Source organism: Niastella populi, from assembly GCF_002078015.1.
GTDB classification, from domain to species: domain Bacteria; phylum Bacteroidota; class Bacteroidia; order Chitinophagales; family Chitinophagaceae; genus Niastella; species Niastella populi.
Genome location: NZ_LWBP01000013.1, coordinates 57,672 through 141,389, shown reverse-complemented (window position 1 = coordinate 141,389; position 83,718 = coordinate 57,672). Strand labels below are relative to the sequence as shown.

Genomic DNA, 83,718 nt, shown 5'->3' with positions numbered 1-83,718 from the left:
GCAAATACGGAATACAGCTTAAAGCCTAAGGCCAAAGGCAGAAAGCAAAAAGCCGAAGATCCAAAGCAAAAGCGAAGGCCGAAAGCAGAAAGCCGAAAGCGAATACAGCTGTAAGCTTCAAGCTGTAAGCGAAAGCAATACAGAATACAGCTTAAAGCCTACGGCTCAAAGGCGGAAGGCGGAAAAGTCTACAGCAAAAAAATGAAGGCGGAAGGCATAAAACCTCGGGCCGGAACCGGAATACCAAAAGCATAAACCTTAAAAACCAGGGTAGCAGACACTGCCCCTGCCTGTGTTCTGTATAGCGTTAACCGGCTAACGTCCTGCAAACCCATTCCCCATTGACCATTCCCCGGCACCAGGAAACCGGTAACCAGCCCCCGGCCCCGGCTAAAAAACCATATTGAAAACACCCCGCCATTCACTTTTACCATTCACAATCCTTGCGCCACCAGTAAACGGAGGTGGTTCACCACCCCATTCCCCATTCAGCGCTGCCCCTGAAGCCCACCGGCCGCCCGTTTCCCTTTTTTAACAAGGCGGAGCAAAATTTTTAGGTTTTAGTACCCATTCACTAAAACCGGTTGAGCTATCAATGCGACTTCGCCCTAACAATTGTTAGCTAAATAATTGACAACAAACTACCCATTAAATTAGATAATATTCAAAAATGCGTCCCATACGCCCATTGGTATGGATAAATTTTAATTATATCTTTGAGCCGTAAACAAACGAACGCTTGTATGTCATTAACAACAATTGCCATCCCCACGAAAGGCCTTGAGGAGCTGGGACTTCACTCAACCAACAATTTATTGCACTACCAGTTATCGGCCGATGAACTGGTGCAGGACACATTACGGTTACACCAGGGCGAACTGAACAACACCGGCGCACTCGTTGTAAAAACAGGCGAGTTTACCGGCCGCAGCCCCAAAGACAAATTCATTGTAATAGACGAGATCACTGAAAACTCCGTACACTGGAATGACTTCAACATTCCGCTGGATGAAAAATATTTTCACTGCATTCGAAAAAAGATCCTCGATCACCTGAACGTGCAGCCCGAACTGTGGGTACGCGATTCCTATGCCTGCGCCGAACCCCGCTACCGCCTGAACATCCGGGTAATAAACGACAATCCCTGGAGCAACCTGTTTGCCTATAATATGTTCCTTCGCCCCGAGGAAGAGGAACTGGATCATTTCACCCCCGACTGGCATATTCTGGCAGCCCCTAGCTTAAAACTCGATCCCATGGAATGCGGCGTTCGTCAGCATAACGCGGCGGTGATAAGTTTTAAACACCGCACCATCCTCATTGCCGGCAGCGGTTATACCGGCGAGATCAAAAAAGGCATCTTCTCTATTCTCAATTATATTTTACCGCACGACAAAGGTGTATTGAGCATGCACTGCTCGGCCAACATTGGCAGGGATGGCGATACCGCCCTTTTCTTTGGCCTTAGCGGCACCGGTAAAACAACACTTAGCGCCGACCCCGATCGCAAACTGATCGGTGACGATGAGCATGGCTGGACCGACCAGGGCGTGTTCAACTTCGAAGGCGGATGTTATGCCAAATGTATTGACCTGAGCGCCGAAAAGGAACCCGCCATATTTGCGGCTATCCGTAATGGTGCACTGGTTGAAAATACCAACTTCTACCCTGGCACACTGGAAATAGATTACACTAACAAATCTATTACCGAAAATACCCGTGTTTCTTACCCGCTGCACTATATCTGCAACGCCAAGGAACCGGCAACGGGCGGTATTCCCGAAAACATCTTTTTTCTTACCTGCGATGCCTATGGCGTTCTGCCCCCGGTTTCAAAACTCACGCCCGCGCAGGCCATGTACCAGTTCATTTCGGGCTATACGGCTAAAGTAGCAGGCACCGAGGCCGGCGTTACCGAGCCCAAATCAACCTTCAGTGCATGTTTTGGCGCCCCCTTCCTGCCCCTGCACCCTGGCTTTTATGCTGGTATGCTGGGCGAGAAGTTGAAAAAACACAACGCCAATGTATGGCTGATCAATACCGGCTGGACGGGCGGCTCCTACGGAACCGGCAGCCGCATGAAACTGTCGTACACCCGCGCCATGATCAGCGCTGCGCTTAACGGCCAGCTTAACCAGGCAGCATTCGAAACGCACCCGGTTTTTGGCATGGCAATGCCCACCAGCTGCCCGGGCGTTCCTTCCACGGTATTGAACCCGCGTAATACCTGGGCCGATAAGGAAGCATACGATAAAACAGCCGGAAGCCTGGCTAAACAGTTCATTACCAATTTTGAGAAATATGCATCGGGCGTTGCGCCGGAAGTGCTGGCGGCCGCTCCAAAAATATAGTTTAACCTTTTTGTTCGTCTTTCAGATATTTTATTGAAATTAGAACGCTTTTTAACAAAAGCATTTCGGTCTCAACGATTACTTTGCCATAGAAAAGGTTGTCTCTTAAATGGGGCAACCTTTTAATTTTACCAGGTTCCTTTGATTTTCGTAAATTTTAGGAAATAGTTTACGGCGATTTGGTTTAAGTTGCCGTTGTGTTTAAGGGCCCCCATTATGAGCAAAGTCTTATTTTCATTACTACTCACGTGTGTTACCGTTATACAAACGAATAACCTGATCCCGTGGAGCGCTTCGCGAAAGCTTAGCTGGAGCGATTTCACCGGCAGCCCCGATCCGCGCTCAACCAATGCCGCACTTACCAGCAGCAATATCAATATCGAATTCGGCTACGATGAGGAAGGATTTCAGTATTCCATCAAATGCAGTTTTGACAAGAACCGCTCGTGGGTGCGTATAAAGAACAATGAAGTGCTGGCGCATGAGCAGGGCCATTTCGATATTGCCGAAATATATGCCCGCAAACTGAACAAGCTAATGAAAGCGTACCGGTTCAATGCCAAAACAGCCGGTACCGATATAAACCAGTTGTACGAGAACGCCATGAAACAACACCGGCTAGTCCAGCAGCAGTACGACCAGGAAACCGATTATTCCCGCAACAAATCGAAACAGCAGGAATGGCTGAAAAAGATAGAAGCAGACCTAAAAAGCCTCGAGCTTTTTGCCAACTATCAGCTTACAAATTAATGGGTAACTATAGAACCGGCCAGCAACGCATTTGCTGATGAAATAATGTATTCAACAATACTCCGAACTGATTTCCATTACTAATTCCGTTGTACCAACCCGAATAGTTTTTTTGGGGGAAAGATATTGCGCATCCGGGTTGTAAAACAGCATGGCGGCATCATTGGCTGCCAATAACTTTTTAAACAGGCTGGCCACCGCTTCCATATTTAAAACAAACCGTATAACTGCGAATCGATCTTGCGAATGATATCACCGAGGTGTTCGTCGTTTTCGGGAAACTTATTTTTATCGATGTCTATCACCAGCAGGGGGCCTTCTTTATATCCATCGATCCATTTATTATAGAAATCGTTGAGGCGTTTCAGATAATCGAGCCGGATGTTCTCTTCGTATTCACGGCCGCGTTTCTGAATTTGCGCAACCAGCGTAGGCACCGATGCTTTCAGGTAAATGAGCATATCGGGCGGCTGCACCATTGTTTTTAAGGTTTCGAAGAACATGAAATAATTATCGAAATCACGCTTGCTCATAAGCCCCATCTCATGCAGGTTGGGTGCGAAAATGTAAGCGTCTTCGTAAATCGTTCTGTCCTGCACCACGGTTTCGGTACCGCGGTGAATATCGTTCAGTTGTTTGAGACGGCTGTTAAGGAAGTAGATCTGCAGGTTGAAACTCCACCGCGGCATATCGTCATAAAAATCGAACAGGTAGGGGTTATGGTCTACATCTTCAAACTGGGGTATCCAGCGATAATGTTTACTGAGCAGTTCGGTGAGCGTAGTTTTGCCCGCGCCGATATTACCCGCCACAGCAATATGCTTCGGTTTCTTAGTCTTTGCCATTATTGTAGAGTTCTATCCCGTTTTAATTTTCCCGTTACTGTTTCCGACAAACCCCGATCCTTGCGGGGCAATCAAAAATTTAAGATATCAATTCTTTCCGGTTTTCAACCTGTTCGCCGGTGTTTTTTAATAATAATTCAAACCCATGGCTTCACGTACCACCTTCATAGTGGCCTGAGCGCTTACCCGGGCTTTTTCGGCTCCCTGCACCATTACTTTTTTCAGGTATTCGGTGTCCTGTTGAATGGCTGCTGCTTTTTCACGTATGGGGGAAATAAAATTCACCATGTCTTCGGCCAGTTGTTTTTTCATATCGCCATACCTGATGGTACATGCGTTATAATCCGCTTCAAACTTCTGAACAACTTCGGGCGTACTTACCAGTTTCATCAGCAGGAACAGGTTCTCAATGTAATCGGGTTTGGGCGTGTTGGGTTCCTTGGGGCCACTATCGGTTGTGGCCTTCATTACTTTTTTTCGTATGAGGTCATCGGGATCGCTGAGATATAAAGTAGCGTACTGATTTTCACTCTTGCTCATTTTACCGGCGCCATCGAGGCTTGGCACTTTTACCAGTTCGCTGCCAAAGTTAAAGGCAACCGGCTCGGGAAACACGTCACCATAACGATGGTTAAAACGGCCGGCAATATTACGGGCCATTTCAAGGTGCTGCTCCTGGTCTTTACCTACCGGTACCAGGTGGGCGCGGTGTAAAAGAATATCGGCGGCCTGTAAAACCGGATAGGTAAGCAGGCCTGAGTTTACGTTCTGCGGATGCTGGCGCACCTTATCCTTGAAGGTCGGCGTTTTTTCCAGCTCACCTACCATCGACATCATGTTAAGATAGAGGTACAGCTCAGCCGTTTCAAAAACATGGCTCTGGCAGTACAGGGCGCATTTATCGGGATTGAGTCCGCTGGCCAGATGTTCGGCCAGCACCCGGTGAATATTATTTTTTAACTCCTTTGTATCGGGGTGGGTAGTAAGCGAATGCAGGTCGGCCAGCATAAAAAAGCAGGGATACTCGTCCTGCATGCGCACAAAATTGCGCAGGGCGCCAAAATAGTTGCCGAGGTGTAAAAACCCGGTGGGACGGATACCGCCCATGACGATCTCTTTCTTAACACTTTGCATAAGGAGCGCGAAGATAAGGATTGTTTGTAGTTTGTAGTTTATGGTTTGTGGTTGTTTCTATTGGGGCCGGCCGCCCGAAACTATGCCCGCTGATGCACAACACATTGAATGTCAGTTTTGTTTTTAGCGGTAGTACGTGTGCCGGAGCTTTGGGTTTTTAGCCTGAGGCCTTGCAGCCTAAAGCGTGAAGCCTATATTTGCCTGCAGCTTGCAGTTTGAAGCTTGCAGCCCGTATTGGCTTCCGGCTTTCACCATTCACCATTGACCATTGACCACTCACCATTCATTAGCATATCAACAAATTATCACTTTAGTACATTGGCCATATTGAGTTATTTTTGTCACTATGGAAGTAAATGATGCATTGGTGCAAAACCTGGCCAACCTGGCCCGCCTGCAGTTCAACGAACAGGAAAAAGAAATAATCAAGGGCGACCTGCAACGAATGATCCATTTCGTCGACAAACTCAATGAACTGGATACCACCGGGGTTGAACCGCTTTTACATATGACCGACGCTATCAATGTGTTACGTGAAGATGTGGTAAAGGGATCAATTCCGCGGGAAGAAGCGTTGAAAAACGCGCCCGATTCAGACGGAACGTTCTTTAAAGTGCCAAAAGTGATCAAAAAAGATTAACCCGGCGCTGCGACCGGTTCCTGTAATATCGGCCAAAACCAACCAAATTACCCGGCTTTAAACTTTTACTATGAATGCGATCATTCAACTTGAGGGCATACGCAAGAGCTATTTTATGGGACGGCAGGAATTACAGGTTCTGAAGGGAATAGACCTCGAGATCTTCCATACCGAATATGTTGCCCTGATGGGTCCCTCCGGTTCCGGCAAAAGTACCCTTATGAATATTCTCGGCTGTCTCGATTCCCCTTCGGCAGGCCGTTATGTGCTGAACGGACAGGATGTGAGCAAAATGGCCGATGACAGCCTCGCCGATGTACGCAATAAAGAGATCGGTTTCGTTTTCCAGCAGTTCAACCTGCTGCCCCGCCTTAGCGCCCTCGAAAACGTGGCCCTGCCGCTGGTTTATGCCGGCGTGGGCCGGAAACAGCGTACGGAGATGGCTATGGAAGTGATCAAAAAAGTAGGGCTGGAAGACAGAAGCCATCACAAACCCAATGAGCTTTCGGGGGGTCAGTGCCAGCGTGTGGCCATTGCGCGCGCCCTGGTAAATAATCCTTCACTTATCCTGGCCGATGAGCCTACAGGTAACCTCGATACCAAAACTTCCAAAGAGATCATGGACATCTTCAACCAGATCCAGGCCGCCGGTAATACCGTGGTGCTGGTTACCCATGAAGAAGATATTGCCAATTATGCCAAACGCGTTGTTCGCCTTCGCGACGGACTGATTGAAAGCGATACGATGAAGGCAACGAAACAACAAGGCATAGAGGCGTAAAACAGTTGCCGGTTGCCGGTTACCAGTTGCCCGATACCGGGCTTCCACTTCAAAGCCCGCAACTATTTGTTACAGGGTACGGGGCCGCGCTAATGGTTACCAGGTTGCGATTGGCGCGGCCTGACATTCCGGTTCCATTGCCAATCCACGATCATGAGCCCCGGATATAAGACCTTGCCGTTTCACGCCCCTCATTAGCCTAACTTTGCCCATCTTTAGCAAGAACTATCATAATTGACAAACAATGGCTCAAAAGATTTACACCAAAACCGGAGATAAAGGTTCCACATCATTAATAGGCGGAACAAAAGTGCCTAAATCGCACCTGCGTATTGAAGCCTATGGCACCGTTGATGAGTTAAGCTCATGGATCGGGTTATGCCGCGACCTGCTAACCGACGAAGCCGCCAGAAACATTTTACAGGAAGTGCAGGACCGCCTGTTCACCATGAACGCCTCCCTCGCCTGCGACCCCATAAAAGAGCCTAAACTACGTATACCCGACTTAAAAGAAGAAGATGCCACTTTGCTTGAAAAGGAAATAGACCGCATGAATGAGGTTATACCGCCCATGAAGAGTTTTATACTGCCGGGCGGGCACCCTACCCTTTCCCAGCTGCATGTGACCCGTTGCGTATGCCGCCGCGCCGAGCGCTGCTGCGTTCGCCTCGACCAGGAAAGCCTCGAAGTGGATGGCATTATTCTGAAATACCTCAACCGCCTCAGCGATTATTTATTTGTACTTGCCCGTTATACCGGCCACCAGATGGGGATTGAAGAAATTCCGTGGAAACCGAGGGTTAATTAGCTAATGTGCTAATTTGATAATGTGCTAATGGAAGAACCAGATAAGAGAGTTTTCGATCATCTGAAGGCATGCCGGCATGTATGGGGCAATATTTTGATGAGTTGTTCTGCCATACGACAGTCTTATTAACTAATTATTGAATTAGCAAATTAGCACATTAATTAAACGATCTTCCCGTCTTTCATATGCAGGATCCTGTCGCTCATTTGCGCCAGGTCTTCGTTATGGGTAACTATCAGGAACGACTGGTTGAACTGCTGCCGCAGCGAAAAGAACAGCTGGTGCAACTCGTGGGCGTTGGCCGAATCGAGGTTGCCCGTAGGCTCATCGGCAAAAATGATATTAGGTCTATTTATCAGGGCGCGGGCCACGGCAACCCGTTGCTGCTCGCCGCCCGACAGGGCATTGGGTTTATTATCAACGCGCTTTTCGAGCCCCAGCATCTGTAATAACGATAAAGCATATTGCTCCACGTCCGATTTGCGCCGGCCGGCCATCCAGCCGGGGATACACACATTTTCGAGGGCGGTGAATTCGGGCAATAAATGGTGGAACTGGAAAACAAATCCCACATGTTTATTACGAAAAGCCGCCATCTGTTTTTCGTTCAGGAAGTTAATTCGCTGGTTTCCCACCCTTACCTCCCCTTTATCGGGCTTATCGAGTGTTCCCAAAATATGTAACAGCGTACTCTTGCCCGAGCCGGAAGGCCCTACTATACTGGCAATTTCGCCCTGTTTTATCTCAAGGTCGACCCCCTTCAATACCCACAGATCACCATAATATTTCTGAATATTCGTCGCTGTTAACATGTGTTGTGAATTACTAATATGGCCGTCAAGATACTACAAACCATTGGCTTCCCGTTCATAGGCACCATTTGTGACAAGTTTTTAAGAAAACCTTCCATTATCTTTCAAAGATAGATTTGGTTTTTTCGTCAGGAGGGTTACTTTTGCGAAAAATTGAGGGGTTGTCGAGGGTAGAAACCATGCTTTATTCTCCGGCCTCTGAATTCAGAACTGTACGTGGATTTAAAACTTAAAACAGGCGAATCGTATGTTTTGGACATTAGAACTTGCATCCTATCTCGAAGATGCACCGTGGCCTGCCACCAAAGATGAGCTTATTGACTACGCGATCCGTAGCGGAGCCCCCATCGAAGTGGTAGAAAATCTTCAGGAACTGGAAGATGAAGGGGAGATCTATGAAGGGATAGAAGACATCTGGCCAGATTATCCGAGCCAGGATGACTTCTTCTTTAATGAAGATGAGTACTAAAAGCCCATGGCTAAAAAATAGTGCAAACCGGTCGCTGTTATGGCGGGCGGTTTTTTGTTTTGTTGTCACCAGTTGCCGGGCAGGTTACCAGGTAATCGAACGGCATACCTGCCTATAAAAACAGTGGGGCGTTCCGGTAGAACGCCCCACTGATATAATCAATATATTTTCTTGTTAACTCATCAACCAGTTAACTCATCAACCAATCTCTATTTCTCCATTTGCTCAATCACCGCCTGGGTTACGCCGGTAAAGGAGAACCCGCCATCATGGAACAGGTTCTGCATGGTTACCATTTTTGTAAGATCGCTGAACAGGGTAACGCAATAGTCGGCACACTGATCGGCCGAGGCGTTGCCCAGCGGGCTCATTTTTTCGGCATAGGAAATAAAACCATCGAAGCCTTTTACGCCGCTGCCTGCCGTTGTTTTGGTAGGCGACTGTGAAACGGTGTTGATACGTACTTTCTTTTTTACGCCATAGTGATAACCAAAATTGCGGGCAACGCCTTCCAGCAATGCTTTCGCATCTGCCATTTCGTTATAATCGGGGAAAACGCGTTGTGCAGCGATATAGGTAAGAGCCACTACACTGCCCCAGTCGCTGATTGCGTCCATTTCCCAGGCTGTACGCAGCACACGGTGCAGCGACATAGCCGATATGTCGAGGGTTTTTTGGTTGAACCCATAATCGATCTCAGTATAATGTTTGTTCTTGCGCACGTTGAGGCTCATTCCAATTGAATGCAGAATGAAATCTACCTTACCGCCAAAATGCTTCGTTGCTTCTTCAAACAGCTTCTTCAGATCATCCATACTGGTAACGTCGGCGCCAACAACGGGTGCATTCACCGCTTCGGCCAGTTTGTTGATCTCGCCCATACGTAAAGCCACCGGCGCATTGGTCAACACCAGTTGTGCGCCTTCTTCATGACAACGCAAAGCCGTTCTCCACGCAATTGATTTTTCGTCCAAAGCTCCGAATATGATCCCTTTTTTTCCTTTAAGCAGGTTATATGCCATAGAATTTGTTTTTTAATTAGAAACGGCAAAATAACATCATTTCCATTTCCCTTCCTTCATCAGGTCGCCAATTATCTTTAATGCCATGTACCGGCCTGTTTTTTCACATAAGGCCTACGCTACACCGGCGGGTTTTCTCATTATCACATTATCCCATTATCCCATTATCCCATTATCACATTATCACATTAATTCATCACCATCTCCCGGGCATTCTCCAGCGCTGCTGCCGTGGGTTTCTCCCCACTGAGCATTTTGGCAATGGCCGTAATGCGTTCGTCCTGCGATAACAGCCTGATGCTTGTTTTAATGGTATTGCCTTTAATGTCTTTATACACGAAGTAATGGGCATCGGCCTTACCGGCTATCTGGGGCTGATGGGTGATGCTGAACACCTGGCGTTTACGGGCAAGGTCTTTCATAATTACGCCCACCTGTTTGGCCGCTTCGCCCGAAATGCCGGTGTCAATTTCATCGAAGATGAGTGTGGGCAGATCGAGCGACTGCGCCACCAGTGACTTTATACACAGCATCAAACGGCTCAATTCGCCGCCCGACGCTACTTTACGTATAGGTTCAAAGCGGTTGCTTTTATTGGCATCGAACAGGAATTCTATATCGTCCTGGCCGGTTGACTGCAAAGAGGGCAGCTGCGTTACTTCTACCTGTAAGCGGGCATTGGGCATTCCTACCTGTGCCAGTAATTTGTTCACTTTATCCTGCAGGGGCTTCACCTGTTTTGTGCGGTTGGCCGTTAGTTTGGCCGCCAGTTCCGTTGCCTTTTGCAACAACTGCTGCACCGCTTTTTCTTTGGCCTGAATAGCTTCATCGATATTCAGCACGGCCTGTAGTTTTTGTTCCAGCCCCTCCTGTATGGCCAGCAGTTCCTGCGTGGTATGAACACCGTGTTTCTTCAGCAGTTTATACCCGGTTGAAATGCGTTCGTTGAGTTGTTCTATTTTTTGCGGGTCGTATTGCACCTGGTCGTTGATCCGCTCTACTTCATCGGCAATATCCTGCAATTCTATCTGTGCCGATAATAACCGTTGTAATAACGCGGGCAACGCGGTATGATGATCGCTGTAAGCGCTCAGCTGGTTGCAAAGCGTTTTCAACTGTTGCACCATGGGCGATTCGCCTTCGCTTAACTCATATCCAACCTTACTCAGGGCCGATTTTATGCCTTCGGCATTGCTGAGCAGTTTAAGTGTTGCATCGGCTTCTTCCAGTTCATTCTCTTTCAGCGCGGCATCCTGCAGCTCATCGAACAGGAATTTATTATAATCGTATTCTTTGGTGAACTGGTCTTTCTGTTGTTGCAATGCGGTGAGCGCATGCTGCGCCTGCTGCAATTGGGTGTAGGCGCCATGGTATTGTTGCAGCACATCGGCATGGCCGGCCAGTGCATCGAGCACCTGCCGCTGAAAATCGCTTTCGCCCAGTTCAAGCGTATCGAACTGGCGATGCAGGTCGACCAGCATGGCGCTTAACCGGCGAAGTTGCTCGAGGTTAACCGGTGTATCGTTTACAAAGGCCCTTGACTTTCCATTGGCGCCAATTTCACGGCGAATGACCAGTTCTTCCTCCACATCGAGGTCCTGCTCGCGTAAAAAGGCTTTTACCGCTTTCTTTTCAGCTATTACAAAAATTCCTTCTACATAACATTTCCTGTCGCGGCTCTGCAATACCGAGGTATCGACCCGGTCGCCGAGGATCAGCGACAGGGCGCCCATTAAAATAGATTTACCGGCGCCGGTTTCACCCGTTATTATATTCAGCTTTTGCGAGAAATCGATCTCTATCTCGTCAATGATTGCGTAGTTCTGTATGAATAGTTTTTTAAGCACAGTACGATTTTGAGCGTAACAAATATAATATCGAATATCGAATGTTACATGCCGAACGCCGAAGTAGTTATCCCCTTCAACATGCGTTGGGGCAACATTCGCTATTCATTATTGCAACGTGCCAGCCCTGCCTTTGCCCGCTGGTCGAGAGAATTTTTAAAATCATGGTCATCCATGTTCAGACAGCGCTGAAACCATTGTCTGGCTGTTTGTTTATCGCCGCGTCGTTCAAAGATATAACCGGTTTGCAGGGCGGCCCTGGCCGCAAAATGTTCCTTACGGTTTTTGCCCAGGTCAATGGCCTGTTTGTAAAAAAGAATGGCCACACTGTCATTGCCTATATCGTCGTATAACCGGCCGGCCCTGTAGGCAAACTCCAGTTTTTCTTCAGGCAATGCAAAACTGCCGGTGTTCTTTCCGTGTAACAGCGCCAGCGCCTGCCGGTAATAACCGCCATCGTTCAGCAACCGCGCCTGTAATAATAATTTATTGGGCCATTGGCTGCTGCTTGCTTCCTTTTGCGCCTGTTTGTCGGCCTCAGAAAAAGTGCTGCCGCTTTTAAGCACCTTTTGCCGGCAGGCTTTGGCTTTGGCCTCATCGCCCTGCAGGTAATAATGCCAGCTCAATTTCTGCAACACATCCTTTACATAAAATTTGCCTTTGAACGTGGCAATAAAGCGTTCCAGATAAAAAGCCGCGGCGGGGTCGAGGTGATGCACTTTGGCATAACCCATTTCCATATCCCATACGGGTGTAAACATATAGGCAGCGCTGTTGTTCTTCGCCGTAATGATCTGCTCCGCTTTTTCCGACTGCTGGTTATTGAGGTTCAAATTGGCGGCCAGATACGCGAACAGGTGATGGTTCACCACATCGAGCCGTTGTTTTTCAATAAACTGAAAAACGCCGGGTTTATCGTTTTCTATATAAAATTTCAGGTAACAATAATAAAAAACCGCTTCCTCATGAAACAGTACCGACCATTCATCGGTTCCCCGCAAAAAGACGTTCATACGGTTCATTCCCTTTTTTATGCTGCCATTGATGCCGAGCAGGTTGCTGAGCCATTTATAGCCATCGGGAATGGTGCCTGCCGCTACCTGCATGGCGCCGGCATATAAAAGGTTGGGCGTAAAGCCGGGGAACGACTGCAGGTTGTTTTTTATTTGCAGGAAGGAACGGCGGAACTCCCATCCTGCATCCCAGTTATTGCCAAACTTAATACGCACGGCCGCCCACTGAAAATGTATAACTGAACGGGTAAATAACAGGAAAGGCGAATTCTTCGGGCCTTCTTCCATTTTATCGAGCCGGGTTTCGCGATTGGGCAGCCGCTTTTTATATTCTTCGGGGTCCTCGTTGAAGAACAGCGTGAAGAAATCGATATAGTTCTCGAGGAAATATGGGATGAGATTATCGGGCTGCTGTGCTTTTTCGGCATTCAGCAGCTGCTGGCCGGCATTCAATTTTAACTGAATGATCTCGTGATAGGCCTGGCGGCACCGGTCGTTGAAATCAAACACTTTTTCAGCCCGGGCGGGCGCATACAGTAAAACCAGTAAAAGCGCCAACCAGGTTGGCCATAGCCGATTCATGGGTGCAATATACGTGAATCGGCAAACAGCGAACGGCTCACTCATTTCGTACATTCCATATTTTATTGCATGGAGCCCCATAAAAAAAGCCCCGTCCGCCAGCTGGCGGACGGGGCTTCAGTATCTTGAATGCATTTGTTATTTTACTACATCTACGGTATCGAACAGATCGCGGTCAACCAGGATACGACCACAGTTTTCGCAAACGATGATCTTTTTACGTTGACGGATCTCGCTCTGACGCTGAGGCGGGATGGCGTTGAAGCAACCACCGCAGGCATCACGCTCAACCGGTACAACACCCAAACCGTTACGGTAGTTCTTGCGAATGCGATCGTAAGAAAGCAACAGGCGCTCTTCTACTTTTTCGCGGGCTTCAGAAGCCTGTTTGTTGTATGCTTTTTCTTCTTTTTCGTTTGTAGCGATGATCTTTTCGAGCTCACCTTTTTTGGTGCTCAACACGCCTTCTTTGGTAGCGATGTTCTTTTTGGCTTTATCGAGGACTACCACTTTCTCGGCAATCTCTTCGTTTGCATCGCGAATGTGCTTCTCAGCCAGTTTGATCTCCAGCTGCTGCATCTCTATCTCTTTATTGATGGCCTCGAACTCGCGGCTGTTCTTTACGTTCTCGCTTTGCTTTTCGTATTTCTTGATCAGGGCTTCAGATTCCTTGATCAGATTTTTCTTTTGGTTGATGAACTCCTGAATTCCGTTGATCTCTTCCTCAATACGAACCTGGCGGGCATGTAACCCCTGAATTTCATCTTCCAGGTCGCTCACTTCCATCGGCAACTCCCCTTTCAATATCTGTATCTCGTCGATCTTCGATTCAATCTTCTGCAATGCAACGAGTGAGCTTAATTTTTCTTCTACAGAGTAGTCTTTAACGTTAGCCATAAAGAGATTAATAGTTTGTTGTTTATACCCGCCCTTCGACCCTTTTGACGGGTTTTTTCTGTCCCCGGCTTCCCATCCCCGATGCTGCTATTTTGTTGCGCTGGTCCTGCTTTTAGCGGATCGCACCCTTCAGCGTCCTGTTCCTTAATCAACAAAATAATGCACAGGATTGGTTTTTAAAGCCGTTTTAAGGACGGCAAAGGTAGGAAATTTTTCCTGCAAAATCCCAGCCAGTAAATCTATGGTAAATTGCTCACTTTCGAAATGCCCGATATCAGCAATTATAAGCCGGCCGTTGGCGTCAAAAAACTCGTGGTATTTCATATCGCCGGTGATATAAATATCGGCCCCGGCGCCTAATGCCTTGGAAACCAGGAAACTACCTGCACCACCGCAAAGGGCTATCTTCCGCACCGGTTTGCCCCGCAAGGCGGTATGCCTGATCACCTGACACCCAAAAGCCTGTTTTAATTGTTTTAAAAAAGCCGTTTCCGCCACCGCATGGGGCAGTTCGCCTACCAGTCCTGCCCCTATGCCGGGATGGGTATTGGCCACATCTACAATATCATAGGCCACTTCTTCATACGGATGGGCGGTGCGCAAGGCCCTGATAAGGGCCGCTTGCAGGTAACCCGGAAAAATGACCTCTATTTTCAATTCCTGTTCATAATGCCGCTCCCCCGGCCGGCCCACAAAAGGATTGGTGCCTTCTTCTCCTTTAAAGGTACCGGTGCCTTCTACCCCAAAACTGCATTCATTATAATTACCTATATGCCCGGCGCCGGCTTCAAACAATGCGGTCCGCACCTGCTCTGCCTGTTCAACCGGCACAAAGGTGAACAGCTTTTTCAGCGTAGCCTCTTTGGGCGACAGGATCTTCCGGTTTACCAGTCCCAGTTTATCGGCCATCATACCGTTCACCCCGGCTATTACATTGTCGAGATTGGTATGAATAGCATAAATCGCTATATCATTTTTTATGGCGGTTATTATGGTCTTTTCTACATAATTGCGGCCCGTTATCTTTTTTAATCCGCCAAAGATGATGGGGTGATGGGCTACCACCAGGTTACAGCCCAGTTGTATGGCCTCATTCACTATTTCTTCCGTAGCATCCAACGTACACAATGCACCGGTGCAGGCCCAGCCGGCATTGCCGGTAAGCAGGCCGGCATTATCATAACTTTCCTGTAATGAAGGCGGGGCAATGGATTCAAGCAAGGCAATGATATCGGCAATTTTCATGTGAAAATATTTATTGTTTTCCGGCCAAATGGACCTTACCATCAGCAATCCGCCGGCTGGCGGATGCCAGTGGCATTATTATCAAAATTTTGCCACGGACGTTTCATAATCATTATGATTGTAGCCAAAGATAACTGATAGGCGGTTAAAACGTGAAACGACCCCCTTCATAGGGGCAGGTTGAGAAAGCCAACGGGGATTGCAGCAATAACTAATAATACAACCTCATTCATCGTGTTATCAAAATATAATTATGACATCAAGGCATGCTAATTGCAAGGTTATTGTTACTTTAATGAATTATTGTCACCAACTACTACTTAACTATGCGGGGAACCTGGATAATCTTATTGATCATGGTCGCTGCCGGTACCGGTATGTACTTTTGGTTTTCTCGTAAACCAAAAGCGGCCAGTCACGATACCATCGTGTTCAAGAATACACCCGATTCAATTATCAGTAAAATGAAAGTTTACCTTGCCGATGATCCCAAAGAAGTGATGCACCTCGATAGTGTGTGGATGCAGTCGGATTCAACGCCGTTGAAACAGGTGCTGAATGGTGTATCTGAAGATACCATGAACAAAGCCTGGTCGAACCTCACCCTCTTCCTCGCTTATGGCAATCATTCTTTTTATGATCTTGAATTGAAAAAGCCCGATCCCAAAGTGTCGTATACCATTAACCTTGAAATTGAACCGCAGAATGGCGATACGCTGATGCTTACGGGCACCGTCATCCCCGATAAAGGCGATGGATTTCAATTTAAGTCGCCCATGATGAAGATCTACTCCCGTTTTGTGGTAACGTACAACTATAAACTACCCGAGCCGCCGGCTGATTCTACGTCGATCAAAGGGCATGACCCGAATAAGACGATCACTATACTTAAAAATTAAGTCTGTCATACCAAGAAAGCAGGCAACAAGGCATAAAGGCAGCAAGGCAACGAGGAATACAGAATTGCAGTTATCGTATTGATTAACATGCAAGCCCAAAGCATTATATTAAACGTAAATATAATTTTTATCGGGCCTTTTGCCTTTACACTCGTTGCCTGTTTGCCTCGTTGCCTTTATGCCTTTCCATAAAAACAAAAAAGCCCCAATGAATATGGGGCCTCAATAACTCTACAAAGAAATAACTTTAATCAATAATCTTCTCCACTCTCGTCAGCTGACCGTCTTCGTTCATTCCTTCGAGAATGATGCGTAAACGTTTCGACACATCGTTATTATAGAAGTTCAGCGTTATTTTATGATTGTTCTTATCGGTTAACAGGTAGGGCGCCCAATAAATGGTGGTGCGGATATCGGGCAGCTCGTTCTGTGCCGATTCCCTGCTGTAATCGGGTGAATAGAATTCCTTTGGCAACGCATATCCGGTAAGCCTGCTTTTATCGAGGCCGCCCACATTGGTCGTTGAAGAACTAACATCTCCCCCTTTCTTCGTGTAGATGGCAATTGCGCCGCCGGCGCCGCCACCCATTGCGCCAAAGAATGGCGGACGGAATGCTTTTACATACGCAATATCAGTGACCGGTATGTTCTCGATGGCACTTACATCAACCGGCATTTCGTTCAGGAACAGGGAAGGTGTGGCCCCGCGCCATTGCAACTGCGATCCGCCGCCACCGGTATTGATCTGCAAGCCAGCCACCCGGCCCTGCAGATAACTGAAGATGTTCATGGCGCCCATGGCCGACACATCGTCGGTAAGATCGAAGGTAGTGGCATCGCCGCCCGAGAACAAACCACTGGTATACCGCTCGTCCATCTGCTGCTGTTTCGTCTTTTGCCTGGCCTTTACCGTAACGGTTTCCAGCACTTTTACTTTCTTCTCCAGTTCAGGCTTCAACCGTTCCGCTTCACTCGCAAAATATTTACCCCTGTTCAGCAGGCTCGTATCAAGTGGCATGGGCACGCGCCAGGCAGTATCGGGTTTAATAATGGCAGGGGCCTTTAGCGTACCATTGGTAAAGTTAACAATGGCTTTATTGGCGAGGTGCTTGCTGTTATTGAACTGGTAAAAGACCGATACCGTATCAAAGAACACCAGTCCGTCCTGTTTAAACTTCCCGGTTGAATCTATTGCCAGGAAGAACAACTGCCGCGAAGAATCCTTTGCCTGCAGAAAAACATTGATCTGCGTATTCTTCGGCACCTGGCTCGGTAATACGCCGGTTAAGGTAGCATTGAGCGCAAGGTAGTTCTCACGCGGGAATTTTATGACAGGCAGTTTACCGGCAGCCAGTTCATCCCATTTGAACCTGCGCCAGCCATTGGTAAGCATAACCAGGTCGAGGTGGGCGCGAACGGTATCATCGTTACCGGTAAAGTAATAATAAGGATTATGTATATAGCCACGCAGATCGCCGCTCAACAACAAATGCGATACAATGTTATCGGCATCGGGATCGGCCTTTGTCAACCCTGCATCGGTAATGGCAATGCTCAGGTTTGTTTTCAGCGTATCGGGCACATCGATCACCAGTGTATTCTTAGCTCTTCGCTCGGTGCTCTTGGCAACCGGCACCACTTTGGTGGTAAAGAAATAATCTTCCTTGTTCACAAAACTTATCCGTTCGGCCAGCGGATTCCAGTTGGCATCGAACAGTGTCATTTGCATGATGCCGGTAGGAATTCCTTCGAGCGGTATTGACCCGCTTACCATAAAGTTTTGCGCCAGGTTCAACCGCGCTTTATATACCACCTGCGAATTGAAATAACCCAGCAGGTACAAGGTCTTTAAATTCTCTGGCGACTCCTGCGAACGTTTTATGATAAACGCCTGCCGGTTGCCGGTAGGTGCGCACTGCAATACAACTCCTGTTGCTTTGGCTACGGGCAATGGCGTTTTATGGGTTTGCTTTTTTTCATCGGTCCATTCGGCATAATAGGTTTTACCGGCTTTTGGCTCAATAGTAAACCGGCCCATGCCATCGTGTGTAGTGGTAAAGACGGCTGCGGCAGCGCCTGAAGCATCTTTGATTACGCCTTCTGCATTTACCGGCAAACCATACAGATCGGTAATCTTTACTGCAACTACCGATTCAATACCGGTTACCAGATCGCCGCCTTCCGGGAAGAAACGCAATGAAACCGCTGCGGGAATGCTGCCGGCCGCGGCTCCGCCCTGTTTGCTTCCTGCCGGTTGTTTGGCAGCAGTAGCGCCCGGCGGCGCTACCGGTACCGTTTTATTTAATATGCGAATGGTTTTACTGAAAAGAAAAGTAGTATCGAAATTCAGCATCCAACTGGTATAGGCCCTGAAAACGATAGTGGGCGGTAAATTGGCCGGCAGATCAAAATGGCCGGCAGATGAACCTTCATAGATCGGCAATACCTTTTGTTGCAATACTTTGCCCGACTGGTCGAGGATCTCAGCATAAAAATTCCTGCTGATGGGCGATGGCATGATGCCGGCAAATAAATACGATTTGAACCAGATGGTTTCACCTGTATTGTAAGCAGGTTTGTCGAAGTGTACATATATTTTCTCCTGCGGATATTTTTCTCCGTACACATTCACCATTGAATCGATCTGTTGAGCATAGCCGGCTCCTAAACCGGTAAAGATCAAAGCCAAAGCAATCAGGGATCTATATAATCGGGTGCAATTCATGGGGCAATTTAACTTTTAACAAATTAATGGCTTTCATAGCTTAAAATTGATAAAATTTTGTCTATGAATTGTTAAAGAAACCTTCATATTGGCATTTTTTGATCTGCAACCCCGAAACCCTGCTATAAAATAGGCACAGGACGTTTATTATCATCCACTGCCACCAGCGTAAAACTGCCGCTGATCGCTTTTTCCCGGTCGAAAGAATACATTTCTTCTATATATATTTCCACCAGCACCCGAACACTGGTTCTGCCGGTATGTATTACCCTGCCGATGAGTTCAATGATCGTTCCTGCGGGAATGGGCCGGGTGAAATCGATCTTATCGGATGATACCGTTACCATTCTTTTCCGGGCAAAACGGGTAGCGCAAATGAACGCCACTTCATCCATCAACGCCATGGCGGTGCCGCCAAATAAGGTATCGTAGTGATTCGTAGTGTTGGGAAATACCGCTTTAAAGATGCGCGTTTCTGATTGACTGATTTTCTCTTCTATCGTCATTTTTACCTTTTATGTATGTTATGTGAATGATAAAATAGTTACCGGTTACAACGGAGGTGTGCCACGGTTCGTTGGCCGCGAAAGGGTAACTGTGGCACACCTTGTAATCAGGAACCCGGTAACCGGTAACTGAAACTGTATCGTAAAAAGCTATACTTAAACCAGGGCCGGTTGTTCAACCTTCTCCCTCGCCTTCTCCGCTGCCTGCACCATGTTCTTCAGTGCGGCAATGGTTTCCGTCCAGCGACGGGTTTTCAAACCACAGTCAGGGTTCACCCACAGGTTTTGCACCGGTAACAGGGCCGCCGCTTTTTCAAGCAACTGCACCATTTCTTCTACCGTTGGCACCCGTGGCGAATGAATGTCATAAACACCGGGCCCGATCTCATTGGGGTATTTGAACTTTGCAAACGCTTCGAGCAGTTCCATTTGCGAACGGCTTGTTTCAATGGTGATCACATCGGCATCCATATGGGCAATGTGCTCCATAATATCATTGAATTCGCTATAACACATATGCGTATGTATTTGCGTTTCATCCCGTACCCCGCTGGCCGATAAACGAAATGCCTTTACCGCCCATTCGAGATATGCCGGCCCATCTGCTTTTCTTAAAGGCAATCCTTCGCGGATGGCAGGTTCATCTATCTGTATCACTTTAATGCCGGCCTTTTCCAGTGCCACCACTTCATCGCGAATGGCCAGGGCGATCTGGAAGGCGGTTTGCCAGCGCGGCTGATCGTCACGTACGAACGACCATTGCAGAATGGTAACCGGCCCGGTAAGCATTCCCTTCATCAACTTACTGGTTTGGGCCTGCGCAAATACGCTCCACTTTACCGTCATATCGCCGGGCCTGCTCACATCGCCTGCAATAACCGGCGGTTTTACACAACGGCTGCCATAGCTCTGCACCCAGCCATTTTTGGTAAAAAGAAAACCATCGAGCTGTTCGCCAAAATATTCCACCATATCGTTGCGCTCGAACTCCCCATGCACCAATACATCGAGCCCGATCTCTTCCTGCACCCTGATGGCCGAAACAGTTGCTTCCTCGATATCTTCTTCGTATTGCTTTTGTGTAAGCGCTCCTTTTTTGAGTTTGGCGCGCAACTGGCGGATCTCATCGGTTTGCGGGAAGGAACCAATGGTTGTAGTGGGAAACAGCGGTAAATTGAACCGCAACTGTTGTATACGCTGGCGTACCGGAAATTCACTGTTGCGTTTTGCGTCTGCCTCTTTAATACCGGCAACCCGGTCTTTCACTACCTGTTTATGAATGCGGGTTGAATTACGGCGGCTTTCAATAGCCTGTTTATTTATTTTCAGCAACTCATTGTTACCGGCCATTATCTGCTTCAGGTCGTTTACCTCGCCCAGTTTTTGTTTGGCAAATGCCATCCAGTTTTTGATCTCCGCATCGATATTCGTTTCGCCGTCGAGATCAACGGGAGAATGCAGTAACGAGCAGGAAGGCGCCAGCATGATCCGGTCTTCCCCAATAACCGCCTTTGCCTTTTCAATCAGCGCAAGGGATCTGCTGTAATCGTTCTTCCAGATGTTGCGGCCATCGACCACTCCCAGCGATAAAGACATTTTGGGTGGAATCGCTTTCAATACATCATCAATCTGCTCCGGCGCACGTACCAGGTCGAGATGCAGGGCGCAAACAGGCAGGCCGGTGGCCAAACCGGTATTCTCGTGCAAACCCTCGAAATAAGTTGCCAGCAACAGTTTCAGGTTGGTTTTGTTCCTTATTTCTTTGAAGGCATACCTATACGCTTCTTTTTGTTTTTCGGTAAGACCGGTTACCAGGAAGGGCTCATCTATCTGCACCCATACGGCGCCGGCATCTTCCAGCCTTTTCAGCACATCGATATAAACCGGCATTAGTTTTTTCAACAGGTCGATCCGGTCGAACTTTTCGCCATTGTCGTTTTGTTTTTCCTTACCCAGCAACAGATAGGTTACGGGCCCAATCAGTACGGGCTTTGGGGTAGTTCCCGTTACGCGTTTACATTCGTTGAATTCGTTGAACAGTTTATCGGAGATAAGACGGAATTGCTGGGCAGCGGTGAACTCAGGTACAATGTAATGGTAATTGGTATCGAACCATTTGGTCATTTCCATGGCCGTTATATCGAGGCCGTTTTGCTGATACCCGCGGGCCATGGCAAAATACAGATCGATCTCCGTATTGTCCTTGATGTCTGTTGCCACAGGTGTATAGCGTGATGGTACCGCGCCGAACAGCAACGACGCATCGAGCACCTGGTCGTAAAACGCAAAGTCATTACAGGGTATCAGATCAATACCGGCCTGTTTTTGCAATAACCAGTTCTCTTCCCTGATCTTTTTAGCGGTGAGAAACAGATCGGTCCTGCTGATAGTACCCGCCCAGTACTGTTCACAGGCTTTTTTCAATTGGCGTTGTGCCCCAATACGGGGGAACCCAGGATTGTGTGTTAGCATACGCATAAAACATTTTGTGAAACATTAATGAATAGTATTAATGTCTTTACGTTTAATGTGTATGCTTTCGTGAAAAAGTGTTAGAGAGAAACAGTTACAAAGTGAGGTGATTTAACTGTCCCTGACTGCTGCTTTTGACCGCGAAAGCATTCGTCTCCGTTTTCAGGCAAGTATCCTGGCTTGTTGTATTACTGCATAGCCTTCCCATACCTTGTGGCGGATATAGTGGCTTGTTATGCAGCATGTGAGGTTGTGACCACTCACTACAACATACAGTTGCGCGACAGCCCGTGATTTGCACACGGTTCCTTTTTAATACTCCGGTTGTGGCCGGAATAACCTGAAAACAAATGTTAAAGTAAAGAACTTCGAAGGGCAAAGATAAGGAATAAGTTTATGGTTTATAGTTTATAGTTTTTTGTTCTTTAACCCTGTTGTTCCCTACAAAACTCAGGCATTCAATAGCGAGGCCAAAAACTTACAGGAAATACTGAACCTAAACAACCATAAACAACAAACCATAAACCACAAACAAAAAAAAAGCCTCCCGTTCAAAGGAGGCTCACACATTGTATATAGGATTTTAATCCACTATTTTGTTAAGCACTGCAGGTAACGCAACCGTCTTCCATACTGCAGCTGCCGCCATTGAGGCCGTCGTCTGTTGTTACATCGGCTGTTTTAGGCATAACGGGCTCCATTTGACGGCTGCCCTGTTTTTCAACCGTGAATTGTACAGCCTGGGCCGCCGCCTGCGTACGCAGGTAATACATGCCGGTTTTCAATCCCTGTTTCCATGCATAGAAGTGCATAGAGGTAAGTTTGGCAACGGTGGGACTGTCGACAAACAGGTTCAGCGATTGCGACTGACAGATAAAAGCGCCGCGGTCGGCTGCCATATCGATCAAATGTCGTTGTTTTATTTCCCATACGGTTTTGTACAACGCTTTGATCTCAGCGGGAATTTCATTGATGTGCTGAATGGAACCGTTGGCCGCAATGATCTTATTCTTCATGGTATCGTTCCAAAGGCCCAGTTGCACCAGGTCTTTCAGCAGGTGTTTGTTTACGATAATAAACTCACCGCTCAATACCCTGCGCACATATATATTAGAAGTATATGGCTCGAAGCATTCGTTATTGCCCAGGATCTGTGAAGTTGAAGCGGTTGGCATGGGCGCTACCAGCAATGAGTTGCGTACGCCATGTTTTATTACTTCCTGGCGTAAAGCATCCCAATTGTACCGGTTTGAAGGGGCTACATTCCACAGATCGAACTGGAACTGGCCTTTCGATAACGGGGAACCGGCAAATGTTTCATACGCACCCTGTTCAATAGCCATATCCTTGCTGGCTGTCATGGCCGCGAAGTAGATGGTTTCGAAGATGTTTTTGTTCAGCATCTTCGCCAGGTCGCTTTCGAATGGCAAACGTAACAGAATAAATACGTCGGCCAGCCCCTGCACACCCAGCCCTATTGGACGATGGCGCAGGTTCGAACGTTTTGCTTCCTCGATGGGATAATAGTTATGATCTATAATGCGATTGAGGTTGCGGGTTACATGGTACGTAACCTCGTATAATTTTTCGAAATCGAATTTTCCATCATTTACATAACGGGGCAATGCCAGTGAGGCCAGGTTACAAACGGCTACTTCATCGGGGCTGGTGTATTCCAGGATCTCTGTACACAGGTTACTGCTTCTGATCGTTCCGAGGTTCTGCTGATTGCTCTTCCTGTTGGCCGCGTCTTTGTACAGCATGTAAGGGGTGCCGGTTTCAATTTGCGCTTCAAGGATGGCAAACCACAGGTCCTGCGCTTTGATCACCTTGCGGGCGCGGCCTTCCTGCTCATAACGATGGTACAGCGCTTCGAATTCATCGCCGAACGTATCGCCCAAACCGGGCGCTTCATGAGGGCAGAACAGGCTCCAGTCGCCATTTTGCTCAACGCGTTTCATAAACAGATCGCTTATCCACAGGGCATAGAACAGGTCGCGGGCACGCAACTCTTCTTTACCATGGTTCTTGCGCAGATCGAGAAACCCTTCTATGTCGGCATGCCAGGGTTCAAGGTAAATGGCAAAAGCGCCTTTGCGTTTGCCGCCGCCCTGGTCAACGTAACGGGCGGTATCGTTAAATACGCGCAGCATGGGTATGATGCCGTTGCTGGTACCATTGGTGCCGCCGATATAGCTACCGGTGGCGCGCACATTATGAATTGACAAACCAATTCCACCCGCGCTTTGCGAGATCTTGGCGGTTTGTTTAAGGGTATCGTAAATACCATCGATGCTGTCGTCTTTCATGGTGAGCAGGAAGCACGACGACATTTGCGGTTTTGGCGTACCGGCATTGAACAAGGTAGGCGTGGCATGGGTGAACCAACGCTCGCTCATTAAATTATACGTTCTGATGGCGTTGGCAATATCTTCTTTATGGATGCCTACAGCAACCCGCATATACATATGCTGTGGACGTTCAGCCACTTTTCCGTCGATGCGTAACAGGTACGATTTCTCCAGAGTTTTAAACCCGAAATAATCGAACCCGAAATCGCGGTCATAGATGATAGAGCTGTCGAGCAACTCGGCATTGGCCTCTATGATCTCCATTACATCATCGGCCAGCAGCGGCATTCTACGGCCGGTAGCTGAATCGGTATAATTATACAGTTTGCGCATGGTGGCCGAGAACGATTTCTCGGCATTCTTATGCAGGTTGCTTACGGCTATGCGTGAAGCCAGCAGGGCATAGTCGGGATGTTTGGTTGTCAATGAGGCCGCTGTTTCTGCAGCCAGGCTATCCAGTTCACTGGTAGTAACCCCATCATAGATACCCTCTATCACTTTTTTCGTCACTTCTATTACATCAACCAGCGGGCTCAGGCCGTACGACAGTTTCTGGATGCGCGCCGTTATCTTATCGAATTTTACCGTTTCTTTTTTCCCATTCCTTTTTATTACGTTCATGCTATTGGGGTTTTATTGTGCTATCAAGTTGAATTTTTGATTTAGGGATTTGGAGATTTGGAGATTTGCGCTTAAATCTCAAAATCATAAATCTCTAAAAGTCTTCATCGAGCGAAAACTGCTGCGATTCCTTGCTGGTATTTACACCTGCCTTGCGGTAATCGCCTACGCGCTTTTCAAAGAAATTGGTTTTGCCCTGCAGCGAGATCATTTCCATAAAGTCGAACGGATTGGCTGCGTTGAACATTTTGGGATAGCCCAGTTCGCTCAACCATCTGTCGGCCACGAACTCAATATACTGTTGCATCAACCGGGCATTCATACCAATAAGATCAACCGGCAGCGCTTCGGTGATGAATTCTTTTTCAATGCGCACGGCGTCGCCGATAATATCATACACCTGCTCCTGCGATAATTTACTGTTCAGCATGCCGTATAACAAACAGGCGAATTCGCAATGCAAACCTTCGTCGCGGCTGATAAGTTCATTGCTGAACGTAAGCCCCGGCATAAGGCCTCTTTTCTTCAACCAGAATATAGAGCAAAAGCTGCCGCTGAAGAAAATACCTTCAACTGCAGCAAAGGCTACCAGACGTTCGGCGAAGTTCCCCTGTTCAATCCAGCGCAATGCCCACTCTGCTTTTTTCTTTACGGCAGGTACCGTATCGATGGCGTGGAACAACCTGTCTTTTTCATTGGGATCTTTTACGTATGTATCAATCAGCAATGCATAGGTTTCGGAGTGAATATTCTCCATCATGATCTGAAAACCATAAAAACAACGCGCTTCGGGCAACTGTACTTCGCTCATGAAGTTCACAGCCAGGTTCTCGTTCACGATGCCATCGCTGGCGGCAAAGAATGCCAGTACATGGGAAATAAAATGACGCTCGCCGTCATTGAGGTTACCCCAGTCTTTCAGGTCGCCGCTGAGATCGATCTCTTCTGCGGTCCAGAAACTGGCCTCATGCTGTTTATACATTTCCCAGATGCGTGGATATTTGATTGGAAGAATTACAAAACGGTCTTTGTTCTCCTGCAACAACACTTCATTTTCGTACTGCATAAATGATGTTAGAATGTTTAATAATGCGGCACGACAACAGATAACAACTCCAATGACTTCACGTAGAAAGAAGGGGAAGCATCAATCATTTGCCGGTACCTTATCGGGAAAGTTCCAAACATAGTTTCGTTACGGCAGGTCTCCTGGCTTGTTGATTGCTGCGCACCTTCCCGCCAATGTGGCTTTCACCTGCTACTGGCAGTGGTTATTGTAGTATCAGCATAGTGAATGGATAGGATAAACCGTGAATTGATGCCTACCATTCACCCAACTTACAGTTGCCCGTCAGCCCGTGATTTACACACGGTTCCCTTTTAAGCCAACTGAATGTGAAAAGATGTCATTCAGTCAGCACCGTCACAAATATTTGTAAGAACCAACACGAAAGTAGTACGCATGTGAAATAATCAATAAAACAGTTTTTCACAGGTGTTAATAGTTTTATCATCAGGTGTAAATGTATTTGAATAAGGGCCATGTTCGGGAAACGGCAATCGTAAATCGAATCGTGAATGGCCTCGCGGCAATTCAGATTTTTTCCGACTTTGCGCCGCCTGAAATCCAAGCCGGCAGCCGGTAACCGGTAACTAATTGGGTTTTCCCTATAATTTACCGACTTTCGCAGCCTGTAATTACCATTAAATACACCGGGTATGACAAATACAGCCAGCAAATCATTATACGAAGAATATGTAAAGGAAATGCAAACGATCGCCGATCTGCGTTATGCTTCGGCGGTACTGCAGTGGGACCAGGAAACCTATTTACCGCCGAAAGGCGCTCCGGTTAGGGGTCAGCAGATCGCCACCCTTTCGGAAATTGCCCATAAATATTTTACCGATGAAAAACTGGGCGCGCGGCTGCAGGAGTTATTGAGTAGCGACAAATTGTCGGCCGAAGAAAAAAGAAATGTAGAACTTACATGGCAGGATTATAGCAAGCAGAAAAAATTCACTTCCGCTTTCGTGCGTTCATTGGCCGAAGCGGTGAACAAAAGTTTCCATAGCTGGATGGATGCGCGCAAAGCAAATGATTTCTCGCTTTTTTCTAACGACCTGGCACGGCTGATCGAATTAAAAAAACAGGAAGCCGATATGCTGGGTTACGCGCAACACCCCTATAATGCGTTGCTCGATGATCATGACAAAGGGGCCACGGTGCAGTTGCTCGATGGCGTTTTTTCTGCCATTCAGCAACCGTTGAAAACGCTGCTGGGTAAAATTGCCGCATTGCCGCCGGCCGATGACAGTTTTTTACAACAGCATTTTGATAAAGACAAACAATGGCAGTTTGGTTTACAGGTGGTGAAAGAGCTGGGGTACGATATGGACGCCGGCCGCCAGGATATTTCAGAGCATCCTTTCACAACCAATTTCAACAGCCAGGACGTACGCATTACCACCCGCATCGATGAAAATGACCTGAGCAATATGGTGTGGAGCTGTATTCATGAAGCAGGCCATGCCCTGTATGAACAGGGGCTGCCATTGAGCGAATATGGTTTACCGCTGGGCGAACCGGCCTCTTACACAATTCATGAATCGCAGTCGCGCCTGTGGGAGAACCATGTAGGCCGCAGCCGGGCCTTTTGCGAACGCTGGTTACCGGTATTGCAGCAATACTTCCCTCAGCAACTGGGTAAGGTTACCGTTGAACAATTCTACAAAGGCATAAATAAAGTACAGCCTTCCCTTATACGTACCGAGGCTGATGAGCTTACCTATCATTTTCATATTATGATAAGGTACGAACTGGAAAAGCTGCTGATAGGCGGCACCATGAACGTAAAGGACATCCCCGGCTACTGGAACGAGCAATATGGCCAGTTAATGGGCGTTAAAGTACCGGGCGACAAACAGGGCTGTTTGCAGGATGTGCACTGGAGCCATGGCAGCTTTGGATATTTTCCAACCTACAGTTTGGGAAGTTTTTATGCCGCTCAATTCTATCACTTTGCAAATCAGTCGATTACCAATTTAAATGGACTTATAAAAGAAGGAAATACAACGCCATTATTACAGTGGTTGCGTAGTGCAGTACACAAAAAAGGACGGCGTTACACCAGCGAAGAGTTGTGCAAAGATATATGCGGGGAAACCCTCAATATTGAATATTTTACGGGTTATTTACTTGACAAATACAAAGATATTTACAAATTTTAATATAAGATTTGTAACCAATGTGGTCTGATCGTATGAATAAACTAAAACCTCTGATCATGACAGGGTTGCTTGCCCTGTTATTCTCCGTGTCGTGCAAAAAAGCCATTGAGAAAAAAGTGCAGAACCAGATAATGGATGCTATTACCAATGGAGAATGGATCGTGGAGCAGTACTTTGAAGCTGATCAAAATCAATCAGGCCAGTTTCTTGGCTATTCGTTTAAGTTTAATTCAAACGGAACTTTAACGGGTTCTATTGGCAGCGCGTCTACCGATGGTTCCTGGGTGCCGAATACCAATGACTATACCATACTTTCGGATTTTCCGGCAGCGGGCGATCCGCTAAAAAAGCTAAACGGGCTGTGGAAGATCAAAGACAGTTACTGGGATTATGTTAAAGCGGAAATGACGACAGCCAATGGAATCAAAATACTTAAGTTACGTAAAAAGTAAAACCGGGATTGCTATAGCCCAACGAAGCTTATATAATTACCGTAATATAAGTTGACACTGCTGGTAATTAGCATCACCCCCTCCCGTCAACCGGCACCTTATTCTTCGAAGAGGCTTCTACCCTAAATATCCTATTTAATTCATCAGACTACCAAAAAATCCGGATACCCCACGATTAACTAATTGCCCAACAACTGGTTAAGAACTGATCATTTGTGCTGTGTAAAACCTGCGGTAAGTAAAATATCACCATGGTGATTTCATTTTACCGGGAATAAGGTTTGCATGGAGTAAGGTCATTCTGTGCTGTTGAGGGCGTATACTGCCTATAACCATAAAACAGTTTTGCACTTGAGTAATTTTGTACTTGCACCTGGTGGTAACCGGATGCGCCTGCCGGTTCGGTTCCGCATAGGAAACCCTGGAAAGCTTTTAACCTCATGGCTGTGCTTATCGTTCCTTTGTTTAATGTCATTACCCGTTTTTGCCCAAACAATGACGGCGGAATTTACGGCTAACAAAACTTCAGGCTGCGCGCCATTGCATGTAGCCTTTAGAGACCTTACAACAGGTAATCCCAAATTCTGGAACTGGGATTTTGGAAATGGCACCCTGTCGAATGTACAACATCCCGGCGTTACCTATTCTAACCCGGGCACCTATACGGTAAGGCTGGTGGTTCGTAACGCCGATGGCACCACCGGTACTACTAAAACCAATTACATTACGGTTTATCCCTCGCCGGCAGCAAGGTTTACTGCAAATAAAACCCTGGGCTGCGTGCCGGTAAACATTCAGTTTAGCGATCAAAGTACTTCAACGGCGGGAAATATAGTTTCGTGGCAATGGGATTTTGGCGACGGCGGCACCAGCACCGCACAAAGCCCTTCACATATTTACAACAATACCGGGTTTTACAATGTAAGCCTTACTGTTACCAGCAGTACCGGTTGTAAAAGTACCGCAACGGCGGGCCGTTACATTCGTATCGTTGCCGGGGTAAAAGCAGCATTCACCAATGAACAGGCACTTTCCTGCCAGCCGCCGTATAATATCACTTTTGCCAACCAGTCGAGCGGCCCTGGTAATATGACCTTTCAGTGGGACCTTGGCAATGGCAGCAATTCAACGCAGGCAAATCCCGCTACTACATATACTTCTAACAATACTTATAATGTAACCCTTACCGCCACCAGCGAATTCGGTTGTTCCAACACAATTACCCAACCGATAACGCTATCAGGGCCTACTACCATAATTAAGGCCCCGGATACGGTGTGCCAGAACCAGCCTGTATCGTTTGTCAACGATGGCTCAGTGGCTCCACAAAAAACGCTCTGGGATTTCGGCAACGGTGTGCAGTCGACCAATATAAACGACAATACCGTTTACACAATGCAGGGCAATTATACAGTAAAGGTCATCAACACCTATTCGGCCTGTAAAGATTCGGCGATAAAGCAGGTATATGTTCAGCCGGCACCGGTAATCGATTTCACCGCCACCAATAATACAGCCTGTAAACCGCCATTGTCGGTAACCTTTCAGGACGCATCGGCTGTGCCCAATACAAAATGGGATTGGGATTTTGGCGATGGCGGCACAGGAACCGGATCGCCGGTTACCCATTTATATAATGGTACGGGCGCTTACAATGTAACTGGTACGTTTACCAATGCCAACGGCTGTACGGCAAAAGTTACGAAAACTTCGGTAGTTAAAATTGAAGCCCCTACCATAAAGATCAACAATGTGCGTGATGGCGGTTGTGTTCCTTTTACTTACAGGCCAACAGCCACTGCAACTTCAGTAGATGGCATAGCATCGTGGCTATGGGAATTTGGCGATGGCACTACTTCCACATTGCAAACTCCAACTCATACGTATAACAGCACCGGCACCTACGACATCAAACTCACCGTCACCACCACCGGCGGCTGTACGGCAACAACGACGGAAGCCGGTGGGGTAAAAGTTGGCACGCCGCCGAACACCAGTTTCAGTATATCGCCTATAGATGCGTGCGCCTCCACCGCCATTCAATTCACCGATCTTACAGCGCCGCCGCCACGGGCCGACGAATGGGAGTGGGATTTCGGTGATGGCGGAACCTCAACAGAGCAAAACCCCAGTCATCTATATCTCGACTCAGGCACGTTTATCGTAAAATTAACGGCATTCAACAATCGCTGCGGCAATCCCGGCGCCACACAAACGGTGCATATAAAACCACCGATCGCAAAATTCGGGCATACAATAACCTGCGGCAGCCTGAACGTTGTATTTAACGATTCGTCAAAAACAGATCCTTCGTACGGGCCTGTTTCTTATGCATGGACATTCGGAAATCCGGTAGCCGGCAATCCGCCGGTTGGCACTTCTACCCAGCAACACCCCACCTTCCTTTTCCCCGGCTACAACGTTTACCCGGTAACACTTGCTGTAACCAATGGTTCCTGCACCCATACCTATATCGACACCGTGAAGCTGGTTAAAGAGCTGGCCGACTTTACCATACCTGCTACTGTTTGCCGGAACGCCAACTTTACCATTCTTTCTACCAATACAAATTACATCGTTCAATACCAATGGTCGATCGATGGAGGCCCATGGACGGTGGCCGGCAGGGGCTATACCCATAATTTTTCAACGTTCGGGCTGCACAGCGTTGGACTGGTCATTACAGATATAAACGGCTGTACCGACACAGTGATAAAAAATAATGTAGTGAATGTAATTGGTCCGGTTGCCAATTTTACGGCCACACCTGGCGGTTGTAAAAATGATATCGTCACGTTCACAGACAATTCAACCTCGCCAAACGCTTTAAATGAATGGGTCTTCGATTTTGGCGACGGCCAGACCAAATCTTTCACCAGCGCTCCTTTTACGCATGCATATGCCGATACCGGTTCATATAATCCACAGCTTTCAGTTCATGATGCAATGGGATGCGTTGATACATACAGGTTGACAGACACCATTTTTATTTCAACACCACTGGCAGGTTTTACTTCAGATTATGATACCATCTGCCCCACATCGAACGTACAGTTTACCGATGAATCTGCAGGCCGGGGATTGAGCTACCAGTGGTATTTCGGCAACGGCGGCACATCAACACTCAAAGACCCCATCTTCAGCTATGGCGGCAATAATGCCACTTACGATGTGAAACTGGTAATAACCGATCGCGGCGGCTGTAAAGATTCAGTGACCCGCAACGGTTATATCACAACTCTGAAACCAGTGCCGGCATTCGATATTGTCGACACACTTACTATTTGCCCGCCCATTGAAACGAAATTCACTTTCAAGGGTATGTACTATGAAGAACTGGAATGGAATTTCGGCGATGGCTCTTCTTCTTCTTTAATGGACCCAACGCATTTCTATAACTCGTTTGGCGATTACACGGCCTGGCTGGTGCTTACCGGTTATGGCGGCTGTAAAGATTCGGTAAGCGCCAACATACATGTGCTAAACGCAAGTAATGTAACTACTCTCAATTACAGCCCCCTCGATGCCTGTAACGAACTAACGGTTAATTTTTCGCTGGCCACCATCCCCAACATGAAGTATACTTTCCACTTTGGCGATGGCGTAATGGATACCACCATGGCAACCAGTTACACGCATTTTTATAAATCACCGGCTTTCTATTCGCCTTATTTAACGTATGCAGACAATCAGGGATGTTTGGCAAATGTTGGCGGTCCCCAGGTAAAGGTGATAGGCGCCGAACCGTTCTTCGGCCTCGACCGGAAAAAATTCTGCGACTCCGGCATTGTTTACTTTACCAATTATACCATTGGTAACGATCCGGTTGTTGCCCGAACCTGGGATTTTGGCGATGGCTCACCTACGACATCTGTAACGGACCCCTCTCACAATTATCAGCAACCAGGCCTGTACCTGGCTTCACAATCGGTAACTACCCAACAGGGGTGTTCGAAAACGATTACCGATACCATCAGGGTGTACCGTACACCCGATCCTTCTATCGTGGGCGACAGCATTGGCTGCCTGAATGAAACGCTGAACCTGCAGGGCATGCTGGCTGTACCCGACACAGGCATTACCTGGAAGTGGACGCCTTCAAACAGCAACCAACCCAATATATCGCTGAACTTTAAAAACAGCGGCACTTATCCCATATCGCTGCAGGCCACCAACCTGCTGGGTTGTACAGACACTGCCTACACGAGTGTATTTGTACCTGAAACACCACAGATCACGGTTAATGAACAGCCGGTGATACCGGTAACCACCGGGGTCAATTTACCGGTCACCTACGGGCCTGAAGTGATCAGCTACAACTGGACACCAGCGAAAAACCTGAGCTGTACCGATTGCCCTACGCCTTTTGCCAACCCGAAGCTAACGACTACGTACACGGTTACTGTTGCAGACCAGTACGGCTGCACCAATACAGCCAATGTAACAGTAACAACGGTTTGTAACGGGCTGAATTATTTTTTACCGAATACCTTCTCGCCCAACGGTGATGGGGTGAACGATATTTTTGCGCCACGAGGTGTTGGCATAACCCGGGTAAACAGTATGCGCATTTTCAACCGCTGGGGCGAAATGGTATATGAAAGAATGAATTTCGTTGCCAACGACCGTACACCCGGTGGCGGCTGGGATGGAAATTACAAAGGCAAACCCGCCAGCGCCGATGTATACGTTTATATCATAGAGTTTGTTTGTGAAAACGCCGCCATCGTTCCGGTAAAAGGCAATGTGGCGCTGGTGCGTTAATCGTACCCGGTTGAAAGTTGTTAAAGTAATTAATTACCTAAAAAGAAACGTACATGATCACCGGCCATAGTTTTAAACGTTCTTTTGCCGGCTTTATATTATCGCTTTCGCTGCTGACCGCAACAGGGCAGGATATCCATTTTTCGCAGTTCTTCGAAGCGCCCCTGTTACGCAATCCGTCACTGGCAGGCATTTATACCGGCGACTATCGCATTCAGGGCGTATACCGCGATCAATGGAACAGCATCACCAATGCATACAGGACCGGCTCACTGAATGCAGAATACAAAATGCCCGTAGGCGCAGGTAACGATTTTATTACCACCGGCATTCAGGCCGTGTTCGATAAAGCAGGCACCGTAGGGTTGACCACCACGCATATTCTGCCAGCGCTCAATTATCACAAATCGCTGAGCAACGACAAAACCATGTACCTGTCGCTGGGTTTTATGGGTGGACTGATCCGCAAAAGCATCGATATAACCAAGATCACCACCGATAACCAGTATAACGGAGGTGCATTTGACCCAACATTGCCTACCGGCGAAAATATGTTATCGCCCAACTACAGCACCTGGGATGCCAGCGTGGGCATGAGCTTCAATACTACTTTTGGTACCGACGAGCGAAACAGTATGTTCATTGGCGGGGCCTATCACCATTTGAACCGGCCTAAAAATTCGTTCTATCGCAACAGGAGCATCGAGCTTAGCCCCAAGTACGTTGGTTCTATCGGCGTAAAATGGTCGCTCGATGATGAATCGGCCATTACCTTACAGGCCGACCACTCCGTGCAGGGAAGCTATAATGAAACCATCGGCGGTGTATTGTATTCGCACAAACTTGGCTATGATATCGATAACAATCCCACCTATACGTTAAGCGGCGGTTTGTTCCTGCGGTGGAAAGATGCGCTGGTGCCTGTAGTGAAAATTGAATGGGGCCACCTGTCAACCGCTTTGAGTTATGATGTAAACGTATCGCCGTTAAAAACAGCCAGTATGGGCCGGGGCGGGTTCGAACTATCGCTCTGTTATATCGGGTTCCTGCAACGCGACAATAGTAGTGAGTATAAAATGTTATGTCCGAAATTTTAAACAGTAGTAGCACCCTTCGGAGTGTGCCACTACTGACCGCTCTCGCGGTTTTTATTTCGCCACTATATAATTTCCCACTTCCTTCCCGCTATCACTCAGCATGGTTAGCCGCAGGTTGGCGGCATCGGCCTGTAGTTTTATCAGCGTACGCTGCCCGTCCCTGGGGCCGCCGCCAATTATAATGGGATAATGATGTTGTTCTTTTACCGGCGGATGTATGCCATGTTTATGTGTATGCCCGCTAATGACCATATCAACGTGGTATTTGTTGAATACGGGGTTGAACAACTCGCGGCAATGCATGGTGCCATGCCAGTCGCCCGAATAAAATGGCGGAATATGCATCAGCACCACTTTAAATTCGGCTTTCCTGAACGCCTTGCTTTGCATCACTTCTTCCAGCCATACCTGCTGTTCCATACGATAAGCGTCAAAATCAACAATGCCCGCATATACGGGGGTATCATCTGTTTTATCTTCACCGGTATCGAGCACGGTGAAATGTACCGGTCCCCAGGTGAAGCTATAATACTGGCTGCTTTGCGGATTGGTAAAATAATGATGCAGATCGCGGCTATACTTTCCCCGTGTTTCATGATTGCCCCGTACATACATAAATGGTTTTTCACTGGCGAAACTGCTGATGCAGGGTTGCAGCATATGATCTACTATCTGCTGTTCATTGGTTTGGTAATCGAAGATATCGCCGTTGAAGAACACAAAATCATAGGGATCGGCGCCATTCAACTGCACCAGATGCGGAATGGAATCCGGCCTGTCGTGAATGTCGTTCATGATCAAACAACGCATGACATCTGACTTATCCATGGGCGTGGTGAAGGTATACACTTCGCTTTCGATGGTACCGCCATAGGTTAGTTTATATGGTTCAAACCCGGTGATCTCTTTCGACACTACACGGTAAAAGTATTTTGTGCCCGGCTTCAGGCGGCTCAGTTTTATACGGTTCACCCGGTTGTACGCATCCACCAGCCCGTTGGTAACGCTATGCGTCTTTTGTCCCAGCGCATTGGTTTCACCATACTCAACCCAGCTGTAGGCAGGCAGGTTGGTAACACACATTACCACCATGGAATCAGGCGCAGGATGTTGCAGGTAAGGTTTTGCGGTAAATACGTGCCCGGCGGCAGGATCGGCAGGCCGCAGCAATGGCGAGGCCTGCAGAAAATCGGGCAACAGGCTGCCAGCCAGGGTGGCCCCACCCAAACCGGTGAGCGATTGTAAAAAATGACGACGGCTATTACTTTTTTGTTGTTGATGCATGTAAATGGAATATTGGCTACGGTATAAAATTAAGTTCGCGCAGGTAAAAAACAGGGCGCAAACGATTGTTCGAAATTAAAGACGCTAAAAAACGCCGGCATGTTACACGTTCGGCGTTTTTCATGAAAAGTTAATACAACATTTAAAATGCGCCGATCTCTGAAAGATGCGTAAAATGCGTATTGGCAAAACTGGAGTCAACCACAAACCTGAAATACCGTGCAGGTACAGGATTATTTAAATAAAAAGTTTGTTTGGTATATACATTCTGAAAGGTGAAGGTGCCGGTGTTGGTCCAGGTGCTGCCGTCAACGCTTACGTCTACATGCACTTTCTGCGGATTACCCGTAGCCGTATTGTTACTTCCCGTAAAATAAAAGCCATGCATGCTGTTGGTTGCGTTCATATCAACTTTTAAATAATGCGGATGCGGCGGTTTGGCCAGTTTCCACTGGGTATGCCATACGGTGGTAGTATTGTTATCAAAAGCATTGAGTGAAATATTAGGCGATTCCTGCGAAGAGGTTTCCAGCAGCGTCCAGGACGGGCGGTTATACTCAATGTATTCGCCCCTGATATGAAAATACGTAGTACGCAAATTTTCATTTACCGGTATGGCGGCATCGGTTTGCACCAGGCTTATGGGCAACAGGTAATCTTTTGACACTTCCAGTCCGCCAACGGTTTTAATGGCAAAACGCAACGGCGTGCTGCTTTCATTTCCGGCGGAAATATTGGTGCTCAGGTTGTCGGGTATATAACTGCCTGCGGGCAGCATAGCATAGGCGGTGCCGTTCTTTTTATTAAAACTGTCAACCAGCGCCGGGTTAACTTCAAACTTTACATTGATCAGTTGCGACTGATCATCTACACCGCCAAAGGCTGCGCCGAAAACAATGTATTGCAGGGTGTCGGTCATTAACAGGGGCCGCATGGCGGGGTAATCTACCGCCTGAGGCATATAAAGTTTCGAATATTGCCCGGGATCATCGATCAGCTGCTTCTTGCAGGCTATTGAGCAGGCTGCGAGGAGGAATGCCGAGATATAAGTATAACGTGTCATTTAATTGAATTTTGATGTTTTTGTGAACCTTAGATCGTGAATCGTGAATGGCCTCGCGATTATTCAGATTTTGTTACGACCCTGCGGCGCCGGAAATTATTGACCATTGACCATTGACCTAGTATCCAGGATTCTGCGTAAGCGCCTTGTCTTTTTCTCTTTCCGACTGCGGAATGGGAAACAGGTCGAATGCTGGCCGGTAAACGCGATTCTCAAGCAGGAACTTTTCATAGGTATATACCGTACCGCTTTTTGTCACCTTCATTCCGTAAGCAGCGGTGCCTTCCTGTGTGCCAATTCGCCAGCGGCGAAGGTCCCAGAAACGATGGGTTTCAAAAGCCAGTTCAACACGCCGTTCGTGCCGTATACGCAAACGCATTTCTTCTTTTGATAAGCCGGCAGGGATAGGCGGCATCTTTACATTCTTACGGTCGCGTACCAGGTTTACCGCATCATACACCGATTGATCAGGAGCGCTTAATACTTCATTCTTTGCTTCGGCATAATTCAACAATGCTTCGGCATACCGCATGAATACCCAATAATGGCTGCCAGGTTTGTACGACGTGATGAGGGTTGCATTTTCATCGAGCAACTTGGCAACATAATAACCGGTTTTGGTTGCGGCGGCATTGTAGTTCAGTCCATCCACCCCACTGCCTACGTAGGTATTGATGGTGGCGCCTGTCCATTTGCAGCCATCATAGATAATGGATTGATAAAAGCGGGGATCGCGGTCAACATAGGGCTTGCCGGGATCGTATCCCGAAGAGGGATCGGTAATGTATTTGCCATTGCTCATTTCATATTCATCAACCATATTCTGCAATGGCTGCAGGTTGCCCCAGCCCCCACCCTGGCTGGGTGGTTCGGTATGGCGCACCCAGTCGTTGTCGACTATTTTCCAAACCTGGTTAACAGTACTTTGAAATATTACCTCAGGTGATGTGCGGGTATGGAACAGCGTTTTATAGTTATCATCGAGCCGGTAAACATTCAGGTCTATCACCGCTTTGGCCGCATCGGCAGCCAACTGCCATTTCTCCTGTTTATTTTCGGGATTGTGTAACAGGCTGGCGGCATATAACAAAACGCGCGATTTCAGCAACATGGCCGCTCCGCTGGTTGCCCGGCCAAGGTTCTCTGAAGTGCTTACAACAGGCAGCAGGTCTGCGGCGCTATCACAATTACGCGTTATGAAATCAACCGTTTCTTCATCACTGTTACGGGGGATCTGCAGGTCCTGATCGATGGTGAGCGGTTCTGTTATCAGGGGCACCCCACCATAACGTTTGTATAGCTCTGCATAAAAAAATGCGCGCAGAAACAACGCTTCGCCCTTCATTCTTGATTTGCCGGCCTCCTGTTTTGCATCGTTCACCGGCAGGGCATCAATATGTTTCAAGAAAATATTTGCCTTCCTGATATTCTGGTACGATTTCGCCCAGATATCGATGGGGTTATTGGTTGGAGAAATAAGCCCGCTGGTGAAATTAATTGTGCCGTAATTGAATGTATACGGACATTTGGCTTCATCGCATGCCGCGGCATAGGTAAAAGAGTAAACGGGCATCCAGTCGCCGGCGCCAATACCGGTGGCATATATGTTGGCAAGGAAGCCATCGGTTTGTACATAATCACTGAACAACTCTTCGTCGGTTATACCACCCGATTCAGCTTTGTCGAGATAGGAATTTACCTTGCTACAGGCCGTCGCTAAACTTAATAAAGCAATACAACTGGTTACCAAATATATATTTATAAGTCTCATTGTTTATTTTTTAACTGCTCGGATAGAAAGATGATCACGTTTCACGTTCTAAAAATCTGCCGAAATACCCAGGTTCACCACGCGCAACTGCGGATAAAAGAAACCTTTTCCGCTGGGCGCTTCCGGATCGTAACTGCCATTACCCATTCTGTCCCAGGTATACAGGTTCATACCGTTGGCATATACGCGTAATGATGAAATACCGGTATGCTTTCCAATATGCAGCTTCCTGAATGTATACCCTATCTCTACGTTTTTTAACCTGAGATAAGTAGCGTTTTTAAGGAAGAAAGAAGAGAATTCCTGGTGATTGTTGGTGTTTTGTCCGTAATGCAGTGCCGGGTAGGTAGCCGTTGCTGCAGTTTCGGGTGTCCAGCGGCCAAGGTGTTGCTCCATTACTTTTGCGCCGTTATAAAATTCCCAGGCGCCTTCATGACTAAACCGCGCGCTATAATTTCCGGCCCCCTGAAACAATACGCTGACATCAAAATTCTTCCAGCTTACATTTCCAGAAATACCGTACAGGAACTCCGGCACTGTACTTCTTCCAATGGGGCCCTTGTCGTTGTTGTCGATAACGCCATCCCCATTCAGGTCTTTGTATTTGATATCGCCCGGTATCAGGTTGCCAAACTGGCGCGGACTGTTTAATATCTCTTCCTGGCTGTTGAAAAAACCGATGGCGGTAAATCCGAAGATCTGTCCAATCTGCTGACCGGTGCCGCGCAGGTAATCGTATGGATAACTGATCTCATCCCTGAACAGGATCTTGTTCCGCGCGAACGACCCGTTTGCCCGCAGGGAATATCTTACCTTACCGATCCGGTGGCGATGATTGAGCTCCAGTTCGACACCGCGGTTCACTACAACGCCCATATTGGCCGGCGTTAGGTTACCGGCACTTACACCCAACAGATCGGGTATCACGCCACGCGTTATAAGGATATCATTTCTTTTTTCGCGAAACACATCGACATTTGCGCTCAACAGGTTGCGCCATAGCGTTACCTCCACACCGATATTCAGCTTACGGGCCTTTTCCCAGGTTACATCGGCATTGGCCATGGCGCCTTCCTGCCGGCCTGCAATGGCAGTTAGCTGATCGGTGCCAAAGCCATAACCTGTGCCGCTCACATATTCTGAAATAAACAGCCAGCGCCTGTTGCCCAACTGGTCGCTGCCGGTGAGGCCATACGACGCTCTTAGTTTCAGGTAATCGATAACGGAACTATTTTCAAGGAAGGCTTCTTTTGAAACTACCCAGCCTATTGAACCTGCGGGGAAAAAGCCATAACGTTTATTTTTTGCGAAATTGTCGGTCCCATTAAAACCAGCATTGAATTCGGCAAAGTATTTATTACGCCAGTTCCAGGTAACCCTGGAAACAAGGCCCTGGGAAACAAATGGGATAAGGCTGCTGCCTGCCAGTACTTTTTGCTGGCGGTTCACCAACAGTAAACCGGTAAAATTATGTGCGCCAAAACTGCGATCGTAATTCAGTGAGAAATCAAGCCAGGTACTGCGGTTCTGTGAATAACCGCTTTCCGGCGTCCTCAATGGAACATCGGCACCGGTAAATGAATAGCTGGCGGTATCGTTAAAATCACCGCTTCCTTTATACAATGCAGTCTTTACTTCCTTACTGCGGGTTAAAGAAGTTCTTGAATATCCGTCGAATGAGAAATTACCTTTCAAAAACAAACCGGTGGTAATAAAATCAAGCCTGCGCATGGCCGTGAACATACCCGATAAAGAAGAGTTGAAGTACTGCCTGTAACCGGTTGTGTTCACTAATGCGAACGGATTGCCGCGGGTGGTTCCGCCATAAAGACCGTTTGGATATTGTATAGGGTAAGCATTCGGCGGTGTTTTCTGCAGGTAATTAAAGATGTCCTGCGTATTGACGTTCGGCGTATTCTGGTTTTCGATAGCGCCAAATAAACTGAGGCCTACCGAGAAATCCTTATCGAATTCAATATCGATATTCGACCGGAAATTATACCGGCGATACTTCAGGCTGGCATCGTACTTATCGTTCTTCTCCGCTTTATATAAACCGTTTTGCGAAGTATAGCCTGCATTTACGAAATATTTGATCATTGGTGAGCCGCCGCTGATATTGAAATTGGCGCGGGTCATCAATGCCGGTTTCAGCATTTCATTCATCCAGTTTACGTTCGGGTATTTATATGGGTCTGAACCGGATTCATACGCCTTTAATGCTTCCGCTGAATATGGAAGTAGTACCCCGTTGGGGTTATCGTTCTTGTATGCTTCATTTGCCAGTAACGCAAAATGATAGGAGTCGAGGTATTTGGGAATGCGGGTTGCCTCCTGAACACTGGTTTGCACACTGGTATTGATCGCCGGTTTCCCTTCCCTGCCGCGCCGGGTTTTGATAATGATAACGCCATTGGCGCCTTTCACCCCGTAAAGGGCGGTAGCCGATGCATCTTTCAGGATAGTTACGCTTTCCACTTCGTTGGGATCTAGCGATGAAAGCTCCACTACATCGGGTGCTTTTTCAACACCGTCGATCGTAATCAACGGCGCATTGTTGTTCAGCGTGGCGCGGCCCCGTATAAATAACTCCGGCCCGTCATTGCCCGGCTCACCCGAGCGTTGTACCGTTACCAAACCCGGCAACCGGCCGGTTAGTGCGTTGGCGATATTTGCGGCCGGACTTTGTTTTATTTCCCTGGTTGAAATAGAAGCCACAGCTCCGGTTTGGGCTATCTTCTTTTGTGACTGGCCAAAACCCAATACCACTACTTCGCCCATAGCGCCTGAAGGTTTCATGGCAATAGGGAAGTATGCAGCACTTCCCACCTGCTCCTGCACCGATTCGTAACCGGTATAGGTAAAGCGTAACATATCGCCGGGTTGCGCTTCAATGGAAAAGGAACCATCGCGCCTGCTTATAACGCCATTCAGGGTGCGCATTACCATTACATTCACACCGGGCAGCCCATCCTTTGTTTCGGCATCGGTTATTTTTCCGGTGATGAGCAAACCGTTTTGCTTTTTTTCAACCGGAGACGGCGTATCGCGGGTGACCACAATATACCTGCCCGATTCTTTAAAGGACAAGGTGGTGTTCTTAAAAATTTCCCGGCATATGTTTTCAAGCGGCTCATCAGCAAACACCAATGCCGGAACCAGGAAAGACTGTACATCATTTTGCGTGTACGCGAAACTGATACCTGCTTTTTTCTGTAATTGTTGCAGTGCCTGGCCCAGCGGTTGTGCGCTGAACGAAATAGTTACCTTTTTTTTCAATACGCTTTGCGCATGGCTGGCTACACTAAATACCATACAAATAACCAACGTAAGCAGAAAGTTCTGGTAACCTAAACAACACTGTTCAGGAATCTTTTTTTTCATAATTTCGAAACTTGGTTTTAAGTAGTAAATATTTGCTACCAGTACAGGATACAGGGCCCAATCCTGTGTCCTGTTTGCTTTTACCACGGTCATTTCCTGGTGGCGGCAGCATTAAGCGAGGCTAATACAATAGCCAGGCTGAGTCATTTATTCTTTTATATTGATGTTGGTTTAACAATGCCAGTACCTGTATTACCTCCTGTACAGGCGTGTTGCGGTTCAATTTAATATTGTAATGCCGGGCGTTTACTTCCCTGCTATTTGTTTTCACCCTTATGCCGTACAGGTTTTCCATAGCCAGTTGCAGGTGGGCAAAGGGCGCATCGGTTAGCTGTAATTCGTTCTCTTTCCATAAAGAAGCCAGCCATACCGGCACGGTGTTTTTGGTAAATGCACCGGTTTTTGATCGTACGCTGAGTTGTTTACCGGGTAACAGCACATCGAGCTGTTTGTCGTTATGGCTTACCGCTACTTTTCCGGTTGCTACGGTCACCCGCACAGCTTCCCCTGGCAAACCGGTTTGCACACTGAAGGAAGTGCCCAGCACCCTGGTTTGCACCGGGCCATTTTTTACAATGAAAGGATGGGCCGGGTCTTTCTCCACTTCAAAAAATGCTTCACCCGCCACCAGTTCAATAATGCGAAACTGTTGTTTATATAACTGGGTATCTATTTTCACCAGGGTATTGGCTTTCAGCCAGATCACGCTGTGGTCGGGTAATACATACCGTTGGGCGCCCGTTGCAGCGAGGGTAATTACTGTTGACTGATGGCCATGTTGTTTTGTTGAGAAGCGTTTTTCCGGCGCGAACAGCCACCAGCCGGCAATACCTATTAATATTGCAGCGGCGGCCGGCCAGTACAGCCAGCGGCGGGATGCCTTTTCCACCATGGGCGTTTCCTTATAGCCGGGCCAGGCAGCCGCTTCGGTAAGCAGGGCCTGTTCCATGGTAGCCGGCATAGGCCCGTCAACCGGTTCTTCCCATACACTTTGCAGGTATTCGTCAAGTGCTTCGGGATGCTCATTGAGCCATTGTTGTACCAGTGCAGTCTCTTCGGCCGTGCATTCGCCCTTTATAAATTTGTGCAGTAATAGTTTGTCCATTGTTACCTGTATCACGCACGGGCGGCAGGTAACCGGTAAGCTTTTTTAAAATATTTTTTCTTAAGTGGGAGATTGGTGAACTGGGACAGTTCATAGTTCGTAGTTCTCAGTTCATAGTTCTCAGTTCATAGTTCTCAGTTCATAGTTCTCAGTTCATAGTTCTCAGTTCATAGTTAATTGACAGCTAGTATTTCATTTGGTTTCGCAAAAACCTGAGCGACAAGCCAACCTGTTTTTCAACCGTGGCTGGTGAAATTCCCAATTGGTCGGCTACCGTTTTGTGCGAAAGGCCTTCCTGTTTTACCAGCGTGAAGATCTGTTTTCTTTTGGCGGGTAACCGGGCAATGGTCGATTGCAACTGCTGCAATTTTTCTTTATAATGCATAAGTTGTTCAGCTTGTGGTATGGCTTCGGAAGGAGCGGCGTTTTGCTGTAACTGGTGAATCAGCTGTTGCTGCCGGGCTTTTTTGCGAAGGTGATCGATGACAAGGTTGCGGGCATAGGTAAACAGCAGGGGCAGCACTTCGCGGGTATCGTCTACAGTACCTATGTGCTGCCACAGCCGGGCGTAACAGTTTTGAATAATGTCCCTGGCGTCGGCCTCGTTCTGCGTAAGCTTCCGGGCAAAATGATACAACCGGTCTTTGGTGGCAAAGAATATGCGATTGAATTTTTGCGACCAGTCGGCATCTGCATCAACTGAATGGGTAGCAGGCAAGGTAATATCCTGCTCCTGAGCAGATAAATTCCATAATGCCGTATCGTTTAAAGGAAGTTCCATGCTTTAGAAATCGCGGCAAAGAAAACCATCAAATGTTATACAATTATTAAGTGTATAATTAACAGTACAAGACAGATCGCGTAGCGAAACAAGACATCACTTTGTCAATGAGTTCATTGCGCTCAATACATAGATTACGCAATCGTGTGCGGTTAATTCTCCGGTAAATGTTTTAACTCCGCGCAACCGGCGGTTCGTAAATATTTCCTGCGCATTCCACCGGCCATGCATTTTAAGCGCGCTCTCCAGGTTGAAAGAAAAGTAGGCAGAAACATTTTGCCGGTTAAGCACACAGATCGCATAGCGGTCGTTCGACAATTCTTTTTTAAACACCAGCCAGCCGTTTGCATCGATAACCACCGAAGCCTGGCTGCCCAATACATCCTGATCGATGGCAATCAACTCTTTGTTTAGCAGAATGGCTTTCACTGCCGTGTCCATACGGCGTACATCGAGGTTAACCATCAGTGGTGAGGCCAGCATGCACCAGACCGCAAACTGGGAGCGGTATTCGGTTAGGCTGCAGCCGGTAAAGCGTCCGTTAAGGGAAGAAGATTTTCCTTTGCCGGATAAACCGGTTACCAGCAGGTCGGGATCGTTCCAACCACCGGGACCGGCATACTTTTCAAGCCCCTTTTGTTTCTCAATGGTATTCATGATGCCGTTATGACCATTATCGTATCGATCGCTTAGCCAGGTATCCCGCATATCCCAGGTGGTGCGCCATAAATGACCGCCTGCGGCGCGCGCCCAAAGCCAGGGTTGCCGCTGGCCCCATTCGCAAATGCTATATACAATTAGCCGCCCGGTACTGCGCAGTGCATCACCCATTTTTTTGTAACGGGTAAACGCGGTAACCATATCGCCGGGCGCATTACAATAATCATACTTGAGGTAATCGATTCCCCAATTTGCAAAAGTTGTGGCGTCGCGTTCCTCAAAATTGTAACTGCCCGTAACGCCGCCACAGGTAAGGGCTGCAGCATCGGAATAGATCCCGAGTTTTAATCCTTTTGAGTGAACGTAATCGGCCAGCGCTTTTATTCCATGGGGAAAACGTATGGGGTCGGGAAACAATTCATTACTGGCATTGCGGCCGCCCACCCAAAAATCGTCAATCACAATGTATTGATAACCGGCGCGGGACATACCCGAACTTACCAAGGCATCGGCAATTTCCCTGATCAGTTTATCAGATACGTCTTCTTCAAACAGGTTCCAGCTATTCCATCCCATCGGCGGCGTTAAAGCAACGGATGATTGCGATCTTACGAATAATACCATGAGCGTAATGCAGAAAGTGGTTGCAAGCTTTTTCAGGATCATACATTCAGATTTCGAGGATGATGCGGATTAAACAGCAATGATTTAGAAGCCTTTCAACCAAAAATAACCAACTGCCGCACAAAACAAACACGCAAACGTTTGCTGAAATTTTAGAAATAAATGTTTACTGAACAGTACAAAGCACACTGCCGGGTACACTTATTGTAATATAGAATTTGCCCCGGATTCATCCACTAACTGCGACCCTTTTCCTTTTGTGTGAGACCATAACCACCTTTATCGTTCCTACCCGGAAAACTAATCCACATGCACATTTTTTTCGTGTTTGATATTTTTAATTCGCTGATAAAATCTTAAATTTAATAAACATGAGAATCCCGCCAGCGATACGGACTTTCCGGCGTCCGAGCCAACCAAACGGACTGCCTTTGGCAATGCTGATGGCCATTATGGCATTAACCATTTCTCAATCTGCGTTTAATCAAAGCAGGTATGACTGGCGAACAAATATCGACCAGGTGATCCATGAAACGGATAGTCTCTCCCTTCACTCGCAACGCACTTTTTACCTCAATAAGATCCTGCGCAAAGACGAGCCGCTTAAAGAAACCTGGTATTACACCATTCACAATAAAAACATCATTGTTTTTGAAGTTCGATATCGCATAGATTCACTGGAGTATACAGAAACCTTTTACCTGAACCGGGGACGGTTGATTTGTATGGAACTATACGAAACTGATTTTATGTCTTACTACGAAGATGAAATAAAACACGGCGAAGTGTTCTTCTTCGATCACGACATGCTGATACAATACGTTACCGTAGGAAATGGATTGGCCGATATGTCGTTCCGCGATCCGCAATACGAACCCTTGAGACGGTTTTACAAACGGTATATTGAGTTGCAGAAGAATATACTGTCGCTGGCAACAAACTAACAGCTAATTTGATAATGTGCTAATTAGCTAATGTGCTAACGCATCCTGTGCAGTTCACCGTTGTATCGCAACGCTTAAAATAAGGCAGGAAATTTTTACACGCTGTGCCACTGATCGATTTTTCGCGAAGCTCAAAATAAAGCAAGATCATTCTTCCGTAAAATGTTCTTCTTTCTTCGAAATTCAAAAACGGGCAGCTCCGATTCATACATTTATAATGAGACAATTGACTAATTTGCGCATCACTAAACGCCAATGAAATACGCCTTCTGTATTTCATTAGCATATTGGCACATTAGCAAATTATCAAATTATGGCTCCTGATTTTACCCTTTTCGATACGGCTAAGAACGCCGTAAGTTTGCACGACTTTAAAGGAAAGAACGTAGTACTGCTTTTCTTCCCGCTGGCATTTACCAGCGTTTGTACAAAAGAACTTTGTTATGTACGCGATAATATGGCGTTGTTCAATAATGTCAATGCGCAGGTGTTGGGCATTAGTGTCGACTCACTGTATACCCTGGCTAAATTCAGGGAAGAACAGGGATTCAATTTTCCCCTGCTGAGCGACTTCAATAAGGAGGTATCGAAATTGTATAACAGTTTATACGAGGAATGGAATTATAATATGAAAGGCGTGTCGAAACGCGCATCGTTTGTTATCGACCGGGAGGGCAACATCCGTTTTTCTGAAATACTTGAAAAGGCGGGCGATTTTCCGAATTTCGAGGGCATTCAGTTAACCCTTCGCACAATCGCTTGATTATAATCAATTAAAATAGGGTTAAAATATTAACTGTGTACAATTTTTGTAAGCAGAATCCCCTATCAACCGCAGGTTATATGCTAAAGGAGTTGTATTTTTGGTTAAAAGGAAATATCTTGAGCAATAACTGTAAAATATCATCGCGCATGAAGATTTTTTACGCATTGTCCACTATCCTTTTATTGTCATTCACAGCGAAAAGCCAGGAGCGTAATCCTGGACAGGACCCTGCAACCCCTGTCGTAAAGTTCTACCCGAACCCTGCTACCTCAATGATCACCTTCGATTTCCAACGCGGATACGAAAAATCGCTGAACCTGCAGATCTTTAACTTTATTGGCAAAAAAGTTCAGGAAATCAATAATATTTCGCCTAAGACCACGGTTAACCTCAACGATTTTTACCGTGGTATCTATATATTCCAGTTAAAAGATAAAAACGGAAAAGTGATCGATTCGGGAAAGTTCCAGGTCTCCAAGTAACAGATTATTCCAACTTATTTATACAGTCCGCCGCGGCGGACTTTTTTTATGTCCAGGCGTTCATAGCTTTCTCCATTTTATATTTCCAGGTTCCCCGGTAGAAATTATAAACAGGGCGTTTGTAATTCCAGATGTATGATTTGCGATTACAAACGGGTCGTTTGTAATTTTAAACGGCCATTTATGATTATGGAAATGCAGGGGAACCAACCCTTCCTGATATAAAAAACAGGCAAGCTGCTTGTAATCAACAACTTGCCTGTTATGATTATAAACGCACTAAAGTACCTGCACTATCAAAAACTTCAGGTAATGAGTATTCTCCCATTCCCAAACGATCGGGTGATCGGCCGACTGGGTTTGAAATGTCACCTGCCTGATCTTTCTTCGGGCATCCTTCGCCGCTAACTGAATGATCTGCAGGAACAGGTCGGGCTGCACCAGGTTGGTACAACTGGAGGTTACCAGGAAACCACCGGGTTTCACCAGCTTCATTCCCCGCAGGTTGATCTCTTTATATCCGGTAATGGCCTTTTGAATATTGTCCCTTGTTTTGGTAAACGAAGGCGGATCGAGCATTACCACATCATATTGTTTTCCCTCGCGGGCCCAGGCCTTCAGCACATCAAACGCATTCATACATTCGAATTTGCAGATGTTATCTACCCCATTGAGGGCCGCATTGCGGTTTGCCTGGTCAACAGCGTTCTGTGAAATATCCAGTCCAAGCACCGATCTGGCGCCATAGTGCGCTGCATGAATTTCAAACGTTCCGGTATAGGTAAACGCACCCAATACGTCGGCCCCTTTTACAATATGCTGAATGGCACGGCGGTTGTCCTGCTGATCGAGAAAATAACCGGTCTTCTGACCATTTTCGATATCCACATAGAACTTCAATCCATTCTCCTGAATGGTGATCTTCGTATCGAACGGCGCAGAGAGAAAACCTTTCTGCTGGGGCAAACCCTCCAGTTCGCGCACCGGCACATCATTGCGTTCGTATATGCCTTTTGGCCTGAAGATCTTTTCGAGGGCCGCTACGATGGCTGGTTTCCACACATCGATACCGAGGGCCAGGGTTTGAATAACGAAATAGTCGTTGAACTTATCGATGATCATTTGAGGCAGGTTGTCGGCCTCACCGAAGATCAGCCGGCAATTCTCTTCATAACCCAGTTGCTGGCGGTATTTCCAGGCCTCCAGCAGGCGGTTATAAAAGAACTCCTCATTCACCACATCGTCTTTTTTGCGGGTAAGCAACCGCACCAGTATCTGCGAACGGGAATTGAAATAGCCTTTCCCGATAAACTTTTTATCATGGGTGTACACATCTACAATTGCGCCGGGTTCAACACCTTCCGGGGCTTCATTCACTTCATTGGCGAAGATCCAGGGATGCCCGTTAGCCACCCGCTGGCTGATCTTCTTTTTTAAGATTACCTGATTCATCTGAAAATAATAATTGAGTTTTGACCAGATGTCCGCCCGGATGACCCGTTCGGACGGGGAACTTACCATGGCAAAATTTTCATAATCCTGTGTGTCTTAATGAAAATTCTGCCAAAGGGACGTTTCATTCGCGCAAAAGTAGAATTATTGGGCGAAATGGCGGCATCAGGGTTTTGAGGCAGCAGCTGCACGCAGATCCGGGTAAAAACAGGCCGTCCCGGTCCTTTGGCTTTCCGCCAGGGGGCGAACATGCGCTCAGGACCGGGACGGCTCATTATGTACATACAATCTATTACATTATCGTCAACCGGTTAATAGCCGGTATTTTGTTTCAGGTTTATTTTTCCGGTGGCGTTGTGTATGTCTATCTGCGTTTGTGGTATCGGGTAATACTCATTCTTTTGGGGCGTAAATGCGGCCGACTGGTTGATATTGAAAATTGTCGGGCGCTGCTTTTCTGCAGCAGCAAATGCATTCAGTTCAGCCGCCATCACGGTACCCGTGCCATTGTCCCACCGCGCCAGGTCGAAAAAGCGGTGGCCTTCCATGGCCAGTTCCAGTTTTCTTTCAAACCGAATTGCCTTCAATGCATATGTTTTATCGGCAAAAGCACCCGGGGGATATTCACCGATATTATAATCGTCGGCCGGGGTTGTTCTGGTGATATATTTTCCGCTGCCGGCATCATAATCGCTGCCGCTGTATACCCAGCCGGAAGCATCTGCCGCCCGTGCACGAATATGGTTTACATATTCAAGCGCTTTATCGGGACTTCCTACTTCTATTTCACACTCGGCAGCCCACAACAGTACATCGGCGAAGCGAATAATATTTACATTATTTGCTGTGATCTGCGTAGGTCCCCAGAAACTGGTTTCTGTTGATGATAACAGGTCCTGTTGCACTTTCGCATAGGCATTTTTCTTAGGGCTGAAATAGCCGTTGGTGGCCGGGTCACGGATCCAGGCGTCACCAGGTGTTGGACCCCAGTCGAAATAAGGAATACCGGGGCGGCCCATTGTGAGATCTATCCGAGGATCGAGTGTACCGGTATAGGCTCCTGCAGGGTCACTTACATTCGGTGTGCTGTTGTACGTGCCGAACATCGGCAACCCGTCGGCATCAGTTTTATAAGAATTAGCAAGCGACATGGTAGGGTTATTGAAACCGCAGCAACCGCCGGGGCCGGCGCTGTTAGGCAGGTTGAGGGCATCGCCATGGTTACCGTTGGTACCTGAACCATCGTTCACTGAGGCCTGGTAAGCAAAAATGGATTCTGCACTGTTATCTGTAGCCGCATTGAAATTATCCTGGAAATTTACCAGTTTATATGCCTTTCCGCCTGAGGTTACGCCATTACCTGTGCCACCATAGGCTGCGGGAATGAGCTTATCGAACTGTTCTTTTGCCTGTGCGTACTTATGTTGATACAGGAATATTTTACCCAGGAATGCGATTGCTGCCGATTTGTTGACCCTTCCTACCTGTGTTTGCGTGGCAGGCAGGTTCGCTGCGCCATATTCCAGATCGGCTTCTATCTTAGCCCAGATATTGATAAAATTACCGGCGTCATCGATATTCGGCACATTGGTATTCTTTGCAGCGGTGAAAATGGTTTCATCTACAAAAGGCACATTGTTCCAAAGCTTCTTTGCTTCAAAATGAAAATACCCCCGCAGAAAACGGGCTTCCCCTTCCATCACCTTTTTCTCTGCATCCGTCATATCGGTAACCCTGGGCAATACACGCAATACTTCATTGGCACGTTGCACACCATCGTACAATGCCTGCCACTTCTGGTTAAAGTAAGGATTGTTGGTATTGTAGGCCCAGGTTTCAATTTGTACAATATCACCCTGATCGCTTGGGGTAGAACCTTTATAGGAATCTCCACCGGCCACACTGCCAAACACCCAGTTGGAAGGACTGGAAGCCCAGTTGTTACCTGCCGCACCACCCATACCACCTATCATATGATAAGCCCCAATAAGCAGTCCGTTTGCACCGGCCGCGTTTGCCAGCTGATCGGGATTGAAGGAACCCAACGGTTCTTTATCGAGAAAATTTTTACGGCAGGACGTTACCAGCAACAGCAATGCCATTGTCATTGCTGTTGCATATTTATATAAAAAAGGATTTCGTTTCATTTTGCTTTGATTTCAGTGTTAAAAAGATACGTTCACACCTATGTTATAATTCTTCTGGTTGGAAGGATAGTTACCGAAGTCGATCCCGAAGTTCGTGTTATCACGCAGGTTGGATGTCGTTAACTCCGGATCCAGACCGGTATATCTGGTGATAGTGAACAGGTTGGCTGCCTGTACATATACCCTGAACCGTTCGATACCTATTTTTTTGATGCGGCCGGTTGGAATATTGTAGCCTAACACCATCGATTTACAACGGAAGAAAGAACCGTCTTCGAGGAAATACGAACTGAACTGGGTAGTGGTGCTGAAGTTGGCGCCGCGTTCGAGGCGGGGCACTTTGGCATTGAGTCTTGTTGGCGTCCATGAGTTATTAGCCGCGTCTTTACTTATTGCCCCATCAAATACCTGTGGAAAATCGGTCCAGTAACGTACGTAATTGATAGCATCGTTCCCTACAGATGTATAAAAGAATGCGGAGAAATCAAAGCCTTTATAAGAAGCGTCGATGTTCAAACCAGCTGTGAATTTCGGATTGGGATTACCGAAGAACACGCGGTCATCAGCATCGATCCTGCCATCGCCGCTGGCATCCTGAAATTTCAGGCGGCCCGGTGCCGCAGCTTCCTGTGTGGGCGATTTGCTTACGTCATCATCGCTTTGAAACAGCCCCACAACCTTGTACCCAAAAAATGAACCCAGGGCCTCACCGGGTTGTAAACGGCTGAATGCGCCAATACGGTCAGAACCGGTGCTTACCTGGTCGTAATACTTAATACCATCGGGCAGGCTTTTCACCTGGTTCTTATAGGAAGTGAACGTTCCCGTAACATCGAACCTGAACTCTTCTATGTTACCGTGATAAGTAGCCGCAATATCAACACCGGTATTCTGAATATTTCCCGCATTTACAAATGCAGCGGTAGCGCCTCCGCCTGTAGCCGGTGCGAGCGGACGGAACAACAATCCGCTGATAGCTTTTTTATACCATTCAAATGAGAAGTTCAGTTTATTGTTGAACAGTACCGCATCGAATCCTACATTGGTAATGATATCTTCTTCCCAGGTAGTGGCCCTGTTGCCGTTCTGACTGGCAAAAATACCCAATACCGAAGAGTTGTTGGCGCCGTTGATATCATAATAGGAACTGGCCGCGAGCTGGTTGTACAGGTCGAACGCATTCGTTGGGTTAATGTTGCTGATTGAACCCAGCTTACCCCAACCGCCGCGTAATTTCAATTCATTCAGCCAGCCTATGGTGCCGAAGAATCTTTCGCGTGAGATGCGCCAGCCTGCGGTCACACTCGGGAATACACCCCAGCGCTGACTTTCGTCAAACACCGAAGATCCATCGCGGCGCAACGTACCGCTCAACAGGTATTTATCATCATAATTATAATCAACGCGGCCAAACTGCGAATACAGTGAGGTTTGCACCGGCGTGGGCGGGTTATTGCCATCGATGGCAATTCCATTATTGATATTAAGGTTACCCGTTACCTGGCCGCGGGGCGGACCGAACAGCAGGGTCCATAAACTTGGATTTACAGTGAGGTTACCCGCATTGGTGACCGGGTAGTTGGTACGTTGGCCAAAGAAACCACGCTGATAGTTTTGAATGGCTTCGGTACCTGCCAGCACTTTAAGATTATGGTTGCCCCAGGTATTGTTATAGGTCAACGTATTTGTCCAGGTCCAGCTACTGTTGTACATCGTAAACTCAGTAAAGCTGTTGGGATTTTTATTGTTCTCGGCGTTTTCGTAAGAAGTATAGGAAAATACATTCCAGTAGTGGTTATCGAAAAAGCCGCCGAAGCTGGTGCGCGCTGTAAAGTGTTTGAGCACGTCTGCTTCTGCAAATACGTTCCCCTGTACCTGCCAGGTATTGTCTTTATTATTTGCGGTACGCTTAAGGTTGGCAACAGGGTTTTGCGCATTACCCAGGCCCTGGGAACCGGTACCGGCAAAATTGCCCATGATGTCATATACGGGGATCAACGGGCTTTCGCGATAGCTATGCGAAATGGGATTGCCTTCGTTCTGGTTACCGTTTGTAAGCCCCGGGTTTTGGCGGTAAAAGATGTACGCGTTCTCACCAACGCGAACCTTATTACCTAAATTGAATGTAGTGTTGATCCTGGCTGAGTATCGCTTTAAATAAGTTTCAATCAACGTGCCCTGCTGATTGAAATAGTTCAACGACAAAAAGAAGGTTGACCTGTCGGACCCCGATGACACTGCCAGGTTATGGCTGGTGATGGGCGCCGGTTTAAAGATCTCATGAAACCAGTCGGTACCCTGTTTGTTGGTTTTTGTGATCTGGTTGTCGTACAGCTTGTACGTTGAGGGATCGGTGTTGGGATCACCCTCCATGGCAGCTGTTGGCCTTATGTAATCGGGAATTACAGGTGTTTGGCCGGTGCCCAGTTGTTTATGGCCGGGCGTTAAACCGCTGTTGATGTACCCCTGTTGAATGGCATTGGCCGTTTCCTGGGTATTGGCAATATTGAACCCGTTTTTCAATGGCCGTTGGGTGCCTACATAAGCATCGTAATTGATCCTTACTTTACCGCTTCGGCCGCGTTTGGTGGTAACGACAATTACGCCGTTAGAACCGCGCACTCCGTAAATAGCGGCAGCGCCCGCATCTTTTAAAACCTGAATTGATTCAATGTCGTTCACGTTCAGGTCGTGCATGTTGCCCTGTGTACCGTCAATGATCACCAGCGGATCGGTTGCGCCTACCGAAGTAATACCACGTACCCTGATATTGCTGTTACTGCCCGGCATACCCGATGTAACGATGGTTACCCCGGCAGCCTGGCCCTGCAACGCTTTTTCAGGAGTACCGGTAGGGATCTGGCGCATGTTGTCTACCTCAACTACCGCTACAGAACCGGTAATGTCTTTCTTCCGTTGAGCGGTGTAGCCGGTAATTACCACTTCATTCAAATTGGAAGTGGTTGTCTTTAAAGCAACAGTGAGTGTAAGATTGTTTCCAACGGGCAGCTCTCTTGGCTCGAAGCCAATGGAAGAAAACAATAACACGGCCGAAGAACCGGGAACAATGATGGAAAATGAACCTTCCGCGTTTGTTTGCGTGGCAACGGTTGAGCCTTTCACAGAAACAGTAGCACCGGTGATGGGCTGATTGTTACTGTCCGTTACTTTTCCGGAAATGTTTTTTTGCTGAGCAAGAATCGTTGTGGCAGGTAATAGCAATAGAATGGCCAGCCACAACCTAACAGTTAGCTTTGAGGGCATAATCGTTTGTTTTTTGAATGTTTGGTTGTGAAAACGCAGTTACTAAATTAAGCGATTAATTACCGTTCCCTGAAATAAAATTCACGTTTTTGATATACCGTTAGTAACGAATAAGGGCCTGTTATTTTTTATATATCTTACCTGCTGTAAATTAAATCTATCGGAAATTATTTATAACGTAACGTATACCAGTATGTTTTTTTATAACATGAAGCGGCCGGCGAATTCCCTTTTTAGAGAACCGGCCGGCAGCAAATGCTGCAACCGGTTAAAAAACAGGTAGTATCGGTTAAAGATGTATTGAGCTATAGAAAGATGTGGGATTTTAGATTTGAGGGATTTAGGATTTGACGGATTTAGGATGTAAGGGATCTGAGATTTGTTTCATATGATTGCTTCCCGAACTTAAGCTGCCTTTTCGGGAGGTTGGGAGTTTTGATCGTAACAGACAGGAATTTCATTATTTGATAATGCCCCTGAGCCGTTCATCCTGAGCTTTGAGCCCTGGCTCTGGGGTCTTGTGCTTTGAGCCTTATGCCTTGTGCTTTAAACCTTTTATCTTTGCAGCCCGTTGAACTGCTTCTGCCCTTATTTCAGGTTGGCCAAAAAGGTGTCTTTTTCGCCGATATATGGCTGTAAATAAGACAATTTGGCTCTTCCGGGGGCACTGGCAAAGTAATTGAACGGTATAGCTTTACCATTGAAAATTGGTAAAATTTAGCGCCGCCGAAGGGCAGCGCTCTTATTTGACGCAAAAACACCGTCCCGACGCAAAGCCGGGGAGGGTTTTGACCGTCAATTTTGCAGTTATGAAAGTGAAAAACACGTAAGCACTAGTTATGGCAGATAAAGACAAAAACACCGTTAACCGTGAAAACGGTACCAATGCAGACATGGATATCAACACTGATGAAAGCATCAGTGGCACTTCGCACCTTAACGAACCGGTTGCCAGTGAAGATGAGGTTGAAAAGCTGAAAGCTGAGGTAGCGGAACTGAAAGACAAGTACCTGCGGCAGGTTGCTGAATTTGAGAATTTCAGAAGGCGTACCGCGAAGGAGAGGATTGATATGATACAAACCGCCGGCAAAGAGGTGATCACCTCCCTCCTTGAGGTACTGGACGACTGCGACCGGGCTGAAAAGCAATTACAGAGCAGCGAAGATGCGCCGCTTAAAGAGGGCATTCAACTGGTGTTCAATAAATTCAGAAGCACCATGCAAAGCAAGGGCGTAAAACCCATGCAAACCATAGGTACCGATTTCAACCCCGATCAGCACGAAGCGATCACCGAAATTCCTGCTCCTAATGAAGCGATGAAAGGCAAAGTGATCGATGAAGTGCAGAAAGGGTATTATATGAATGATAAAATTATAAGATTTGCTAAGGTTGTGGTAGGTAAATAATTGGTCAATGTGATAATTAGCTAATGTGCTAATATGCTAATGCAGGGACGCGGCGTATACCGCTAAAAAATTATCAGCATGTTGCACAGGCGTTCATTAGCACATTATCGAATCAGCACATTATCATTATCACATTATCTAATTATCGAATTCTCACATTTGTTTTAATATATGTCTACTAAAAGAGATTATTACGAAATACTGGGTGTTCAAAAAGGTGCATCGCAGGATGAGATCAAAAAGGCCTACCGCAAAGTAGCAATGCAGTTTCACCCTGACCGTAACCCTGGCGATAAAGCTGCCGAAGAAAAATTCAAGGAAGCAGCTGAAGCCTATGAAGTTCTGAGCGATGCCGACAAGCGGGCTCAGTACGATCGTTTTGGACACGCCGGTGTGCAGGGCAATGGCCGTGGTTTTAGCGGCAGTGGCAACATGGAAGATATCTTCAGCCAGTTCGGCGATATTTTCGGTGACGATATTTTCGGAAGCTTTTTTGGTGGCGGCGGCGGAAGAAGAGGCGGCCAGCGGATGCGCGGCGTTCGCGGCAGCAACCTGAGAATAAAGATCAAACTTACCTATGAGGAAATAGCCAAAGGCGTTACCAAACAGGTTAAAGTAAAAAAACATGTGCCCTGTACCACCTGTTCGGGCAGTGGCGCAAAAGATAAAGGCAGCGTTCAAACATGTACAACCTGCGGCGGCAGCGGTCAGGTGCGCCGTGTTTCCAATACCTTCCTGGGTCAAATGCAAACGGTTACTACCTGTCCCAGCTGTAATGGTGAAGGAACTACCATAACCGCCAAATGCGGAACCTGTAAAGGCGAAGGCAGAATGTATGGTGAAGAAACCGTAACGCTCGATATTCCGGCCGGTGTTCAGGAGGGCATGCAACTGAGCCTTGGCGGCAGGGGTAATGCCGGTGAACGTGGTGGCCCTCCCGGCGACCTCATTGTTTTAATAGAGGAAGAACAACATAAAGAATTACATCGCGATGGTTTGAATGTAGCATACGAACTGCATATCTCCTTCCCCGATGCCTGCTTCGGCACATCGGTAGAAGTGCCTACCATCGATGGCCGGGCCAAAATCAAAATACCTGCCGGAACCCAAAGCGGAAAAATTTTCCGGCTGAAAGGCAAAGGCTTTCCCGGCGTGAACTCATATGAAAAAGGCGATCAGCTGATCTATGTGAATGTATGGACGCCTCAGAACCTTTCTGCAGAAGAGAAAGCGCAGTTGGAGAAAATGAACGGTTCACCGAACTTCAAACCACAACCGGAAAAATCGGATAAAAGCTTTTTCGATAAAGTGCGGGAGATGTTTTCGTAAACCAATGTGCAAATTAGCCAATTTGCAAATGTGCAAATGCCCTTCTGTGCTGCCGTCTGATTATTGATAATACGCAATTATGCGTTAAGGCCGCGCAAAAAGCATTTGCACATTTTCGAATTTTCACATTTTCGAATTTGCTTATTATCAACGCGAGGTTATAAATAAAACACATTACTTTCTTCGTTTCTTCTTCCGCACCTTACTATAGATCTTCTTCGCCTTCTCAACAATAGTTACAAATTCCTGCTGAATGGCATCCTGTTTATCTGCCGATTCTCCAGCCAGTTTTATCACTTCGCCCCAGCTATAAGTGCGGGCATATTTCGAATCTTTCAGCAATGCAGCAAACATGGCTACCGATGAAGCAAACCGGTAGGTGGGTGGTAAGGAGGTAAACGGCGTTACGGTATACGGGCATTTATAACTGGTATAACGCTGTAATGTATCGTTGGGCAGTTTGTACCGTACGTTCACGTTTGCAAGGTTGCCTTTGTTGCCGGCAGCCCGTTCATCAACATACACCGGGTCTATTTCAAACAGGGCGATCACCGAATGCCCCGAGCCTACTTCTCCCCCATCAAGCTCGCTTACCGAATCAACGAGCGCCTTCCATTTGTTATCGAAGCCGATCAACCGGTAATTCTTTACCAGGCCGGCATTGAACTCTATATTTAAAAATGCATTATCGGCTACGCTGTACAGTGTTTGGGTAAGTTCTTTCACCAACACCTTCTCCGCTTCCCGTTCATTATCGAGGTAAGCAAAATTGCCATTCCCCTTTTTCGCAAGCACCTCCAGTTTCGAATCTTTATAGTTGCCCATACCTACGCCCAAACAGGTTAAATATATGCCCGACTGCTGATGCTGGGTGATCAGTTTTTCGAGTTCGTCGTCGCTGGTTTGCCCTACATTGAAATCGCCATCGGTAGCGAGGATAACGCGGTTATTGCCGCCTTTTATGAACTGGCTGCGGGCAAGGTTATATGCCGTTCTAATGCCCGATTCGCCGGGTGTTGACCCGCCGGGATACATCTCTTCGATCGATTGGCGGATCTTTTCTTTTTCTTTCCCTGAAGTTGGCTGCAGCCATACACCGATGGTACTGCCGTATACGACAATGGAAATGGTATCCTTATCGCGCAGGTTATTCACCAGTAAGGTAAAAGCCGACTTCAGCAATGGCAGGCGGTTGGGCATATCCATCGAACCCGACACATCTACAAGGAACACCAGGTTGCTGGGCGGTATCTTTTCGGGATCGAGCTTTCGTGCTGAAACATGCAACGCAAGCAGCTGGTTTGTTTTGTTCCAGGGACAATCAGAAACAAAAGACTGAAAGCCAAACACACTATCGGCGGGCGGCGCCTGGTATTTAAAACTGAAATAATTCAACAACTCCTCGGTTCGCACGGCATCGGGCGGCACCGTGGTATTCATGTTCAGAAAACGGCGCACATTGCTGTACGACGCTTTATCGGTATTGATAGCAAACCCCGTTTCGGGATATTTATCGGCCTGCACAAAATCATTTTCCAGTAATGAATTATAGGTTTCGGTGCCCACCGTCCAGTTACGCCGGTCGCCCGGTTTTAAATTACGCGTAAAGGAAAGCAGCCTGTTCTTTTGCAGGTTGGCCGATGTGAGTAATGTTTTTAATACGAGGGAATGGTACCTGGCGGTTTCGAGTTTTACAGAAAGGGGCTGGTAGCCATCGAGTGAAACGGTTATGGAGTCGATCTGCTTTCTGGTCATGATGCCAAATGAGCCGCTGCTGCCTGAAGAATAAACATAACCTGTTGAATGAAGCACAATGCGCGCATTCGACAGAAGGTTGTTTTTTTCGTCCCTGATCTCACCACGCAAATAATACTGCGCGTGACCAGCTACTACAAACAGGAATGAGGTTAATATGGCGACAGCAGTTTTCAAATATGTTGATGATAGTTGACGAGTTGACGAGTTAACTGGTTAACTGGTTAACCCCTTAACTTGTTAACCTTTATTCTATCAACTTAAAAATCTCGGGAATATTTCGTCCTAACCCATCATAATCGAGACCGTACCCAACCACAAACTTATTGGGAATGGAAAATCCAAGATAATCGATGGTAATGGGAAAAACCGTTGCTTCGGGTTTATGCAGCAGCGCTACGATCTTCAACGAGGCAGGTTGCTGGTGTTTTAACTGGGGCAGAAATTCACTGAGCGTTTTACCGGTGTCTACAATATCCTCTACGATCACCACATCGCGGCCGAAAAGGTCCATATCGAGACCAATAGCCGTAATTACATGCCCGGTACTTTTTGTTCCTTTATAGGAAGCGAGCTTTATAAAACAGATCTCTGCGTCTATGGCAAGCTCCTTGAACAGATCTGACGCAAACATAAATGAGCCATTCAAAATAGCGATGAACAGTGGTTTCTTTTCGGCATAATCGTTATTCAGTTTGCCGGCAATGTCTTTGATCCGTTCGGCAATCGATGCTGCACTAAGGTATGGTTCAAATTGTTTGTCGTGTACGCGAATTTCACCCATAAGTCAGTTTTTGTATATAACCAGTTCCTGTCCGGTTCTCAGGCCATCACCCGTCAGTTTATTCCAATCTTTGAGTTGTTCTACTGTAATACTATATTTTTTCGCAATACTATACAAAGTTTCTTTTTCCTGTACAATGTGCAGGCTGGCGGTCACGGCCGAAGAATTGGAGGCGGTGATCTGCTCAAGCGGCATTACGGCAAGCTTTGGCGCTTCATTTACTACTTCCCTGGCCAGTTTGGGCCGTGCCGGGGCTTTTTCCTGCAAATACAATCTCTCACCGGGGGCCGGTTCGCCCTGTTCCTGCAGGTGATTGTAAACGATCAGGTTATCGAGCCGAATGCCTTCGCTCTGGCTGATATCGTACAGTGTTTCGCCCTCTCTCACTTCATGGAACTCATTTTCACCCGATCTGCGTTTGCGCTGCAGGAAGATCAACTGGTCCTGCGACAATACATCCTCATCTTCATCGGTGAGCTCATTGAAATCGAGCAGGTGTTTTAGCGAAACATCGTATTGTTTGGCAATGCCCAGCATGGAAGCGCCGGCCTTGACAAAAATCACTTTGGTACGGTTTATATGGAACTGTCCCATCGGGTATTCAACCGGCGGTTTTACCATTGGTGGCATTTTTATTTCCTGTATAGCCACCCCGTTGCTGATGTTAACGGGCCTGCCGCCACCGGCCAGCACTTCCTCTGCAGGGGATAATTTACCCATGGCAATGAGCGTGTACTGTTGCAGGTTGTAATCTTCAATGTATTTGATTAGGATCTGCGGATATTTGGGATTGGTAGCGTACCCGGCCTTTTTTAACCCGTAGGCCCACTGGCTGTAATCGGTGGGTTCGTAATTGAACAGGAAGGCGTAGCGGCTGCCTTTTTTCAAAAAATCGGAATGGTCAACATAGGACTCCTCCGCTTTTTTATAGCTCCTGAAACATTCCCCGCGGGCATCGTCATCGTGATATACTTTCTCACCCTTCCACTCGGCACGGCATTTTATACCAAAATGGTTATTCGATCTGGAGCACAGGTCGCTTTTGCCGGCCATGCTTTCGTGTATACCCTGAGCCAGGGTGATAGAAGCGGGAATACCACTTCGCTGCATTTCGCGAATGGCAATTTCCTTATAGGTATTAATGTAATCGATCACGTCGCTGTTGCGCTGTGCTTTAAGCCCCGGCGCTGCGATAATTGAAATGACAACCAGTAATCGTTTCAACGGCATCCTGTTTATTTTTTTCTAATCATGAGTAATCCGTCCCTGACGGTCAGCATAACTTTCTCAACACCGGCATCCTGCAACACATGTTCGTTGAATGCGTGGATGGCTTTGGCATTTTTGCCGGCAACCGGCTGTTGCAACACCTGACCGTGAAAAAGCACGTTATCCGCTATAATCAGACCGCCAGGCCGTACCATTGGCAACACCAACTGGTAATATTGGGTATAATTTACTTTATCTGCATCTATAAATACAAGATCCCAGGTTTCATTCAATCCGGGAATAATGCTTAACGCGTTACCCACGTGCAAAATTATCTTACCTGCGTCAATTGACCTATTGAAATTTGCCCGGGCTACAGATGCATCCTCCTCCCGGAGCTCAATTGTATGTATTTTTCCATCTTTTAACAAGCCCTTAGCAAGGCAAATGGCGCTATAACCGGTAAAAGTGCCTATTTCGAGCACCCGCCGGGGCTGCAACAGGCAGCTGATCATTTCGAGGAACTTCCCCTGTACATGACCGCTTAACATATGTGCATGGGCATGAGTGGCTGCGGTACTGGCCGCAATTTCCGCCAAAAAAGCATCATCCGGTGATGTGTACCGGCTGGCGTATGCTTCGGCAAGGGAGTTGACTATGTCCAATATTTGTTTTTACAACAAAGATAATGAGTGGAGCGGAAGTGGCCGGTTACCGGTTCGGGAGTTGTTCAGTTATTGAGTTGTTCAGTTATTTGAGTTGTTCAGTTGTTCAGTTGTTCAGTTTTTTATTAAGGTGCAAAGTGAGGTGAGCAGGAAACTGTACGAAGCTGTATTCCATTATCACATTAGCACGTCAGCAAATTAGCACATTAACCTTGCTTAGCCATCGGTCGGGAGTCAGAAATCCATTCACCTTCAAAAAATGGCCTCCCGACCTCAGACTAAACACTCCAGCTATCGTAAATATTGTTAGTGGTAATTCTTACTTCTTAATCAGGGTGCTTTGCAGTTGTATACATAACATCTTCTTCGTTTACTGTACAACGGTAATTGTAATGGTACGTATTAAACGGGGGAAATAAAGTTTTAGTTTACCGGCCGTTTATTTTTTTGAACGCATAAGTATTATCATGCAACGCAATACCAAAAGTGGCGCGCTTCAAAAGCGCGCCACAACTGGAATTTCATAAACTACAAAACAGTTATTGTGTTACCACAGCTTTTTTTGAAATGCTCAATAACCCGAGGTACGTTAGTAATCCGTTTATGATAAGCAGCTCTATGCCTATCTGGTAGCCGCCAAGCAATTTTGCCGAGTTCTGGCTGAGAAAATAACAGATAAAAGGCGCGGCCAAACAAATGATGGTAATTAAATAAGTGGAAGGCAATGCTCTTTTGCTGAGGATGCCGAATGCGAAAAGCCCCAGCAACGGCCCGTAAGTATACCCGGCCAGCGTAAGTATTTTATCGATGATACTACGGTCGCCAATGCGGTAAAATATCATGATACAAAAAAGGAATATGACCGTAAATGACAGGTGCACCGTTAACCTGATCTTCTTTTTTTGTTTTTCGGTAAGGTCATCGCGGCGTTTCAGGCCCAGCATATCTATACAGAACGAAGAGGTCAATGCGGTCAATGCGCCATCGGCACTGGGGAACAGGGCGCTGATGAGCGCAATGATAAATATTATAGATATGGCCTGCGGCATATACTGCAAGGCCATGGTGGGGAAAAGCTCGTCACCCATGATGTTTTTATTCTCACTCAACAATTGCATTTTCCCGCCTGCAGCCTGGGCATATTCAGCTCCGTGATTCAATGCGTACAGGTACAACAAACCACCTAACAACAGGAACAAAAAGTTAACCCCGGCGCTAACCAGGTTAAAGGTGATCATGTTCTTTTGCGAATCTTTCAACGTTTTTACACTAATGTTCTTCTGCATCATTTCCTGATCGAGCCCGAACATTGAAATGGTAATGAACATACCGCCTATGATCTGTTTCAGGAAGAACCCGCCGCTCATGGGATCGGTATTGAAGATGTTTGTATATCCTTTGGCAGTAAGCGTTTGCATGGCATCGCCTACCGAGAGATCGAGGTTGTTGAGAATATACACTACAGCTACCACCAGCCCCAGCAGCATCAGCGAGGTTTGCAAAGTATCGGTGTAAACAATGGTTTTAACCCCGCCTTCAAATGTGTACAACAGGATCATCAATAGAATAATTAGCGCGGTTACTATAAACGGAACGCCAAAACTTTTCAAAATAAATTCCTGCAATACGAAGATCACCAGGTACAGGCGGGCGGTGGCGCCTACCGTGCGCGAGATAATAAAAAACAACGCACCCGTTTTATAGGCAATGGTGCCGAACCGTTTCTGCAGGTAATTATAAATGGAAGTAAGGTTCATTTTGTAATACAGCGGCAACAGCACAAAGGCCACAACGAGGTATCCAAAGAAATAACCGATCACCACCTGGAAATAAGCAAATCCCTTATGCACGCTACCCGCAAAATCACCTACGGTACCGGGCACCGATACAAAGGTTACACCGCTCAGCGATGTGCCCACCATCCCAAATGCTACGAGCATCCAGTTTGAATTGCGGTTTCCGATAAAAAATGAATCATTGTTTGAATTCCGGGAAGTGAAGTACGCAACAACCAGCAATAAAACGAAATAACCGATCACAAAGGAGAATAACAGCGATGCAGACATAATTAACGTTGATTAAACGGTTCAATAAAGTCGGATACGTTCAATAGCCTAAAAGCCTGAATAGAAGATAGTTTACGACGTTTTTGTTTGCGCATCCGCTTAATTTTTAAAACATAAAAACCCAAACATCAAAGCGCTCCCCTGTTCAAACTTTAGGTCTGAAGATAATAAAATTGTGTTTCACTATTGCTGATAATCCTTTTATCTTAGAGTTCGATGGGCATTTTTTTAACAATCTATGTCCCTATAAAAAACAGCGAGCATGAAGATCGAATCGGTATCAGTTTTTTGCGGATCAAAGGCCGGAAGGAACCCTTTATACATGAAGCATGCGGCAGAACTCGGTAAACTGATAGCAGTGCTGAACCTGCGGATGGTATATGGCGGTGGCAATACAGGTTTAATGGGCGCCATTGCCGATGGCGTACTGGGCAACGGCGGCAAGGTAATGGGGGTAATTCCTAAAATACTTGTTGAATGGGAACATCAGCACGAAGGACTTACCGAGTTGTTTGTAGTGCCAGATATGCATACCCGAAAAAAAATGATGTATGAAATGTGCGATGCAGCCATCGTACTGCCCGGCGGCTTTGGCACCCTCGACGAGTTGTTTGAAATGCTTACCTGGAACCAGCTTAAAATACACGATAAAAAAATATACGTGCTGAACTCGGAAAATTTTTACAACCACCTCAGGCTGCATTTACTTCACCTGAAGAAAGAAGACTTTCTTTATGAGGCTGTCGAAGATAGAATCATCTTTTGTGACACGCCGGTGGAGATCTTTAATAAGATTGGGTAAAGCCAATTAGCTAATGTGATAATTAGCTAATGTGCTAATTCTTCCTGCAGCAACAGCTTAATTAAATATAGGCTTTCAATATTTGATCTGGCGGCCCCGTATGCGCATTAGCACATTATGACATTAGCAAATCAGCACATTAAAATCCGACATTATACCCAAAATTAAAGAACGTTCTGCTGCCATACGGACTGCGGTCATTTTGCAACAGATCGTAGTTGGCGCTTACAATAAAGAAACCACGGCCTGCAGGGATCGCAGCACCAATGCCGCCCAATAACGACGGAACGATCTTACTGTCGAGTTTATACTCTACATCGGAGCTTAAAGCTTTATGTTTACCCCAGGTATAATTCGCCTCGGGCTGCAATTGAAAGAAGATATATTCTATAGGATATACCCGGCCGAAGATATTCAGCCCCGCTACACCAAATTGTTCTTTATAATCTAACCACTCGTACTTGTAGCTCGAATAAATAAAGTTAACTCCGGCACCGGCAGCCAGATAACGGTTGAACCGGTAGCCTACCTGCGGTGATACATTTACCAGCGTTGACACATTGCCGAAACCCAATCCAAAGTTCCCGCCAAAGAACAGTTTTTCCTTATCAAAACCCCTGCGCTCCGGCTCCATCTCCCCATCCTGGGCTACAGCTACAACACTAAACATGGCTATTAAACAGGCGGTCAGTATATATTTTTTCATAATAATGTGATAATTTGATAATGTGATAATTAAATACAGACATATGTGGCCCCCGCGTGAGCTTCCTGTTAATAAGGACTGCTCAAACTTAAAGCATTATCACATTATCGAATTATCCAATTATCACATTTGCTAAAATACATTTCAGCAGCTTCATTTAATGTTAAGATGTTACTAATTACGGTTGAACTATTCAACTATCAATCAGCAAGATACGATCGGCGTAATAACAACAATACATGTGGATAATTAGTACTAATAATCAAACTGTTACCTAATCAGCACTTAGCGAACGCCTTATAACTAAGCATTTATATATATTTTTTTACTACGTGCCGGCGGGTATTTGCTTTATTGGATTTTGTTATTACTTTTATTGTGCCTATCCCTTGAAGACCGAAAGATTTTACAGCTTATCATACCACAAATCCCTGGAAAATCCCCCCAAACTGGTTAACACCTTAAAGAAGTTAATCTAACAATCCTGTAAAGCCGTTTTGTACATTTTGTAATATGATTCCCGACAGCCATATGTATGTCCAGGAATCTGTATTCCAATACCTGTGCGAACCGAACGCATCCTTATGTCTTATCGGAAAACGAAAATTGTTTTCACTTAATAAACGATAATGAAGAGATGTATTCTGGCAATTGACGACAGCAAAGCGATAAGGTTTTTATTGCACACGGTACTGGGAAAAGAATACCAGGTTATTACCGCACCCGATGCCTGTTCGGCCATGTTCTGGTTATCGAAAAAGAACCTGCCCGACCTGATCATCGTTGACCCGCAGTTACCCGATGTGCAGGACTGGGAACTGATCGAAGAATTTTCTTCGAGCGCGCTTTACCGGGATATTCCCCTGGTAGTTTTGTCATCGCTCGATAAGGAGGTTACAGCAGCGAAATGCCTGAAATATGGTATATCGGATTTTTATACGAAGCCATTTAATCCGCTTGAATTAAACGAAACAGTTCAGAAAGTTATGAGCAGGGTTGCACCGGTTTCGACAGTGAAAGCCGGCTAATGCCGGGATTGATCAATTAAATTGTCTTCTATGGATCTTTCAATTCTACCTACGAAAAAAATAGAGAATACCGCTCGCGCGCGTTACCAACGCTATAGTTTGCCTGTAGCCGAACAGGAACCAACCGACATCGGTAAGTTGCAGTTCTTTTATGTAGGAACCCAGTCCCGTAATTCAGCCAAACTGAAAGCCGCTTTTGAATTTGGTTACGCCAGCAATTCTACCGAAGGCGCCATTTTCAGCCTGAAGCGTTTGCTGAAAAAACAGGATGCGGTAACCATTCCCGATATGATCATTGCGGAAGCTGCGCAGGGCATCGGGCACCTGGCAGCACTGCATAAATTCATCGATGACCATAAAATAATGGCCGATGTGCCTTTTATAGTTGAGGTAACCGGTTTATCGAAAGAGGAGCTGGCCCGCTTTAAACGATATGAGTTCATCGACGACCTGATAGTGCTGAATGAATTTACCCCTGCCGAACTGTTGCGCAAGGTGAACTTCCTGAAGCAGATGAAACAAAAACGGCTGCAGCAACCACAGGTTAGCAAAGTGGAAACGGCGTTTCGTAAGTACCCCAACGTACGTGCGGTGGCAAAAAGAGGGCTCGATGTGCTCATCTCCTCTACCCTGCTGCTGGCGCTTGGCCCCGTAATGCTGCTGATAGCGCTGGCGGTGAAACTCGACACGGGCGGACCGGTCCTGTTCTCCACCCTGCGCACCGGCCGTGGTTATCGCATTTTCAACCTGTATAAATTCAACACCATTATACAGGACGCCGATAAAAAGAAGAATGGCGCCTGCATCAGCAGAATTGGTTTATTCCTGCGCAAGACGAGCCTCGATGAACTGCCGCAACTGCTGAACGTATGGCTGGGTCACCTTTCACTGGTTGGGCACCGTGCGCTGCCGTTATATGAAGCGGCAAGGCTCACCACCAATGAAGGCGCCGGTCATTTCCTGGCCGCTGCCGGTATAACCGGCTGGCAGGCGCAAAAGGACAGCGAAGCGGTTCTACCGGCCGATGCGCCGCTTGAACCGGGCGCCGATAAATCGGACCTGCTGTACGATATCTGGCTCATGGCCAATAAGCCATCGGCCGTTATTCAAAAGTCGAACGCCTGATTTACATAGTATTCTACCATGCAATCTCCCCGATGCCCCGGGGAGATTTTTTTTGCTTCGTGCGCCGAAGCTTTAGCGTAGGCGGTTTACCTGCTTCCAGTAAAAAAAAATCTCCCCCGGCAAAACGGGGGAGACGTATAATTGAATCTAGCTGAAAGCTTCAAAGTATGTTATCCGACAACGGAAGCGCCTTCTACCAGCACGGTTGTTTTACCGTCGAGCACTTCAACAAATCCGCCCTGGATCTCGTAAAAAGCAAGGTGATTGCTTTTATCTTTCAAAACCTTTACCCGGCCTGATTTCAGCGCGCTTACCAGCGGAGCGTGTTTATCGAGCACTTCGAACAAACCGGTTATACCAGGCAGTTGAACGCCATACACTTCACCACTGAACAGCTTTTTTTCCGGAGTTAAAATCTCTAAATTCATAATGTGCTAATATGCTAATGTGATAATGTGCTAATTCTCTCTGTGTAACAGACTAAATTATATCAGGCGCTCAAATATTCGAAAATTGAAGGCCGCGTTTAAGCATTAGCTAATTAGCAAATTAGCTAATCAGCTCATTAACCCTGAGCCTGAGCCAACAGCTTTTTACCTTTTTCGATAGCATCGTCGATGGTACCTACCAGGTTGAATGCTGCTTCAGGATACTCATCTACTTCACCGTCCATGATCATGTTAAAACCACGGATAGTTTCTTCGATGGGAACCAGTACCCCTTTCAGACCGGTAAACTGCTCGGCCACATGGAAAGGTTGTGACAGGAAGCGTTGTACTTTACGGGCGCGGAATACGGTTTGTTTATCTTCTTCACTCAACTCATCCATACCGAGGATGGCGATGATATCCTGTAACTCTTTATAACGTTGTAAGATCAGTTTTACGCGGTTGGCAGTGTTATAATGTGAATCACCAACGATCTGCGGCGTAAGGATACGGCTGGTAGAATCAAGCGGGTCAACCGCAGGATAGATACCTAAGTCAGCGATCTTACGGCTTAATACGGTTGTAGCATCCAGGTGGGCGAAGGTAGTAGCCGGAGCGGGGTCGGTTAAGTCATCCGCTGGTACGTAAACCGCCTGTACCGATGTAATTGAACCGTTCTTGGTAGATGTGATACGCTCCTGCATCAGCCCCATTTCGGTAGCCAGCGTAGGTTGGTAACCCACGGCAGAAGGCATACGACCCAGCAGCGCCGAAACCTCAGAACCGGCCTGGGTGAAACGGAAGATATTGTCAACGAAGAACAGGATGTCGCGGCCTTTGCCCTGTCCGTCGCCATCGCGGTAGTACTCAGCGATGGTAAGACCGCTCAGTGCCACACGGGCACGGGCGCCCGGGGGTTCGTTCATTTGTCCGAATACGAAGGTAGCTTTTGAATCAGACAGCTCTTTCATGTTCACTTTGCTCAGGTCCCAGCCGCCTTTCTCCATGCTATGGATGAATTCTTCGCCGTATTTCATAATGCCGGCTTCGATCATTTCGCGCATCAGGTCATTACCTTCGCGGGTTCTTTCACCCACACCGGCAAATACTGATAAACCGGAATATGCTTTTGCGATGTTATTGATCAGTTCCTGGATCAGTACGGTTTTACCTACACCCGCACCACCAAACAAACCGATCTTACCACCTTTTGCGTATGGTTCAATGAGGTCAATTACTTTGATACCTGTGAACAACACTTCGGTAGCGGTGCTCAGGTTTTCGAATGCAGGGGGTTTGCTGTGAATGGGGCGACCATTCGTTTTAGGTACAGCAGGCAATCCATCGATAGGGTCGCCGGTTACATTGAACAAACGGCCTTTGATAGCTTCGCCGGTTGGCATGGCAATCGCAGCACCGGTATCTGTTACAACCATTCCCCGCACCAGGCCTTCGGTACCGTCCATGGCGATACAACGAACGCTGTCTTCACCCAGGTGTTGCTGTGCTTCCATTACCAGCACTTCACCATTTTGGCGCTTTAATTCAAGCGCATTGTAAATTTCAGGGAGTTTTCCTTCAAACTGCACGTCTACTACAGCACCGATGATCTGCTTGATCTTACCAACATTTGGCATATAATAGTTTGATTTAGCGTGAGCGTTTTAATTAATTACTGATTTTCAATCACTTATTAGTGTTTTAAAGCAGTATTTTTAATTTCGGCTGCAAAGGTAAGTGAACAGCCGATATTTTGGTATTTTAAAGGAATAGATTTTTTGGAAAGTACCGCCAGACGCGGAAAAAGCGGTTTCCGGGTACCAGTTACCGGTTTCCGGGGCTTTTGTCCGGGGCTCGCTTTTATTGGGTTACAGGTTGGAGGTTACAGGTTGCATTCCTGGGCTCGCTTTTATTGGGTTGCGGGTTACAGATTCAGTTTTCAGGCCTCCGGCCTCAGGTTCAGAATCGCGAGGCCTGTAAATAATTTTACGACCCGGATTTCGACCCCCTGTATCCCGGAACCGGGAACGCATCCCAGATCAGGGAAGTTCACCGATAACGCGGCGCATCCGGAAACCGGTAACTATTTACCGCTTTTTCGTTTTATTTGTACTTTGTTTCATGGAACTATGCGATATCCTTATATCCGAACATGCAATTAACTGAAGTTACTACAACTGGATTAGCCAAAGATTTCATCAGGGTCAATGTTGAACTGAACCGGTCCAACCCCAATTATATCCGTCCCCTCGATAAGGATGTGGAAGAAGTATTCAATCCTCAAAAGAACAAAACCTTCCGCCACGGCCAATGTATTCGCTGGGTACTGTTTGCACCCGACGGGAAATGCATAGGCCGTATTGCCGCTTTTACCAATAAGAAATATAAAAACAAAGGCGATGAATTCCCCGTAGGCGGCATTGGCTTTTTCGACTGCATCAATGACCAGTCGGCCGCCGACATGCTGTTCGATGTTGCCAAACACTGGCTTATGCAGCGTGGCGTGGAAGCGATGGACGGCCCTATTAACTTCGGGGAGCGCGACCGCTGGTGGGGATTGGTAACGGAAGGTTTTCAGGAACCGCTGTATTGCATGAACTATAACCCGCCCTATTATCGCGAGCTGTTTGAGCATTATGGGTTCCGGCCGTTCTTTAACCAGATCTGTATTGGATTAGACCCCAAAAAGAAGCTCAGCGATAAACTGCACGAGCGGCACGCCATTTACGCCAATTCAGCATACCGGTGCATTCCTATCGATAAAAATAAACTGGAAAAATTCGCCGCCGACTTTTCCTACGTATATAATAAAGCCTGGGCCGGCCACGGCGGATTGAAAGAACTGAAGAAAGACCAGGTAATGCTGATGTTCAAAAAAATGAGGCCGGTGATGGATGAGCGCATCATCTGGTTCACTTATCATAAGGAGCAGCCCATCGCCATGTTCATCAACCTGCCCGACCTGAACCAGTGGTTCAAATACCTCGATGGAAAATTCAGCCTGTTTCATAAACTGAAATTCCTGTGGATCAAAAAGACCAAACCCTGTAAGAAATGTACGGGACTGGTTTTTGGCATCGTGCCCGAATACCAGGGCAAGGGATTAGATGCGTATATGATCGTTGAAAGCGGCAAGGTGATACAATGGCAAACGCCGTATACAGAATATGAAATGCAATGGATCGGCGATTTCAACCCTAAAATGCTGAATGTTGCCGCCAGCCTTGGCGATACCTTTCAGAGCCGGGTGCTTACCACCTACCGGTATTTGTTCGACCGCACAAGGGAGTTTAAACGGCATCCGATGGTTAGTTAATTATCGAATAATGAATGTCAAATATCGAAGTAAATACAGCCTTCAACATTCGATATTCAAAATTCATTATTGGTTATTCTTCAAGGCCCATGCTACCGTTTCTTTAATTCCTTCTTCATACGACGTAGGAGTAAATCCAAAAGCTTTATTGAATTTTTCGGAACTGAACAGATATGGATATTCGTTCTGATAATTCATTTCCTTTAGTTCTTTCATGGTAACGTTGAACAGTGCGGCCAGCGATAACATCCAGTTGGGAATAACAGTTACCCCATCAGGTTTTTGCATGAGCGCGGCTGCCTGTTGTATAAACCTGCGGCCCGTTATCAGTTCACTGGAGGTTGGCAAATGCCAGGTTTCACCAAACGCTTCGGGTTTATTTGCCAACAGGTACAATGCTTTTGCAGCATCGGGCACATAGGTAATGGAATGCGGCTGATCGGCGCTGCCCAGCCATTGACTCTTTTTTCCTTTCAACAGGTTTTGGATCACCAGCAGGTTGGGAACACTTGTTTTAAAACCAACCGGTCCGTAAAAATCGGCACTGCGTGCTATCATGGCCTGCAGGTTACCGGCCCTGGTTTCCTGTAATAACTGACCGGCAATACCTGCCCGCACCTCTCCTTTTTTACTGCAGGGGTTGAAGGGTGTTTCTTCCGTCATCCAGCCATTTACTTTCCCGTACATGTATACGTTATCGAAGAAGATCAGTTTCGCCCCTGTTTCCTTACAGGCATTGATCACGTTGGTCATGATGACGGGCCATTGCGCCCGCCATACGCGGATATCGTACGGCAGCCCGATCAATAAATAAACTACCGATGATCCTTTGATGGCCTGTAATGTTTGTTGATAATTGGTAGCGTCTGCCGCTACGGATTCAACACCATCAATTTGTTTTACGGTGCGGGATACCAGCCGCACGTTTTCTTTATTATTTAATAATACGGGTAATAACTGGTCAGATACAGCGCCGCCGGCGCCGAAGATGGTATGGATGTTCATTGTATAATATTTTTAATACTCAATTGTATGTTTTGTTATTTTATTAAACGTCTGGCTGTCGTGAATCGTGAAACGGCAGACGGCAAACCTGAAATGACTCGCGAGCTTCGTAAATACTTTACTTTCTTGCGCCGCTCAAATGTTCGCCTTTTCACCTTTGTGCCTTTGTGACTCGTTGCCTGTATGCCTTCCCCCTTTATTGAGTAACTTTCGGCGCTAGCAGTTTATACAACACCGGCGTCACGATCCGGGTCAATAAAGTAGAACTGATCAGCCCCCCGATGATCACCAGTGCAAGCGGTGAATACAGCGGGTTGTTTTCAATTACCAGCGGCAGCAGGCCACCGATTGCAGTTAATGTGGTTAGAATAATGGGCACAAATCGCGTTTCGCCGGCTTCCTGTATGGCTTTATCGAGACTCATTCCCTGCTTGCGCAGCTGATCGGTATAATCAACCAGCAATATAGAGTTTTTTACTTCAATGCCAATTAACGCAATCAAACCAATTACCGCAACAAACGAGAATGTATTGCCTGTAGCCAGTAACATCAGCACCGCGCCAATGATGCCCAGTGGTATTACGGAAAGTACAATGAGCGTTCCGCGGAAAGTTTTAAACTCGAGGATCAGCGTACCGAGGATACCGAAGATGGTAATGAGCACGATGGTACCCAACCCGCCAAAACTTTCCTTACTGGCTTCCACTTCGCCTGCAGCTACATAATGACTGTTGGCCGGGAATTTCATGGTATCGAGCTGTTTTATAATACTGCCGGTGAGTTTGCCGGTATTATAACCGCTTTGCACAAAAGCCGTGGTTACGGTATACCTGTCTTTCTCATAGTGTTTAATGGTAACCGGCGAAGTTTCGAAACGAATGTCGGCCAGTTGGTTCAGCGGAATGGAAGCACCGGTAACGCTGGTAACATACACTTTACTGAATGCCTCAAAGGTTTGTCTTTCTTCCCCGCCTGCCGGCCGGGGCAGCGTAACCGTAATATTATATTCATCGCCATTCTCTTTTCTGAACGTGCCTATGTTCAGTCCCGCTACCGACATGCGAATGGTGCGGTCGATCTCATTCACCGGCACACCCAGCAAACCGGCTTTTTCTTTATTCACTTTTACGCGCAGGTCGGTTTTCAATGTGGTGAGCTCATTGTTCACATAAATGGTGCCGGGCGTTTTCTTCAACAGTGCTTCTACCCTGAAAGCCAGGCTGCGCAAAGTATCGAGGTCTTCGCTGAACAACCTGATGGCGATCGGCGCTTCCACCGGCGGCCCCTGTTCAAAATCCTTTACCTCTATTTTGGCATTGGGATAGTGCCTGAACTTCGCCCGCAGTTGATCGATCAGTTTTCTTTTTTCCGCCGGCGGCGTTTCTTTCAACTGTACAAACAACTGAGCGTAGTTGCTCACTTCATTTTGCGGCACCACGTTGTAATAAATGCGCGGATTACCGCGGCCCACGTTGGTAGCATAATTCTTCAGATCGGGAAGACTGCTGATCTCTTTTTCTACATAATGCGCCACCTGGTTGGTCGACTGCAGGCTTGTGCCTAAGGGCGTTTCAATATTTATAAGGAACATCGGCTTTTCTGAAGCGGGGAATACACTAAAGCCTACTACCGGTACCAGGGCCAGCGAACCAACAAAGATAGCCAGCGCTACCAGCAAGGTGGCTACGGGGCGGGCAATGGCCACATTCAGTAACCGGCGATACGATCCGCCGATGAACTTTTTCAACCCACGCAAAAAGAAATTGCCTTCGGGATTTTCATGATTGCTTAAAATACGGCTCGAAAGGAAGGGCACGATCGTAAGGGATACAAACAACGACGCCAGCACGGTGGTAACCACCGCTGCCGGTAAGCTGCGGATAAAATCACCGGCCCCTTCCGGTAAAAACATCAGCGGCAAAAAGGCAAATATCAATGTAACCGTACAACCTATTACCGCCAGGCCAATTTGTTTGGTAGCTTCCATGGCGGCTTCGCGGCGGCCATAGCCCATGCGTAAATACCGTTCAATATTTTCTACCACAACAATGCTGTCATCGACCAGCAAACCCAGGGCTACCACCATACCTACTATACTCAACTGGTTAATAGTAATGCCAAACATATCTAACAGAAATAAACCAATGGCGAGCGATAAAGGAATTGACACCATTACCACAATAGATGCACGCAGGCCCAATGGCAGCAACGTTAACAACACGAGGAAGATCGCAATGGCAAAGTCGCGGGTAAACCCGCCCAGCCTGGTTCGAACACTGTGCGCATTGTCGAAACTCTGCTCGTACGTTATGCTTTTGGGCAGTTCTTTTTTAAACTGTTCGAGTATTGGTTTTACCTCTTTTTCTACAGCAAAAATATTGGTGCCCATTTTACGGCTGGCGGTTACAAACACGCCGCGTTTACCGTTCAGCCTGGCTATATAGGTTTGTTCTTCATAATTAAAATTCACTTCTGCTATATCCTTTACGTACACCAGCTTTCCATTGGCATTGCTTACTATGGTGTTCTTTATTTCATCGATGCTCTTATAATTACCGCTGGTTTTTATATTGAACTTCTTCTCGCCCATTTCAATACTGCCGCCGGGAATATTTACATTCTCGCTTTGAATAGCGCCCAGCACTTTATTTAATGGAATTCCATATTGCGCCAGCTTTTCCAACTGAAGCGACACCCGCACCTGTTGCTGGGGAAAGGCCCAGTTGTCGACATTCTTTAAGGTCTTTACTTTCTCAAGCCGCTCCTTCAGTTTTTTACTCCACTCTTCAAGGTCTTTGTAGGGTGTGGTTTCGCTCAACAGGCCTATTTGAATAATATTTACGTCGGAAGGGTTGAACTTTTGAATATTGATATCGAAAATATCGGGTGGCAGCTCATTCTTCAATGCATCCATTTCGCGCACCACATCCTGGTACTTTTTATCGGGATCGGTTTCGTATTTGAATTCTATCTGAATTACGGCCAACCCGTCATCCATCCGGCTGATAACGCGTTTGATATCGTCGAGCTCGTTCATTCGTTTTTCGATGGGATCAACAACCAGTTCTTCCATGTCTTTCGGACTGGTTCCGGGGTATATAACAACAACGCTGAAATTCGGCGCTGCAAAATCGGGGTCTTCCCCGCGGGGCATATTCAGCAGCGAGTTTACCCCTATAGCGATCAGCATCACAAACACAATGAGCGTGAACTGATAATTTTTTACTGAAAAGTCAGTTATCTTCATAACAGCCTGATTTGAATTTGGAACTATTTTTTTCTTTTAGAGGCGGGCACACTTACATTCTCTACGCAAACAAAGTGTGCCACACCTTGTATTTTACCGTTTGCGCATACCATTGCGCCAATACCGCCATCAATTCATCCCCGATTGAATTACTTGTCTGCATGATCTTATTATTTTATCACTTTCACTGTTGATCTTTCGGTGAGGTAGCCCACACCTGCGGTCACCACTTCGCGGGCGCTATCCAGTCCGCTCACAATGGCGGCTTTATTATTTTCAAGAAATGCTATGGTGACTTTATTTTTCGTAACTGTTTTTCCATCGGCATTCAGCGTATATACATAACCTGTTTTATCGCTGGCTTCGGTAAGCGCTTCCACCGGAACCATGGTTACGGTTTGTTCGGTGGCAGGTTGTAACCGTACCGTACCAAACAGGCCGGCGGCAAAGCGGGCGCCGCCCGGCAACACTTTTACTTCCACTTCATAAGTACCGCTGCTGAGATCTGCCCCCTGCGCTATTTCAGATATAATACCGGTAAATGTTTTGTTGGGATAGGCGTCGATCTCTACAGAAGCCTTATCGCCTTTTTTAAGCACCGCCCAGTCTTTATCAGATACGCCAAAGCGGATCACCCAACCGTTACCGGCCGTGCCATTCAACATAAACACGGGCGCACCCACACCGGCCATTTCGCCTTCATTCATCAGTTTTTTGAGAATGATACCGCTTTCGGTAGCGCGTATTTGCGCATACTGCTGATTGAAGCGGGCAATACGAAGGCCTTCTTCTGCTACCTGTAACTGCGTGTTGGAATTCTGCAACTGCTCCAGCGTAGCTACGGTATCGTTATACAGGCGTTGCGCCCGGTTTGCATCGCGCCGGCCTTTTTCAACACCCTGCGCAGCCTGCTGCACCTGGGCATTGATCTCGGTAAGATCGAGCGTTGCCAGCAATTGTCCTTTCACTACATGATCGCCTTCCTTTACATAGATCCCTGAAATAATACCTCCGATCTTGAACGATAACCGGGCTTCAGCTGTGGAGGCCATGGAGCCGCTATATTTTAATATTGGTGCGTATTGAGTAGTAGTAACAGGTTGCAGCTTTATGGCAATGGCGTCATCGATGGTGATGGCGGCCTGTGAATCGCCATTACAGGCGGTGAATGTAATTGTTGTTGCTGCGAACAGTAAAAAGGTCAGGGGGAATATTATGCGTTTCATCTTTGAAAGATTTTATTGATGGTGAACTAGATGGAGTTTTTGGTTTTTCAATCGTGAATCGTGAATGGCCTCGCGAAACGTGAAACAGCAAACGTGAAACGTGAAAGGGTTCGCGAAATTTGGAATTTATTTACGAGCTTGCGCCGCCCGAAATTCGAGCCGATTGCCGACGAAGGCCGCGCTGAGGTTTGCCGTTTCCCGTTTCACGTTTGCCTTCCGCCGATTGCCGATTTCTTTTTATTTGAACCTTACGACAAATCGCAAAATCTCAAAATCGCAAAATCAGAATCTAAAAATGGTAAGCTGCCGTTACCCGTTCCAATTCGGCTGCGCGGGTAAGCACGGCCAGTTGTGCCAGCGAATAATTTAACCGGGCATTCGTCAACTGTGTGCGTGCATCTATGAGCTCTATCTGCAATGCCTGTCCTTCGCGAAAACGTCTTTCGGCAAACCGGTAGGTCTCCTGCGCGCTTTGCACTTCATCAACCCTTGCCTGCAGGGTTTGTAATGCCGAACGGTAATTATTGGTTGAAGTGCGCACCTGTAATGTCAATTGCTGTTCAACATCTTTGTATTGGGTATTCAGCGCATCGAGGTCAAGTTGCGATTGCTGTATTTTGTATTTATTGTCATTCGCCCTGAACAGGTCCCATTTGAATTGCAATCCGCCCAGCTGGTAAAACTGATCGCCATTGAAGCGAAAGCCAAAGCCCTGGAAACCGATATTGTAAAAAGCGTTGAGTTTGGGAATAAGATATGAACGGTTCATTTTTATGCTGGTGCCAACCACTTTTTGTGCACTTTGCAGTTTCACCAGTTCTTCGCGCCCAAGGGGGGCCGGCGCTTCTGCTACTGCGGAAGTTGTTGTACTTATTTTATCCAAAAGAGAGGAATCGATCAACACGGGCGCCTCGAGGGTTTGGTTCAGCAAACAATTGAAATATGCGGCGGCGTTCTGTTGCTGATTGGCAGCTTCAATAGCCGATGCCTTTACCTGGCTTACCTGTGCTTTTGCCCGCATCACCGATTCTTTGGTGGCCTGCCCGTTCTGCACCAGCTTTTCGCTCACCCGCAGGTTTTCACCGGCAAGCATCAGCGCATTATTATAGATATCTACCGCCTTACCGGCCTGCAGGTATTGATAATACGCTTCTTTTATGTTCTTTACGAGCTCGCGTTTATAGATATCGATCTCGGCCTGCTGCGTGTTGATAAGCTCTTTTTTAATTGCCCGGTTATAATACAGATCTGTATTGATAACAGGCATCACTACCTCTACCCTTGTGTCGTGAAAGTCGTTTGGCAGAAACTGGATCGACTGATTGCTTACCTGCGGAAATTTGCTTTGTCCGGTCAATTGGTTAAGGGTTGAATATACATTGTTCAACAGGTCGCCAATGGGAATATCCTGCGTTCTGCCGCCGGAGGCCAGGGTATATTGTGCATTCAAACTGGCCTGCGGGTAAAACAAAGCTTTAGCCCGTTTAAGATCCAGCTCGGCCTTTTGCCGGTCGAACGTTTTCTGACGCAGGGCCAGGTTACTTTCCAACCCTTTCTTTACATAAGCATCCAGGGTGGTTTGCGCAGCGGCCGAACAGGCAAAAAGCATCCCCGCAACCCCGATAGCTACCGGGACTGAAAGACTTTGTTTCATAAGTCAATCTGTTTATTTTATATTGTAAATATTATTAACAGTGTTAAGTGACGATTCAAAAAAAAACCGTCAGGTTTTATTTCCAGATGCATCCAATGCATTGAGGTACCAGGTCAATCCTTTATTCATTAAAACAGCAGCTTCCTGGTTGCCGGTGACCACTTTATCGAAACGGTTACGTATTGCCAGGGATACCATGCCATGCACCAGGCTCCACATAGCTATTGCCATGGCATCTACATCGCCTTTGACGATCAGGTTCTTATCCACACATTCCTGAAGCGTTTCCTTTAGCTTGCCCAGGGCCTGGTCGCCGCTTTTCCATTCACAATTCTCCATTCCCTGCAATGCTTCCATAGGGGCCTGTAATATGAACATCAGGTCGTAGAAGGCCGGATTCTCAAGCCCGAACCTGATATAGTATTCCCCCATCTTGTGCAGACGGACGAGCGGGTTTTTTATTGTCCAGAGTTCGGTTGTATATTCAGCCATTTTCTGAAATCCCATTTCGTGCAGGTTGTACAGGATCTCGTTCTTATCTTTAAAATAAAGGTAAACCGTTGTGGGACTGTACTCTATAAGATCGGCGATCTTACGCATGGAAACATTTTCGAAGCCCTGTTCCACGAACAGTTTCATCGAAGCATCCAGTATTGCTTTTCTTATCTCCAGCTTTTGCTTTTCTTTCCTTTCCGGTATGCCCATATTATTTAATTAACGACACAAATATACTTAACGCTGTTAAGTTTCCAAACAAAGCCGCTACTTTTTTAGGGGAATTTTTCACGCGGGTTAGTTCATAACGATCCTGAGACCATTAATATGGGTGTTTACCAGGTCGTTACCACCTTTGATCTTAGGGTGTTCCTAAGGTAGTCTCAGGGTTATCTTTGGCTTTAAACCCTAAGAAAACCCCAGGATGACCCTGGGAAAACCCTAAGATGACCCCAGCATGAGCGGTTGGTGAGCGGTGACATAGACCTGGGCTTGGGTTTGGGCAGGGCGATGGTGGTGAGGCGGTTGGCAGTGAAGATTGTATGGCGTTGGCAATGGCAGCCTGGAGAAAGCGGTGTTACACGTTGAGATGCGTATGTAGGTGGAGCTGTTGCTTTGCTGCGGGCACAGGCGATAACGCCTGGCAATATCAACATCTAATAATTAGAATATCAACATGTTAACGCATCACCGACATTAGCATTACCTGTCGCGACTTTAGCCGGGATTGGCTAATGTGCACCACCTGTTCCAACGAGCCGGGATTAGCACATTATTCTTACATTTGCTCATATCATGGATAAATTCATTGTTTCAGCCCGGAAATACCGTCCGCAAACCTTTGATACGGTTGTTGGACAAGCTCACATTACCACCACCCTGCAGAATGCCATCAAGAACCGCCAGTTGGCGCATGCCTTCCTGTTTTGCGGTCCGCGCGGAGTTGGTAAAACAACCTGTGCCCGTATTCTGGCCAAAACCATCAATTGCGAAAAGCCTACGGCAGAAGGCGAAGCCTGTAATGAGTGCCATAGCTGTGTAGCTTTCAATGAAGGCACTTCGCTGAATATTCATGAGCTCGATGCCGCCAGTAACAACTCGGTAGATGATATCCGCTCGCTGGTTGAGCAGGTTCGCTTCACTCCCCAGGCCGGAAAATATAAAGTATATATCATTGACGAGGTACACATGCTCAGTTCCTCGGCTTTCAACGCTTTTTTGAAAACGCTGGAAGAACCGCCTTCCTATGCCATCTTTATTTTGGCCACTACCGAAAAGCACAAGATCCTGCCTACCATCCTCAGCCGATGCCAGATCTTCGATTTCAAACGCATCACCGGTAACGATACGGTAGATCACCTGCAGCACATTTGTAAAAAAGAAGAAATAGATGCCGAAAAAGCCGCCTTACAGGTAATCGCCCGCAAGAGCGAAGGCTGTATGCGCGACGCGCTCAGCATCCTCGATAAAATAGTAAGTTTTACCAGCGGTACGGTTACTTACCAGAACACGCTGGAACATTTGAACATCCTCGATGCCGACTACTATTTCAAACTGCTCGACTGTATGCAGCAGCAGGACCTTGCCGGCGCCATGTTACTGTATGACGATATAGACCGTAAAGGTTTTGAAGGCGACCTGGTGCTGAACGGGTTTGCTGAGTTCATTCGCAACCTGCTGGTATGTAAAGATGAAAAAGTAGCCGGTTTGCTCGAAGTGGTTGAAAGCTTTAAAGACAAATACATTGCTACCGGAAAGAACACGCCGGTAGCCTACCTCATAAGCGCTTTAAATATCCTGAATGAAGCAGAGATCAATTTCAAAGGCGCCCGCAATAAAAGACTACATACCGAACTGGCAATTATAAAACTCACCTATCTGCAACAAGCGCTTGAACTAACAGCATCCGGCGACGGTGCAGGTAAAAAAAAACTAGTTGAAGGAGCGTCTTCGGTAGCTTTTCGCAAGCTGACCTTTGTTGAAGATAAAGGGAAGAAAGCTGAAAGCACCCCGCAGCCGCAACCACGGCAGGAGGCGGCAGCGCAGCAGCAACCGGTAAACCGCAAGCCGGAAACACCGGTTCAACAACCGCAACCGGTTTACAAACAGCCTAACACCGAAGCCAGGCTCATCATCGAAGAACCCGCCATGGGGTATTTAAGCCCGGAGGAAGAAGAGTTGAATTACATCAACTCAATGCATAACATGCCGGCCGAAAATACGCAACCGGCCAATACACAGCAGGCGGCTAATAAAACCGGTGCGGGGCCTAAACTGGGAACGCTTGAATCTATAAGGCAAAAATTTGCGAATAAAACAGCAGGCACCACCAACCCGGCCATTCCGTTAACGCTCGAAAAACTGCAGCAGGACTGGGTAAACTTCTCTCAACTCCTGAAGGATAACAAGAACCCGGCCGCCCAGTCGTTCGATATGGCAAGGCTGACCATTACTTCGGCCAATTCGTTCGAGATCATTACCAATAACAACCTCGAGCAGAAATTCATAGAGGGAGAAAGACGCGAACTGTCGGAGTACATTCAAACGAAATTCAACAACCGCACCATACTTTTCACTATTGTAGTTACCGATAACCCGGTAGCTTTTACACCGGTTGAAAAGCCGCTCTCAACCAAAGAGCAGTATGTAAAAATTATAGAGCAATACCCGCTGGTGAATGAGTTAAGAGCAAAACTGAAACTGGGATTCGATTAAACCGGCTGGCCGGTGCCGGTTCCCTGGAGCCGGGTAAAAATTTCATGAACCCTGCCTGTCGGTTCCATAATATAAGGCCATTAAAAAACGGTTTATTTCGAATATTTCAAATGGCAGGGGGTTTTATTGACAAAAATGAAAATAAACGGGATTTCAACAGGCGCCGGTTCGGGCTTTCCGGATGCCGGAAAACAACCATAACAAATGGTTTTCTCCGGCAATTGAATGAGCGCCTGCAACCTGATACCGATTCCTGAAATTCAACAGGAGCAACAAATTCAGCTAACCGGAAACCCGCAACTGGTAAACTGGCAACCTTTCAGTTTTCCAATTGCTCATTTTGCTGTAATTTCGACCACTCAAATTGAAAAAATCAGAATATCAAATAAGAATTTATGGCTGAAGTGATTTTAATGCCCCGCCTGAGCGATACCATGACAGAAGGCGTGATAGCGGCCTGGCATAAAAAGGTAGGCGACAAAGTAAAGAAAGGCGACTTACTGGCTGAGGTAGAGACCGACAAGGCTACCATGGAACTGGAAAGTTATAAAGATGGCACCCTGCTTCACATTGGTACTGAAAAAGGGGGAAAATTACAGGTAAATGATCTGCTGGCCATCATTGGTAACGCCGGTGAAGATATCAGTTCACTGCTTGGTGGTGGTGGACAAAAAGCCGCTGCTGCTGCGCCTGAAAAAACAGCTGCCGAACCAGCCAAAACAGAAGCGAAAGCTGAAGCAAAAGCCGAAGCAAAACCCGCCGGTGAGTCACTCGACCTGGCCAACATGCAGGAAGTTATCCTCATGCCGCGCCTGAGCGATACCATGACGGAAGGCGTTATTGCCGCATGGCATAAAAAAGTAGGTGATGCAGTGAAAAAAGGCGATCTGCTGGCCGATGTGGAAACCGACAAGGCAACCATGGAGCTGGAAAGCTATAAAGAAGGTAAATTATTATATATAGGCGCGCAAAAAGGTGATAAAGTTCCCGTAAACGCCCTGTTGTGCATCATTGGCGATGAAAAGAAAGTTGATGTAGAAAAGATCGTAGCTGCCGCCAAAGGTGGTGTTACCAGCGGTGGCGCTGCAAAGGCCCAGCCTGAAGCTGCTGCCCAACCCACGCAGGCCAGTGCACAAACTGAAACAGCCGCACCCGCTGCCAATACCGGTAACGGCCGTGTAGTTGCTTCTCCCCTCGCCAAAAAATTAGCATCTGAAAAAGGTATCGATATCAATAAAGTGTCCGGTTCCGGCGACGGAGGCCGTATCATTAAAAGAGATATCGACAATTATACGCCTGCTGCAGGTGGTGGCCAACAGGCTGCTGCTGCAACTGCTCAACCTGGTAAAGCAGCGCCAGCCGTTGCCGGTCAGGTAAGCTTTGAAGAGGTTCCTGTATCGCAAATGCGTAAGGTAATTGCCAAACGTCTTTCTGAAAGCAAATTCACTGCTCCCGAGTTCTACCTCACCATGGAGATCAATATGGATAAAGCAGTTGAAAGCAGAACCAGGATCAACGAAGTTGCCCCGGTTAAGATCTCGTTCAACGACATGGTACTGAAAGCCTGCGCTATTGCCCTGAAACAGCACCCGAAAGTGAACAGCAGCTGGTTAGGCGACAAGATCCGCGTTAACCATCATGTGAACATCGGCGTGGCTGTAGCGGTTGAAGAAGGTTTGCTGGTACCCGTTGTACGATTTGCCGATCTGAAATCATTATCACAAATCGGTACTGAAGTAAAAGAGTTCGCGAAAAAAGCAAAAGATAAAAAACTGCAGCCAAGCGATTGGGAAGGCAGCACCTTCACCATCAGCAACCTGGGTATGTTTGGCATTGAAGAGTTCACCGCCATCATTAACCCGCCTGATTCATGTATCCTGGCTGTAGGCGCTATTAACCAGGTTCCAGTTGTAAAGAATGGCCAGATAGTAGTGGGTAATGTTATGAAAGTTACCTTAACCTGCGACCACCGCGTGGTTGACGGCGCTACCGGAGCCGCGTTCCTGCAAACACTGCAGAACCTGCTTGAAGAGCCGCTGAGAATGCTGGTTTAATTAGCATGTAAGTATTTCTTATATATAGGGCCTCACTGAATTAGTGGGGCCTTTTTTATACTTTTAACCCAAACAGTAACCCTATCATCCATGAGACTTACGTACATTTCCCTGCTTGGCATTACAGCCGTTATTGCCTGCCAGCCGGCAGAAAGTAATAAACCCAAAGCCAGCTTCCACCGCCCCTTTATAAAAGATTCGCTCGCCGGAAACTGGATCATCTCCAGTGTGATCTCCGACAGAAAAGACAAAACTGCAAATGATACCAACTGGTTCAGGCTGGAAACCAAAATAGCACTTACCGCCTACAGTTTTCAACCCAACGGAACCATGATGATTGACTACGCCACACCTGAATTCACCACCGCCAACTGGCAGTTTAATAACAAAAGTAAACTGCTGACCATTCAGGAGAAAGACACAACGGTACCAGCGCTGTCATTAACGGTCATCAAATACCAAAACGACGTGCTCACATTTGAGAACAACAATAGCGTTATAATTCCCAATGTAACAACAGGCGAAAAAGAAACCATCCACCTGCAGTACATTGCACAGCGCTTAAAAAGCAACGACACTATACCCAACCTGTTCGACCCTGGCCTAAACAAATGGCGGCAGAAACCAACACAGGCCGAAGATGATGCAGCCATTAAGAACCGCCT

Annotated in this window: 60 protein-coding genes and 2 riboswitches (1 of these 62 cut by a window edge); of the genes, 23 read left to right on the top strand and 37 right to left on the bottom strand. The window is 47.0% G+C overall.

Annotated elements, in window-relative coordinates; genetic code table 11:
• Positions 1–743 precede the first annotated feature (743 nt).
• Together pckA and A4R26_RS04635 are read left to right on the top strand one after the other, a co-directional pair.
• Positions 744–2,351 carry a phosphoenolpyruvate carboxykinase (ATP) gene (pckA, locus tag A4R26_RS04640; protein WP_081161259.1) on the top strand — a complete coding sequence of 536 codons (1,608 nt, stop codon included), beginning with the start codon at positions 744–746 and terminating at the stop codon, positions 2,349–2,351.
• A gap of 216 nt (positions 2,352–2,567) precedes the next feature.
• Positions 2,568–3,101 (top strand): DUF922 domain-containing protein, encoded by a 534-nt coding sequence (locus A4R26_RS04635; protein WP_081161255.1) that lies wholly within the window; start codon positions 2,568–2,570, stop codon positions 3,099–3,101.
• Positions 3,102–3,152: 51 nt separating this feature from the next.
• Here A4R26_RS04635 and A4R26_RS34765 read toward each other — a convergent pair whose 3' ends face one another.
• The 3 genes from A4R26_RS34765 to trpS form a co-directional block, all read right to left on the bottom strand.
• Positions 3,153–3,308 (bottom strand): hypothetical protein, encoded by a 156-nt coding sequence (locus A4R26_RS34765; protein ID WP_165760147.1) that lies wholly within the window; start codon positions 3,306–3,308, stop codon positions 3,153–3,155.
• 2 nt (positions 3,309–3,310) lie between these two features.
• Complete coding sequence (locus tag A4R26_RS04630) at positions 3,311–3,946, bottom strand: deoxynucleoside kinase (protein WP_081161250.1); 636 nt, start codon at positions 3,944–3,946, stop codon at positions 3,311–3,313.
• Positions 3,947–4,072: 126 nt separating this feature from the next.
• Complete coding sequence (gene trpS / locus A4R26_RS04625; protein WP_165760146.1) at positions 4,073–5,080, bottom strand: tryptophan--tRNA ligase; 1,008 nt, start codon at positions 5,078–5,080, stop codon at positions 4,073–4,075.
• 346 nt (positions 5,081–5,426) lie between these two features.
• Between trpS and gatC the strand changes: the two genes are divergently transcribed.
• The 3 genes from gatC (at position 5,427) to A4R26_RS04610 (ending at position 7,309) form a co-directional block, all read left to right on the top strand.
• The gene (gatC, locus tag A4R26_RS04620; protein WP_081161247.1) at positions 5,427–5,720 is read left to right on the top strand and encodes an Asp-tRNA(Asn)/Glu-tRNA(Gln) amidotransferase subunit GatC; all 294 of its coding nucleotides are present in this window, start codon (positions 5,427–5,429) and stop codon (positions 5,718–5,720) included.
• 70 nt (positions 5,721–5,790) lie between these two features.
• On the top strand, positions 5,791–6,501 hold the full coding sequence (locus A4R26_RS04615) for an ABC transporter ATP-binding protein (RefSeq protein WP_081161243.1): 711 nt from the start codon (positions 5,791–5,793) through the stop codon (positions 6,499–6,501).
• 244 nt (positions 6,502–6,745) lie between these two features.
• Positions 6,746–7,309 carry a cob(I)yrinic acid a,c-diamide adenosyltransferase gene (locus A4R26_RS04610; RefSeq protein ID WP_081161238.1) on the top strand — a complete coding sequence of 188 codons (564 nt, stop codon included), beginning with the start codon at positions 6,746–6,748 and terminating at the stop codon, positions 7,307–7,309.
• 161 nt (positions 7,310–7,470) lie between these two features.
• On the opposite strand, the gene A4R26_RS04605 is transcribed toward A4R26_RS04610, so the two are convergent.
• On the bottom strand, positions 7,471–8,121 hold the full coding sequence (locus tag A4R26_RS04605; RefSeq protein ID WP_081161233.1) for an ABC transporter ATP-binding protein: 651 nt from the start codon (positions 8,119–8,121) through the stop codon (positions 7,471–7,473).
• 247 nt (positions 8,122–8,368) lie between these two features.
• On the opposite strand from A4R26_RS04605, the gene A4R26_RS04600 reads away from it, so the two are divergent.
• Positions 8,369–8,590, top strand: a complete 222-nt coding sequence (locus A4R26_RS04600) for a DUF2795 domain-containing protein (RefSeq protein WP_014221625.1) — start codon at positions 8,369–8,371, stop codon at positions 8,588–8,590.
• Positions 8,591–8,799: 209 nt separating this feature from the next.
• Here A4R26_RS04600 and A4R26_RS04595 read toward each other — a convergent pair whose 3' ends face one another.
• The 5 genes from A4R26_RS04595 to A4R26_RS04570 all read right to left on the bottom strand — a co-directional run bounded on the left by A4R26_RS04595 (position 8,800) and on the right by A4R26_RS04570 (position 15,196).
• Positions 8,800–9,612: an enoyl-ACP reductase FabI gene (locus tag A4R26_RS04595; RefSeq protein ID WP_081161228.1), complete on the bottom strand. Its 813-nt coding sequence runs from the start codon at positions 9,610–9,612 to the stop codon at positions 8,800–8,802.
• Positions 9,613–9,800: 188 nt separating this feature from the next.
• The gene (recN, locus tag A4R26_RS04590; RefSeq protein ID WP_081161223.1) at positions 9,801–11,459 is read right to left on the bottom strand and encodes a DNA repair protein RecN; all 1,659 of its coding nucleotides are present in this window, start codon (positions 11,457–11,459) and stop codon (positions 9,801–9,803) included.
• Between the two features lie 101 nt (positions 11,460–11,560).
• On the bottom strand, positions 11,561–13,054 hold the full coding sequence (locus tag A4R26_RS04585; RefSeq protein ID WP_081161320.1) for a tetratricopeptide repeat protein: 1,494 nt from the start codon (positions 13,052–13,054) through the stop codon (positions 11,561–11,563).
• A gap of 138 nt (positions 13,055–13,192) precedes the next feature.
• Entirely contained in the window at positions 13,193–13,951 is a 759-nt protein-coding gene (locus A4R26_RS04580; RefSeq protein WP_081161218.1) for a zinc ribbon domain-containing protein, read from the bottom strand.
• Positions 13,952–14,095: 144 nt separating this feature from the next.
• Positions 14,096–15,196, bottom strand: a complete 1,101-nt coding sequence (locus tag A4R26_RS04570) for a Nif3-like dinuclear metal center hexameric protein (protein WP_081161209.1) — start codon at positions 15,194–15,196, stop codon at positions 14,096–14,098.
• Between the two features lie 356 nt (positions 15,197–15,552).
• Between A4R26_RS04570 and A4R26_RS04565 the strand changes: the two genes are divergently transcribed.
• Entirely contained in the window at positions 15,553–16,095 is a 543-nt protein-coding gene (locus tag A4R26_RS04565) for a hypothetical protein (RefSeq protein WP_133054540.1), read from the top strand.
• A 247-nt stretch (positions 16,096–16,342) separates the two neighbouring features.
• Here the strand turns inward: A4R26_RS04565 and A4R26_RS04560 are convergent, their stop codons facing one another.
• The 5 genes from A4R26_RS04560 to A4R26_RS04540 form a co-directional block, all read right to left on the bottom strand.
• Positions 16,343–18,820 (bottom strand): hypothetical protein, encoded by a 2,478-nt coding sequence (locus tag A4R26_RS04560; RefSeq protein WP_081161200.1) that lies wholly within the window; start codon positions 18,818–18,820, stop codon positions 16,343–16,345.
• A gap of 122 nt (positions 18,821–18,942) precedes the next feature.
• On the bottom strand, positions 18,943–19,326 hold the full coding sequence (locus tag A4R26_RS04555) for an acyl-CoA thioesterase (protein ID WP_081161195.1): 384 nt from the start codon (positions 19,324–19,326) through the stop codon (positions 18,943–18,945).
• 156 nt (positions 19,327–19,482) lie between these two features.
• Positions 19,483–21,798 carry a 5-methyltetrahydropteroyltriglutamate--homocysteine S-methyltransferase gene (gene metE, locus A4R26_RS04550; RefSeq protein ID WP_081161316.1) on the bottom strand — a complete coding sequence of 772 codons (2,316 nt, stop codon included), beginning with the start codon at positions 21,796–21,798 and terminating at the stop codon, positions 19,483–19,485.
• Between the two features lie 148 nt (positions 21,799–21,946).
• Positions 21,947–22,157: riboswitch (cobalamin riboswitch) on the bottom strand.
• 240 nt (positions 22,158–22,397) lie between these two features.
• Positions 22,398–24,770, bottom strand: coding sequence for a ribonucleoside-diphosphate reductase subunit alpha (locus A4R26_RS04545; RefSeq protein ID WP_081161192.1), 2,373 nt, complete (start codon positions 24,768–24,770; stop codon positions 22,398–22,400).
• A gap of 94 nt (positions 24,771–24,864) precedes the next feature.
• Positions 24,865–25,836: a ribonucleoside-diphosphate reductase small subunit gene (locus tag A4R26_RS04540; RefSeq protein WP_081161186.1), complete on the bottom strand. Its 972-nt coding sequence runs from the start codon at positions 25,834–25,836 to the stop codon at positions 24,865–24,867.
• A gap of 116 nt (positions 25,837–25,952) precedes the next feature.
• Positions 25,953–26,210, bottom strand: a riboswitch (cobalamin riboswitch).
• Between the two features lie 279 nt (positions 26,211–26,489).
• Here A4R26_RS04540 and A4R26_RS04535 point away from each other — a divergent pair.
• The 4 genes from A4R26_RS04535 to A4R26_RS04520 all read left to right on the top strand — a co-directional run bounded on the left by A4R26_RS04535 (position 26,490) and on the right by A4R26_RS04520 (position 34,311).
• On the top strand, positions 26,490–27,998 hold the full coding sequence (locus A4R26_RS04535; protein WP_081161182.1) for a carboxypeptidase M32: 1,509 nt from the start codon (positions 26,490–26,492) through the stop codon (positions 27,996–27,998).
• 56 nt (positions 27,999–28,054) lie between these two features.
• Positions 28,055–28,450 carry a hypothetical protein gene (locus A4R26_RS04530; protein ID WP_081161180.1) on the top strand — a complete coding sequence of 132 codons (396 nt, stop codon included), beginning with the start codon at positions 28,055–28,057 and terminating at the stop codon, positions 28,448–28,450.
• Between the two features lie 351 nt (positions 28,451–28,801).
• Positions 28,802–33,214, top strand: a complete 4,413-nt coding sequence (locus A4R26_RS35790; RefSeq protein ID WP_081161178.1) for a PKD domain-containing protein — start codon at positions 28,802–28,804, stop codon at positions 33,212–33,214.
• A 53-nt stretch (positions 33,215–33,267) separates the two neighbouring features.
• A complete protein-coding gene (locus tag A4R26_RS04520; RefSeq protein ID WP_081161170.1) occupies positions 33,268–34,311 on the top strand; it encodes a PorP/SprF family type IX secretion system membrane protein in 1,044 nt (347 codons plus the stop codon).
• A gap of 51 nt (positions 34,312–34,362) precedes the next feature.
• On the opposite strand, the gene A4R26_RS04515 is transcribed toward A4R26_RS04520, so the two are convergent.
• The 7 genes from A4R26_RS04515 to A4R26_RS04485 all read right to left on the bottom strand — a co-directional run bounded on the left by A4R26_RS04515 (position 34,363) and on the right by A4R26_RS04485 (position 45,025).
• Positions 34,363–35,595 (bottom strand): purple acid phosphatase family protein, encoded by a 1,233-nt coding sequence (locus A4R26_RS04515; protein ID WP_081161165.1) that lies wholly within the window; start codon positions 35,593–35,595, stop codon positions 34,363–34,365.
• Between the two features lie 142 nt (positions 35,596–35,737).
• Entirely contained in the window at positions 35,738–36,658 is a 921-nt protein-coding gene (locus A4R26_RS04510; RefSeq protein ID WP_081161162.1) for a BT_3987 domain-containing protein, read from the bottom strand.
• Positions 36,659–36,776: 118 nt separating this feature from the next.
• Positions 36,777–38,429 carry a RagB/SusD family nutrient uptake outer membrane protein gene (locus tag A4R26_RS04505; protein WP_081161158.1) on the bottom strand — a complete coding sequence of 551 codons (1,653 nt, stop codon included), beginning with the start codon at positions 38,427–38,429 and terminating at the stop codon, positions 36,777–36,779.
• A 48-nt stretch (positions 38,430–38,477) separates the two neighbouring features.
• Positions 38,478–41,813, bottom strand: a complete 3,336-nt coding sequence (locus A4R26_RS04500; protein WP_165760145.1) for a TonB-dependent receptor — start codon at positions 41,811–41,813, stop codon at positions 38,478–38,480.
• Positions 41,814–41,934: 121 nt separating this feature from the next.
• The gene (locus A4R26_RS04495) at positions 41,935–42,918 is read right to left on the bottom strand and encodes a FecR family protein (RefSeq protein ID WP_133054539.1); all 984 of its coding nucleotides are present in this window, start codon (positions 42,916–42,918) and stop codon (positions 41,935–41,937) included.
• 184 nt (positions 42,919–43,102) lie between these two features.
• A complete protein-coding gene (locus A4R26_RS04490) occupies positions 43,103–43,699 on the bottom strand; it encodes an RNA polymerase sigma-70 factor (protein WP_081161144.1) in 597 nt (198 codons plus the stop codon).
• Between the two features lie 96 nt (positions 43,700–43,795).
• Positions 43,796–45,025 carry a glycoside hydrolase family 27 protein gene (locus A4R26_RS04485; protein WP_207625673.1) on the bottom strand — a complete coding sequence of 410 codons (1,230 nt, stop codon included), beginning with the start codon at positions 45,023–45,025 and terminating at the stop codon, positions 43,796–43,798.
• 329 nt (positions 45,026–45,354) lie between these two features.
• Between A4R26_RS04485 and A4R26_RS04480 the strand changes: the two genes are divergently transcribed.
• From A4R26_RS04480 to A4R26_RS04470, 3 genes are all read left to right on the top strand, one after another.
• Entirely contained in the window at positions 45,355–45,927 is a 573-nt protein-coding gene (locus A4R26_RS04480; RefSeq protein ID WP_133054538.1) for a hypothetical protein, read from the top strand.
• Between the two features lie 313 nt (positions 45,928–46,240).
• Complete coding sequence (locus tag A4R26_RS04475; protein WP_081161133.1) at positions 46,241–46,690, top strand: peroxiredoxin; 450 nt, start codon at positions 46,241–46,243, stop codon at positions 46,688–46,690.
• A gap of 149 nt (positions 46,691–46,839) precedes the next feature.
• Entirely contained in the window at positions 46,840–47,175 is a 336-nt protein-coding gene (locus A4R26_RS04470; protein ID WP_165760144.1) for a T9SS type A sorting domain-containing protein, read from the top strand.
• Positions 47,176–47,454: 279 nt separating this feature from the next.
• Here A4R26_RS04470 and A4R26_RS04465 read toward each other — a convergent pair whose 3' ends face one another.
• From A4R26_RS04465 to A4R26_RS04450, 3 genes are all read right to left on the bottom strand, one after another.
• Positions 47,455–48,627 carry a class I SAM-dependent rRNA methyltransferase gene (locus A4R26_RS04465; protein ID WP_081161308.1) on the bottom strand — a complete coding sequence of 391 codons (1,173 nt, stop codon included), beginning with the start codon at positions 48,625–48,627 and terminating at the stop codon, positions 47,455–47,457.
• Positions 48,628–48,938: 311 nt separating this feature from the next.
• Positions 48,939–50,774: a RagB/SusD family nutrient uptake outer membrane protein gene (locus A4R26_RS04455; RefSeq protein ID WP_081161107.1), complete on the bottom strand. Its 1,836-nt coding sequence runs from the start codon at positions 50,772–50,774 to the stop codon at positions 48,939–48,941.
• 18 nt (positions 50,775–50,792) lie between these two features.
• Positions 50,793–54,038, bottom strand: a complete 3,246-nt coding sequence (locus A4R26_RS04450; RefSeq protein ID WP_081161104.1) for a SusC/RagA family TonB-linked outer membrane protein — start codon at positions 54,036–54,038, stop codon at positions 50,793–50,795.
• A gap of 839 nt (positions 54,039–54,877) precedes the next feature.
• On the opposite strand from A4R26_RS04450, the gene A4R26_RS04445 reads away from it, so the two are divergent.
• Entirely contained in the window at positions 54,878–55,444 is a 567-nt protein-coding gene (locus A4R26_RS04445; RefSeq protein WP_081161103.1) for a nucleotide exchange factor GrpE, read from the top strand.
• A gap of 171 nt (positions 55,445–55,615) precedes the next feature.
• On the top strand, positions 55,616–56,773 hold the full coding sequence (gene dnaJ, locus A4R26_RS04440; RefSeq protein WP_081161101.1) for a molecular chaperone DnaJ: 1,158 nt from the start codon (positions 55,616–55,618) through the stop codon (positions 56,771–56,773).
• A gap of 174 nt (positions 56,774–56,947) precedes the next feature.
• Here dnaJ and A4R26_RS04435 read toward each other — a convergent pair whose 3' ends face one another.
• The 5 genes from A4R26_RS04435 to A4R26_RS04415 form a co-directional block, all read right to left on the bottom strand.
• Positions 56,948–58,705 carry a vWA domain-containing protein gene (locus A4R26_RS04435; RefSeq protein ID WP_081161100.1) on the bottom strand — a complete coding sequence of 586 codons (1,758 nt, stop codon included), beginning with the start codon at positions 58,703–58,705 and terminating at the stop codon, positions 56,948–56,950.
• Between the two features lie 70 nt (positions 58,706–58,775).
• Positions 58,776–59,312, bottom strand: coding sequence for a hypoxanthine phosphoribosyltransferase (gene hpt, locus A4R26_RS04430; protein WP_081161097.1), 537 nt, complete (start codon positions 59,310–59,312; stop codon positions 58,776–58,778).
• A gap of 3 nt (positions 59,313–59,315) precedes the next feature.
• Positions 59,316–60,536, bottom strand: coding sequence for a glucosaminidase domain-containing protein (locus A4R26_RS04425; RefSeq protein WP_165760143.1), 1,221 nt, complete (start codon positions 60,534–60,536; stop codon positions 59,316–59,318).
• Between the two features lie 11 nt (positions 60,537–60,547).
• Positions 60,548–61,186, bottom strand: a complete 639-nt coding sequence (locus A4R26_RS04420) for an O-methyltransferase (protein WP_081161092.1) — start codon at positions 61,184–61,186, stop codon at positions 60,548–60,550.
• Positions 61,187–61,725: 539 nt separating this feature from the next.
• A complete protein-coding gene (locus tag A4R26_RS04415; protein ID WP_081161090.1) occupies positions 61,726–63,252 on the bottom strand; it encodes a sodium:solute symporter in 1,527 nt (508 codons plus the stop codon).
• A gap of 262 nt (positions 63,253–63,514) precedes the next feature.
• Here A4R26_RS04415 and A4R26_RS04410 point away from each other — a divergent pair, with 262 nt between their 5' ends.
• Complete coding sequence (locus A4R26_RS04410) at positions 63,515–64,054, top strand: LOG family protein (protein ID WP_107685798.1); 540 nt, start codon at positions 63,515–63,517, stop codon at positions 64,052–64,054.
• A gap of 139 nt (positions 64,055–64,193) precedes the next feature.
• Here the strand turns inward: A4R26_RS04410 and A4R26_RS04405 are convergent, their stop codons facing one another.
• Positions 64,194–64,760 (bottom strand): hypothetical protein, encoded by a 567-nt coding sequence (locus A4R26_RS04405; RefSeq protein WP_081161087.1) that lies wholly within the window; start codon positions 64,758–64,760, stop codon positions 64,194–64,196.
• A 629-nt stretch (positions 64,761–65,389) separates the two neighbouring features.
• Here A4R26_RS04405 and A4R26_RS04400 point away from each other — a divergent pair.
• The gene (locus tag A4R26_RS04400; RefSeq protein ID WP_081161085.1) at positions 65,390–65,788 is read left to right on the top strand and encodes a response regulator; all 399 of its coding nucleotides are present in this window, start codon (positions 65,390–65,392) and stop codon (positions 65,786–65,788) included.
• A gap of 30 nt (positions 65,789–65,818) precedes the next feature.
• The gene (locus tag A4R26_RS04395) at positions 65,819–66,913 is read left to right on the top strand and encodes a sugar transferase (protein ID WP_081161081.1); all 1,095 of its coding nucleotides are present in this window, start codon (positions 65,819–65,821) and stop codon (positions 66,911–66,913) included.
• 170 nt (positions 66,914–67,083) lie between these two features.
• On the opposite strand, the gene atpC is transcribed toward A4R26_RS04395, so the two are convergent.
• Positions 67,084–67,341 carry an ATP synthase F1 subunit epsilon gene (gene atpC / locus A4R26_RS04390; RefSeq protein ID WP_081161077.1) on the bottom strand — a complete coding sequence of 86 codons (258 nt, stop codon included), beginning with the start codon at positions 67,339–67,341 and terminating at the stop codon, positions 67,084–67,086.
• A gap of 137 nt (positions 67,342–67,478) precedes the next feature.
• Positions 67,479–68,978, bottom strand: coding sequence for a F0F1 ATP synthase subunit beta (gene atpD, locus A4R26_RS04385; protein ID WP_081161073.1), 1,500 nt, complete (start codon positions 68,976–68,978; stop codon positions 67,479–67,481).
• A 515-nt stretch (positions 68,979–69,493) separates the two neighbouring features.
• Here atpD and A4R26_RS04375 point away from each other — a divergent pair.
• A complete protein-coding gene (locus A4R26_RS04375) occupies positions 69,494–70,657 on the top strand; it encodes a hypothetical protein (protein ID WP_081161065.1) in 1,164 nt (387 codons plus the stop codon).
• A 66-nt stretch (positions 70,658–70,723) separates the two neighbouring features.
• Here A4R26_RS04375 and A4R26_RS04370 read toward each other — a convergent pair whose 3' ends face one another.
• The 5 genes from A4R26_RS04370 to A4R26_RS04350 form a co-directional block, all read right to left on the bottom strand.
• Positions 70,724–71,662: an NAD-dependent epimerase/dehydratase family protein gene (locus A4R26_RS04370; protein WP_081161062.1), complete on the bottom strand. Its 939-nt coding sequence runs from the start codon at positions 71,660–71,662 to the stop codon at positions 70,724–70,726.
• A 196-nt stretch (positions 71,663–71,858) separates the two neighbouring features.
• Entirely contained in the window at positions 71,859–74,909 is a 3,051-nt protein-coding gene (locus A4R26_RS04365; protein ID WP_081161058.1) for an efflux RND transporter permease subunit, read from the bottom strand.
• Between the two features lie 170 nt (positions 74,910–75,079).
• Positions 75,080–76,135 carry an efflux RND transporter periplasmic adaptor subunit gene (locus tag A4R26_RS04360; protein ID WP_081161055.1) on the bottom strand — a complete coding sequence of 352 codons (1,056 nt, stop codon included), beginning with the start codon at positions 76,133–76,135 and terminating at the stop codon, positions 75,080–75,082.
• 289 nt (positions 76,136–76,424) lie between these two features.
• A complete protein-coding gene (locus A4R26_RS04355; protein ID WP_081161050.1) occupies positions 76,425–77,789 on the bottom strand; it encodes a TolC family protein in 1,365 nt (454 codons plus the stop codon).
• Positions 77,790–77,858: 69 nt separating this feature from the next.
• The gene (locus A4R26_RS04350; protein ID WP_081161047.1) at positions 77,859–78,494 is read right to left on the bottom strand and encodes a TetR/AcrR family transcriptional regulator; all 636 of its coding nucleotides are present in this window, start codon (positions 78,492–78,494) and stop codon (positions 77,859–77,861) included.
• Between the two features lie 585 nt (positions 78,495–79,079).
• Here A4R26_RS04350 and A4R26_RS04345 point away from each other — a divergent pair.
• The 3 genes from A4R26_RS04345 to A4R26_RS04335 all read left to right on the top strand — a co-directional run.
• Positions 79,080–80,999: a DNA polymerase III subunit gamma/tau gene (locus tag A4R26_RS04345; protein ID WP_081161044.1), complete on the top strand. Its 1,920-nt coding sequence runs from the start codon at positions 79,080–79,082 to the stop codon at positions 80,997–80,999.
• Between the two features lie 395 nt (positions 81,000–81,394).
• Positions 81,395–83,053, top strand: a complete 1,659-nt coding sequence (locus A4R26_RS04340; protein WP_081161026.1) for a pyruvate dehydrogenase complex dihydrolipoamide acetyltransferase — start codon at positions 81,395–81,397, stop codon at positions 83,051–83,053.
• 90 nt (positions 83,054–83,143) lie between these two features.
• Positions 83,144–83,718, top strand: partial view of a hypothetical protein gene (locus tag A4R26_RS04335; protein ID WP_081161023.1) — the 5' portion only. It continues 298 nt past the right edge of the window; the window shows 575 of its 873 coding nt (coding positions 1–575); its start codon is at positions 83,144–83,146; its stop codon lies off the right edge, out of view.

What these genes read in the sequence shown, in the direction of transcription:
- pckA (WP_081161259.1), top strand. Translation starts at nt 744, where the DNA reads ATGTCATTAACAACAATTGCCATCCCCACGAAAGGCCTTGAGGAGCTG.
- A4R26_RS04635 (WP_081161255.1), top strand. Translation starts at nt 2,568, where the DNA reads ATGAGCAAAGTCTTATTTTCATTACTACTCACGTGTGTTACCGTTATA.
- A4R26_RS34765 (WP_165760147.1), bottom strand. Translation starts at nt 3,308, where the DNA reads ATGGAAGCGGTGGCCAGCCTGTTTAAAAAGTTATTGGCAGCCAATGAT.
- A4R26_RS04630 (WP_081161250.1), bottom strand. Translation starts at nt 3,946, where the DNA reads ATGGCAAAGACTAAGAAACCGAAGCATATTGCTGTGGCGGGTAATATC.
- trpS (WP_165760146.1), bottom strand. Translation starts at nt 5,080, where the DNA reads ATGCAAAGTGTTAAGAAAGAGATCGTCATGGGCGGTATCCGTCCCACC.
- gatC (WP_081161247.1), top strand. Translation starts at nt 5,427, where the DNA reads ATGGAAGTAAATGATGCATTGGTGCAAAACCTGGCCAACCTGGCCCGC.
- A4R26_RS04615 (WP_081161243.1), top strand. Translation starts at nt 5,791, where the DNA reads ATGAATGCGATCATTCAACTTGAGGGCATACGCAAGAGCTATTTTATG.
- A4R26_RS04610 (WP_081161238.1), top strand. Translation starts at nt 6,746, where the DNA reads ATGGCTCAAAAGATTTACACCAAAACCGGAGATAAAGGTTCCACATCA.
- A4R26_RS04605 (WP_081161233.1), bottom strand. Translation starts at nt 8,121, where the DNA reads ATGTTAACAGCGACGAATATTCAGAAATATTATGGTGATCTGTGGGTA.
- A4R26_RS04600 (WP_014221625.1), top strand. Translation starts at nt 8,369, where the DNA reads ATGTTTTGGACATTAGAACTTGCATCCTATCTCGAAGATGCACCGTGG.
- A4R26_RS04595 (WP_081161228.1), bottom strand. Translation starts at nt 9,612, where the DNA reads ATGGCATATAACCTGCTTAAAGGAAAAAAAGGGATCATATTCGGAGCT.
- A4R26_RS04585 (WP_081161320.1), bottom strand. Translation starts at nt 13,054, where the DNA reads ATGAATCGGCTATGGCCAACCTGGTTGGCGCTTTTACTGGTTTTACTG.
- A4R26_RS04580 (WP_081161218.1), bottom strand. Translation starts at nt 13,951, where the DNA reads ATGGCTAACGTTAAAGACTACTCTGTAGAAGAAAAATTAAGCTCACTC.
- A4R26_RS04570 (WP_081161209.1), bottom strand. Translation starts at nt 15,196, where the DNA reads ATGAAAATTGCCGATATCATTGCCTTGCTTGAATCCATTGCCCCGCCT.
- A4R26_RS04565 (WP_133054540.1), top strand. Translation starts at nt 15,553, where the DNA reads ATGGTCGCTGCCGGTACCGGTATGTACTTTTGGTTTTCTCGTAAACCA.
- A4R26_RS04560 (WP_081161200.1), bottom strand. Translation starts at nt 18,820, where the DNA reads ATGAATTGCACCCGATTATATAGATCCCTGATTGCTTTGGCTTTGATC.
- A4R26_RS04555 (WP_081161195.1), bottom strand. Translation starts at nt 19,326, where the DNA reads ATGACGATAGAAGAGAAAATCAGTCAATCAGAAACGCGCATCTTTAAA.
- metE (WP_081161316.1), bottom strand. Translation starts at nt 21,798, where the DNA reads ATGCTAACACACAATCCTGGGTTCCCCCGTATTGGGGCACAACGCCAA.
- A4R26_RS04545 (WP_081161192.1), bottom strand. Translation starts at nt 24,770, where the DNA reads ATGAACGTAATAAAAAGGAATGGGAAAAAAGAAACGGTAAAATTCGAT.
- A4R26_RS04540 (WP_081161186.1), bottom strand. Translation starts at nt 25,836, where the DNA reads ATGCAGTACGAAAATGAAGTGTTGTTGCAGGAGAACAAAGACCGTTTT.
- A4R26_RS04535 (WP_081161182.1), top strand. Translation starts at nt 26,490, where the DNA reads ATGACAAATACAGCCAGCAAATCATTATACGAAGAATATGTAAAGGAA.
- A4R26_RS04530 (WP_081161180.1), top strand. Translation starts at nt 28,055, where the DNA reads ATGACAGGGTTGCTTGCCCTGTTATTCTCCGTGTCGTGCAAAAAAGCC.
- A4R26_RS04520 (WP_081161170.1), top strand. Translation starts at nt 33,268, where the DNA reads ATGATCACCGGCCATAGTTTTAAACGTTCTTTTGCCGGCTTTATATTA.
- A4R26_RS04515 (WP_081161165.1), bottom strand. Translation starts at nt 35,595, where the DNA reads ATGCATCAACAACAAAAAAGTAATAGCCGTCGTCATTTTTTACAATCG.
- A4R26_RS04510 (WP_081161162.1), bottom strand. Translation starts at nt 36,658, where the DNA reads ATGACACGTTATACTTATATCTCGGCATTCCTCCTCGCAGCCTGCTCA.
- A4R26_RS04505 (WP_081161158.1), bottom strand. Translation starts at nt 38,429, where the DNA reads ATGAGACTTATAAATATATATTTGGTAACCAGTTGTATTGCTTTATTA.
- A4R26_RS04500 (WP_165760145.1), bottom strand. Translation starts at nt 41,813, where the DNA reads ATGAAAAAAAAGATTCCTGAACAGTGTTGTTTAGGTTACCAGAACTTT.
- A4R26_RS04495 (WP_133054539.1), bottom strand. Translation starts at nt 42,918, where the DNA reads ATGGACAAACTATTACTGCACAAATTTATAAAGGGCGAATGCACGGCC.
- A4R26_RS04490 (WP_081161144.1), bottom strand. Translation starts at nt 43,699, where the DNA reads ATGGAACTTCCTTTAAACGATACGGCATTATGGAATTTATCTGCTCAG.
- A4R26_RS04485 (WP_207625673.1), bottom strand. Translation starts at nt 45,025, where the DNA reads ATGATCCTGAAAAAGCTTGCAACCACTTTCTGCATTACGCTCATGGTA.
- A4R26_RS04480 (WP_133054538.1), top strand. Translation starts at nt 45,355, where the DNA reads ATGAGAATCCCGCCAGCGATACGGACTTTCCGGCGTCCGAGCCAACCA.
- A4R26_RS04475 (WP_081161133.1), top strand. Translation starts at nt 46,241, where the DNA reads ATGGCTCCTGATTTTACCCTTTTCGATACGGCTAAGAACGCCGTAAGT.
- A4R26_RS04470 (WP_165760144.1), top strand. Translation starts at nt 46,840, where the DNA reads ATGAAGATTTTTTACGCATTGTCCACTATCCTTTTATTGTCATTCACA.
- A4R26_RS04465 (WP_081161308.1), bottom strand. Translation starts at nt 48,627, where the DNA reads ATGAATCAGGTAATCTTAAAAAAGAAGATCAGCCAGCGGGTGGCTAAC.
- A4R26_RS04455 (WP_081161107.1), bottom strand. Translation starts at nt 50,774, where the DNA reads ATGAAACGAAATCCTTTTTTATATAAATATGCAACAGCAATGACAATG.
- A4R26_RS04450 (WP_081161104.1), bottom strand. Translation starts at nt 54,038, where the DNA reads ATGCCCTCAAAGCTAACTGTTAGGTTGTGGCTGGCCATTCTATTGCTA.
- A4R26_RS04445 (WP_081161103.1), top strand. Translation starts at nt 54,878, where the DNA reads ATGGCAGATAAAGACAAAAACACCGTTAACCGTGAAAACGGTACCAAT.
- dnaJ (WP_081161101.1), top strand. Translation starts at nt 55,616, where the DNA reads ATGTCTACTAAAAGAGATTATTACGAAATACTGGGTGTTCAAAAAGGT.
- hpt (WP_081161097.1), bottom strand. Translation starts at nt 59,312, where the DNA reads ATGGGTGAAATTCGCGTACACGACAAACAATTTGAACCATACCTTAGT.
- A4R26_RS04415 (WP_081161090.1), bottom strand. Translation starts at nt 63,252, where the DNA reads ATGTCTGCATCGCTGTTATTCTCCTTTGTGATCGGTTATTTCGTTTTA.
- A4R26_RS04410 (WP_107685798.1), top strand. Translation starts at nt 63,515, where the DNA reads ATGAAGATCGAATCGGTATCAGTTTTTTGCGGATCAAAGGCCGGAAGG.
- A4R26_RS04405 (WP_081161087.1), bottom strand. Translation starts at nt 64,760, where the DNA reads ATGAAAAAATATATACTGACCGCCTGTTTAATAGCCATGTTTAGTGTT.
- A4R26_RS04400 (WP_081161085.1), top strand. Translation starts at nt 65,390, where the DNA reads ATGAAGAGATGTATTCTGGCAATTGACGACAGCAAAGCGATAAGGTTT.
- A4R26_RS04395 (WP_081161081.1), top strand. Translation starts at nt 65,819, where the DNA reads ATGGATCTTTCAATTCTACCTACGAAAAAAATAGAGAATACCGCTCGC.
- atpC (WP_081161077.1), bottom strand. Translation starts at nt 67,341, where the DNA reads ATGAATTTAGAGATTTTAACTCCGGAAAAAAAGCTGTTCAGTGGTGAA.
- atpD (WP_081161073.1), bottom strand. Translation starts at nt 68,978, where the DNA reads ATGCCAAATGTTGGTAAGATCAAGCAGATCATCGGTGCTGTAGTAGAC.
- A4R26_RS04375 (WP_081161065.1), top strand. Translation starts at nt 69,494, where the DNA reads ATGCAATTAACTGAAGTTACTACAACTGGATTAGCCAAAGATTTCATC.
- A4R26_RS04370 (WP_081161062.1), bottom strand. Translation starts at nt 71,662, where the DNA reads ATGAACATCCATACCATCTTCGGCGCCGGCGGCGCTGTATCTGACCAG.
- A4R26_RS04365 (WP_081161058.1), bottom strand. Translation starts at nt 74,909, where the DNA reads ATGAAGATAACTGACTTTTCAGTAAAAAATTATCAGTTCACGCTCATT.
- A4R26_RS04360 (WP_081161055.1), bottom strand. Translation starts at nt 76,135, where the DNA reads ATGAAACGCATAATATTCCCCCTGACCTTTTTACTGTTCGCAGCAACA.
- A4R26_RS04355 (WP_081161050.1), bottom strand. Translation starts at nt 77,789, where the DNA reads ATGAAACAAAGTCTTTCAGTCCCGGTAGCTATCGGGGTTGCGGGGATG.
- A4R26_RS04350 (WP_081161047.1), bottom strand. Translation starts at nt 78,494, where the DNA reads ATGGGCATACCGGAAAGGAAAGAAAAGCAAAAGCTGGAGATAAGAAAA.
- A4R26_RS04345 (WP_081161044.1), top strand. Translation starts at nt 79,080, where the DNA reads ATGGATAAATTCATTGTTTCAGCCCGGAAATACCGTCCGCAAACCTTT.
- A4R26_RS04340 (WP_081161026.1), top strand. Translation starts at nt 81,395, where the DNA reads ATGGCTGAAGTGATTTTAATGCCCCGCCTGAGCGATACCATGACAGAA.